Raw genomic sequence first — 112,270 nt, 5'->3', positions numbered from 1 at the left:
CTGCTTCAGCAGGATCAGGGCCTTGTCGACCGCGGTCTGCTGGTCCGAGGTGGAGGGGGCGGTGGGGGAAGGCATAGGCATGGTCGTCTCCCTGGGCGCCTCAGGCGACCATCTTGATGGACGTGCGTCCACCATAGGTGACCGTTTCGGCGCTGTAAACGGCCCGGACATGAGCTGTGCCGGGCCGTTCACAGTGCCGCGGGGCGAGGGTCAGATCTCGAACTCCTCGTCCCTTGTCTCCGGCAGCGCCAGCACGCACAGCAGGCTGACCAGACACAGCGCGCCCGCGTACACCCCGAGCACCAGCGGCGACTTCCACTGGCTGTTCAGCCAGGTGGCGACCAGCGGGGCGAAGCCGCCGCCGAGGGTGTTGGCGAGGATGAAGGTCGCCGAGGCACCGGTGTAGCGCAGCCGGGCCGGGAACAGCTCGGGCAGGAAGGCCGCGATCGGCGAGAACATCATGATGAAGAAGAGCAGGCCGACGGTGAACGCCCCTGCGATGACCAGGCCGTTGCCCGTGCTCAGCGAGCCGAACATGGGCAGCGCCCACACCGCGCACCCGACCGCGCCCGTGAGGATCACCGGCTTGCGGCCCCACCGGTCGGCCAGCCGCGCGAACGGGACCGTCGCGACGGCGGCGGCCACCGCGGCGACGCTCACCGCAGCCAGCATCGTGTTCTGCGGGATGCCGAGTGCCTTGGGGCCGTACGAGATGCTGTAGACGATCGTCAGGTAGTAGACGGCCGACCCGCCGATCGCGGCGCCGATGCCGAGCAGCAGCCGGCCGGGGTACTCCTTGATCAGCGTGCCGAGCGGGAAGCGCGAGGCCGGGCGGGTCTCGGGGCCCCGCCCGCTGAACACCGGGGACTCCGTCACCGTCGTCCGCACCCACAGGCCGATGACGATCAGCACCGCGCTGAGCAGGAACGGGATCCGCCAGGCGCCGTCCGCGAAGCCGTCCCGGCCGGCGATGGAGAGCGTCGGCAGGATCACGGCACTGGACAGCAGGAAGCCCGCGACCGGGCCGACCTGGGGGATCGAGGCGTACAGCGCCCTGCGCCCCGGTGGCGCGTGCTCGGCGGCCAGCAGCACCGCGCCGCCCCACTCGCCGCCGATGCTCACGCCCTGCACCAGACGGAGCGTCACCAGCAGGACGGGGGCGAGCAGTCCGGCGGTCTCGTACGTCGGGAGGAGCCCGACACCCACGGTCGCCAGGCCCATCATCAGCAGCGAGAGGACCAGCGCCCGCTTGCGGCCGAGCCGGTCGCCGATGGTGCCGAAGAGGACGACACCGATGGGGCGGGCCAGGAACGCGGCGGCGAAGGTCAGGAACGCCGCCAGGGTGGAGACGGTGGAGTCGCCCGCCGGGAAGAAGGCGGGGCCGAGGACGAGGGCGGCGGCCGTGCCGTACACGGCGAAGTCGTAGTACTCGATCGTGGTGCCGATGAGGCTGGCGAGGGCGACGCGGGAGACCTGGGTGCGGTCGGGTCCCGGTGTCGAGGCCGTTGCCTTGGTGGTGGGGACGGTGGTGTCTGACATGGAGCGGCTTACCTCCGACGTCCGGCCCACCCCGCGAAGCGGAGGCTTCGGGGTGATCCAGGACACAGTGGGACTTGGGTGCGGAGGACAGTAGGGGTGCGCCGCCGGGGCGGAATGTGACTGTTCCGTCCTGCGGCACGCGAGGTGGGCGCGGGACCCGGCGACCCCGTCTCCTGTCCCCATGCGGCAAGACCAGGAGCACCAGAACGTCGGACGGTACGTCGCCCTCGAGCGCGGGCTGATCGACCGCGCCATCTTCAGCGACCCCGCCCTCTACCGGCAGGAGCTGCGCCGGGTCTTCGCGCCCAGCTGGCTGTTCCTCGCGCACGAGAGCCAGTTCAAGAAGCCCGGCGACTTCTTCACCACGTACATGGGAGAGGACCCGGTCATCGTCGCCCTGGGCCGCGACCGCAAGCTGCGGGCGTTCCTCAACGCCTGCCGGCACCGCGGGATGCGGGTCTGCCGGGCGGACGCGGGCGCGGCGAAGGCGTTCACGTGCAGCTACCACGGCTGGTCGTACGACATGGCCGGCAAGCTGATCAACGTCCCCAACGGCGAGGACTACCCCGCCCACTTCGAGCAGGACCAGTGGGGACTGACCGAGGTCGCGCAGCTCGACACGTACAAGGGGCTCGTCTTCGCGACCTGGAACCCCGAGGCGCCGCCGCTCGACGCGGCGCTCGGCGGGATGACCTGGTACCTGGACGCGATGCTCGACCGCGACCCGGAGGGCACCGAGGTCGTCGGCGGGGTCCACAAGTGGGTGCTGGAGGGCAACTGGAAGCTCGCCGCCGAGCAGTTCGCCTCCGACTGGTACCACGTCAACATCTCGCACGCGTCCGCGCTGATGGTCATGTCGCCGAGCGGAAAAGGCCCGAAGACGGAGATCGTGCAGACGCCGGGCCGGCAGTACACCGATCCGCTCGGCCACGGCGCCGGCTTCCCGACCCACCCGCGGAGCCGCTTCGACGACCGGGTCGTACACGACCACTACGACTACGAGGCGCTGCGCGAACGGCTCGGCGACGCCCGCGTCGAGGGCCCGATGACCACCGGCCATGCCACGGTCTTCCCCAACTTCTCCTACCTCCCGGTCAACGGCTCCATCCGGGTCTGGCACCCCAAGGGCCCGGACCGGATGGAGGTCTGGGCCTGGACGGTCGTCGACCGGTCGATGCCGGACGAGGTCAAGGACGCCCAACGCCTGTACAACCTGCGGACGTTCGGGCCGACCGGCATCTTCGAGCAGGACGACGGCGAGAACTGGAGCGAGGTCCAGGCCACCGCGCACGGCTTCATGGCCGGCTCGATGACCCTCAACTACCAGATGGGCCTGGGCATGGAGACCGACGACGGCGTCCACCCCGGCACCACCGGCCGCCTCTACAGCGACGGCGCCGCCCGCGGCTTCTACGCCCGCTGGCGTGACCTGATGAACACGCCCGCCTGGCACGAGAAGGCCACTGAGCAAGTCACCGAGAAGGACACCCGATGACCACCACCGACACCGGCATCCGCGTCGCCGCCGTAGGCGACATCGAGGACGGCGAGGCGCTGAAGGTGCCCGCCGAGACCACCGGCCACGGCGACGCCATCGCCGTCTTCCACGACGGCGGCGCCTACCACGCCCTCGACGACACCTGCTCGCACGGCCGGGCCTCCCTCTCCGAGGGCTGGATCGAGGACGGCGAGGTCGAGTGCCCGCTGCACAGCGCCCGCTTCTGCCTGCGCTCGGGCGAGCCGCAGTGCATGCCGGCCACCGCCGCCGTGCGCGCGCATCGCGTGGAGGTGCGCGACGGCGGGGTCTGGCTGCACCCGGGCGAGGAGCCCGCGGATGCCTAGGCGCATCGCCGTGGTGGGTGCGGGGCTCGCCGCCGTGTCCACCTGCGACGCGCTGCGCGCGCGGGGCTACGACGGTGAGCTGGTCCTCTACTCCGCCGAGCACGGACTGCCGTACGACCGCCCGCCGCTCAGCAAGGACGTGCTGCTGGGCAAGGCACGGCGCGAGGACGTGTCGCTGCGGCCCGAGCAGTGGTACGAGGGACAGCGCATCGAGCTCCGGGACGGGACGTCGGTCCGGACGATCCGCCCCGGCGAGGGTGGTGTCGAGCTGGCCGACGGTTCGGTGGCCGGGGCCGACCGGGTCGTGCTGGCCACGGGCGGCACACCGCGTCCGCTGCCGGTGCCCGGCGGTGACGACCCCGCCGTACATCTGCTGCGGACCTGGGAGGACGCCGAGCGGCTGCGGGAGCGGCTGCTGCCGGGCGCGGCCGTGACCGTGGTCGGGGCCGGGCTGATCGGTGCGGAGACCGCCGCCGTGGCGGTGGCCCTCGGATGCCGGGTGACGTTGGTCGATCCGGTGGCGGTGCCGTTGGCCGGTGTCGTCGGGGACCACCTCGCGGGGGTGCTGCATCGGAGGCATGCCGAGGAGGGCATCGAGGTGATCACCGCCGGGGTCGAGCGGATCGAACGCCGGGCCGGGCAGCTGGTGGTGCGTCTCGCGGGGCGCGAGGAGGGCGTGGTCGCCGACACGGTCGTCGCGGGGATCGGGATCCGACCGGCTGTGGAGTTGGCGCAGGGCGCCGGGCTCCATGTCGACAACGGTGTGGTGGTGCGGGTCGGGCAGCGGACCTCCCATCCGAACGTCTTCGCCGTCGGTGACGTGGCCCGGCTCGACGGGCATCCCGTGCGGCATGAGCACTGGGAGGCTGCGCAGCGGGGTGGAGAAGCTGCGGCGTCTGGGCTTCTCGGGCTGACTGTGCCGGAGGTGGGGGCGCCGTGGTTCTGGTCCGATCGGTATGGGGTGCGGTTGGAGGCCGTTGGGTCGATGGCGGATGCGGAGCGGGTTGTTCTGCGGGGGGAACGTATGGCCTTCGGCTTGCGGGGGGATCGGGTCGTTGCGGCTGCGGGGATCGATCGGGGGCGGGACGTCAAGGTGGCTCGGCGGATCATCGACCGGGGCATTGAGGTTGATGCGGGGCGGCTTGTCGATGGTGGCGATCTTCGGTCGGTGCTTCGCTGAATCGTCTGCCGGGTGCGGTGGCGTGGTGTCTGCGGGTCCGTTGTGGCTGGTCGCGCAGTTCCCCGCGCCCCTAAAAGCAGGGCGTCGCCCATCCGCCCGCTGTGCCGTCCACCGGCACATGTGCTCCCTGAAACCATTCCCGCCGGGCTCTCATGGCAAGTGAGCTCGGCCCGCAGGAGGTCCCACCCATGAGCATCCATCCCATGGAGCCGTCGGCACCCGCCCCTTCCGTCTCCTACGAAGACGACATCCGGCTCCACTACGACGTCCAGCGCCTCTACGCCACCGAAGCCCGCCTCCTCGACCAGCACCGGTACGCCGACTGGCTGGAGTTGTTCGCCGAGGATCTGCACTACTGGGCGCCGGTGCGGACGAACCGGCTGCGGCGGCAGCAGGCGTTGGCCGATGGTTCGCCCGGTGAGGTGGCGATCTTCGACGAGACCAAGGCGAGCCTGGCCTGGCGGATCCGGCGGTTCGACTCGGGGATGGCCTGGGCCGAGGATCCGCCGTCCCGGACCCGGCATCTGATCAGCAACGTGCTGGTGTGGGCGGCCGATGAGTCCGCTGAGCCTGGCTCCTACGTCGCCGAGTCGTCGTTCCTCTGCTACCGCAACCGGCTCGAACGCGAGGTGGACCTCTATGCCGGCGGGCGCACCGACGTCCTGCGCCGTACCGACGACGGCTCCCTGCTGATCGCCCGCCGCACGATCCTGCTCGACCAGAACGTCCTGCTCGCCAAGAACATCAGCACCTTCCTGTGACCGGAGATCTCCTGTGACCTCAGCCCCGACAGAAGAGCTCAAGCTCGTCGAGCACACCGTGCAGACCACGCTCGGGCCGATCGCCGTCAGCGAGGCCGGCGAAGGGCCGGTGCTGGTCATGCTGCACGGCGGTGGCCCCGGCGCCAGTGCCGTCGCCAACTACCACCAGAACCTGGCCGCCCTCACCCCGCACTTCCGCGTGATCCTCCCCGACCAGCCCGGCTTCGGCGGCAGTTACCGGCCCACCGAGGCCGATCTGGACGCCCGCAGCATCACCGAGATCACCGTGGACGCGCTGCTCCAGACCCTCGACGCGCTCGGCGTCGAGCGGTTCCGTCTGCTGGGCAACAGCCTCGGCGGTGCCGCCGCCATCGCCACCGCCCTCGAAGTGCCGGACCGGGTGGAGAAGTTGGTGCTGATGGCGCCCGGCGGTGGCTGGCTGCCCTTCGGGCCGACCCCGACCGAGGGGCAGAAGGCCATGTTCCGGTACTACAACGGGGAGGGGCCGACGCTGAAGAAGATGCGGGACTTCATCGGGGTGATGACCGCCGAGCCGAAGCGCTGGGCGGACACCGCGCAGGCCCGCTACGAGGCCTCCCTCGACGAGTCCCACATCGCCTTCTACCACCGCTACAACGCCGCCTTCGCCAAGCGACACGGCATGGACCCGCTCTGGCAGCGCGTCCACCGGATCGCCTGCCCCACCCTTCTGCTCTGGGGCCGGGACGACCGCACCATCACCCTCGACGGCGCCCAGCTCATGCTCAAGCAGATCCGTGACGTGCAGTTGCATGTCTTCGGCGGCTGCGGGCACTGGGTGCAGCTGGAGCGGCAGGCCGAGTTCGAGCGGCTGGTCACCGACTTTCTCGGGGAGCGCTGAGCCGTGGGCTGGCTGGCGGGCGACGTCGCCCTGATCACCGGCGGCGGCTCCGGCATCGGCCGCGCGGTCGCCCTGCGCTGTCTCGCCGAGGGCGCGAGCGTGGCCGTACTGGACCGGGACGAGGAGCAGCTGGCCGATCTTCCGGACGGCATCCTCGCCCTCGCCGGAGACGTGCGCTCACCGGACGACCTGCACCGGGCCGTGTCGGCCACCGTGGAGCGGTTCGGCAGGCTGGACATCCTCGTCCCGAACGCCGGAATCTGGGACTACCACCGAAGTGTCACCCGGCTCACCGGCAAGGAAGTGTCCGAGGCCTTCGACGATGTCTTCGGTATCAACGTCAAGGGCTATGTCCTGGCCGTGGAGGCCGCCTGGCGGGAGCTGGTCGCCACCCGCGGGAGCATCGTCATGACCCTGTCCAACGCCTCCTTCCACACCGACGGCGGGGGTGCCCTGTACACCGCCAGCAAGCACGCCTGCCTGGGCCTGCTCCGCCAGTTCGCCTACGAGCTGGCCCCCAGCGTCCGTGTCAACGGCGTCGCCGTCGGCGGCATGCGCACCAACCTGCGCGGACCGGAGAGCCTCGGCCTCCAGGACCGTACGCTGGCCGCCTCCTTCGCCAGGAACGAGGCGTCCGGCATCGAGCAGCCGCCGCTCATCCCCCTGTACGACTCCAGTGTCGAGCCGGAAGACTTCACCGGCCCCTACGTCCTGCTCGCCTCCCGCGCCAACAGCGGCACCGTCACCGGAGCCGTCATCCCCGCGGACGGCGGCATCGCCGTCCGCGGCTTCCGTACTCCGGCAGGCGGCGCCGGCCTCTGACCAGCCGTCGTCCCACGACCGCCCTTGAAGTCATCCCACGACCGTCCCTGAAGGAGCCGACGCCATGGCCGCCGTCGACATCAGCCCCGCCGCCGCGCTGCACCGCAGAGCGCGGTACCCCTCGTCCACCGCCGTCGTCTACGAGGGTCGCGAGGTCACGGCGGCCGAACTCGGCCGCACCGTCGGCGAGTTCGCGGCCGGGCTGTCCGAGCGCGGGCTGCGCCGCGGGGACCGGATCGCCTACCTCGGCTTCAACAGCGTCACCTTCCTGGAGACGCTGTTCGCCGCCGCCCACCTCGGCGCGGTCTTCGTGCCGGTCAACTTCCGGCTCGCCGCCGACGAGGTGCGGCACATCCTGAACGACTGCGGCGCCCACACCCTCGTCGTCGAGGAGGGCCATCGAGAGGTGGTGGAGTCGGTCCTCGCCGACGTCCCGGCGCGGGGCCACGTCCTCGTCGACACCGACCCCGCCTGCCCCGCCGTACCCGAGGGCGTCTGGACGGCGCTGTCCGGGCTGCGCGGCCCGGACCGGCCCGTACGACAGCCCGTCGCGCTGTACGCGGACGACCTCGCCGCCCTGATGTACACCTCCGGCACCACCGGCCGCCCCAAGGGCGTCATGCTCACCCACGGCAACCTGTGGTGGAACGCGGTCAACGTGGACAGCGTCGTCGACACCCGCAGCGACGACGTGAACCTGGCCGTCGCCCCGCTCTTCCACATCGGCGGCCTCAACGCCCTCACCCTGCGGACGCTGGTGCGCGGCGGCACGGTCGTCCTGCGGCGCGGCTTCGACCCCGCCCAGTGTCTGGAGGACCTGGTACGGCACCGGGTGACCAGCCTCTTCGCGGTGCCCGCCATGTTCGCCGCCCTCGCCCGCGTGCCCGGATTCGCCGAGGCCGACCTCGGCGCCCTGCGGGCCGCGGTCGTCGCCGGAGCGCCCGTGCCGCCCCAGCTGATCCGCGACTACGCCGAGCACGGCGTGCTGCTCCAGCAGGCCTGGGGGCTGACCGAGACGGCGCCCTTCGCGACGTATCTGCCCGCCGGGATGACCCTGGAGAAGACCGGATCGGCAGGGGTGCCGATGCCGTACACCGAGATACGGCTGACGCACCCGGGCACCGGCGCCGGCATCGACGGTCCGGACGTGCGGGGCGAGATCTGTGTCCGCGGCCCCAACGTGACCGCCGGCTACTGGGACAACCCGGACGCCACCCACGCGGCCTTCGACGACATGGGCTGGTTCCACACCGGGGACGTGGCCTACCGGGACAAGGACGGCTACTACTACATCGTCGACCGGTTGAAGGACATGATCATCAGCGGCGGGGAGAACGTCTACCCGGCGGAGGTCGAGCGCGTACTCGCCGAGTTGCCGGGCGTCCTGGAGGCCGCCGTCATCGGCGTACCGGACCCCAAGTGGGGCGAGACGGTACTGGCCGTCCTGTCCTGCACGGAGGGCACGAAGCCCACGGTGGAGGAGGTCCGGGAGTTCGCGGCCGGCTACCTGGCCCGCTACAAACTCCCCACCCGGGTACTGCTCATAGACCACCTCCCCCGCAACGCCAGCGGCAAGCTGGCGAAGGCGGAGCTGAGGCAGTGGGCAGAGGCCAAGACGCCCTGAGGGACGCGCCCCTTTAGGGGCGCGGGGAACTGCGCGACCAGCCACAACGGCGCCGCACCCGAAAAGCCGACCCATCGCGGCACTCCCAGCCAACCGTTCTGCCAGGCGGCACACGAGCTGGAGCAGCCCGCCAAATCCAACGAACGTGACCACGTGCTAGCTGCAACCGCCATCTCCCAGAGCGCCACCGACCCCCTCTCGGGCCTGGTCCTGCGCGACATCCCGAAGCCCACCCCCCGCCCCGGCTGGTCCGTCATCCGTGTCGTGGCCGCCGCGCTGAACATGCACGACCTGTGGACACTGCGGGGCGTGGGCCACCCGCCCGACCGGCTCCCGATCGTCCTCGGGTGCGACGCCGCCGGATACGACGAGGACGGCAACGAGGTCATCGTCCACCCGGTGATCGGCGACCCGGACGCGGGCCGCGGCGACGAGACCCTCGACCCCGACCGGGCGCTGCTGTCCGAGCGGCACGACGGCTCGTTCGCCGAGTACTTGACCGTCCCGACCCGGAACCTCGTCCCGAAGCCCGCGTGGCTGTCGTTCGACGAGGCGGCCTCTCTGCCGGTCGCGTGGACGACGGCGTACCGCATGCTCTTCACCCAGGCCCGGATCACCGCCGGCGACCGGGTGCTGGTGCAGGGCGCGGGCGGCGGGGTCGCGTCGGCCGCGATCAAGCTGGCGGTGGCCGCGGGCGCCGTCGTCTACGCGACGAGCCGCAGCGCCGAGAAGCGCGCCGAGGCCCTGGCCTGGGGTGCCCGCGCCGCCGTGGCCACGGGTGAGCGGCTGCCCGAGCGGGTCGACGTGGTCGTCGAGACCGTCGGCGAGGCGACCTGGTCGCACTCGCTGAAGTCCCTGCGTCCCGGCGGCACCCTCGTCATCGCCGGTGCCACCACCGGCACCAACCCGCCCGCCGACCTGGGCCGGATCTTCTACCTCCAGCAGCGCATCCTCGGCTCCACCGGCTGCACCCGCACCGAACTGGTCTCGATGCTGCGCCTGATGGAGGCCACCGGGGTCCGCCCGGTGATCGACCGCAGCCTTCCGCTGACCGACATCCACAAGGGCTTCCAGCTCATGATCGACGGCGGCCTCACCGGCAAGCTCGTCGTCCACCCGACCCAGCATCCCCAGCCGTCCCAGCCGTAAGGAGCCCCACCATGACCGCAGCCGCCGTCGGGCTCTCCCACTCGCCCCTCATCGGCAGGAACGACCCCGCCCCCGACGTCCTCGCGCGCGTCGCGCAAGCCGTCGCGGGCGCACGGGACTTCGTGCGCGCCTACGACCCGGAACTGGTCGTGCTCTACGCCCCCGACCACTACAACGGCTTCTTCTACAAGGAGATGCCGCCCTTCTGCCTGGCCACCGAGGCCCACGCGGTGGGCGACTTCGGTACGGGCGCCGGCCCGCTGTCGGTCGACACCGAGGCGGCGAAGACGCTGGCCCAGGGCGTGCTCGACCGCGGCGTGGACCTGACCGTGTCGGCCCGGATGACCGTCGACCACGGCTTCGCGCAGCCCCTCGAAGTGCTCTTCGGCGGCATCGACCGGGTGCCCGTCGTCCCGGTCTTCGTCAACGGCGTGGCCACCCCGCTCGGCCCGGTCGGCCGTATCCGGGCGCTGGGCACGGCGATCGGGCGGGCCGCTGCCGAACTCGACCGCCGGGTGCTGTTCCTCGCCTCGGGCGGCCTCTCCCACGACCCGCCGGTCCCCGTGCTGGACGGGGCGCCGCCCCGGGTCGCCGACGCGCTCATCGAGGGCCGTCCGCCGACTCCCGAGCAGCGGGCCAGGGGAGAGGAGCGGGTCGTGCAGGCCGGGCGCGACTACGCCGCCGGATCGACCGCGATGATTCCGATCAACCCGGAGTGGGACAACCGGCTCCTCGACCACCTGGAGAAGGGCGAGTTGGCGGCGTTCGACACCTGGAGCGTCGAGGGCATGGCCCGGGAGGGCGGCGGCTCCGCCCACGAAGTCCGCGCCTGGATCGCGGCGTTCGCCTCGCTGGCGGCGGCCTCGGAGTCCGGGGCGTACGAGATGACGTCCCGCTTCTACGAGGCCATCCCGGCGTGGATCGCCGGGTTCGCCGTGGCCACGGCGAGGTGAGGAGGACGGCCCTCGGCCGTCGACCTTGGGCAGCGCTCAGCCCCGGACACTGCCCGCCGTCAGCCCGCCCACGATGAAGCGCTGGAACAGGGCGAACACACAGACCACCGGAAAGCTGATGAGCGTGGCCGTGGCCATCAGGGCGCCCCACGCCGTCCCGTGCTGCCCGACGAAGGAGTTCAGCAGCACGGTGACCGGCTGCACGTCCGGCCCGTCGGTCAGTGTGAGGCCGAACAGGAACTCGCCCCAGCCGATCAGGAACGACAGCCCGGCCGTGGCGACCAGGCTCGGCATCATGACGGGCAGCACGACCCGCAGCAGTACGCCGGGCAGCCCGCAGCCGTCGACCAGTGCCGCCTCCTCCAGCTCCGGCGGCACGGCCCGCAGCACCGGGCGCAGCACGATCACCGCGAAGGGCAGCGTCAGCGTGGTGTCGGCGGCGATCAGGCCGAGGTAGGTGTCGTCGAGACCGGCCCGGCGTTCCAGGATGAACAGAGGTGCCGCCAGCACGATGGCGGGCGGCAGTTGGGCCACCAGCAGGGCGAGCACCATCGCGCCCGAGCCGCGCATCCGGACCCGGGCGAGGGCATAGGCGAGCGGGACACCGAGCAGGAGCGTCAGGGCGACGACCCCGCTGGAGATCACCAAGCTGTTGAGCAGGGCCCGGGGGAGACCTTCGTAGTCCAGCGCAGCCCGGTAGTTCTCGGCGGTGAGCGGGGCGGGCACCCACTGCGGGGTCGGCACGAGGATCCGGTCCGGCTCGGTGAGGCTGGTCTTGGCCATCCAGTACACCGGCAGCAGGAAGGCCGCGGTGATGAGCGCGGCGACCGCGGTGAGCAGCCAGGGGTGGTGACGGGGGCGGCGGGGAGGTTTCACGTGGAACCTCCCGGCGCTTCCTCGCGGTGCAGTCGTCGTACGTAGAACAGGCCGGTCAGCAGTGGTACGACGAGCAGCAGCAGCCCGGCGGCGGCGCCCTCGCCGAACCGGAAGAAGCGGAAGAAGACCTCGTAGACGTAGAGGGAGAGCACGCGGGTGGCGTCCACGGGGCCACCGCCCGTCATCACGAAGACGAGGTCGAACACCTTGAAGGTGTAGATCAGGCCGAGCAGGAGAACGGTCACCGAGACCGGGCGCATCAGCGGCAGCGTGAGGTGGCGCAGGCGCTGCCAGGCGCTCGCGCCGTCGAGGGCGGCGGCCTCGTGGAGTTCGGGGTCGATGGTGTGCAGGCCGACCAGGAGCAGCAGCATGTTGAAGGGCACCCCGACCCAGATGTTGGCGAGGGTCACCCCGGTCAGGGACGTGGACGGGTCGGTGAGCCAGTCGTGGGAGAGCGTGCCCAGGCCGGCCGCCGTCAGCAGGGCGTTGTAGGCGCCGGACTCCGCGTCCAGCAGCCAGCGGAAGAGGGTGCCGCTGACCACGGGCGGCAGCAGCCAGGCCACCAGGAGCAGGGAGCGCAGGAGGCCGTTCAGCGGGAAGGGGCGGGCGAAGAGCAGGGCCAGGGCGAAACCGAGGGTGAACTGGCAGACCAGGGAGCCCAGCGTGAAGACCAGCGACAGGCGTACGGAGTGCCAGAACGCCGGGTCGTCCAGCACCGCCCGGTAGTTGTCGAGGCCGCTGAAGGGTTCGGCCCCGCCGAGCAGGCTGCTCAGGCGCACGTCATGGACGGAGGTCCAGACGTTGTAGAAGAGCGGATAGGCCAGGAAGAGCGCGAGGAAGGCCAGCCCCGGGAGGCAGAAGAGGTATCCGGCGCGGCGGCGGCGCGCGGAGGGGGAGAGGCGGTTCCGTCTGCGATGGATCTCCCAGGCGAGGCCCTGACGCCCCCTCATCACCCGCCCAGCGCCTTGTCGATCTGGCCGGCCGCCGTCCGTGCCGCGGCCGCCGGCGACGTCGAGCCGGTCAGCACGGCCTGTTCCGCCTCCGAGACGGCCTGGGCCGCGTCGGCGTAGTGCTCGCCGTACTGGCGTGGACGGGCCAGCGGGAGCTGGCTGAGGAAGAGCCGCAGGGCCGGGTCGGAGGCCCAGGTGCCCTGGTCGGCCAGGTCCTTGCGGGCGGGCAGATTGCCGAAGGAAACGAGGTACGGCACCAGCACGGACGGACGCTGGGTGTACTCCAGCACCTCCCACGCCTTGTCGAGCTTCCCGCTGCTCGCCATCAGCACCCAGTTCTCCCCGCCCAGACAGGTGGCCGCCTCCTTGTCGCGGGGCAGGGCGACGACGGACCAGTCGAAGGCGGCCTTCTTCAGGGTGGGGATCTGCCAGGGGCCGTTGATCTGCATCGCGGCGCGCTGGTCGAGGAAGCGGGTGTTGACGTCCTGCTGTGTCCAGCCCACGCAACTCTCGGACAGGGAGCCCTTGGTGATCAGTTCGTCGAGGAAGGTCAGGGCGGTGGTGCCGTAGGTGGCGAAGGTGTCCAGGTCGCCGCCCGCCTGCCACAGGAACGGCAGGAACTGGAAGACGCCCTCCTCGGTCTTGATCGCGCTCAGCGCCAGCCCGTACCGGTCCCCACTGGTCAGCCGTTCGGCAGCAGAGGCGAGCTGGTCCCAGGTGGTGGGCGGCGCGACGTCGGCCTCCCGCAGCATCCGCGTGTTGCAGTACAGGGCCAGGCAGTTGCTGTTGTTGGGGATGCCGAGGGTCTTGCCGCCGACCTGGCAGCCCTCCCAGGGGCCCTTGTAGTACTCGTCGGCCTGGCCCCACTCCTCGACCCGGCCGGTGAGGTCGGCCAGCAGGCCGCTGCCGCCGAGCGAGTTCATGGCGACGTTGTCGACGATCGCGATGTCGGGCAGGTCGCCGGAGATCGCGCCCAGCGTGATCTGCCGCTCCAGATCCGCGAACGGGAACGTCCGCCGCTCGATCCGCACGTCCGGCACGCCCGCCTCGACATCCTTGATCAGCCGGGTCATCCCGGGCTGGAAGTTGTCCAGCGTGAAGTAGTCCCACCAGGTGAGGGTGGTCGTGCTCGGCTCGTCGGAGCCGCAGGAGGCCAGCGCACCGCCGAGCCCGAGGGCAGCGGCTCCCGCGCCGGCGGTCCGCAGGAAGCCGCGGCGGTCGAGCGGGTACGGCATGCTGCCCTCCAAGGGGCTGTACGGAAAGAGGTGTCAAAGTCGGCGTATCAGAAATCCACGTCGAAATCGGGGAATTCCGGCTCGGGTTCCGAACCGGGCACCGGACGACACCGCCCCGTACTGGAGCGCAGGGTGATCAGCGGTTTCAGCAGGACGTGCCGCGGCGTCGAACCCGGTGAGCGGAGCCGCTCCACCATCAGCTCGACGGCGACCCGGCTCATCTCCTTGGCGGGGATCTCGGCGGCCGTGAGCTGCGGGGTCACCTGCTCGGCCCAGGGGCTCGCCGCCACCCCGACGACCGAGAAGTCGCGCGGCACGGCGCGGCCGTGCCGGGTCAGCCCGCGGTAGACGCCCTCCAGGGCCGCCTCGTTCATGGTGACCAGCGAGGTGGTGGCCGGTTCGTCCGCGAGGATCCGCGCCACGACCTCCTCACCCGAGGCGAGGGCCTCCCCGCACAGGTAGGCGCGCGGCTCGTGGCCCAGGTCCGTCATCGCGGTGACGTAGCCCTCGTGGCCGAGCCGGGCGAAGCCGTAGCCGCTGTTGAACAGTTCCTCCGAGCGGTTGACGAAGGCGATCCGGTGATGGCCCAGGTCGGCGAGGTGCCGCACACACCCGCTCGCCAGCCCGGCGAAGTCCAGATCGACCCAGCCCGCCTCGTCGGCGCGGTGGTTGCGGCCGATGGCGACGAACGGGAAGCCCTCCCGCACCAGTTGCTCGACCCTGGCGTCCTCGCGACGGATCTCCATCACGATCACGCCGTCCACGCGCCGCCCGTCGCCGCCGCCCCACTCCCCGTCCATGAGCCGCTGTCCGAGCATCCGCCGGAACGAGGGGTCGTCGTCCGTGTCGGCGGGGGAGAGCAGCACGTCGTAGCCGTACGGCGTCGCGGCCTCGGCGACGCCGCCGACGAAGGCGAGCTGCATGGTCGTGTAGTCCCGGGAACGGCCGGACGGGGGATAGAGCAGTCCGAGCGTGTGCGTGCGGTGGCCCTCTCCCTCGGCCGGCCCTCCCTCGGCCGGTCCTCCATCGGCCGGCGATGTGGTCGGGTCGCCGCCCGGACGCCCGGTCATGGTCAGCCGACCGGGAGGGGCTGTTCGGCCCAGATCGTCTTGCCGGTCGGGGTCTGGCGGGTGCCCCAGCCCTGGGTGAGCTGGGCGACCATGTGCAGCCCGCGGCCACCCTCGTCGTAGGTACGGGCGCGGCGCAGATGGGGGGCCGTGCTGCTGGCGTCGGACACCTCGCAGATCAGGGTGCGGTCCCGGATCAGGCGCAGCCCGATGGGTACGCCGCCATAGCGGATGGCGTTGGTGACCAGCTCGCTCACCACCAGCTCGGTGACGAACGCCGCCTCCTCCAGGCCCCACGCCGCGAGCTGCCGGGAGGCCTGCGCGCGGGCGTCCGCCACGATCGCCGGGTCGGACGGCAGCGCCCAGGCGGCGACCTGGTCGGCGTGCAGGGCGCGGGTGCGGGCGAGGAGCAGGGCCACGTCGTCGGCGGGGCTCTCGGGGAGCAGGTCCTTGAGGATGGCGTCGCAGGTGGTCTCCAGCGACGGCACCGGAGAGGAGAGGGCCTCGCAGAGCCGTTCCAGGCCGAGGCCGACGTCGCGCTCATGGGAGATCAGCCCGTCGGTGCAGAAGGCGAGCAGGCTCCCCTCGGGCAGCTCCATCTCGGTCGCCTCGAAGGGCAGCCCGCCGACGCCGAGCACGGGACCGGGGGTGAGACGGACGACGCCGACCGTGCCGTCGGGGAGCAGCAGGGCGGGCGGGACATGGCCCGCACTCGCCAGGGTGCAGATCCGGGAGACCGGGTCGTAGACGGCGTACAGGCAGGTCGCGCCGATTCCGCCGGTGTACGGCAGCTCCCGGACGATGCTGTCGTCGTCCGAGGTCAGATGGGTGACCAGGTCGTCGAGGTGGGTGAGCAGCTCGTCCGGGGGCAGATCCACGTCGGCGAGGGTGCGGACGGCGGTACGCAGCCGCCCCATCGTCGCCGAGGCGTGGATGCCGTGCCCGACGACGTCGCCGACGACCAGCGCGACCCGAGTCCCCGACAGCGGTACGACGTCGAACCAGTCGCCGCCCACGCCGGCGCCCGTACCGGCGGGCAGATAGCGGTACGCCACCTCGACGGCCGCCTGTTTCGGCAGGTCGCGGGGGAGCAGGCTGCGCTGGAGGGTGAGCGCGTTGGTGCGTTCGCGGGTGTACCGCCGGGCGTTGTCCACCCCCACGGCGGCCCGCCCCGCGAGTTCCTCGGCGAGGATCAGGTCATCCTGCTGGAAGGGCGGCGAACCCTTCCCACGGACGAAGACCGCGACGCCGAGCGTGATGCCGCGGGCCCGCAGCGGGGTGGCCATCACCGAGTGGAAGCCGTGCTCCCGGACGACGGTGGCCCTCGCCTCGTGCTCGGCGACCCACCGGACGAAGTCGGGGTCCCCCTCGCCGCTGAGCACCGGCCGGCCGCTGGTGAGGGAGCGGGCGGGCGGCGAGAACGGTGGATAGGTGTCCACGCCACCGAGGTCGACGGCGGCCTCGGGCACACCCCCGCCCTCCGTGGCCGACTGATGGGCGACCCGGCGCAGCACCACGGCGGCGTCGACCTGCCCCGGCACCGGTTCCTCCCCGCGCACCACCGAGTCGAGCAGATCCACACTGGCGAAGTCCGCGAGCCGCGGGACGGCCAGATCGGCCAGCTCCTGGGCGGTGCGGGTCACGTTGAGGGTGGTGCCGATACGGGTGCCGGCCTCGTTCAGCAGAGCCAGCCGCTGCCGGGCGGCGTACTGCTCGCTGCTGTCGAAGGCGGCGGTGCCGACCCCGGCGACCGCGCCGGAGCCGGGATCCCGGACGGGCCACAGCTCCACGATCCAGGACCGCTGCCCACCGGCACCGGCAGGTGGTGCCGGGGCGAACCCCTCGTACCGCATGGGCATGGCTTCCTCGGCGACCCGCCGCACACACCGCAGAAACCCTTCATCGGACCGGGCCTCCCCGAGCGGATCGGCCTCCGCGCCCGCGTTCAGCCGCCACGATCCCGACGCCGCGCTGTAGGTGGACAGGGCGATCGAGGACTGAGCGAAGGCCCACTCCACCATCCGCCGGTCGCGCTCCGAGTCGGGGGTTCCGGTGGTGGCGGTGACGACGAACGCCTGCGTCGCGCCGACGCCGTCCAGGGAGGGGTGGGCGTGCAGGGTCAGCTCGACACGACGGCCGTCGCGGTGACTGAGCACCGCCGCGCCGCTCCACTCCTGGGACCCGACCGGCGAGAACCCGGTCGCCTCCCGGTCCACGAGAAGATCGGCCGCGGCCCGCCCCACCACCTCGGACGCGCGGTACCCCAGCAGCCGCCTAGCACCCTCACTCCACCCCGTGACGATGCCCTCCAGGCTGATGGTCGCCGTCGCGGCATCTGCTGACCACCAGCTGTGACCGAGACTCTGATCAAAAGTGGCCATTATGGCTCAATTCGCGCTGGCGATGTTACTCACGGTTCCAGCGTGCGCGTCGCGGGAGGATCGGACAAGTCAGATTCCTGTGCATGGAAATGGCGCGGAGGCGGGCGGAGGGAATGCGTCGAGATGGGCTCACCGGCCGGCAGGCAATTTCGCGGTGATGAAGCGAGCCACCTGGACCACCTTGTCGTCCGACACCGCGGCAGGCGTTGTCGAGGCGTTGGCGCGGGTCGCGAAGCTCAGTACCCAGGTGCGGGTTCCCGTGTTCCACACGACGAACGTGATCTGCTGGCGCGTCTGTACCTGATAGGCGGTTTCCCGGAGGGCCTGCTCGCCCAGGCCGCTCACCGTGTCGACCCGCATGTCACGCATTCCGGCCGGGGCCGGGTTCTTGCTCACGTCGTGGGCGGCGGACAGTTCGGTGTCGTAGGCGCGGGTGCCCGGGGTGAGGGACAGCATCGACGTTCCGTCAGCGGCGGCGTAACCGCAGACGTCCGGGGCTTCGCCCTTGTTGGGGCTGACCTGGGCCGTGGGCCGGGCGTCGGCGATGAGCTGCTTGGCGGCGTCCGCGGTAAGGGCGGTGCACAGCTGGGACGGTGGCGCCGTCTTCACCGAACCGGCGGCGCCCTTGTCGGCGACAGGGGCGGTGGTGCCACCGGCAGCCGTGGGCGTGGGTGTGGACTGGGCCGCGGTGCTGCAGGCGGTCAGCAGACCGAATGCGATCACGGCGGTCGAACCGGCGGCGACACGAGAGAAGCGACGCACCAACATAGGGATCAAGTCCTGTTTATAGGGTGAAATCGGGAAGTGCTCGACGAGCCGAAAAGGCACCCCGCCCCGGTCGGCGGGGTGCCTCGGCGGTCCGGTCACGACCGGACGCGGTCACGGCAGCTCAGGGGGTCCAGACGTTGTACGACCCGTAGTCGCTGACCTTCATGTTGGTCGTCCAGCTGCCCCAACGCTCGTTGGGGGACCAGGTGTACTGCCAGGCCTTGCCGTTCGGCCTGGTCGGGCTCACCAGGCAGGACTTCCCGGTGGAGTGGTAGATGCCCTGGTAGACGCCCTGTGTCCAGCGACGCTCCACGACCTGGATCGGCTGGGCCTTCTGCCCCGGCTTCAGGTTGGTCGTGAAGGTGAACGAGGTGGTGGTGGAGCCGTTGCGCCCGTACGAAGGGGTGAGGCTGGCGAGCTCGCTCAAGGCCTTGTTGAGAGGGCTGGGGACCTTGATGTTGAGGCCGGCCGACCACTGCCAGCCCGTCGTCTTCGACTCCTGCCAGGCGTAGGAGCAGCTGGGAACGTTCCAGGGGCACTGGAACGTGGGGCCCCGCCAGACCCAGTCCTGCCAGGTTTTGTTCGCCTGCTGCACGCCCACCGACCGCGTCTTGTCGGGAGTCGACCAGTTGCCGGCGATGTCACTCTGGGAACCGTCCGCGTTCTGCAGGCACACCGTGCTCGCCGCCGAGGCGACACCGGGGGATCCGAACACCACCAGCGGGGCCAGCCCCAGCGTCAGCAGCCCGATCCACTTGCTGCGGCGCGCGCCGCGGTGGGTCTTCATCGTTGATCCTTCTGCGTTCGGCGCCGTTCGGCCGAATCGCGTGAGCAGCTTCATGAACGTTCTCCTGGTCGTGCGCCAGTGGCGTGCGCCCGGCGTCTGACACCAGACGTTCGCGGCCGAGGAGTTGTTCGGACATCCGCCCCCTAGGGGCAATCAATTACTTGACGCGCATCTGATGCAGCGTTCACCCGCCCGTCACATGGCCCGTCGCGTCGGCTCAGGCCATGTCGGATCCGCTCCGAGCCGCTCTCTCCTGCCCGGCCCGTGCCGCTGTGTCGTACAGCACAGGGAACAGCCGCACGTGACCGTCGACCGTCATACGAATCGGCGTACTTAAGACGTCGGTACCGTGAACGGCTAGCATCCGCCGGTAGCTGCAAGCCAGGACGAAGCGCAGGACGAAGCGAGGGCGGGGCATGACGGAACCGAGGATCGCCGTCGCCGTGGTGACGATGGGCAACCGCCCCGCCGAGATCGACGCGCTGCTCGATTCCGTGGCCAAGCAGGACCTCGCCCCCGCCCGGATCGTCATCGTCGGCAACGGCTGCCCGCTCCCCGAGTTCGCCGAACGACTGGGCCTGCCCGGCGAGATCACGCCGATCGAGCTGGACGAGAACCTCGGCTGTCCCGGCGGACGCAACGCGGCCCTCGCCCGGCTGCGGGAGTTCGGGGACATCGACGTCGTGGTCGACCTGGACGACGACGGGCTCCTCGTCGAGGCCGACGTACTGCGCCGCGTACGCGACCTGTACGCCGCCGACGGCCAACTCGGCATCGTCGGCTTCCGCATCGCCGACGAGCACGGCGAGACACAGCAGCGGCACGTGCCCAGGGTCGGCAAGTCGGATCCGCTCAAGGGCGGATACGTCACCGGCTTCCTCGGCGGCGGGCATGCGCTGAGCATGGCGATGCTGGACGAAACCGGTGACTGGCCCGCCGAGTTCTTCTTCGCCCACGAGGAGACCGACCTGGCCTGGCGGGCCGCCGACGCCGGCTGGCGCATCCTCTACGCCCCCGAACTGCTCCTCCAGCACCCGAAGACCTCGCCCGCCCGGCACGCCATCTACTACCGCGTGAACGCCCGCAACCGTGTCTGGCTGACCCGCCGCCGACTCCCGCTCGCCCTCATCCCCGTCCACCTGGGCATCTGGACCCTGCTCACCCTCGCCCGCACCCGGTCGCGGGCCGGCCTGCGCGCCTGGTTCGGCGGCTTCCTGGAAGGCGTGCGGGACCCGGCGGGCGAACGACGGCCGATGCGGTGGCGCACGGTGTGGCGGCTCTGCCGACTGGGACGGCCGCCGGTCGTCTGACCAAGGGCATCGGCTGACGGGACGCGGGCCCCGGTCGGTCACCTCAGCCGACCAGGGCCCGCCTGCGTCCCCGGATCCGGCTGCGGCGGCACTCCCCCGAGTTTGCGTGTAGTACGCGCGCCGTCGGCCGGATCCGATGGGATGATCAGATTAAGCCATGTTGACCAAACGTCAATATCAAGCCAGAGGTGTTTTGTGACACGCGGTCATCACTTTGCGTCCGCATAACACTCCACCACCGCCGTCGTGAACGGAAACCGCACCGGCGTCTCCCCGAAGGTCAGCCGCCCCGCCAGCTCCGCCGCCTCACGGATCGCCGTCACGACCGTCGCCGCCTCCTCCTCGGGACAGTGCACGATCACCTCGTCGTGCTGGAAGAAGACCAGTTCCGCCGCCATGCCCGCGCAGGCCTGCCGCAGCGCGGCGAGCAGCAGCAGGGTCCAGTCGGCGGCGCTGCCCTGGACGACGAAGTTACGGGCGAAGCGGCCCCGCGCGCGGGCGTTGGTGGAGGCGTAACCCGGCACCCACTCCTGCGGCCCGGAACCGTCGCCCGACTCGGTCTGGGCCTCCGGGGTCGGGATCCCCGCCTCCTCGGCCGCGTCCTCCGACGCCCCGGCCGCCGGCGGACAGGTCCGCCCCAGCCACGTCCGCACGAGCCGCCCCTCCTCCCCGGCCCGCGCCGCCTCGTCGACGTACGCCACCGCTCTGGGGAAACGGCGTCTGAGCGCGGCGAGGTTCTTCAGCCCGTCGCCGGAGGTCTGTCCGTAGACGGCACCCAGCACGGCGAGCTTGGCCTGGTCGCGATCCCCGGAGAAGGCGCGGTCGGACACCGACTGGTAGAGGTCGGCCTCCCGCCCGGCCACCTCCATCAGCCCGGGGTCACGGGAGATCGCCGCCAGCACCCGCGGCTCCATCTGGTCGGCGTCGGCCACGACGAGCCGCCAGCCCGGGTCGGCGACCACCGCACGCCGGATGACCTTCGGAATCTGCAGCGCGCCCCCGCCGTTGGTCACCCACCGCCCGGTCACCGTCCCGCCCGCGAGGAACTCCGGCCGGAACCGCCCGTCGCGCACCCAGTCCTGCAGCCAGGACCAGCCGTGGGCCACCCAGATGCGGTACAGCTTCTTGTACTCGACCAGCGGCTTCACGGCCGGATGGTCGAGGGACTCGATCTCCCAGCGACGGGTCGATCTGATCCTGATCCCGGCCTGTGCGAAGGCCTTGATCACGTCGGCGGGCAGATCGGGCCGCACCCGGCGCCCGAACGCGGCCGACACCTCGTCCGCCAGCTCGGCCAGCCGCCGCGGCTCCCCGCCCCCGGCATACCGCTCACCCAACAGCTCATGCAGCACCCGGCGATGCACCTCGGCGCTCCACGGCAGCCCGGACCGGTTCATCTCGGCGGCGACGAGCATGCCCGCCGACTCGGCCGCCGTCAGCAGCCGCATCCGCTGTGGGTGCGCGGTCGCTTCATGCCGGCGCTGCTGGTCGGCGTACACCTCGACGAGGTCGGCGAGCGGCACATGGACCGCCTGCGGCTCGAAGAGCGGGGACTGCGAGCCGGGTTCGGCGGACCGCTGGGGCGGATCGGGCGGTACGGGGAGGTGACGCAGCCGGGCGAGGGCGGCAGCCGCGGATCTCGGTTCCCCGGACCGCCCCTCGTGGCCGAGCAGGAGCGTCTCGGCGTCCTCGATGTCGTAGCACCGCTCGACTCGCACCCCCGTGGCGAGCAGCCGCGGATAGACCTCGGCGGTGGACCGCCACACCCACCGCGCCACCTCGGGCCGCTCGCGCACGGCCTCGGCCGCGTCGGCGACCCACCGCACCGGCCCCGAGGGCAGCCCGTCCGGACCGAGGGGGGCGATCTCCACGCCACCGTCCTCGGCCGGAGCGAGCGCCCACCGGTCGGTCATGCAGCGAGTGTGGCACCAGGGTCTGACAACGCCCTCAGTCCTGCGCCCCGCCCGGCTCGCTCTGCTTCTCCTGCTTCCCTTGCTCGCCTTCCTCGCCGGCCTTCAGGAGCTGGGAGAGCAGTTCGACGACGTACTCCTCGATCGTCTGCTTGGTGAGGCCGAGGCCGGACAGGACGCCGGTGCCGTTCTCGAACTCCAGCAGGGCCAGCAGGATGTGCTCGGTGCCGATGTAGTTGTGGCCGAGGCGCAGGGCCTCGCGGAAGGTGAGCTCCAGGACCTTCTTGGCGTCGGAGCCGTAGGGGACGAGCTCGGGGACCTCCTCGGCGGCGGGCGGCAGCGCGGCGGTGGCGGCCTGGCGCACGGAGTCCAGGAGGATGCCCTGCGCCGTGATCGCCCTCGCGGCCAGGCCGTCCGGGTCGGCCAGCAGACCGAGGACCAGGTGCTCGGGGCGGCCCTCGGCGTTGCCCGCGGCGATGGTCTCGTTGTGGGCGGCCACGACGGCGTTGCGGGCACGCGGCGTGTAGCGGCCGAAGCCCTGCTGAGGGTCGATGTCGATGGACTCCTTGGGCACGAACCGCTTCTGCGCGGCCTGCCGAGTGACGCCCATGCTCCGGCCGATGTCGGTCCAGGAGGCACCCGATCGCCGGGCCTGGTCCACGAAGTGGCCGATCAGGTGGTCGGCCACCTCCCCGAGGTGATCGCCGGCGATCACCGCGTCCTGGAGCTGGTCGAGGGGCTCGTCGTGGACCTTCTTGATGGCCGCGATGAGTTCGTCGAGACGTACGGATGACGTGATGGTCGTGTTCGTCGACATGTGTCAACCGTAGGTTGACAGGGGAAGGGTGTCAACCCGCGGTTGACATCGCTTCGGCCGTCCGGCGAGACCGGACACCGCCCGCCCCATGGCACCATCGCCAGGTGAGCAGTACGAACAGTTCGAGCGGCACCCCCGGCACCCCCGACGCCGTCGACCGAGCCTTCCGGCACGCCCTCTACGCCGACGCCGACACGGCCCTCGACACCGGCGCCTCCCTCCTCGCCGCCGACCCGGCCGCGGACGCCGAACTCGCCCGGCGCGGACGGGAGTTCGTGGCAGCGGCTTGGCGCCGCGGCTGGCAGCCCGCCGACGTCGTACGGCTCGTGCGGCGCGACCTGGACGACAGCCACGTACGACTGCTCTCGGCGCTGATCCGCGCGCAGCAGCCGTACGACGGCCCCCGCGGCCCGCGCTGGAACGCCCAGCTCGACGACCTGCCCGCCGAGGCCCCGCCCCGCACGGACCGCTTCTCGCAGGCGACCGCCGTCCTGGAGCTGTACCGCCTCCTGCTGCGCCTGCCCGCGCTGGAGCCCGTGGACCAGGCGGCGGAGCCCGCCACCCGGGACGCCGCGCCCGAGTCCCGCATGCTCACGCGCGTCCGCGCGCTGCTGGCGAAGGCGGAGGCGACCGGCTTTCCCGAGGAGGCGGAGGCGCTCACCGCCAAGGCGCAGGAGCTGATGGCCCGGCACAGCATCGACGAGGCGCTGCTCGCGGGCAGCGGGCACGCTCGGAAGGACGCGCCCGGCGCCTGCCGGATCGGTGTGGAACCGCCGTACGAGCAGGCGAAGGCCGTCCTGCTGGACGCGGTGGCGACCGCCAACCACTGCCGTGCCGTGTGGAACGAACCCTTCGGCTTCAGCACGGTCATCGGATTCGAGGCCGACCTGGAGGCGGTCGAGCTCCTCTACACCTCGCTCCTCGTGCAGGCCCAGACCGCGATGGCCAAGGCGGAGGCGGCCCAGCGCGCGGGCGGCCGCAAACGCACCAAGACCTTCCGGCAGTCGTTCCTGGCGGCCTACGCCCACCGCATCGGCACCCACCTGACCGCCGCCGCGCGGACCCAGGTGACCCAGGACCTGCTCCCGGTCCTCGCCTCCCGAGAGGTCGCGGTCAGCGACCGTATGGACCGCATGTTCCCGGAGACGACCACGACCCGTCTGCGCGGCGTCACCGACGAGGCGGGCTGGGTGGAGGGCTCGGAGGCGGCCGACCGGGCCCGGACGAAGGCCCGCCGGCCGCTGCGCTGAGCCGGGTCAGGCTCTCAGTCGCCGGACTGCTGGAACCCGGTCACCGAGGCGTCCGGGGTCTGCCCGTCACTCTTCAGCGCGACGTCGCCGTACGACCACTTGAAGCTGTGTGTCTTGGCCGACCCGGGCAGACGGAGCTTCACCGACTTCACGGCGAGGCTCTTGGTGCCGCCGCCCTCGCCCTGGACGTAGGTGAGGGTGAAGGAGGTGGTGGCCTCCTTCGCGAGGGTCGTCTTCTTCGACGTGGCGGCGTCGTCCGGCGCGATGGTGGTCGCTTTGTCGCCCGCCTCGAACTCGACGCCGGGCAGCCCGTCCAGGGTGCACTTGGCGCCGCTGCGGTTGGTGACGGTGACGGGCACGTTGCCGGTGTCCCCGGCGGCGGGGGCCGCGTTGGCGGGCCCGAACTGCACGGCCAGTTTGTCGGCGCAGCCGGAACCGGCCTTGGTGTCCTGGCCGCCGGCAGCGTCTCCGCCGTCGTCGCAGGCGGTCAGGAGGAGGGCCGCGGCGAGGGCGGCGACGGTGAGAGAGGTGGCGCGCATGGAGTCCTTCAGGGGGAGTGACGTCGGTGATCGAGCGCAGTCACCGAATCAAACCTCACGATCCCAGACCGGCCGTGGGCAGCCCCGTCGGCAGCGAGCCGCCCTCCGCCTTGGTGTAGGTCTCGGCGCCGAGGCCGCCCTCCCACGTCACCTTCAGTGAGGTCTTGCCGACGGAGTCGACCATCCCGACGGCCCGGTCCTTGCTGCCGTCGCTGCACTTGAGGCGGATCATCCGCATCCCGTCCTCCTCACCGGCGGTCCCGCTGCACACGATCCCGCCGGTCGCGAAGAGCCCGGCCTCCTTGCCGGTGACCACCAGCGCGACGGCCTTGCCGTCGGTCGTGGCGAGCCAGCTGCCCTCCAGCCCACCGGCCGCGGACCCGGACCCTCCCGTACCGCCGCCGGTGTCGGCACTGGCGGAAGCGGAGGCACTGGGACCGGAGCCGTTCGTGGAGCCGGCGTCGGGAGTGGGGCCGGAGTCTGAGCCGCCGTCGCCGCTGCACGCGGTGAGGGCGAGCGCACCCGCCAGGGACGCGGCCAGGGCGGCGACCCGCATCCACCGGCCCGACATCGTGCGCGTACGCGAGAAAGTCGCCGAGGTCACTGGGTGCTCCCAAGATGTAGCGGTCGGCATACGGCCGATTCGGCCGACCTGGCCGAAACAACCGGTCCGGCAGCAAGTTACCAGGGAGTCCTGTCCGGGCCCCAGGACCCGCCCGACCTACCAGGACGCCTTGCGCACCCCCGGCAGATACCCGGCGTGCGCCTGCCCCCGCAGGCTCACCCGGGACAGTCCGAAGGCCCGGAAGTAGCCACGCGGCCGCCCGTCCACCTGGTCGCGGTTGCGCACGCGCGTGGCGCTCGCGTCCCGCGGCTGCCTGCGCAACTCGCGCTGGGCGGCCAGCCGTTCGGCGTCGCTGGACGACGGCCGCCGGATGATCTCCTTCAGCTCGGCCCGCCGCGCGGCGTACCGGGCGACGACCTCCTGGCGCTGCTCGTTCTTCGCGATCTTGCTCTTCTTGGCCATCAGACCTTCACTCCCCGGGCGCGAATACGGGCGACGGCGGCCTCGACGCCGATGACGTCGACGGTCTTGATCCCCTTGGTGCTGAGCCGCAGCCGCACATGCCGGCCCTCACTCGGCAGCCAGTAGCGCTTGGTCTGGATGTTGGGGTCGAAGCGGCGGGAGGTCCGCCGGTGCGAGTGGGAAATGGTGTTGCCGAAGCCCGGCTGGGCGCCGGTCAGCATGCAGTGGGCGGACACGGTGACGAACCTCTCCTCAAGCTCTGCTGTTAATGGAATTCATTTTCAGTAAGATACCAGCATGGCACGCAACGAACTCCGTCCGGTCATCAAGCTCCGGTCCACCGCCGGCACCGGCTACACCTACGTGACCCGCAAGAACCGCCGCAACGACCCGGACCGCATGACCCTGCGCAAGTACGACCCGGTCGCCGGCCGCCACGTCGACTTCCGAGAGGAGCGCTGAGCACCGCCATGCGCAACGGAATCCACCCCTCCTACGGCCCCGTCGTCTTCCGCGACCGGGCCGCGAACCACGCCTTCCTCACCCGCTCGACGATGACCAGCGAGAAGACGATCGAGTGGGAGGACGGCAACACCTACCCCGTCGTCGACGTCGAGATCTCCAACGTCAGCCACCCCTTCTACACGGGCACGGCCCGCGTCCTGGACACGGCCGGCCGAGTGGAGCGCTTCGAGCGCCGCTACGGGAAGCAGGGCTGACGAAGTGTCCGAGATGCCCGGGCTCTCCGTCGTGATCGTCGGCGGACTGCACGCCGACGCCCGCAAGGCGACCGTGGAGCGGCTGCTCGCCGACGTCCCCGACAGCGTCGTACTCCACCACGACCTGGCGACGGCCGCGGCCGGCACGGTCGTCCGCACGATCCGCGACGCCGCCGGCCTGGTGAGCGCCGGCGAGGCGCCGCTCGTCAACGACTGCGCCTGCTGCGCGCTGCGCGAGGACCTGGTGCCGGAACTTCTCCGGATCCGGGACGCGGGCGGCACCCGTATGGCGATCGTCGAACTCTGGGACTCGGTGGAACCCAAGGCGATGGCCGAGGTGGTCACGGCCGGCGGGCTCCAGGTCACCGGCGTGATCACCGCCGTGGACCCCGCCCTCGTCCTGCCCTACCTGGGCAACGGCGACGACCTGGCCGAGCGCGGCCTGGCAGCCGCGGCGACGGACCAGCGCACGGTCGCCGACACCTTCGCGCGCCAGCTGGAGTACGCCCCCGTCCTGGCCGTCGCCGACTCCCCGGAGGCCGACGACGAGGACCGCGAGCTGCTGGCCCAGCTCCACCCGACGGCCCGCCAGGTCCCGATCGCCGGGGCCGCCCCCGCACCCAGTCCCTCCGCGGACGGCCTGACGGTGCCGGCCCCGCGCCGCCGCCCCCTCACCCCCCTCTCCCAGGCAGCGCTGGCCGGCTTCGACATCGAGTCGGCCGCCGCCGCCCAGCACCCGGCGTGCGCCCTGCTCCCCGCCGAGGCGGACGCGCACGGCATCTCGACCCTCGTCTGGCACCGGCGCCGCCCCTTCCATCCGGAGCGGCTGTACGAGGCGCTGGAGGACATCACCTGCGCGGCGGCCCGCAGCAGGGGCCGCTTCTGGCTCGCCGACAAACCGGACGTCCTGCTGCACTGGGACGCGGCAGGAGGCGCCCTGTGCGTGGAGAGCGCGGGCCCCTGGCTCGCCTCGCTCCCGGACGCGGCCTGGGACATGGTCCCGCCGGTGCGCCGGGCCGCCGCCGCGCTGGACTGGCACCCCGAGCACGGCGACTGCTGCCAGCACCTGGTCTTCACGTCCCCCGGCCTGGACCGCGACGGCCTCGCCGACCTCCTGGAGTCCTGCCTGCTCACCGACGCCGAGTACGCCGCCGGGCGCGACGCCTGGAAGCAGCTCCCGCCCGCCTTCGACACCCTCCTGGAGGTCTGACCCCATGCCCCGCAACCTCGACCGCAAGCCGGCCAAGCCCCGCCCCAACCCCCTGGACCAGGCCAAGATCACCTACATCGACTACAAGGACACCGATCTCCTCCGAAAGTTCATCTCCGACCGCGGCAAGATCCGCAGCCGCCGAGTCACCCGAGTGACGGTCCAGCAGCAACGCCGACTGGCCAAGGCCATCAAGAACGCCCGAGAGATGGCCCTCCTGCCGTACGCCGCCCGCTGAGGCCCGGCCGGGTTGCGGAGGGGCGTGGGAATGGTGCGCTCCACGCCCGGCCCAACTTCAGCAACCGGAACGCCACTTGGAGTTTGGAACAACAACGCCGCGGAACGCGTCTCTTCCTAGTGCACGGGGGATTCGATCCGGACGTGCTGGAACGCATCGAGGGCCGCGTACGTCACAGGAGTAACCGCAGGACCACCCCGCGTGCACGTGCATCTGCTCATGCAGGTGCACGTGAAACAGAGCTATGATCCGGGAGCAGTTGACCGCTGCAACACCAGCTGCGCGGCCCAGCTGCACCACCTCTCGCATCAATGGCCTCGAAGCCACCGCACCACCGGGGAGCGACCTGTGGACCACGACGTGTACAACGGCATGGCAGCCACGGCTCTGACCGGGGTGGCCTGGCAGAAGAGCAGGCACAGCAACTCCCAGGGCTCCTGCGTGGAGTTCGCCCGACTTCCCGGCGGCGAAGTTGCCGTACGCAACTCCCGCTTCCCGGACGGCCCCGCCCTCGTCTACACCCGCGCCGAGATAGAGGCCATGCTCCTGGGCATCAAGGACGGCGAGTTCGACCACCTGGTCGTGGGCTGACGCGTCCCACGCGAAACCGGCGTACAACTCAGGGCAATCGGCGCGTCTCGCTCAGTAACGCGCGTAGAACTGCGGCGCCATCGAGTGCCGCAGTTCATCGTTCCGCCGGACCCGCCGATCCCGCCTGCGCGGTCTGCCCCGGCTGTATCCGGAACAGCGCCCAGACCACCTTCCCGCTCAGCGTTCCCGCGAGCGGATGCCAACCCCACCCGTCACTGAAGGAGTCGACAAGGAACAGACCCCGCCCGGACTCCGCCGAGAAGTCGTCGGAGTCGCGCGCGACCGGGCTGTCGTGACTGGGATCGCGCACCGCGCACACCAGCCGCTCGGTCCACCGCATCAGATGCAGCCGCACGGGCGGCGTCTGCTCGGGTATGCGCTGGACGCCCGCCGGCAGCGCGTGCCGCAGCGCGTTGGTCACCAACTCCGAGACCACGAGACAGACATCGTCGAAGCGATATCCCAGTTCCCACTGGTCAAGGGTGCGCCGGGTGAACTTCCGCGCCTCACGCACCGCTTCGTAGCGGGCGGGCAGTGCACAGGAGGCGGCGTTGGACACGGCTGCCGGATCCAGCGGCGGAAGGCCCTGCCGTAACGGCTCGAGCATGGTCGATCCATTCGTCCCCATGCGAGGCACTCCCGGGTATTCGCGGTCGTTGCGATGCAGCGGTTGCGCGGGACCATGGTTTCGGATGCGCAGAGCAGATGCAAGGGCAGATGCACGTGCACGTGACCGAATTGGACGCTCCCGTACCGCTTGTTGGCCATTTTTTCCGCCAACTTCTGTGCCTCTTCTTGTCTTCTCCTCACTCCTTCATGAGAGGAATCCTTGTCTTCTTTCCGTCTCTGTAATCGGACGAGTACTGCTCGAAGTGATTTAGTGGCAGACTGCGGGCCCTGAAGACGGTTGGGGAGGCTGGCGAACGTGAGCGCGGGAGAGCCCGGATCGGTGGTGCGGCGCATGCTGCTCGGCTCGCAACTGAGGCGACTGCGGGAAGCACGCGGGATCACGCGCGAGGCGGCGGGTTACTCGATCCGTGCCTCCGAGTCGAAGATCAGCCGGATGGAGTTGGGCCGGGTGAGCTTCAAGACGCGGGACGTCGAGGACCTGCTGACGCTGTACGGCATCACGGACGAGGCGGAGCGCAACTCGCTCCTGTCCCTCGCGCGCGAGGCCAACGTCGCCGGCTGGTGGCACAGTTACTCGGACGTCCTGCCGAGCTGGTTCCCCACCTATGTCGGCCTGGAGGGCGCGGCCAGCCTCATCCGGGCGTACGAAGTGCAGTTCGTGCACGGCCTGCTCCAGACCGAGGACTACGCCCGCGCGGTCGTGCGGCGCGGTATGAAGGGCGCGAGCGAGGCGGACGTCGAGCGGCGTGTGGCGCTGCGCCTGGAGCGGCAGAAGTACCTCGTTGCCGAGGATGCCCCCGAGTACCACATCGTCCTGGACGAGGCCGCCCTGCGCCGCCCGTACGGCGACCGTGAGGTGATGCGCGGTCAGCTGCAGCACCTGATCGAGATCTCCGAGCATCCGAACGTGCGGCTGCAGGTCATGCCGTTCGGCTTCGGCGGCCACTCCGGCGAGTCCGGCGCCTTCACGATCCTCAGCTTCCCGGAGTCCGACCTGTCGGACGTCGTCTATCTGGAGCAGCTCACCAGCGCGCTCTACCTCGACAAGCACGAGGATGTCACCCAGTACGAGCGGGCGCTGAAGGAGCTTCAGCAGGACAGTCCGGGGCTGGACGAGAGCCGGGATCTTCTTCGGGGACTCCTTCAACTCTCTTGAAACACAAGTACGATGACGTGTGATCAGACCGTGAAGACGATCATGGTGGGCGATCGTGATGACGGTCAAGTCGATCGGATCAAGTCGAGCGGGTGTCCGCTAGGGATTGAGGGATCACATGTCGTCCTACTTCACCGACCTGGCTCAGCAGTACATCGACGGTGAGTGGCGCCCGGGCACAGGTTCCTGGGACATCATCGACTTCAACCCGTACGACGGTGAGAAGCTCGCGTCGATCACCATAGCCACGGCCGACGAGGTGGATCAGGCGTACCAGGCGGCCGCCCGCGCCCAGAAGCAGTGGGCCGCGACCAACCCGTACGCCCGTCGCGGCGTCTTCGAGAAGGCGCTGCGCCTGATCGAGGACCGCGAGCAGGAGATCACCGACGTGATCATCGCCGAGCTCGGCGGCACCCGGCTGAAGGCGGCCTTCGAACTCCACCTCGCCAAGGAGTTCCTGCGCGAGGCGGTGCACCTGGCCCTGCGCCCCGAAGGCAAGATCATCCCGTCGCCGACGGACGGCAAGGAGAACCGCGTCTACCGCGTCCCGGTCGGCGTCGTGGGCGTCATCAGCCCCTTCAACTTTCCCTTCCTCCTCTCCCTCAAGTCGGTCGCCCCGGCGCTCGCGCTCGGCAACGGCGTGGTCCTCAAGCCGCACCAGAACACGCCGATCTGCGGTGGCTCCCTGGTGGCGAAGATCTTCGAGGACGCGGGGCTGCCGGCCGGCCTGCTGAACGTCGTGATCACCGACATCGCGGAGATCGGCGACGCCTTCATCGAGCACCCGATTCCGAAGGTCATCTCCTTCACCGGCTCCGACAAGGTCGGCCGCCACGTCGCCACCGTCTGCGCCTCGCACTTCAAGCACGCGGTCCTCGAACTCGGCGGCAACAGCGCGCTGGTGGTGCTCGACGACGCCGACATCGACTACGCGGTCGACGCGGCGGTCTTCAGCCGCTACGTCCACCAGGGCCAGGTCTGCATGGCCGCGAACCGCGTCCTCGTGGACCGCTCGATCGCGGAGGAGTTCACCGGCAAGTTCGTCGCCAAGGTGAAGACCCTCAAGGCCGGCGACCCGCGCGACCCCGAGACCGTCATCGGCCCGGTCATCAACTCCTCCCAGGCGGACGCGCTCTCGGCCGCCGTCGAGCAGGCGATCGCCGAGGGCGCGACGGCCCTGGTGCACGGCACGACGACGGACAACCTCGTCGAGCCCTCCGTCCTCACCGGCCTCCCGGCCGACTCGCCCCTGCTGAAGCAGGAGGTCTTCGGCCCGGTCGCCTTCCTCATCCCCTTCGACGGCGAGGAGGAGGCCGTACGTCTGGTCAACGACACCCCGTACGGCCTGAGCGGAGCCGTCCACACCGGGAACATCGAGCGGGGCGTCTCCTTCGCCAAGCAGATCGACACCGGCATGTTCCACGTCAACGACGGCACGGTCCACGACGAGCCGATCGTCCCCTTCGGCGGCGAGAAGCACTCCGGCCTCGGCCGCCTGAACGGCGAGACGATGCTGGACGCGTTCACGACGATCAAGTGGATCTCGGTGCAGCACGGGCGCAGCGGCTTCCCGTTCTGAGCCGACCGGTTTCGACGCGGGTCTGCAGGGCGCTTCCCGGGGCTGATCTCGGCTCCGGGGCGCCCCGGCTCTAACCTGGACCGCATGTCAGCGATCCGTCTCCTCGTGCTCGGCGCCGTCCGGCAGCACGGGCGGGCCCATGGGTATCAGGTGCGCAACGACCTGGAGTACTGGGGCGCGCACGAGTGGTCCAACGCCAAGCCCGGCTCGATCTACCACGCCCTGAAGCAGATGGCGAAGCAGGGCCTGCTGCACGCCCACGAGATCGCGCCGTCCACGGCCGGCGGGCCGCCGCGCACGGAGTACGAGATCACCGAGAAGGGCGTCGAGGAGTACCTCGGGCTGGTGCGGCAGTACCTCACGTCCTACGACCAGCGGCCGGACGTGCTCACCGCCGCCCTCGGCTTCATGGTCGACCTGGACCGCGAGGAGGCCCTCGCCCTCCTTGAGGAGCGGGTGCGCAGCATCGAGGAGTGGCGCAAGGCCGTCACCGACTACTACACGCCCGAGGAGGGCCCCGGCCAGTTCGGCCACATCGGCGAGATCATGAACTTCTGGGTGCACTCCGCCGACACCGGTGCCGAGTGGACCCGCGGTCTCATCGAACGCATCAGGGGCGGCGCCTACACCTTCGCCGGAGAGGGCGACCCGTTCGTCGGCGTCCTCGCCGAGGACCAGGAGAACCCGTACGCGACCGGGGAGCGGCACCCCGGGGACGACGGCTAGATCCGCTAATCAAGTTTGACCAATCGAGATCGGGGCACTAGCTTCGAGCTGGTAGTCAAGTTTGACTAACGAGGGAGTCTCAGTGGCCGACGCGGCGATCACCGTCGAAGGGGCACGCAAGAAGTACGGCGGCAAAGCCGGCAGATACGCACTGGACGGGCTCGACCTCACGGTCGCGCGCGGCACGGTGCACGGAGTGCTCGGCCCGAACGGCGCGGGCAAGACAACCCTGGTCCGGATCCTGTCCACCCTGCTGCGGCCGGACAGCGGCCGGGTCGAGGTGGCCGGGCGCGATGTGGTGCGGCAGGCGTACGAGGTACGTCTGCGGATCGGTCTCCTCGGCCAGCACGCGGCCTTGGACGAGGAGTTGGGCGGCGACCAGAACCTGGAGATGTTCGGCCGCCTCTACCACCTGGGCGCCCGCCACGCGCGCGTGCGAGCCGGCGAGCTCCTGGAGCGCTTCGGACTCGCCGACACCGGCCGTAAGCCCGTGAAGCAGTACAGCGGAGGCATGCGGCGCCGGCTGGACCTGGCCGCCTCACTCATCACCGACCCGGAGGTGCTCTTCCTGGACGAACCCACCACCGGACTCGACCCGCGCGGTCGCGCCGAGGTCTGGTCCGCGGTCCGCTCCCTGGTCGGCGGCGGCACGACGGTCCTGCTCACCACCCAGTACCTGGAGGAGGCCGACCAACTCGCCGACCGCATCTCGGTCGTCGACGTCGGCCGTGTCATCGCGGACGGCACCGCCGACGAGCTGAAGGCCCTGACCGGCGGCGACCGCATCGACATCGTGCTGCGCGACGCCGGCCAACTGGGCGCGGCGGTGGCCCTGTTGCCCGTACCGAAGGACGCCGTCTCGGTCGACCCCGACCGCCGCCTGCTCAGCGCTCCCGTCACCGACCGGATGGCGGCGCTCTCCGGGGTCGTACGCGCCCTGGAGGAAGCCGGAATCGAGGCCGAGGACGTCGCGCTGCGCCGGCCGACACTGGACGAGGTGTTCCTGCACCTCACCGGGGACGACCGCCGAGTGAAGGAGCCCGCATGAGCACGACCACCTACGCCCTGACCGACTCCTGGACCATGACCCGCCGCGAACTCGCCCACTGGGCGCGGCAGCCCGTGCAGGTCGTGGTCAACCTGGTCTTCCCGGTGATGCTGCTGCTGATGTTCGGCTACCTCATCGGCGGCGGCCGGGGCGTCCAGGGCTCCTACATCGACTACCTCCTGCCCGGCATGCTCGCGCTCACCATGGCGTTCGGCCTCGAGGGCACGATGATCGCGGTCACCCAGGACCTCAACAAGGGCGTGATCGACCGCTTCCGGTCCATGCCGATGGCCAACGGCGCGGTTCTGGTGGGCCGTTCGGTGGCCGACATGCTCCAGTCGGCGCTCGCACTGCTCGTCCTCATGGGCGTCGGTTACGCGCTCGGCTGGCGCGCCGACGGCGGTCCGGGAGCCTTCCTGGGCGCCTTGGGCCTCCTGCTGCTCTTCCGCTTCGCCATGCTGTGGATCGGCATCCACCTGGCGCTGGTGGCCGGGAAGCCGGAGATGGTGCAGGCGGTGCAGATCCTGGTCTGGCCGATCGGCTTCCTGTCCAACGCGCTCGCCCTCTCCGAGACCATGCCCGGCTGGCTCGGCACGGTCGTCGAGTGGAACCCGATGTCCCACACGGCGACGGCCGTACGCGACCTGTTCGGCGGCACGGGCACGGAGCACGTGGTGGCGGCGATCGTATGGCCGTTGGTGCTCCTGGCGGTGTTCTTCCCGCTCGCGGTAAGGAGGTTCGCCCGCCTGAGCCGCTAGCCGCGCCCTGGGACAGGCCCTAGTGATGGAAGCCGGTGGCCGCACCCTTGTCCCGTGTCAGGGGGTGCGACTGCCGGCGCAGCTCCGGCAGTACCTGGCCCAGGTCCTCCACGAACAGCTCGGCGAGGTCCTCGGAGAAACCGTTGCGGCAGACGACCCTCAGGACGGACAGGTCCTCGCGGTTCGGCGGGAAGGTGTACGCCGGGACCAGCCAGCCCTTCTCGCGCAGCCGCCGGGAGACGTCGAAGACGTCGAACGCCTTCACCTCCGGCGCTGTCGTGAAGGCGAAGACGGGCAGCTGGTCGCCTCTCGTCAGCAGCCGGAAGTCGCCGAACTCCTCCACCGCCTCCGCGACCGTCCCGGCCACGTCCCGCGAGGCCTGCTGCACGGTCCGGTACCCCTCCCTGCCCAGCCGAAGGAACGAGTAGTACTGCGCCACCACCTGAGCGCCCGGCCGGGAGAAGTTCAGCGCGAAGGTCGGCATGTCGCCGCCCAGGTAGTTGACGCGGAACACGAGCTCCTCGGGCAGCGCCTCCCGGTCCCGCCACAGCGCCCAGCCGACCCCGGGGTAGACCAGCCCGTACTTGTGCCCCGAGGTGTTGATCGAGGCGACCCTGGGCAGCCGGAAGTCCCAGATCAGGTCCTCGTCCAGGAACGGCGCGACCATCGCGCCGGACGCGCCGTCGACATGCACCGGGACGTCGTGCCCGGTCCGCTCCTGGAGGGTGTCGAGGGCCGCGCACAGCTCCGCGATCGGCTCGTACGACCCGTCGAAGGTGGAGCCGAGGACCCCGACGACCCCGATGGTGTTCTCGTCGCACAGCTCGGCCGCCGCCTGCGGATCGAGATGGAACCGCTCGCCCTCCATGGGCACCAGCCGCGGTTCCACCTCCCAGAAGTTGCAGAACTTGTCCCAGCAGACCTGGACGTTGACGCCCATCACGAGATTGGGGCGCGCGCCGGGATACCGGTCGGCGTTGCGCCGCGCCCAGCGCCGCTTCAGCGCCATCCCGGCGAGCATGCACGCCTCGCTGGACCCGGTGGTGGAGCAGCCGACGGCCACCGCGGGATCGGGCGCGTTCCACAGGTCGGCGAGCATCGCCACACAGCGCCGCTCCAGCTCGGCGGTGCGCGGGTACTCGTCCTTGTCGATCATGTTCTTGTCCCGGCACTCACCCATCAGCACCCCGGCCTGCGGCTCCATCCAGGTGGTGACGAAGGTGGCCAGATTGAGCCGGGAGTTGCCGTCCAGCATCAGCTCGTCATGGACCAGCTGGTATGCCGTCGACGGCGGCAGGGGAGTGTCGGGCAGCCGGTGTCGGGGCGGCGCCTCGGTCATGCCGCCGGCCGGGTTCGCCTCGCCGTAGAAGGGGTTGACGGCGATCCTGCGCCCGTCGCCCTTGTGGTCAGGTGCTTCGCTGTCCCCACGATGCAGTGGCATGTATACGACGGTAGATCCGGGCCGCCGGGCTTGCACCTCACGCCGCGTGAGGACGCACCGTGGAGGGCGTACCGAGAAGGGAGCGGAAGTGAGCTACTCCGTGGGACAGGTCGCCGGCTTCGCCGGAGTGACGGTGCGCACCCTGCACCACTACGACGACATCGGCCTGCTCGTGCCCAGCGAGCGCAGCCACGCGGGCCACCGGCGCTACAGCGACGCCGACCTCGACCGGCTGCAGCAGATCCTGTTCTACCGCGAGCTCGGCTTCCCTCTGGAAGAGGTCGCCGCCCTGCTCGACGACCCGGAAGCGGACGCGCGCGCACATCTGCGCCGGCAGCACGAGCTGCTGACCGCCCGGATCGAGAAGCTGCAGAAGATGGCGGCGGCCGTGGAGCACGCCATGGAGGCACGCAAGATGGGGATCAATCTCACGCCGGAGGAGAAGTTCGAGGTGTTCGGGGACTTCGACCCGGACCAGTACGAGGAGGAGGTGCAGGAACGCTGGGGCAACACCGACGCCTATCGGCAGTCACAGCAGCGCGCCGCCTCGTACACCAAGGAGGACTGGCAGCGGATCCAGCGCGAGGCCGACGAACTCAGCCGTCGCTTCGTCGCGCTCATGGAGGCCGGTGAGCCGGCCGACTCCGAGGCGGCCATGGACGCCGCCGAGGAGCACCGCCAGGGGATCGCCCGCAACCACTACGACTGCGGGCACGAGATGCACGCCTGCCTCGGCGAGATGTACGTCTCCGACGAGCGGTTCACCCAGAACATCGACCAGGCCAAGCCGGGCCTCGCGGTCTACCTGAGGGACGCGATCGTCGCCAACGCCGCCCGGCACTCCTCCTAGGCTCCTGGCCCGGGATCCCGTACGGGTCACTCCCGGGCCAGGACCACCGCGGTCCCGTAGGCACACACCTCGGTGCCCACGTCGGCCGCCTCCGTCACGTCGAAGCGGAACGCCAGCACGCCGTTCGCGCCACGCGCGCGTGCCTGCTCGACGAGCCGCTCCATGGCCTGGTTACGGGTCTCCACGAGCGTCTTGGTGAGCCCTTTGAGCTCACCTCCGACGAGCGACTTCAGCCCGGCGCCGATCTGGCTGCCGACGTGCCGGGAGCGCACGGTCAGTCCGAAGACCTCGCCGATGACCGAGGTGACCCGGTAGCCGGGAATGTCGTTGGTGGTCACTACCAGAACGTCGGGCTGGGGTCCCTGCCCGCCGCCGTACTCTTCGATGCCCATGACTCACAGCTTTGTCCCAGCGGGGGCACAGTGCATCCTGAACGGGTCCATGGAACCTGGGCGTCCAGTGCAGCGTTGATAATTTGAGCAGTCAGCCCCGCCCCGCCCGCCCCTTCCCCGCAGGAGCCACAGTCACGTGACCACGCTTGCGCTCGGCCCCGAGTGGCTCAGCCCGGACTACCTGATCGAGACCTTCAGCCTTCCCGGCATCCTGCTGATCGTCTTCGCCGAGTCCGGCCTCTTCGCGTTCCTGCCGGGAGACTCTCTCCTGTTCACGGCGGGTCTCTTCGTGGCCGAGGGGAACTACATCACCCAGCCCCTGTGGCTGGTCTGCACGCTCATCGTGCTGGCCGCCGTCATCGGCGACCAGGTCGGCTACATGATCGGGAAGTTCTTCGGCCCGAAGCTCTTCAACCGACCCAACTCCAAGCTCTTCAAACAGGAGAACCTGGAGAAGGCGCACGAGTTCATGGAGAAGTACGGCCCGAAGGCGATCGTCCTCGCCCGCTTCGTGCCGATCGTGCGCACCTTCGCCCCCATCGTGGCGGGCGCCGGCCGTATGAAGTACGCCACGTTCCTCACGTACAACGTCATCGGCGGCATCGCCTGGGGCACCGGCGTCACCCTCGCGGGCTACTGGCTCGGCCAGATCGAGTTCATCAACAAGAACGTCGAGGCGATCCTCGTCCTGATCGTCTTCGTCTCCGTGGTGCCGATCATCATCGAGTACCTGCGCGAGCGCGCCAAGAAGAAGCGCGCGGCGGCCGAGGCCCCGGCCCCCGTCCAGCACCAGCACATGCCGATGGACGACGCGACGACCCAGCTCCGCCGCATCCCGTCCGACGACCAGCCCCAGCAGCAGCCGTACGGCGACCAGGGCGGGCAGCAGTACGGCAACCAGGGCCAGCAGCAGTACGGCGGCTACGACCAACAGCACGGCTATGACCAGCAGCACTACGGCCAGCAGCCCCAACAGCAGCAGCCGTACGCCCAGCAGTACCCGCAGGGTTACGGCCAGCAGCAGTCTTATGGCGGCCAGCAGAACCAGCAGTACCCGCCCAACCAGGGGTACTGACACGCCCTTCAGGGGCGCGGGGCTGTATCGATATGCGGCTCCGCCGCGTGGGCGCGATCAACCACAACGAACTCGCAGCCGCCGTCGGTCAGAAGCTCACGAGCCAGTAGGCACCCGGCGTTCAGAATCCCCGCGTCCTCTTGGCGGCCCGCCGCTTCTCAGGCGATCCGATCCGCAGGAACAACCGGGAGATCTCCGACCCGAGATTGACCCCAATAGCGATGGCCATGGCCAAAGAAGCCGCCGTGGCCAGCGAGACAAGCCCCGCATCCACCTTGTTCTGTGCGATCGACAACAGCCCGAAGTAGGTGGCCGATCCCGGCAGCAACGGCCCGATCGCCGCCGTCGTGTACGGCAACGCCGACGCGAACCGATACCGCGCCATCAGCTGCCCGAACAACCCCACCAACCCCGCCGCCACAGCCGTGGAGGCCACCGGCGAGAGGTCACCGGCGTAGTGCAGGGCGCCGTACACGACCCAGGCGACCCCTCCGTTGAGGGTCACGGCCAGCACGGTGTGCCGCTCCTGCTGCAACAGCACCGCGAAGGTCAACGACAACAGCATCGACGCCCCGATCTGCCACGACGGCCGATCGGAGATGTTCAGCGCCGCGTCCGGGTCGAGCTTGGCGCCGAGGTTGACCCCGAAGTACAGGATCACCAGCACCCCGACCACGATCCCGACGAAGAAGTACAGGACCTCCAGCAGCCGCGCGGACGCGGTGATGTAGAACCCCGTCAAGCCGTCCTGCACACCCGCCACCAGCGCCCGCCCGGGCAGCAGTGCGAACAGCCCACCGGTGATGACGGCCGACGCCTTCACGTCGACGTGCGCCAGCGTCAGCGCGATCCCTATCGCAGCAGGCGGCATCGCGGCCACCGTGAACTGGTAGAACTCCGGCAGCCCACGCCCCGCGCACAGCCACGCCAGCCGGTCGCCGAGCATCGCGCCCAGCATGGCCGCGACGAACACGATCACATCACCGCCGACCAGCACGGAGGCCGCCCCCGCGAGCAGCCCGCTCGCCCCGGTCAGCACCCAGGTCGGGTACGGGTGCCGGTTGCGGCGGATCTCCGCGAGCCGCCCGTAGGCCTCCTCCAGGGAGAGGTGGTGGCTCTCCGGGTCGCTGAGGTCGTCGACGAGCCGGTACACGGCGGCCAGGCGTGTGTAGTCGGTGCCGCGCCGCCGAACCGTACGCGCCGCCGACACCGGGTCGTCCACCAGAGACGGCTGGTACGAGATCGACAGCAGCGTGAAGGTGACGTTCGGCTCGCAGCGGTCCAGGCCGTAGGAACGGCAGACCGCGAACATCGCCGCCTCGACGTCCTCCGCGCCCTCACCGCCGGCCAGCAGCAGCTCGCCGATACGCAGGGTCAGGTCGAGCACGCGCGGGACGGCCGGGCCCTCTTCCTCCACCCTCGGCATCCGCTCCGGCGCGGGCCGCTCGGTCACCGGCATCCGCAGCATCGTGCGCATCCGGTCCTGCCAGGGCAGGTCCTTGGTCAGGCTGACCATCGGTATGCCGCCCGGCGGAGTGAACGCGGGCGGGGCGTCCTCGACGCTGTAGGCGCTCGGTGTGCTGAACGCCGATCCCTCGGACTCCGGGGCGGGCGGATGCAGTGCGTCCAGCCCCTTGGGGAGGGCGAACTCGGAGGTGGTCTCCGACTCGCTTTCCCCCACCTCGACGCCGGCGGGCGGCATGAAGGCCATCCTCGCCTCGTCCGACTGCGGCTTGCGATCCTCCGCGTCCGTCACCTGCGTAGCACTCCCTGTACGACACCTCCTGCCGCCCTCAGTATGCGCACAGACACACGAACGGGCTGCACGCGCACGCGTACAGCCCGTTCACATGGCTCGAAGCAGCTGGTGCCTCAGTGGCCGCCCTGGTCCTTGAAGCGCTTGTAGGACCGCTCGATCTCGGCCTCGGCCTCGGTGCGGCCCACCCAGTCGGCGCCCTCTACGGACTTGCCGGGCTCCAGGTCCTTGTAGACCTCGAAGAAGTGCTGGATCTCCAGGCGGTCGAACTCGGAGACGTGGTGGATGTCACGCAGGTGCTCCTGGCGCGGGTCCGTCGCCGGCACGCACAGCAGCTTGTCGTCGCCGCCGGCCTCGTCCGTCATACGGAACATGCCGATCGCACGGCACTTGATGAGGCAGCCCGGGAAGGTCGGCTCGTCCAGGATGACCAGCGCGTCCAGCGGGTCGCCGTCCTCGCCGAGGGTGTTCTCGACGAAGCCGTAGTCGGTCGGGTAGGCGGTCGAGGTGAAGAGGCGACGGTCCAGGCGGATCCGACCGGTCTCGTGGTCCACCTCGTACTTGTTCCGCGAACCCTTCGGAATCTCGATCGTGACGTCGAACTCCACCGGTGGCTCCTCCATGATCAGCACATAGTTCTGGTGGTTAAGTGTCCCTCACGCAGGTGTGTGATCGCGAAAGGGGCTGGTGGTCGTGCCAGAGCTGAGGCCTTGGCGAGCCGCGAGACCGCATTTGAGGCGGTTCGCGGGCGCCGTACGACCGCGTCTGGCACGGGCCGCGGAGGCCGTACGCCCCCGTCTCACGCGCGCTGCGACGGCCGCGAAACCGCGGGTCGCACAGCTCGCACGAGCCGCCTCTCCGCAGGCCGCGCGGATCACAAGGCCGAAGACCTGGCAGTACACCGCGGGCGCCGCCACCGCCGGACTGGCGCTGGCCGTCGGCGTGGTGACCGCCGTCGGCCCCTGGGACTCCACCGGTCAGCGTACGGCCGAGCGGGACCGGGCGGCCGCCCAGGAGCGCACGGGTGGCACAGATCACGGCCGTAATACCGATACGTCCGATTCGCCGACCGAGGCGCCTCTTCCCGCCCCCAGCGCGGCCTCCGTCCTCACCGGCCTCGGCGGCGGCACCAGCACCGTCAAGTCGGCCCCGAACGGCAAGGCCCTCGCCGGCGTCCTGGGCCCGCTCCTGGGCGCCCCGGAGCTCGGCAAGCGCAGCGCGGCGGTCGTGGACGTGGCCACCGGCAAGCGCCTCCACGGCGACGGAGCCTCCGTGCCCCTCACCCCGGCCTCGACGACGAAGATCGCCACTGCCGCGGCCGCCCTCGCCGCCCTCGGCCCCGACCACCGCCTCGTCACCCGCACCGCCCTGGAACCCGACACGAAGGAACTGGTCCTGGTCGGCGGCGGCGACCCCACGCTGACGGCCCGCAAGGAGGCCGACGGCTGGGCGAGTCTGCGTGAGCTGGCCGCCAAGACGGCCGAGGCGCTGGAGAAGCACGACCTGCGCGAGGTCACCCTCTCGTACGACACGACCCTCTACCCGGGCCCCGACCTGCACCCCATCGGGGTGAACGGCAACCTCGCCCGGGTCACCGCCCTGATGGCCGACGAGGCCCGCACCGACGACTCCCTCAGCGGCCCGGTGACCCGGGTCGCGGACCCGGCGAAGGACGCTGCGACCAAGTTCGCGTCCTTCCTCGCGGACCAGGGCATCAAGACCACGTCCCCCGGCCCTTCCAAGGCCACCAACCGCGCCGAGTCGCTCGCCGAGGTCTCCTCGCCCCCGCTCTCCGCCCTGGTCGAGCGCATGCTCACCAACAGCGACAACGACATCGCCGAGCACCTCGCCCGCCAGACGGCCGTGGCCAGCGGCGAACGCGCCGACTTCGACGGCGCCGACCAGGCGATCCGGGCCCAGCTGCGCAAGCTCGGACTCCCCGTGGCCGGCGCCGCCTTCAAGGACGGCAGCGGCCTCAACCGCGACGACAGACTGACCGCCGACCTCCTCACGGCCCTCCTGGCCAAGGCCGCCGACCCGGCCCACCCGGAACTGCGCGCCACCCTCACCGGCCTCCCCGTAGCAGGCTTCACCGGCACCCTGAGCAGCCGCTACACGGACGGCGCGGCAGGCATCGTACGAGCCAAGACAGGCACCCTGACCGGCGTGAACACCCTGGCCGGCACGGTGGTTGACCAGGACGGCCGCCTCCTGGCCTTCGCTTTCCTGGCCACCGGCACGACGGACGCGGGAGCGGCCCAGTCGGCCCTGGACAGGACGGCCACGGCATTGGCGTCCTGTGGCTGCGGCTGACCTCAACGACCGGCACCCCCGAGCAACCGAGCCAACCCCGCACGGCCTGCCCCAAGTGGGAACGCTCACGTACGGTTGACACATGACGAGCATCGGTGGTGCCGAGATGGTCGACTGGAATCTCGCGGTGGCGACCGCGACCCGGCTCGTACGGCCGGGCCCGGAGGTGAGCCGTGACGAGGCCAGGGCCGTCGTCGCCGAGCTGCGCCGACACGCCAAGGCCTCGGAGGAACACGTCCGGGGCTTCACTCGTATGGGCACGGACGACATCCACGACACCCCCGTCCTCGTCGTCGACCGCCCCGGCTGGGTGCGGGCGAACGTCGCCGGGTTCCGCGAAATCCTCAAGCCCCTGCTCGACAAGATGCAGGAGCGCCGCGGCGGCAGCCCCGGCGGCGCGATGCTCGGTGCCGTCGGCGGCAAGGTCACCGGTGTGGAACTGGGGATGCTGCTGTCCTTCCTGGCCTCCCGCGTCCTCGGCCAGTACGAGACCTTCGCCCCCGCCACCCGCGAACTCCCGGCGGGCGAGAACGGCGGCGGGCGCCTCCTCCTCGTCGCCCCGAACATCGTGCACGTGGAGCGCGAACTCGACGTACACCCCCATGACTTCCGCCTGTGGGTGTGCCTGCACGAGGAGACGCACCGCACGCAGTTCAGCGCGGTGCCGTGGCTGCGGGACCATCTGGAGGGCGAAATCCAGTCGTTCTTGGGGGAGACCGACGTCGACCCCATGACCGTCCTCGAACGCATCCGCGAGGCCGCGCAGTCGCTCGCGGGCGGCCGGCCCGAGGCCGAGGAGGACGACGGCGGGCGGTCCTTCGTGGAACTGGTGCAGACCCCGGCCCAGCGGGAGATCCTCGGCCGCGTCACCGCCGTGATGTCGCTCCTGGAGGGCCACGCCGACTTCGTGATGGACGGGGTCGGTCCCCAGGTCGTGCCGTCCGTCGCGGAGATCCGCGAGAAGTTCCAGCAACGGCGCGCCAAGGGTGCCTCCAGGCTCGACATGGCCCTGCGCAAACTGCTGGGCCTGGACGCCAAACTCAGGCAGTACCGTGACGGCGAACGCTTCGTACGCGCCGTCGTGGACCAGGTCGGCATGGACGGCTTCAACCGCGTGTGGACGTCCCCGAACACCCTCCCCACCAAGGCGGAGATCGCCAAACCGGCGGACTGGGTCGCGCGGGTGCATCGCAAGGCGGAGTCGTGAATCACGCGCCGAGTCGCACATCTCATACGACAGTCGTGAACCGAATCCGGCCGACGGCAGTCGAACGCCCCTCCAATCACCCGTCCGAGGGACCGTGAGCCATGGGTAGGCGTGCAATGCTCGGGGAACGGCCCGGTTCTGTCACCATCTACACACTCTGAGTGACCGACCCCGGGCTCACCCCCCGACAATTTCATGAAGGGAACCGGACATGGGTCCCCATCCTGCGGTCGCGGCGATACGTTTGGCGGTCCGCCGCGTCCTCCACGACATCCTCACCGAACACAGCCGCACATCCGACGTGCCCGCGCCCGGCGGCCCGCGCGCGACCTCCCCCGAGACGCCGCCCGCGACACCGCCGACGGCGCTTTCCGTGCTGTCCGCCGCCACCACGTTCGCCACGGTCGCGTTCGGCCCCACGAGCTCCGCCGCCGCCCACGGCACGGCGCGTGAGCCGTCGTACGAACCCCCCGGCGTATTCCCGCAGGAACCCCCGCGCGCCCTCTCGCACGAGCGATCCCCCTCTCCGCTCGTGCTCGTGGCGTGCTCCGGCGGCGCCGACTCCATGGCCCTCGCCTCCGCACTCGCCTTCGAGGCCCCCAAACTCGGCATCCGCGCCGGCGGCATCACCGTCGACCACGGTCTGCAGCCCGGCTCCGACCTGCGCGCCGAGGAGGTCGCCCTGCGGCTGCGCGAACTCGGCCTCGACCCCGTCGAGTCCATCGCCGTGACCGTCGGCCGCGCAGGCGGACCCGAGGCCGCCGCCCGCGACGCCCGCTACGCCGCCCTCGACGCCGCGGCCCTACGCCACGGCGCCTTCGCCGTCCTGCTCGGCCACACCCGCGACGACCAGGCCGAAACCGTCCTGCTCGGCCTCGCCCGCGGCTCCGGCATCCGCTCCCTGTCCGGAATGGCCGCGGTCTCGGGGGCCAACGGCCGTTACCGGCGCCCCTTCCTCCACATCGACCGGCAGACCGCCCGCAAAGCCTGCATGGTCCAGTCCCTCCCGGTCTGGGACGACCCCCACAACTCCGATCCCGCGTACACCAGGTCGCGGCTGCGCCAGGAAGGCCTGCCCGCCCTGGAGAAGGCGCTCGGCAAGGGCGTCGTCGAGGCCCTCGCCCGTACGGCCCAGCTCTCCCGCGACGACGCAGACGCCCTCGACGCCTGGGCCCGCCAGGCCGAGGCCGCCGTACGCGACTCGGCCGGCCTCCTGGAGTGCGCGAAGCTCTACGCGCTGCCGCCCGCCGTACGCCGCCGGATCCTGCGCCGCGCCGCCATCGAGGCCGGGGCGCCGGCCGGCGCGCTGTTCGCCCGCCACATCGAGGAAGTCGACCGCCTGATCACCGGCTGGCGCGGCCAAGGAGCCATCAATCTCCCCGGCAAAGTCGTGGCCCAGCGCCAGGGTGGCAGACTGGTGATTCGGCAAGGCTGAAACCGGACCCTCCCACCGGCCCCCTCCAAGGGGTCGCCACGAGCGGCCCGGACCGGCCGGTGGGACGACCGAAAGTGATGCGGGTGGACGCGAAAGACATGGGCACCGACCTCAAAGAGGTGCTCATCACCAAGGAAGAGATCGACGCCAAGCTGGCTGAGCTGGCGGCGAAGATCGACACGGAGTACGAGGGCAAGGACCTGCTCATCGTCGGCGTCCTCAAGGGCGCGGTGATGGTCATGGCCGACCTCGCCCGGGCGCTGTCCACCCCCGTCACCATGGACTGGATGGCCGTGTCGTCGTACGGCGCCGGCACCCAGTCCTCCGGTGTCGTGCGGATCCTCAAGGACCTCGACACCGACATCAAGGGCAAGCACGTCCTCATCGTCGAGGACATCATCGACTCCGGCCTGACCCTGTCGTGGCTGATCAACAACCTCGGCTCCCGCGAGCCCGAGTCGCTGAAGATCTGCACCCTGCTGCGCAAGCCGGACGCCGCCAAGGTCGCCATCGACGTGGAGTGGGTCGGCTTCGACATCCCCAACGAGTTCGTCGTCGGCTACGGCCTCGACTACGCCGAGAAGTACCGCAACCTCCCGTTCGTCGGTACGCTCGCGCCCCACGTCTACGGCGGCTGAGCCCGACGGTCCGGCGACTCGGACCCGAAGGGCCCAACCCCCGTACGAAGATCGGGAACCCCGGAGGGCCTCGCCGCGTTGGAGCATGCAGACGGGCTTGGCGGCCCGCCCGTGCGGCTACGGGCGTCAAAGCTGGGGTACCGTCAGAAGAACTGTCTTATCAAACTCACTATGGCAGGAGGGACGGGGCGACACCGCTCCGTATGGATGGACGTGAAGCGATACTTCCGTGGGCCGGTCATGTGGATCGTGCTGGCCGTCCTTGCCGTGGTCGTGTTGATGCAGGTCGTCGGCTCGTCCGGCGGCTACAAGACGGTGGACACCGGCCAGGTCATTCAGGCGATCAATGAGAACAAGGTCGAGTCGGTCAAGCTGACCACCGGCGACGAACAGATCGTCAAGGCCCAGCTCAAGGACGGCGAAAAGGTCGAGGGCGCCACCAAGATCCAGGCGTCGTACATCGGCGACCAAGGCGTGGACATCGCCAACACGCTGCAGAACAAGTACCAGCAGAAGCAGATCCCCGACGGCTACACGGTCTCGCCGTCCAAGCAGAACCCGTTCGTCGGCATCCTGCTCTCCCTGCTGCCCTTCGTCCTCATCGTCGTCGTGTTCCTGTTCCTGATGAATCAGATGCAGGGCGGCGGCTCCCGGGTCATGAACTTCGGCAAGTCCAAGGCGAAGCTCATCACCAAGGACACCCCGAAGACGACGTTCTCGGACGTCGCCGGCTCGGACGAAGCCGTCGAAGAACTCCACGAGATCAAGGAGTTCCTCCAGGAACCGGCGAAGTTCCAGGCCGTCGGCGCCAAGATCCCCAAGGGCGTCCTGCTCTACGGGCCTCCTGGTACCGGTAAGACGCTCCTCGCGCGCGCCGTCGCCGGCGAAGCGGGCGTCCCCTTCTACTCGATCTCCGGTTCCGACTTCGTCGAGATGTTCGTCGGTGTCGGTGCCTCCCGAGTCCGCGACCTCTTCGAGCAGGCCAAGGCGAACGCCCCGGCGATCGTCTTCGTCGACGAGATCGACGCGGTCGGCCGCCACCGCGGCGCCGGCCTCGGCGGCGGTCACGATGAGCGCGAGCAGACCCTGAACCAGCTGCTCGTCGAGATGGACGGCTTCGACGTCAAGGGCGGCGTGATCCTCATCGCCGCGACGAACCGGCCCGACATCCTCGACCCGGCCCTCCTGCGCCCCGGCCGCTTCGACCGCCAGATCGCGGTCGACCGCCCGGACATGCAGGGCCGTCTGGAGATCCTCAAGGTCCACCAGAAGGGCAAGCCGGTCGCCCCGGACGTCGACCTCTCGGCGGTCGCCCGCCGTACGCCCGGCTTCACGGGCGCGGACCTGAGCAACGTCCTCAACGAGGCCGCGCTGCTCACGGCCCGCTCGGACAAGAAGCTGATCGACAACCAGATGCTGGACGAGGCCATCGACCGCGTCGTGGCGGGCCCGCAGAAGCGGACCCGGATCATGTCGGACAAGGAAAAGAAGATCACCGCGTACCACGAGGGCGGACACGCCCTGGTCGCGGCGGCCTCCCCGAACTCCGACCCGGTCCACAAGATCACGATCCTGTCGAGAGGCCGAGCCCTCGGCTACACGATGGTGCTCCCGGACGAGGACAAGTACTCGACCACCCGCAACGAGATGCTGGACCAGCTGGCCTACATGCTGGGCGGCCGAGCGGCCGAGGAACTCGTCTTCCACGACCCGACCACGGGCGCGGCGAACGACATCGAGAAGGCCACGGCAACGGCCCGCGCGATGGTCACGCAGTACGGCATGACCGAGCGGCTCGGCGCCATCAAGTTCGGCGGCGACAACACCGAGCCGTTCCTCGGACGTGAGATGGCTCACCAGCGCGATTACTCGGAAGAGGTCGCCGCGCTGGTGGACGAGGAAGTCAAGAAGCTCATCGAGAACGCGCACAACGAGGCCTGGGAGATCCTGGTCGAGAACCGCGACGTGCTCGACAACCTCGTCCTGGCCCTCCTGGAGAAGGAGACGCTCGGCAAGGAGGAGATCGCCGAGGTCTTCGCCACGATCGTCAAGCGCCCGCCGCGGCCCGCCTGGACCGGGTCCTCCCGCCGTACGCCGTCCACCCGTCCGCCGGTGCTCTCCCCGAAGGAGCTCGCACTGACGAACGGCGCCAACGGCGCGACGCCGGCGATCAGCACGGCCAAGTCGACGGTGGCGGAGCCCACCCCGGCGGCCGAGCCCGCTCCCGAGGAGCGCCCGGAGAGCTGACACCCCGGCCCCCGGTGGACCCCACCGGGCCCGGAATGGATGCCGCGCCCCCCAGGTTTTAGCCTGGGGGGCGCGGCATTTTCGGATGCCCGCAGTTCAGACGCGTGACCCACACGCGCCACCCGCGAAGGAACGAGGCACCACATGACCGACCCCGTGACGCTGGACGGCGAGGGCAGCATCGGCGAATTCGACGAGAAGCGCGCCGAGAACGCCGTACGCGAACTGCTGATCGCGGTCGGAGAGGACCCGGACCGCGAGGGGCTCAAGGAGACGCCGGGGAGGGTGGCGCGGGCGTACAAGGAGATCTTCGCGGGGCTGTGGCAGAAGCCTGAAGACGTGCTGACCACGACGTTCGACATCGGGCACGACGAGATGGTGCTGGTGAAGGACATTGAGGTGTACAGCACATGTGAGCATCATCTGGTGCCGTTCCGCGGTGTCGCCCACGTCGGCTACATCCCTGCCACGTCGGGCAAGATCACCGGGCTCTCCAAGCTGGCCCGGCTGGTGGACGTCTTCGCCCGCCGGCCGCAGGTGCAGGAACGTCTCACTACGCAGATCGCGGACTCCCTGATGGAGATCCTGGAGCCGCGCGGCGTGATCGTCGTCGTGGAGTGCGAGCACATGTGCATGTCGATGCGGGGCATTCGCAAGCCCGGCGCGATGACCATAACGTCGGCGGTGCGCGGTCAGCTGCGGGACGCGGCGACGCGCAACGAGGCGATGAGCCTCATCATGGCCCGCTGATACCCGGTGTGCTGATTCCCGGATCTGCGATGCGCTGATTCCCGTATGCGCGGTGTGCTGATCCCGCGCTACACCGTCGGAGCCGCCCCCGCCCCATTGTGCTCGTCGTCCTCCGGCAGCTTGCACACGCGTTCCAGGAAGATGGCTGCCGCTATCACTCCGATGCCGGCCAGGACCGAGAAGCCGGCGTAGATGGCCTGGTCGCGGCGGGCGGGGATGTCGAGGGACTCCAGGAGGAAGACGCCGGTGCCGCCGTACATGCCGGCCACCAGGGCGGCGACCAGGGCGCTGGCGTGGCCGAAGACGACCGCGCGGGCGGCCATCAGGGGGTCGACGCCCTTGGCCTCGGGGCGGCGTTCGCGCTGGGCCTTGAGGCGGGCGCGGATCGAGATCGCCGTGGCCAGGAGGACCACGGCGATCAGGGCGAGGACGATGGGGGCGGCCAGGGGGACGCTGGGCAGGGTCCCGACGGAGTTCCACAGGCGGGCGCCCGCCCAGGACAGGACTCCGGCGACGATGAACACACCGGCCAGCATCCTGATGCGCAGCTCTCTCACGGCGTCCCTTCAACTCCCCCGAGTACCCACGGAATGTGTCGTCTTGACCTTAACGACTATTCGGGCAGCTGGAGTTCCAGGTCCGGCCGGGTTACGACACCTTCGCGAGTGATGCCGGACAGCAGGTCGGCCACCGGGCCGCGGCCCGGAAGCTGTGCCTGCGGATCGACGTCATGCCAGGGGGCGAGGACGAAGGCACGCTCATGGGCGCGCGGGTGGGGGAGGGTGAGGGTCGGGTCGTCGGAGACGACGTCGGCGTACGCGACGATGTCGACGTCGAGAGTGCGTGCGCCCCAGCGCTCGTCCCGTACGCGGTGGAAAGCCTCCTCGACCGCGTGGGCCCGCTCCAGCAGGGAGGACGGGGGGAGCGTGGTCTTGAGGACCACGACCGCGTTGAAGTAGGACGGCTGGCTTCCCGGCTCCACGCCCCACGGCTCCGTCTCGTACACGGGCGATACGGCCTTGATGCGGACGCCCGGGGTGTCCTCCAGCGCGTCGATGGCGCCCTGGAGCGTCTCCAGCCGGTTCCCCAGGTTGGAGCCGAGGGAGATCACGGCCCGTTTGGGGTTGCTGAGGGTGGTGTCGGCGGCGTCGACCTGTTCGACGACGGAGGCGGGTACCGGCTGTACGGTCGGGTCGCTGTGACCCTCGGTGAAGGACGCGGTCATACTCGGCTCCGGGTGATGGTGACGGTCACGTCGTCGAAGGGGACCGTGATCGGCGCGTCCGGCTTGTGGACGGTGACCTCGGCCTCCTGGACCCCTTCGTGCTTCAGACAGGCCTGGGCGATGCGCTCGGCGAGCGTCTCGATGAGGTTGACCGGTTCGCCCTCGACGACGGCCACGACCTCCTCCGCCACGATGCCGTAGTGCACGGTTTTCGCCAGGTCGTCGTCGGCGGCGGCGGGCCGGGTGTCCAGGCCGAGGACGAGGTCCACGACGAAGGTCTGGCCCTCCCTGCGTTCCTCGGGGAACACACCGTGGTACCCGCGGGCCTTCAGGCCGCGCAGCGCGACACGATCCACGCGAATCACTCCTGCAATCGTCGGTGACGGCCGGTCGCTGCCGCGTGCGGGCGGCACACCGGCCTCGAACGAATCTACCTGCGGGCACTGACAGGGCCGGGCCACTGGGGCGTGGGTCCGGTCCGGGGCCAGGAGGATTCATCGCTTGTTTCCCCTGGGGAATCCGGTGGCTCACGGGTTGGTAGCCGCGCCTACCCGCAGACGCGTGATTCCAACCACTTCTTGGTCCCGGCGGGGCCAGGCGGACCACCTTGCGGGTGGCTCCAGGGTGTCGCCTCCAGGGGGCGCCTACCCACTCAGGAGGCGTTGCCGTCGCCCTCTGCCTCGTCGTTTTCGGCCAGAACCGGGGAGGCGTGGTGCGACCAGAGCTTCCAGCCGTCGGGTGTGCGGCGGAACACGTTCGTGGCGACCACGAGCTGGCCCACGAGCGGGCCGAGCTCCTCGCCGCCCTCGGGGGCGGGGCCGCCGCTGAGGATGTTCTCGGTGCAGGTCACCAGGGCGGTGTCGCCGGTGACGGAGACGTGCACGTCGGTGAGGAAGAACTGGATGTAGTCGGTGTTCGCCATGATCAGGGCGTACGACCGGAGGACCTCGCCGCGTCCGGTGAGTACCGGCCAGCCGGGGTGCACGCAGGAGATCACGCCGCTGTCGGCGGGGTCGTGGTACTCCTCGTCGACGCCCAGGTCGGCCGGGGTGAGCCAGAGCGAGGAGAGCTCCTCGAAGTCGCCGCGCTCCATGGCCTCGTAGAAGGCGCTGTTGGCGGCTTCCACCTGCTCGACATCGGTGTGGGGGGCGCTCACCGGGCTCCTTCAGCGCTGTTCGCGCTGGGCGCGTTCTCCGCGGCGCGTGCCTCTTCGATGGCGCGTGAGACGCGTACGGCGTCCGCCGTGGCGCGCACCTCGTGCACGCGCACTGCCCATGCGCCGGCGTGCGCCGCGAGCGCCGATACGGCGGCCGTGGCGGCGTCGCGCTCGCGCGCGGGCGGCGGCGCGCCTTCCGGGCCGGCGAGGACGCGGCCGAGGAACCGCTTGCGGGAGGCGGCGACGAGAAGGGGGTGGCCGAGGCCGATCAGGCGGTCGAGGTGGGCGAGGAGGACGAGGTCGTGCTCGGCGTCCTTGGAGAAGCCGAGGCCGGGGTCGATGACGATGCGGTCGGGGGCGATGCCGCCGGCCAGGACGGCGTCCACGCGCGCGCGGAGTTCGTCGGCGACTTCGGCGACGACGTCGTCGTACGTCCCCTGGACGTTCCCGCCCTGGAGGAAGCCGCGCCAGTGCATGACGACGAAGGGGGCGCCGGCGTCGGCGACGACCGGGATCATCGCGGGGTCGGCGAGGCCGCCGCTGACGTCGTTGACGAGGGCGGCGCCGGCGGCGAGGGCCTGCTCGGCGACAGAGGCGCGCATGGTGTCGACGGAGACCGTGACGCCCTCGGCGGCGAGGCCGCGGACGACCGGGATGACGCGGCGCAGTTCCTCGTCCTGGTCGACCCGGGTGGCGCCGGGGCGGGTGGACTCACCGCCGACGTCGACCAGGTCGGCGCCCTCGTCGACGAGGGCGAGGCCGTGCTTGACGGCGGACGTCGTGTCGAACCAGCGGCCGCCGTCGGAGAAGGAATCGGGAGTCACGTTGACGACTCCCATGACCGCGCACCGGTCCCACTCCGGAAGTCCCGCGACGCGCCCGCGTCCGCTCTGCTTGCTCATACGTTCAGCGTAGGCCCAAGCAGGGGACGGGACGTGGGGTGGTCCGGGCGAAGCCGGGGGGCCTGCGTCGAGGCCTTGGGGGTGGGCGTGTGCTGTGGCCCGAGCGGAAGCCCAGGTGTGGGGGGGCGTGGGCTTCCGCTCGGGCCTGTTCCGGGAGGGCCGCGCTATGCCGCGCGGACCTCCCGCTCCGCCACCTGGTGGGGGCAGGGGCGCGCAGTGGTCGTCCGGCGGCGCAGGAAGCGCGGCAGGGGTACGGCCAGGTTCACGAAGCCCTCCGCCTGCATCGCGGCGAAGCCGAGGCGGGGCAGGTCGGCGGAGGCGCGGTAGACGACGAAGCGGGGCTCCCAGCGGGGCTGGAACTTGGCGTTGAACTTGTACAGGGACTCGATCTGGAACCAGCGGGAGAGGAAGACGAGAAGGCCCCGCCAGGCGCGCAGTACCGGGCCCGCGCCGATCTTCTCGCCGCGTGCCAGTGCCGAGCGGAACATGGCGAAGTTGAGCGACACGCGCGCGATGCCGAACTTCGGGGCGGCCTGGAGGGCGGCCACGATGAGCAGTTCGTTCATGCCGGGGTCCGCCGAGCGGTCGCGGCGCATCAGGTCCAGCGAGACCCCGTCCGTGCCCCACGGCACGAAGTGGAGGATCGCCTTGAGGTCGCCGTACGGGCCGGGCTGCTCGTCGGCCTTGTGGGCGGTGGCGATGAGGCAGTCGCCGTCGGACGGGTCGCCGACGCGGCCCAGCGCCATGGAGAAGCCGCGCTCGGTGTCGGTGCCGCGCCAGTCCTCGGCGGCCTCCCGGATCCGCGCCAGCTCGGTCTCGCCGAGGTCACGGACGCGCCGTACCCGGGTCTCGTAACCGGCGCGCTCGATGCGCTTGACCATCTGGCGTACGTTGCGCATCGCGCGGCCGGCGAGCGAGAAATCCGGGACGTCCACCACCGCCTCGTCGCCCAGTTCGAGGGCGTCGAGCCCGGTCTCGCGGGTCCATACCTCGGCACCGGTCTCGGAGCAGCCCATGACGGCCGGGGTCCAGGAGTGGGCCCTGGCCTCGTCCATGAAGCGCTCTATGGCGCCGGGCCAGGCCTCGACGTCGCCGATCGGGTCGCCGCTGGCGAGCATCACCCCGGAGACGACGCGATACGTCACCGCCGCCTTGCCGCTGGGGGAGAAGACGACGGCCTTGTCGCGGCGCAGCGCGAAGTGGCCGAGGGAGTCGCGGCCGCCGTGCTTCTCCAGCAGGGCGCGCAGGCGTACCTCGTCGTCCTCGGTGAGGCGTGCGGCGGGGTGCTCGGGGCGGAAGGCCAGGTAGATCGTGGTGACCGCGGTGATCCAGCCGAGCGCGCCGAGGGAGAAGGCGACCGTCCAGGAGGTGTTGCCCTGGTAGTCGACCGGGCCCTCGAAGCCGAACAGGCCGTACAGGACGTGGGTGATGCGGTCGGCCAGGCTCGGGTCGCCCATCAGGGTGTTCGGGTGGGCGCTGACGATGACCAGCCCGAGGGCGAGCGAACCGGCGCCCATCAGGACGAAGTTGGCCAGCGCGCGCCACCTGCTGCGCGGGTCGGGCAGCGCCGCGAACTGGTCGCGATGGCGCAGCAGCACGGTGAGCAGCGCGAGCGAGATGAGCACGCCGATGAGTGAGTGGCGGTACGTGAACTGCGCCACCGCTCCGGCCGGCAGCAGGACGACGGCGGCGCGCCAGGCCCGCCGCTTGTGGCGCTTGAGGCCGTGGGCGAGCAGCAGCAACAGCACGCCCGCGCTGAGCGACAGCGCGGCCGCGAACGGCCCGAATGATCCCGGCAGCACTTCGGCGATGGCATGCATACGGCTGTGCCGGAAGCGCGGGAAGACGCCCGCGGCGATGTTCAGCAGGCCCACCAGGGCGCAGGCCCTGCCGACGAGGACGGGAACGGCCTCGGGGCGCGGGCCGCGCAGCAGGTGTCGTACGCGGCTCGACAGATGTCCTGCCTGGCTCGATACCTGGCTTGATCGTTGAGGAACCTTGCCCGACATTTCCACATCTGTCCTGACAGACATCGCATCCCAGTGTTCCGCGAGAGACCTTGGATCCGGTGCCGATTCGGGCATCCGGCGACATTGCGCCCTCTAGGACGGTGTCTCAGGGGGAGAGGTTCACTCAGCTCCTCAAAACCGTTTCAAAGGCCAAGGAAAGTCCGGGGCAAGCCCTTGCGAAGGAGCGGGGGAGGCAGCGCGGGGAAACCGCGAACCGGGCGGAAAGTGCGGACAGGTAACCATCGATGGGTCTCACGAGCGACAAGGTGCTGGCGCTGGCGGTTGTGACCGCCGTCGGGCTGTTCGTCGGCACGGTGTGGCTGTGGCCACGGCTGGCGCGGCACGGCTGGCGGGCGGTGAGCGGACGCGTGGGCCTGTTGCTCTCCACGCAGTTGACGCTCTTCCTGGCGGTCGGCCTCGCCGCCAACCAGGCCTTCGGGTTCTACGCCAGCTGGGCCGATCTGTTCGGCCAGGAGAAAGACCAGGGCGTCGTCGTGGACCACACGCCGGAACGCGGGCCGCTCCGGGTCGTGGACACGCGGCGGGTTCCGGGGGCGGCGAGCTCCAGCCCGCGCATGGGCGGTCAGATCCAGCAGGTCGACATCCTGGGCCGGACGTCGCGCATCGCCACGCCCGCGTACGTCTATCTGCCGCCCGAGTATTTTCAGCCGGAGTTCCGCACGCGTACGTTCCCCGCGGCCGTCGTCCTCACCGGCTATCCGGGTACGGCGCAGGCGCTGGTGGACAAGCTCGACTATCCGCGTACGGCCGCGAGGCTGGCCGCTCAGGGCCGTATGGAACCGATGATCCTGGTGATGATGCGGCCCACCGTGGCGCCGCCGCGGGACACGGAGTGCGTGGACATTCCGGGGGGCCCGCAGACCGAGACGTTCTTCGCCTCGGATCTGCCCGAGGCTGTGACCGGCCACTACAGGGTGGGCGGCGGGCCCGGCAGTTGGGGCATCATCGGCGACTCGACCGGCGGCTACTGCGCGTTGAAGCTCGCCATGCACCATCCCCGGGCGTATGCCGCGGGGGCCGGGCTATCCGCCTACTACAACGCGCCCATCGACGCCACGACCGGCGATCTCTTCCAGGGCGACGAGGAACTGCGCAATCGCGCGAACCTGTGGTGGTACCTCAAGCACATGCCGGCCCCGGACACTTCACTGCTTGTCAGCAGCAGCAAAGTTGGAGAATCCAACTACAAGGACACACTGAAGTTCATTGAGCGCGTGAAGGCCACGAAGCTGACCCGCATCTCGTCGATCATCCTCGAAAGCGGCGGGCACAACTTCAACACCTGGCGGCGGGAGATTCCGGGGACGCTGGAGTGGATGAGCGGGCGGTTGAGTGGCGGTGGAGCGGCAGGTGAACGGGACTGGTGACATGCCCGTCGACATGGCCGTCGGCATGGCTGTCGGCGTGACCGGCGATGTGGCCGACGAGCCTTTGTGATCTTGGTTCTTGGTTAATTCGGTGTCGGATCTGATTCCCGATGCCGGATGAACGACTCGCGATGGCTGTCTTTTTACGGGGCGGGGCAACAAGATTCGCCTACGCGCGGTAAGTTTCTGGCCATGCCACGTGGACGTCACCGTCATTCCCCGCCCTTGCACAGGCTGCTGCCCCCGTCGGCGATCGCAGGCGTCTCCGTCGTCTGTGCCCTCGCGCCCTGGGTGTTCTCCGAGGCCATGGTGCTACGCGGCCTTGCGGCGGCCGCCGCGGCGACGGCGGTCGTCGGCGCGGTCGTCATGCGCCGCTGGGACACTCAGGCCGGCAAGCAGGTCGCCGACCTCACGCGCGCGCGTGCGAGCGACGAGTGGCGGTACGAGGAGCGGGTCGCCGAGCTGGAGACCGACCTCGACGAGTCGCGCGAGCTGCGCATGAAGCTGGAGCAGCGGCTGCGGGCCAAGCGGACGGAGCTCGCGGGCCTGCGCAACGAGCACGCGGCGCTGCTGCGGCGGTACGCCACGGCGGAGACCGAGCGGGCGAGCGTCCTGGAGGAGCGCCGGGTTCTGGAGATAGAGGCGACAACGCCCGCGCGCGCGTTGCCGCCGGCGCCGGTCGCCGCTTCTTCGGCGGAGGAAACAGGGGCTGTGGCTGCCCCTGCCGAGGCCGAGGCCGAGGTCGAGGGCGCGGAGACCGAGCCCGCCGAGGAGACAGCGGAGGCTCCGGCGGTCTTCTCGCCGGAGGGGTCCCGGCTGTTCCTGCGGGCCAAGGAGGCGCTGGCGCGGTTCGAGGGGGAGGAGGCCGCGGAGGACGGCGAGTCCTCGAAGGGCGGCGCGTCGGCGGAGGGCGGCGAGTCCACCAAGGACGAGTTCCCGAAGGACGAGCCTCCGAAGAACGACCCCCCGAAGGGCGACGGCCCGTCCAACGACGAGTCCGCGAAGGACGGTTCGGGCGCCACCGACGTGCAGGGCAGCGAGGCGCAGGCCGCCGAAACGCAGGCCACCGAGGCCGAGCACGTCGGCGGAGCCGAGAAGGAGCCCGCGCTGGAGGACGAAGCGCAGGGGAAGCCCGAGGCGGTCGACGGGCACGAGCGCGCGACCGCCGACACCACGGCAGGCGCCCTCACCAAGGCGGGCACCGTAGCCACGGCCACGCCGGTCGCCTCGGCCGAGCCGATGCCCGCAGCTGACGCGGTGGCCACGGCTGACGCCGTCGCCAAGGCCCGGCCCGCCCTGCCCGCGGCCGGTTCGGTCCCGTCGCAGCAGCCCGCGGGGCACTTCATCGCGCCGACCGCCGTGGCCTTCGTACCGGCGACGCCCGTACGGCGTCCGGCGATCCAGGGCGGCTTCGACTTCTTCGGCACCAAGCAGGGGGCGGCGGCGCCCTCCGCGCTGGAGTCCGTGCAGAACGAGGACCTCGCCGACGTCGTCGGCCAGGAGGCCCTCGCCCTCCACAAGGCCGAGTCCGAGGCCGAGTTCAAGCCGGCGGACGAGGAGTCCCGGGGGATCGGCCAGGTCATCGACCTGACCGCGCACGACGAGACGGAACAGATCGATGTGCAGGGACTGCGGAGCGCGGTTTCCTGACGACGGGGTGGGTGACGCCGGTCGGAGTCCTTCAGGGACGTGACCGGCCTCAGACCATCCACCGGTCCGGCCGGGCCCCCTTGCGTCCCGTGCGCGACCGCTCCGCCTGCGCCCGCAACAGCTCCGCGGCCTCCTGGGCGTCCCTCAGCCGGGCCGTCACGGTCTTGTTCGCCCCGGTGTCCACGTGGACGTCGGCGACGCCCCACAGGCGCTCCCAGGGGCCCTGAGTCAGCCGTACGCTCTGGACCTTCGCGTGCGGTACGAGCGCCAGGCTTCGGCTGAACAGGCCGCTGCCGGCGGCGAACACCGCGTCCGTGACGGCCAGGCCGTACCCCCGCCACCACAGCGGCATGCACCGGCCCGCCCGCCGAGGCGGACGCGACAGGGACGCGCGCGGGGGGACGATCACGCCGGGCAGCACGCGCGCGACGACCGATTCGGCGACCTCGCGCGGGGCGACCGGGAGCAGGACCGAGTTCGACGAGCCCGCCACGTCCAGTTCCACTCGCACCCACCCGCGCCGCCGCCACAGCAGCGGCTCGACGATCCGTACGGTCTGGACGCGGCCGGGCGGCACCGTCTCGTGCGCCCGGTCGAGCAGGCCGTGGTCGAGGCGCAGCCCGTCCGGCGACTCGCCCACCGTCCAGTCGTACTCGGAGACGAACCGCCCCACACTGCTCGCCCCCGCCGCGCCGAACAGCGGAAGGGCGGTCGCGAGGACCGTCCACGCGCTCTCGGTGAGCAGCCACAGGACGGTCGGTACGACGGCGGCGGCCGCCAGCGTTCCCCAGGTGGCGCCGGTCAGGAGGAGCGAGACGGCAAGAACGCCCGGCGGCACGCGCAGCAGCTGCTGGGACGGCGCCTCGCCCACCTCGTGCGCCGTCTCGGGCGCGAAACCGGCGGCGCGCGCGAGGAGTTCCGCGCGTAGCGCACGGGCCTCATCCGCGCCCAGGAAGGCGAGTTCGTCCTTCTTGTCCGTGCCTATGACGTCCAGTTTGAGCTTCGCCACGCCCGCCACGCGCGCGAGGAGCGGCTGGGTGACGTCGATGGCCTGGATGCGTTCCAGCCGGATGTGCGCGCTGCGCCGGAACACCAGGCCGGTCCGGATGCGCAGTTCCGTGTCGGTCACCGCGAAGTGCGTGAACCACCAGGTGAGAAAGCCGTACAGGGCGGCCGCGGGGACGAGTACGGCGAGCGCCAGCAGGAGCGTGGTGGTGGTCAGCCTCGTCAGATGGCGCTGGGCCTGGTCCGGGTCGTGCACCGCCCACCCGATCAGCACCGCGACCGGAGCCCACGCGCGCCTCAGCGGCGTCACGGGGTGCAGCCGTCGCTCGGTCAGGGGTCGCTGCGCGCGTACGGCGTCGTCGACGCCGGGCGTCGTCACAGGCCCGCCGATCGTGCCTCGCCCAGCTCGGTGAGCCGGTCCCGCAGCCGCTCGGCCTCGGCCGGGTCGAGGCCGGGGATGGTGGCGTCGGTGGCCGCCGCGGCGGTGTGCAGCTGCACGCTGGCCAGGCCGAAGTGCCGCTCGACGGGGCCCGAGGTGACCTCGACCAGCTGCATCCGGCCGTACGGCACCACCGTCTCCTCGCGCCACAGCACGCCCCGGCTGATCAGCAGGTCGTCGGCGCGCTCGGCGTAGCGCCACGAACGCCAGTTACGGCCGAGCATCACCCAGCCCCACGCCATCACCGCCGGCGGCAGCAGCGCGAAGGCCGTCCAGGCGGGCCCGGCGAGCAGGCCGAGCAGCAGGGCGAGCCCGACCGTCAGCAGCCCCAGCCACACCACCAGCAACAACCGTCGCATACGGAGCAGACCGGGTGGCAGACCGGTCCACCTCGGTTCGGCCTCCGTCGATTCGGCCCCCGCCTGCTCGGCCCCCGCTGTCCCCGTGTTCTCCGGGCTCCCCGTCTCCATGAGGCCAGCGTACGTAGGAGAGACTGTGTCCATGACTCCTACGACGGAGACCATGGTCGGTATCGGCGGCGCCGCGGAGAGCACCGACATGGTGCTCAACATCGGGCCCCAGCACCCGTCCACGCATGGCGTGCTGCGCCTCAAGCTCGTCCTGGACGGCGAGCGCATCCAGCACGCGGAGCCGGTGATCGGGTACATGCACCGCGGCGCGGAGAAGCTCTTCGAGGCCCGCGACTACCGGCAGATCATCATGCTCGCCAACCGCCACGACTGGCTGTCGGCGTTCTCCAACGAGCTGGGCGTCGTGCACGCCGTGGAGCGCATGCTCGGCATGGAGGTGCCGGAGCGGGCGGTCTGGACCCGGACGCTGCTCGCGGAGCTCAACCGGGTGCTCAACCACCTGATGTTCCTCGGGTCGTACCCGCTGGAGTTGGGCGGGATCACGCCGATCTTCTACGCCTTCTCGGAGCGCGAGGAACTCCAGCATGTGATGGAGGAGGTCTCCGGTGGGCGCATGCACTACATGTTCAACCGGGTGGGAGGCCTGAAGGAGGACCTGCCGGCCGGGTGGACCACACGCGCGCGTACCGCCGTCGCCGACGTGCGCTCGCGCATGGACCGGTTCGACGACCTGGTGCTCGGCAACGAGATCTTCCGGGGGCGCACGCGGGGCGTGGGCACCCTCGCGCCGGAGACCGTGCACGCCTACGGGGTGAGCGGGCCGATCGCGCGCGCCTCGGGCGTCGACTTCGATCTGCGCCGGGACGAGCCCTATCTCGCGTACGGCGAGCTGGCGGACGTCCTCAAGGTCGTGACGCGGGACGAGGGCGACTGCCTCGCCCGGTTCGAGTGCCTGCTGGAGCAGACCCACAACTCCCTCGACCTCGCCGACGCCTGCCTCGACCGCCTCGCCGAGCTGCCGCCCGGGCCGATCAACCAGCGGCTCCCGAAGGTGCTGAAGGCGCCCGAGGGGCACACGTACGCGTGGACCGAGAATCCGCTCGGCATCAACGGCTACTACCTCGTCAGCAAGGGGGAGAAGACCCCGTACCGGCTGAAGCTGCGCTCGGCGTCGTACAACAACATCCAGGTGCTGGTGGAGCTGCTGCCGGGGACGCTGATCGCGGACATGGTGGCGATTCTGGGGTCGATGTTCTTCGTGGTCGGGGACATCGACAAGTAGCGACTGATCGCTTCGTCAGTACGTCTCACTTCGCCAGTACGTCCGGAATTCCAACCGACTGCACCAGCCAGCCGAAGTCCCCGAGCCCGCCCGTAGCGGTGAGCTCGGCGGCCTCGCCCGCTGTCGCGAGGGCCCGTACGTACTCGGCCGGGCGCGTGGAGGCCAGCTCCAGTGGGGGGCGTTCGCCGGTGATGCCCAGGGCGCGCAACGCGTCGCGCTGTGAGAGCAGGCGTGTACCGGGCAGCGCGCACGCCGCCGCGCACGCGTCCAGCGCGACATGCGCCGTGATGTCGCACGAGCCGTCCGGCACGGGTGCCGTCTCGCGGCCCTCGCGGAAGCCGGTGAGCGTCCCGAAGGGTGGCCGCTGCCGCGCGGTGTGCGCGTAGTCCACGGCGACGGCGAGCCCTCGGTCCACCGCCGCGACCACGCTCGCCCAGGCCTCGTCCCGGGGCAGTCCGATCTCGGCCCGCAGCCCTTCGATTCCTTCCGGCCCTTCAAGGGCTTCCCCGCCCTGCGCCCCGTCCACGGCCCCCAGCGGCCACCACCGCGCCAGCCACTCCGCCTCGGCACCGGCGACCGGTTCCCCGAGGCGTTCGACCCCGTCCCGTCGTACGAGGACCAGGCGCGGTACGCCCCCGGAGTCCACCTCGGCGACCTCCACGGGGACGTTGTCCAGCCACTCGTTGGCGAAAAGCAGGCCCGTGATCCGTGGCGGCGGCTCGCGCAGCCACTCGATCCGGTGATCGAGGGTGTGCGGTCGGTCGGCGATCTCGACGGCGTACGCACGCGTGCGTGCCGCCACCTCGGCCGGGAGGGCGGCCAGTACGCCGGTGATCAGCTCACCCCGCCCCGCCGCCATGTCGACGAGGTCGAGCGAGGCGGGCCGGCCCAGGGCTTCGTCGACCCGGCACAGCAGCCGGGCCACGGCACCGGCGAAGAGAGGCGACGCGTGCACGGACGTACGGAAGTGGCCGGCCGGTCCCTCGGGCCGCCGGTAGAAGCCGCCCGGCCCGTACAGGGCGGATTCCGCCGCCGCCCGCCACCCGCGCCACTCGCCCGCCGCCTCTGCCGTCACCGGCCCAGGCTAGGGCAGGTCCTAAGCGCACAGGAGAACGCAGCCTCCACCTTGCGGAGTACGCGCGCCCGGTGCGGATCGGCCCTCCGGTTGACCCCTGCACGCATCTCGCTTCCCTACGCTGGGTTACGTGCAGCGCCTCTATGACTTTCTCCGCAGGCACCCGACATGGGTCGACAGCTTCTGGGCCGTCATCCTTTTCGGGATCTCCGCGGTCACCGTGGCCGTCCGGGACGAGGGCGGACAGAACCCTCCGGGCACGGACTCAGAGGCGGCCATCATCGTGGTGGTCCTCCTGTTGTGCCTGGTCATCGCGTTGCGCCGGCGTATGCCGGAGAAAATGCTGCTACTGGCCGCCGGTGTGGGACTGGCGCAGCTGGCGCTGAACGTGGCGACGACACCCGCCAACTTCGCCTTCCTGGTGATCACCTACACCGTCGCCGCGACCGGCGCCCGCTGGGCCTCCCGGCTCGCGCTGGGCGCCGGCCTGTGCGCGGCGCCGCTGGCACAGCTGCGCTGGCCGGAGCGGGACTCCAGCGTCCTGGGCAACATCGCCCTGATGATCTTCCTGACGGTGCCGTTCGCGCTCGCCTGGGTGCTCGGCGACTCGATCCGCACGCGCCGCGCCTACTACGAGCAGCTGGAGGAGCGCGCGACCCGGCTCGAAAAGGAGCGCGAGGCGCAGGCCAAGGTCGCGGTCGCCGCCGAGCGCGCCCGGATCGCGCGCGAGTTGCACGATGTGGTCGCGCACAACGTCTCCGTGATGGTGGTGCAGGCCGACGGCGCCGCCTACGTCCTCGACGCCGCGCCCGACCAGGCCAAGAAGGCCCTGGAGACCATCTCCTCCACCGGCCGCCAGGCCCTCGCCGAGATGCGCCGTCTGCTCGGGGTGCTGCGCACCGGCGAGCACCAGGAGGGCGGCGAGTACGTCCCGCAGCCCGACGTCGAGCAGATCGACGAGCTCATCCAGCAGTGCCGCACCTCCGGCCTCCCGGTCGACTTCAAGGTCGAGGGCACCCCGCGCCCGCTGCCCAGCGGCGTCGAGCTGACGGCGTACCGCATCGTGCAGGAGGCGCTCACCAACACGCGCAAGCACGGCGGGCCCAACACGGGCGCGAGCGTGCGCCTGGTCTACTTCGACGACGGCCTCGGCCTGCTCGTCGAGGACGACGGCAAGGGTGCCCCGCACGAGCTGTACGAGGAGGGCGGTGCCGACGGCCAGGGGCACGGTCTGATCGGCATGCGCGAGCGGGTCGGCATGGTCGGCGGCACCCTGGACGCGGGGCCGCGTCCGGGCGGAGGATTCCGGATCAGCGCGCTGCTGCCGCTCAAACCCGCACACTGACGCCTGCGCACGCCCTTTGTTGACACCTGTAACGCCCCTGTAGAACCCCCTTGTAGACGGATACGGAAGACACGGAAGAGGACCCCGATGACGATCCGCGTGATGCTCGTCGACGACCAGGTGCTGCTGCGCACCGGGTTCCGGATGGTGCTTGCCGCCCAGCCGGACATGGAGGTCGTCGCGGAGGCGGGCGACGGCGTCGAGGCCCTCCAGGTGCTGCGGGAGACCCCCGTCGACGTGGTCCTGATGGACGTACGCATGCCGAAGCTCGACGGCGTGGAGACCACCCGTCGTATCTGCCAGGAGGCCAACCCGCCGAAGGTGCTGATCCTGACCACCTTCGACCTCGACGAGTACGCCTTCTCCGGGCTGAAGGCGGGCGCCTCCGGCTTCATGCTCAAGGACGTGCCGCCCGGTGAGCTCCTCGCCGCCATCCGCTCGGTGCACAGCGGCGACGCGGTGGTGGCCCCCTCGACGACCCGGCGCCTGCTGGACCGGTTCGCGCCGATGCTGCCCTCCACCGGCAAGGAGGCGCAGCACAAGGAGCTGGAGCGGCTCACCGACCGCGAGCGCGAGGTCATGGTGCTGGTCGCGCAGGGCCTGTCCAACGGCGAGATCGCGGCCCGGCTGGTCCTGTCCGAGGCGACCGTGAAGACCCACGTGGGCCGCATCCTGACCAAGCTGGGGCTCAGGGACCGGGTGCAGGTGGTGGTCCTGGCGTACGAGACGGGTCTGGTGCGGGCCGGCGGGCACGGCTGACGCACAGCGGGCGTGACCCCGCGTTCATCGGTGCCCACTAGGGTCTGCGCATGCTCCTGTGGATCAACGGCCCTTTCGGGGGCGGCAAGACGCAGACCGCGTACGAGATCCAGCGCCGCCTGCCCGGCAGCGTGGTCTGCGATCCCGAGCACGCCGGCTTCGGGCTGCGGCGGATGCTGCCGCCCGAACTGCGGGGAGACTTCCAGGACTTGGCGTCCTGGCGGCAGGGCGTAGTCGAGGTCCTCGACCTCGCGCTGACCAAGCACGAGGGCGTGGTGATCACCCCCATGACGGTCACGAACGCCGGCTACTTCGAGGAGACCGTGGGCCGCCTGCGCGAACTCGGCCACGACGTACGGCACTTCACCCTCCTCGCGGAGCGCGAGACGGTCCTGCGGCGGCTTCGGGAGCGCGGCTTCGGGCACCTCCTTCCGTTCGCCGCACGGAAGAACTCCGGTCTGCGCCACGAGAGCTGGGCCGTGCAGCAGCTCGACCACTGCCTGGAGCGGCTGCGCGAGCCGGAGTTCGCCGAGCATCTGTGGACGGACCACTCGACCGTGCCGAAGACGGCGGACCGGATCGCCGTCCTGGCCGGGCTGCGGTTGCGGCCGAACAACGAGGGCGCGCTGCGGACACGGCTGCGGCAGGCGGGGGTCGGGGTCAGGCACATCCGGTTCGACTGAGCCGGGGTTCGGGCCGGCGTAACCGCCTCGACCGAGCCGGGATGCTCAGCGCAGGATCCCTTCCAGGAAGTCGCTGCCCAGCCGGGCCACCACCGTCACGTCCAGCTGGTGCAGGACGTACCGCCCGCGGCGGCGTGTGGTGATCAGGCCCGCCTTCTTCAGGACGCCCAGGTGCCGGGATATCTCCGGCGCCGTCATGCCGTGTGCCTGCGCCAGTTCGCCCGTGGTGTACGCGCTGCGGGCGAGGTTGCGGCAGATGCGCATCCGTACGGGGTGGGAGAGCGCGGTCATCCGCAGGGCCAGCTGCTCGACCGTGGGCGGGGTGGCGAACTCGGGGGAGCCGACCGGGTAGTGCAGCACCGGCTGCCAGGCGTAGCGGTGCAGGACCATCAGGTGGGGCCAGCCCAGGCTCGTCGGGACGAGGAGGAGGCCGCCGTCGCCCACGGCCGTGTGGCCCTCGCCCAGCTTGTCGATCGTGATCCGCGCGGACCTCTCGTCGAGGGTCACGGCCGGGGACACCGCGGCCAGCGCCTCCGCGAGGCCCTTGTGCCGTAGAAGGTCCGTCTTGTGGCGGGCGTCCGTCGCGAGCTGGTGGCGCAGCCGGGACCAGGTCTCCGCGAAGAACGCCTCGTCGCAGTCCTGGAGGAACTGCCGCAGCCAGGCCCGGATCCGCGGCGGATCGAACAGCAGCCGCTCGCTGAACCGCATCTGCTGCGGCCCGCGCGCGGCGGCGAGGTCCAGGGCGCGCCGCCGCACCTCGGCGTCGGAGAGCGCGTCGGGCCCGCGCGTGCTGTACGGCAGGGCGCAGGTGAACTCCAGGGCCGCGTCCACGAACTGCTCGTCCGTCAGCTTGTCCAGCTGGTCCAGCTCCTCCGCCAGCGTGGCGCCCGGGAGGGTGCTGCGGCCCGGGAGGCCGGCGAAGGGCAGGAAGAGATCCGAGAACGTCGACCGCCACAGGAAGTCGGCCTCGCACATCCGGTCGGCCAGGTGGGAGTCCATCCGGGCCGTCACGCTCGTCACCCAGCCCTGCAGGCCCGGGTGGTGCCCCGGCTCCGACAGCGCGTGCAGCGCCATGCCGAGCTCGGCCAGGGGCGAGGGCACGACGGCGAGCCTCTCCGGCCGCAGCCCCGCGATGTCGATGGTCACGCTCATGCCCTCATGGTGCACCCCGCCACTGACAACGCGGCCGTCGATTGACGGCGGCCGTCAATCGACGCGACGTGGCCGCCGTCCGGGGGCGAGCCTGGCATCACCGGGGCAGCCGCGGAGCCCGATCCCTCTTCACGTCATGTCTCCTACGTCCCGAGAAGGCGATACGCCATGAGCATCACGCAGCACTACCTCCTCGACACCTACCGTGCCCAGCAACACGGCGAGCCCGCCCCGCCCGCGCCCGGCGCCCATGACTGGCAGGTCGCGCGCGAGTGGCGCGACCACCGGCAGTTCCGGGCGGTCGTCGCCGGACGCCCGGCCCGAGGGCGGATACGCCAGGCCCTGGGCCGGTGGCTGCGGCAATGGGCCCGCTCTACCTGCTGACCTCCTCGGTCAGCCGGGCCACGAACTCCGCGACGGCCGCTCTCACGTCGCCCGCCGTCCACTCCAGGCCGGCGGCGCGGACGGAGACCTCGGTGCAGGCCACCCCCGGGCCCTTCTGGTCCCAGGCGCCCGCGAACAGGCCCGTCTTCGTCTCCTCCGCCTGCCGGATCGCGGCCTCGGAGAGGACGTCGACGTCGTACGGCAGCCAGAGCTGGAACTCGTGCGTGTGCGGCACCTCGGGGTGGACGCGCACCCACGGCAGGCCGGCCGCGGCGAACCCTTCGCGCAGCGCGGCGGCCACCACGCGCGCGTGGGCCACGTACTCCGGCAGCCGGGGCAGCTCCCGCTCCAGGCCGACCAGGGCCGACAGCGCCGTGGGGAACTGCTGGAACACCATGCCGCCGTAGCGGTGCCGCCAGACCTTCGCCTCCTCCACCAGTGTCCGCGGACCGGCGAGCGCGGCGCCCCCGTATCCGCGCAGGGACTTGTAGAACGACACGTAGACGCTGTCCGCCAGGCCCGCGATCTCGTCCAGCGGGCGGCCGAAGTGGACGGTGGACTCCCACAGGCGCGCGCCGTCGAAGTGCACCACCGCGTCGCGCTCCCGCGCTGCGTCCACCACCTCGACGAGCTCGTTCCAGGAAGGCAGCAGGAATCCGGCGTCGCGCAGGGGAAGTTCCAGCACCAGTGCCCCGAAGGGCTCCTCGAAGTCGCGGACCTCGGCGGCGGTCGGCTGCCTCGGCTCGCTCGTCAGCCGGGCCGGGCGCAATCCGCTGACCTGGCTGAACGCGTTCCGCTCATGCACCTCGGGGTGAGCCAGTCCATGGAGGGCGACGGTCGGGTCGCCGGTGCGGCCGGCCCAGCAGCGCAGGGCGACCTGCTGGGCCATCGTGCCCGTCGGGAAGAACGCGGCGGCCTCCTTGCCGAGCAGCGCCGCGGTCTTCTCCTCCAGGGCCTCGACGACGCCGTTGCCATAGACGTCCGGCCGTTCGTCGAGGTCGTACACGTCCGGCGCCGCCTCCAGGAGCGCGAGGCGCTCGCGGAGCGTGCCAAGGAAGTCGAGGCGCGAGAGGACGCGCTCCGCGCTGCGGAATGCGCCTATGCGCCGCTCAAAGCGTTGCTTGCGCCGTTCGTCGTCGGTGATCTGCGTGCTCTGCTGTGTGCCCTGCTCCGCCGTATCGCTCATGCCCCGGATCATCCCGCCCGGCCACCCGCGCGGGCACCCGAGTTTCGACCGCCGCCCTCACCCGACCGCGCGCGCGAGGGCGTGGGGAAACCCACAGCCTGTGGACAACCGAACGCCTCTCGAACCAATCGCGTTAACATGACGAGAAATCGTCCGGTACCCGGAGCGGACTGGAACGGGAAGGCCGCCTTCGCGTGAGTACAAGCCAACAGCCAGATCCCAAGGACCGCCCCGCGCGGCTCACCGTCGGTGTCGTCGGCGCCGGCCGTGTGGGTCCCGCGCTCGCCGCGTCCCTCCAGCTCGCCGGGCACCGCCCGGTGGCCGTCTCCGGGGTCTCCGACGCCTCCCGGCGACGGGCCGAGCGGATGCTCCCCGACGTGCCGCTGGTGCCGCCCGCCGAAGTCCTCGCGCGCGCCGAGCTGGTCCTGCTGACCGTCCCGGACGACGCACTGCCCGGACTGGTCGAGGGCCTCGCCGAGACCGGGGCCGTACGGCCGGGGCAGCTGCTGGTGCACACCTCCGGGCGGTACGGCGCCAAGGTCCTGGACCCCGCCCTGCGCGCGGGCGCGCTGCCGCTGGCCCTGCACCCCGCGATGACCTTCACCGGCAGCCCCGTGGACGTCCAGCGCCTCGCCGGCTGCTCCTTCGGCGTCACCGCGCCCGAGGAGCTGCGGCTGGCCGCCGAGGCCCTCGTCATCGAGATGGGCGGCGAACCGGAGTGGGTCGCCGAGGAGATGCGCCCGCTGTATCACGCGGCGCTCGCGCTGGGCGCGAACCACCTGGTGACGCTGGTCGCCCAGTCCATGGAGCTGCTGCGCGAGGCGGGTGTGACAGCCCCCGACCGCATGCTCGGCCCGCTGCTCGGCGCCGCGCTCGACAACGCGCTGCGCTCCGGCGACGCTGCCCTGACCGGCCCCGTCGCGCGCGGGGACGCGGGCACCGTCGCCGCGCACGTCACGGAACTGCGCCGACACGCCCCGCAGACCGTCGCCGGCTACCTCGCGATGGCGCGCGCGACCGCCGACCGGGCGCTCGCCCACGGACTGCTGAAGCCGGAGCTCGCCGAGGACCTCCTCGGGGTGCTCGCAGGCGGAACCACCGGGACCAACGGCGCCGAGGGAGAGGCCCGATGACCACCACCCTGCTGCGCACCGCCGACGAACTGCACGCACGCACGCGTGCCGGCCGCCGCGCCGTGGTGATGACCATGGGCGCCCTGCACGAGGGCCACGCCACCCTGGTCCGCACCGCGCGGGAGATCGCGGGACCGGACGGCGAGGTCGTCGTCACCGTCTTCGTGAACCCCCTGCAGTTCGGCCAGGGCGAGGACCTCGACCGCTACCCGCGCACCCTGGAGGCCGACCTCAAGGTCGCCGAACAGGCGGGCGCGGACGCGGTGTTCGCCCCTGCCGTGGACGAGGTCTACCCGGGCGGCGAACCCCAGGTACGCATCAGCGCCGGCCCCATGGGCGAGCGCCTGGAAGGCGGTTCCCGCCCCGGCCACTTCGACGGCATGCTCACCGTCGTCGCCAAGCTGCTGCACCTCACCCGCCCCGACGTCGCCCTGTTCGGCCAGAAGGACGCCCAGCAGCTCGCGCTGATCCGCCGGATGGTGCGCGACCTGAACTTCGGCATTGAGATCATCGGCGTCCCGACCGTGCGCGAGGAGGACGGCCTCGCGCTCTCCAGCCGCAACCGCTACCTCTCCCCCGAGGAACGGCGCACGGCGCTCGCGCTGTCCCAGGCGCTGTTCGCCGGGCGCGACCGGCACGCGGCGCAGGAGGCGCTGCGCGCGCGTGCCCGCGAAGTCCCCGCCACGCGGGCGCGTGCCGAGGCGCTCAGCGCCATAGGGGAGTCCCGCGCGGCGGCCGACGCACATGCCGTCGCCAAGGCCGTCCCCGGCGCGGCGGCGGCCGTCCGAGCGGCCGCCCGGCTGGTCCTCGACGAGGCGATCCGCCTCGACCCGCCGCTCGAACTCGACTACCTGGCCCTCGTCGACCCGTCGGACTTCACGGAGATCACCGATCACGAGGAAGACTTCACCGGCGAGGCCGTTCTCGCCGTCGCCGCCCGGGTCGGGACGACCCGGCTGATCGACAACATTCCCCTCACCTTCGGAGCCGCCTCGTGACCGCCACAGGCATACGACTGCACGCGCCCGCGCCCGGGTGGTCCATCGCCGCGGACGTCGTGGTCGTCGGCTCCGGCGTCGCCGGCCTCACCGCGGCCCTGCGCTGCGAGGCCGCCGGCCTCAGGACGGTCGTCGTCACCAAGGCCCGCCTCGACGACGGCTCCACCCGCTGGGCCCAGGGCGGCATCGCCGCGGCCCTCGGCGAGGGCGACACCCCCGAACAGCACCTGGACGACACCCTGGTCGCGGGCGCCGGCCTGTGCGACGAGGGGGCCGTACGCATCCTCGTGACCGAGGGCCCGGACGCCGTACGCCGACTGATCGAGACCGGCGCCCACTTCGACGAGTCCTCCGAAGGCGAACTGGAACTCACCCGCGAGGGCGGCCACCACCGCCGCCGCATCGCCCACGCCGGCGGCGACGCGACCGGCGCGGAGATCTCCCGCGCTCTGGTCGAGGCGGTACGTGCGCGTGGCCTTCGTACGATCGAGAACGCGCTCGTCCTCGACCTGTTGACGGACGCCGAAGGCCGTACGGCGGGCGTCACCCTGCACGTCATGGGCGAGGGCCAGCACGACGGCGTGGGAGCGGTCCACGCCCCCGCGGTGGTCCTGGCGACCGGCGGTATGGGCCAGGTCTTCTCGGCGACGACGAACCCGTCCGTGTCCACGGGCGACGGCGTGGCGCTGGCGCTCCGGGCGGGCGCCGAGCTCAGCGATCTCGAATTCGTGCAGTTCCACCCCACCGTTCTCTTCCTCGGCGCGGACGCGGAGGGCCAGCAGCCCCTGGTCTCCGAGGCCGTACGCGGCGAAGGCGCCCACCTGGTCGACGCCGACGGTGTGCGCTTCATGGTGGGACAGCACGAACTCGCCGAACTCGCCCCCCGGGACATCGTCGCCAAGGGCATCATGCGGCGCATGCAGGAGCAGGACGCCGAGCACATGTTCCTCGACGCGCGGCACTTCGGCGCCGACATGTGGGAGCACCGCTTCCCGACGATCCTCGCCGCCTGCCGCGCCCACGGCATCGACCCGGTGCACGACCCCATCCCGATCGCGCCGGCCGCCCACTACGCCTCCGGCGGCGTGCGCACCGACTCCCAGGGCCGTACGACCGTCCCCGGCCTGTACGCGTGCGGCGAGGTCGCCTGCACGGGCGTGCACGGCGCCAACCGCCTGGCCTCCAACTCGCTCCTCGAAGGCCTGGTCTACGCCGAGCGCATCGCGGAGGACATCGCGACGGCCCGGGCGGCGAACGGCCTCCACGCACGCGTGCCGCACCCGGTGCCCTACCCCGAGACCCCCGAGCACCCCCTGCTCGCGCCCGAGGCCCGCTTCGCGATCCAGCGGACCATGACGGACGGCGCCGGAGTCCTGCGCTCGGCCGAGTCCCTCGCCAAGGCCGCCGACCAGCTCCAGCGACTCCACTCCGAGGCCCGCGACGCCCTCGCGGAGAACGGCAAGACGGCCGAGCCCGGCGTGGACACCTGGGAGGCCACGAATCTCCTGTGCGTGGCCCGCGTCCTGGTCGCGGCAGCCCACCTTCGCGAGGAGACTCGGGGCTGCCACTGGCGCGAGGACGAGCCCGACCGCGACGACGCGGCATGGCGCCGCCACATCGTCGTACGCCTCAACCCGGACCGCACACTGGCCGTGCACACCACCGAAACCGCAGACTTTCCCCCGACCCGGCAGCCACAGCAGGAGCAGTGACAGAAGTGACCACCCCCGACCTTCCCCTCGCCTCGAACGGCGGCTGCGGCGACGACTGCGCCTGCGGTGCCGACGGGGAGACCGCAGACTACGCAGAGTGCGGCCTCGACCCCGCGCTCGCCCAACTCCTGGCCGAAGCGGGCCTCGACCCGGTCGAGGTCGAGGACATCGCCAACGTCGCCATCCAGGAGGACCTGGCGCACGGCGTGGACGTGACGACGGTCGCGACCATCCCCGAAGAGGCGGTCGCCACGGCCGACTTCGTCGCGCGCGAGGCGGGCGTGGTGGCGGGCCTCAGGGTCGCCGAGGCGGTCGTCTCGATCGTCTGCGAGGACGAGTTCGAGGTGGAGCGCCACGTGGAGGACGGCGACAAGGTGGAGGCGGGCCAGAAGCTCCTGTCGGTCACCACCCGCACCCGGGACCTCCTGACGGCCGAACGCAGCGCGCTGAACATCCTCTGCCGCCTGTCGGGCATCGCGACGGCCACGCGCGCGTGGGAGGACGTACTGGACGGCACCAAGGCGAGGGTCCGCGACACCCGCAAGACGACCCCGGGCCTGCGCGCCCTGGAGAAGTACGCGGTGCGCTGCGGAGGCGGAGTGAACCATCGCATGTCCCTCTCGGACGCGGCCTTGGTGAAGGACAACCACGTAGTGGCGGCAGGCGGTGTGTCCCAGGCGTTCAAGGCGGTCCGGGAGACCTTCCCGGAGGTCCCGATCGAGGTCGAGGTGGACACCCTCCACCAGCTCCGCGAAGTGGTGGACGCGGGCGCGGACCTGATCCTCCTGGACAACTTCACGCCCATCGAGTGCGAGGAGGCGGTGGCGATCGTGCACGGCCGGGCGGCACTCGAAGCATCCGGCCGCCTGACCCTCGACAACGCCAAGGCGTACGCCGACACGGGCGTCGACTACCTGGCGGTCGGGGCCCTCACCCACTCCTCGCCGATCCTGGACATCGGCCTGGACCTGCGAGCGGCGGAGTAGGGACCGGCATGCTCCTCACGATCGACGTAGGCAACACCCACACCGTCCTCGGCCTGTTCGACGGCGAGGACATCGTCGAGCACTGGCGCATCTCGACGGACGCCCGCCGCACGGCTGACGAACTGGCGGTCCTCCTCCAGGGCCTGATGGGCATGCATCCCCTCCTCGGCGAGGAACTGGGCGACGGCATCGACGGCATCGCCATCTGCGCGACGGTCCCCTCGGTCCTCCACGAACTCCGCGAGGTGACCCGCCGCTACTACGGCGACGTCCCCGCGGTCCTCGTCGAACCGGGGGTGAAGACGGGCGTCCCGATCCTCACGGACAACCCCAAGGAGGTCGGCGCCGACCGCATCATCAACGCGGTCGCGGCGGTCGATCTCTACGGCGGCCCGGCCATCGTCGTCGACTTCGGTACGGCGACGACGTTCGACGCGGTGAGCGCGCGCGGCGAGTACATCGGCGGGGTCATCGCCCCCGGCATCGAGATCTCCGTCGAAGCTCTCGGCGTGCGGGGCGCCCAACTCCGCAAGATCGAGGTGGCCCGCCCGCGCAGCGTCATCGGCAAGAACACGGTCGAGGCCATGCAGTCCGGCATCATCTACGGCTTCGCCGGCCAGGTGGACGGCGTGGTCACCCGCATGGCCCGCGAACTCGCCGACAACCCCGACGACGTCACGGTCATCGCGACGGGCGGTCTGGCGCCGATGGTCCTGGGCGAGTCCTCGGTCATCGACGAACACGAGCCGTGGCTGACGCTGATCGGCCTACGTCTGGTGTACGAACGCAACGTCTCCCGAATGTGACGTCGCCGCGTGGGCTACGCACCGAGGCCCGGTGCGGGGCCGGCTGGGGGCTTGCTGGGGGCCTGTGGCCCCCAGCCCCCCGCTGCGGCCCTGAAGGGGCCTCGTCCTCAAACTCCCCCAGGGGGCACCCTGGCGTCCGGGCACGCCGGTCGTGCGGGAGGCTCACACAGGCCGCCGCGGGCATCGCCCACCAGCCCCACCACCCGAGTGGCTCCCCGCGCCACACCCGCCCCCTATGCCGTGTTTGTCTGATTAGCGCGTATCGTCACCGCATGCCCACGCCATACGGATCCCGCGGCGGCATGGCGTTCGGTGCGGAGGAGCTGCGTGTGCTCCGCCGCGCTCTCGCCCTCGCCCTCCACCCCAGCCCCGCCTCGGCCGAAGACGTCCAGGACTGTCTCCGCCTCGCCGAGTCGCTCGACGAGGCGATGCGCGAGGGTTCCCGGCTGCGTGCGTTCTTGGTGGCCGACCTCGCCCGCTACCGCGCCGCCCTCCCCGGCACCGCAGCCGGGTACCTCACCCTCCTGGAAGAGGCCCTCACCGCCGGGTACCACCCGACCCCCGACGACCTCGCCGCCCTCAGGGCCCTGCGCGGCACCCCCACCGCAGCCACCCTCCTCACCCGCTGCCGGCCACTCGCCACCCCGGCCATCCCCGCGTCCCGCGCCCACCTCCAGGCCCTCCCCGGAGGCCGCTCGGACGCTCCCCCCGGCCCCTGCGTCGCCCTCCCCGCCCAGGACACCGGCCAGGATCCCGCCAAGCCACCCCGGAAGAAGCCCGCCGAAAGACCGGCCGCCCCCAGACCCGGCCCGGGCCAGGAGCCCGCCCCCGCCGCCCCGAAGCCGACGCGCCCCATCCCCACCCCCGGCGAGGTCTTCCCCCGCCGCAAACCGACCCCACCGCCCGCGAACCCGTCCCAGCACCTCGCCGCAGGCTGAGAGCGACCGTAAGGCGGACCCCGGGCGGGTGCCCCCCAAGCGCACCCGCCCACCCGACGCAACCCACCCCACGACCCCCGACCCCCGGCCAGGCCGCCCCCACCCCGGCCGCCTCCCGCCCCCTGGCTACCCTGGACGCATGGACTATGTCTCCGCACTCCTCCCCCCGGTCGTCATGGCCGTGTTCTTCATCGGTTTGATCAGGGTGATCGTGAAGACCCAGGGCGGAGCCAACAAGGCCAAGGAGGACGCGGCCGTCGACGCCGCCCTCGCGCGCGCGGAGGGCACCCGCCAGGCCTCCACGACCCCGGACGCCTGACCCGGCGGACACAGCCGGCGAGCCCACCGCCGAGCTGACCGGCGTACGACTCAAGCCTCTGGCTTTCCGAGTCGTACGCCCTTTTTGTTCCCATTTGCCAGAGAAAGTGCACGTCCGAGGCGCCAACACCCGGATCTCCCACTATTGTTCTGAACTGTGCCTCGCCCATTGGGAGAACTCGAAGACGCGGTCATGACGCGGGTGTGGAAGTGGAACCGCCCGGTGACCGTTCGAGAAGTCCTGGAAGATCTCCAGCAGGAACGGTCCATCGCGTACACCACGGTGATGACCGTTTTGGACAATCTCCATCAGAAGGGCTGGGTACGCCGCGAAGCGGAAGGCCGAGCCTATCGATATGAGGCGGTCTCCACACGAGCCGCCTACGCAGCCGCCCTGATGAACGACGCCTGGTCGCAGAGCGACAACCCCGCCGCCGCACTCGTCGCCTTCTTCGGCATGATGAGCGACGAACAGCGACATGCCCTGCGAGACGCCGTACGCATCGTCCAGGGCCCGGAAACACCCGAACCCACGGAAGCGCCCGATACACGCCGCGTTACCGGTGCCGATACCGCCGGAACGGATACCGGCCCGGATACCCGTACCGATACCGGCCATGAGAACCCCGGCTCGGCGCGGGAGCCAGGCGGGCGATAGCGTCCGCTCATGTCAGCAGAGAGCCACTCGACCGAGAGCCCCTCGGTGGAGAGCCGTGAAGTCAGCGCAAAAGCCATCACCGTCCGGCGGGCCCGCACCAGCGATGTCCCGGCGGTACGTCGTCTCCTTGACGAGTACGTCCAGCGTCGCATCCTGCTCGACAAAGCCACGGTCACGCTTTACGAGGACATCCAGGAGTTCTGGGTCGCGGAACGCGACGACAACGGCGAGGTCGTCGGCTGCGGCGCCCTGCACGTGATGTGGGAAGACCTGGCGGAAGTCCGGACTCTCGCTGTGAAGCACGGCCTGAAGGGCGCCGGCGTCGGTCATCAAGTGCTGGAGAAGTTGCTGCACACCGCGCGCTGGCTCGGCGTTCGACGGGTTTTCTGTCTGACCTTCGAAGTGGACTTCTTCGGCAAGCACGGCTTCGTCGAGATCGGCGAGACGCCGGTTGACACCGATGTCTACGCGGAGCTGCTGCGTTCCTATGACGAGGGCGTGGCGGAGTTCCTCGGTCTCGAACGAGTGAAACCGAACACCTTGGGCAACAGCCGGATGCTTCTGCATCTGTGATCGCCGCGGATCCACCACGATCCACAACCCGTATTCCGGCCGAGCGGCCATGCCCGGGTTCCCTATGTCCGAAACGCGCATGTTTCCGGACGGGGCCGGGCCTGTGGGTCTCTCCCGGGGGTTTGTGTTTTTCCCGCAAAAGCGGTTTGCTTTCCGACGTACTGCAGTACTGCATATAACAGGGGACGGCGAAACGGCGGACGCCGCAGACCCCCGGCCCTCAAGTTATCGATGAAAGGAAATCCGGTGGCACAGAAGGTTCAGGTCCTTCTTGTCGACGACCTCGACGGCGGCGAGGCGGACGAGACCGTGACGTTTGCGCTGGACGGCAAGACGTTCGAGATCGATCTCACGACTGCCAATGCGGACAAGCTCCGTGGCCTTCTCGAGCCTTACGTGAAGGGCGGTCGTCGTACCGGAGGCCGCGCTTCGGGTGGCCGCGGAAAGGCGCGCGCCGCTTCCGGTGGCAGCCAGGACACCGCGCAGATCCGCGCGTGGGCGAAGGAGAACGGCTACGAGGTCAACGACCGTGGCCGTGTTCCCGCGTCCATTCGTGAGGCATACGAGAAGGCCAACGCCTGATCCCAGGCGATAGCCCGACCTGCGAACAGGCCGATGGCCTGAGCTACGGACAGGACGACGGCTGGGCGCCCACACGTCGCAGCCACAGGCGGTGGCAGTGCGTCGCCACCGTGTCCAGCACCCGTACCAGATCGGGGGCGCCCCCACCGCCCCCCATGGCCGACATCGTCGGCAGCGAGGCTTCGACCTCGCCCCCAGGCTCGGGGGGCCGCAGCCACACGGCGGCCCCCTGTACGGCACCGGAGCGCCCCAGAGGGAGAAGCGGCCGCACCGCGCAGGCGCCCGGCAGGCCAGGACGCCGTACGGCCGCCCTCGGCCCGGGATCGCCGGGATGCCGTACGGCCGTGACGAACCCCGACTCGGGTGGCACGGGCGCCTCCATGAGGTCGCCCTCGCCGAGCGTCGTCAGGTCCAGGGGCAGCGTGCCCCACTCCAGCCAGTCCAGCGCCCCCGGCACCTCCTGTGCGCTGCCCGCGGCCGTGAGCAGCCACATCCGGTCGCCCCGTACGGCCACCGGGCTGTCCGGCGTCAGATGGCGCAGTGCCGCGCGGCCCGCCGCGGCCGGTACGTCCAGGACGTCGAAGCGCGGACCCACCCGAAGGCGCAGCGGGGATCCCGGCGCCCCGGGCACCACCGGCCAGCCCAGTTCGTTCTCGTACCACCGACGGACCTGATCGCTCGGATCGAGCGGCCGACGGGGGAGGGGAATCGTGGCGAGGTCCGTGGTGATCACGGGGCGGGTGCCGACCATGCCAAGTGCAACCGCCGAAAGAGCATGCGGGTTACGCTGGGTGTCCTAGCGGATGCGCAGAGTGTCGAAAAGGGGGCGTGCGGGGGGTGTGGGGAGGCGCAAGGTTGTTCGCCCGTAGCGGAGGGAACCGGGGGGCGCGGCATGGAGTGTCAGTCCCAGCGGGTAAGACATCCCTAGTGGGAGGGGGCGACACGCAGGACAGTGGGTCTCACGTTCGCCATCGGCGTAGTGATGGTGAGGGTAACCACCTGGCCTGCGGGAACATCGTCTCGCACCATCGGGTTGGAGCAGATGTCGGCGTTCGGGGTCAGGAGGCCATCGACGGTGTCGGCAGTTGGAATGAGCGGTCCCCGCTTGCGGGACTAAGCTGCGGAAGGACAGGGAGGGGAAGTTCCCCCCACTGCCTGACCGCTCTGAGGAGCGATTAACGATGTTCGAGAGGTTCACCGACCGCGCGCGGCGGGTTGTCGTCCTGGCTCAGGAAGAAGCCCGGATGCTCAACCACAACTACATCGGCACCGAGCACATCCTCCTGGGCCTGATCCATGAGGGTGAGGGTGTCGCCGCCAAGGCCCTTGAGAGCCTCGGGATTTCGCTCGAGGCGGTCCGCCAGCAGGTGGAGGAGATCATCGGGCAGGGGCAGCAGGCCCCGTCCGGGCACATCCCCTTCACCCCCCGTGCCAAGAAGGTCCTGGAGCTGTCGCTCCGCGAGGCCCTTCAGCTGGGCCACAACTACATCGGCACGGAGCACATCCTGCTCGGCCTGATCCGTGAGGGCGAGGGCGTCGCCGCCCAGGTCCTGGTCAAGCTGGGCGCTGATCTCAACCGGGTGCGGCAGCAGGTCATCCAGCTGCTCTCCGGATACCAGGGCAAGGAGACCGCCACCGCCGGCGGGCCTGCCGAGGGCACCCCCTCGACGTCCCTGGTCCTCGACCAGTTCGGCCGGAACCTCACCCAGGCCGCTCGTGAGTCCAAGCTCGACCCGGTCATCGGGCGCGAGAAGGAGATCGAGCGGGTCATGCAGGTGCTGTCCCGCCGTACCAAGAACAACCCGGTCCTGATCGGTGAGCCCGGCGTCGGCAAGACCGCCGTCGTCGAGGGCCTCGCCCAGGCCATCGTCAAGGGCGAGGTGCCCGAGACCCTCAAGGACAAGCACCTCTACACCCTGGACCTCGGCGCGCTGGTCGCCGGCTCCCGCTACCGCGGTGACTTCGAGGAGCGCCTGAAGAAGGTGCTCAAGGAGATCCGCACCCGCGGCGACATCATCCTGTTCATCGACGAGCTCCACACGCTGGTCGGTGCGGGTGCCGCAGAGGGCGCCATCGACGCGGCTTCCATCCTGAAGCCGATGCTGGCCCGCGGTGAGCTGCAGACCATCGGTGCGACCACGCTGGACGAGTACCGCAAGCACCTGGAGAAGGACGCGGCCCTGGAGCGCCGCTTCCAGCCCATCCAGGTCGCGGAGCCGTCCCTGCCGCACACGATCGAGATCCTCAAGGGTCTGCGTGACCGGTACGAGGCCCACCACCGGGTCTCCATCACCGACGAGGCGCTGGTCCAGGCCGCCACCCTGGCCGACCGGTACATCTCGGACCGCTTCCTGCCGGACAAGGCGATCGACCTGATCGACGAGGCCGGTTCCCGGATGCGCATCCGCCGGATGACCGCGCCGCCGGACCTGCGCGAGTTCGACGAGAAGATCGCCGGCGTCCGCCGCGACAAGGAGTCCGCGATCGACTCGCAGGACTTCGAGAAGGCCGCCTCCCTCCGCGACAAGGAGAAGCAGCTCCTGGCCGCCAAGGCCAAGCGGGAGAAGGAGTGGAAGGCCGGCGACATGGACGTCGTCGCCGAGGTCGACGGCGAGCTGATCGCCGAGGTCCTCGCGACCGCCACCGGCATCCCGGTCTTCAAGCTGACCGAGGAGGAGTCCTCGCGTCTGCTGCGCATGGAGGACGAGCTCCACAAGCGGGTCATCGGCCAGAAGGACGCCGTCAAGGCGCTCTCGAAGGCGATCCGTCGTACGCGCGCCGGTCTGAAGGACCCGAAGCGCCCCGGTGGCTCGTTCATCTTCGCCGGTCCGTCCGGTGTCGGTAAGACCGAGCTGTCCAAGGCGCTCGCCGAGTTCCTCTTCGGTGACGAGGACGCGCTGATCTCCCTCGACATGTCGGAGTTCAGCGAGAAGCACACGGTGTCGCGTCTCTTCGGTTCGCCCCCCGGCTACGTGGGCTACGAAGAGGGCGGCCAGCTGACCGAGAAGGTCCGCCGCAAGCCGTTCTCCGTCGTCCTCTTCGACGAGGTCGAGAAGGCCCACCCGGACATCTTCAACTCGCTGCTGCAGATCCTGGAGGACGGTCGTCTGACCGACTCCCAGGGCCGGGTCGTGGACTTCAAGAACACGGTCATCATCATGACGACCAACCTCGGCACCCGGGACATCTCCAAGGGCTTCAACCTCGGCTTCGCCGCCGCGGGTGACACGAAGTCCAACTACGAGCGGATGAAGAACAAGGTCTCGGACGAGCTCAAGCAGCACTTCCGGCCCGAGTTCCTCAACCGCGTCGACGACGTGGTCGTCTTCCCGCAGCTGACCCAGGACGACATCCTCGCGATCGTCGACCTGATGATCGGCAAGGTGGACGAGCGCCTCAAGGACCGGGACATGGGCATCGAGCTCTCCCAGTCCGCCAAGGAGCTGCTGTCCAAGAAGGGTTACGACCCGGTGCTGGGTGCGCGTCCGCTGCGTCGCACCATCCAGCGCGAGATCGAGGACACGCTGTCGGAGAAGATCCTCTTCGGCGAGCTGCGCCCCGGTCACATCGTGGTCGTGGACACCGAGGGCGAGGGCGAGACCAAGACCTTCACCTTCCGCGGTGAGGAGAAGTCGGCGCTGCCGGACGTCCCGCCGATCGAGCAGGCGGCCGGTGGAAGCGGGCCGAACCTGAGCAAGGACGCCTAAGCGTCAACAGCTGAAAGGGGCCGGTGCTTTCGAGCACCGGCCCCTTTGGCATGCCGTGGGCTCTACGACAACTGGCCGTTGTAGTCCGGCAGCTTGTACGTCTTCTCGGCGTGGCCGCCCGACAGGTCGGTAGCGCTGTTGCCGATGTTCGCGATGATCGTGTAGCCCTTCTTCTCGATGTCGACGCGCTGGGCCGTCTTGTAGTCCGCGACGTTCTTGAAGAGGTCGATGAAGTTCCGCACATAGAGGCCGGAGACCTGGTAGCCGACGTGCTTGAGGTTGTAGTCGGTCACCGAGGCGATGATGCCGGGGCGGGCGGTCACGAAGAACAGGGAGACGCCGTGCTCCTGGGCGTACTTGGCGACCTCCAGGACCGGCCCGTTGGCCGGCTGCGGGTAGCTGAAGCCGAAGTCCGTCTCCAGGGTCGTGTTGTCGATGTCGAAGACGATCGCTTGCTTCTCACCGGGCTTGGTGCTCGCGATCCGCTGCTTCAGTTCGGGCAGCGCCTGGTCCATCACCGCCCGGCAGTCCTTCTGCCAGGTGTCGTAGTCGACGTCCGCAGCCGCTGCGGTGGTGGCGGTGGAGGTGCTCGTCGCGGTCGTGGTCGCCGCGTCGGCGGGGACCGCGAGGGCCACGAGGGCGGCTGCGGAGGCGGTGCTGACCGCGATGCGGCGCGCCCAGGGGCGAAGCGTCATGTGGGGGTCCTCTCACGTCACGTGCGCGGGTTGTCGCGTGCATGTTCGTGTGCGGGAGTGGCTGGTGGGGAACCAGCGGGTTACCGGACGGTAGCTCATGTTGAGGCGTCGCTCACATAACTGCGCAGGATTTCGTTACGAGTTGGCGGAAGGGCCGGGTAGCGCCCGTCACATTCCGGGGTCTCTTGATTGCGCTGGGCGGTGACATGCCGCACAGGCGATTTGTCCGTTACTAGCGGGAATAGTGGAAACGGCAGCTCGGACAAAAGGGATTTATATCAAGGAAGCGACTGTGGGGTTTCCGTATCCGTGCCGGTTCGTCCGGAATGGCTGCTCTGTCAAGATGCGGTGATTTTTATGGCGGGGTACTAGCTTTCATCGTAGATAAGGGGTTTTGGGGTTCGCGGGGTCGGGGGTTACCAAGGGATGGCCATCCGGCGAGCGACTGATGCGTCGGGTGGTTCTCTCTGTCGTCGTCCCCATGAGGTTTCGCATGTCCCCGCGCTTCTCCTTCCGTTCGTCCCGTACGTCCGCGTTCCGCACCCGTGCCGCTGTGGTGGCCGCCGGCCTGGGGGCCTCGGTCGTGCTGGGCGCCGGAGGCGCGGTCGCCGCCGAGCTGACCTCCGCTACCGGTGTCTCCACCGCCGTACAGGCGCAGTCCGTCGCCGCGTCCTGGGTGAGCCCGGTGAAGAAGTACACGAAGTCCGCCAGCTACGCGCAGGCCGGCGGCATGTGGCAGTCCACCCACAGCGGGCAGGACTTCGCCGTCCCCAGCGGCACCCAGGTCGTGGCCGCGCACGGCGGCACGGTCGTCAAGGCCGGCGGCAACGGCGCCGGTGACGGACCCGCGTACGGCAACGCCGTCGTCATCAAGCACGGCAACGGGACGTTCTCCCAGTACGCCCACCTGTCGCGCGTCGACGTGAAGATCGGCCAGGTCGTCAAGACCGGTCAGCAGATAGCCAAGTCCGGCAACACCGGCAACTCCAGCGGGCCGCACCTGCACTTCGAGATCCGTAAGACCGCCAACTTCGGCTCCGCGATCGACCCCGTGGCCTTCCTGCGGGCCAAGGGGCTGACGATCTGAGTGACCGAGCCCTTCAGGCGCCCTTGTGTGCCTGGGTGATCAGGTCCGTGGCGACCTCAAGGATGGCCTTGCGCTTTTCCTCGGGGTCGCCTTCGAGATCCTTCATGACGAACATCCCGGCATGCATGGTGAACAGCGCGCTGATGCAGCGGACCTGGTCGACCATGTCGGCGTCCGGATCGATGATGATGTCGCGCATGCCGAGCATGCGGTTCTTGAACATCTCGCCGATGCTCAGCTCGCGGACCGTCGCCTGGTTCTCCTGCATGAACCGGAACAGCGGCTCCGCGTCGGTCAGGGCCTTGCTGTAGCGGCGTACGATCTCCTGCTTCGTGTCGAGTGAGTGCGGCTGCCGCCTGCCCCACTCGATCAGCTCCTCGATCGGCTTCGTCAGATCCTCGAAGAGACTGACGATGATCTCTTCCTTGGTCTTGAAGTGGTAGTACAAGGCCGCTTTCGTGACCTCCAGGCGCTCGGCGATCTCGCGCAGAGAGGTCTTCTCGTAGCCCTGCTCGGCGAAGAGTTCGAGGGCCACGTCCTGGATGCGCTGGCGGGTGTTCCCGCGGCGCCGCTGCTTGGTGCCGTCCATGGTGCCACCCATCCTCGTACTCCTCGGCTTTCCATAAAACTTACTTGACGCCCGGCTAGTTACGCCCCTACCTTCCCTGAGTGTAGACAACTAGCCGGGCGGCAAGTAAGTAGCCGGGGGAGTGGGAACCATGGCGGACACACTGGCAGTGGACACAGGGCCGGATCAGGCGGCGCAAGCGGACAAGCAGCCCAAGAGCGTACGGGTCGTGCTGCTCGCGCTGATGATCACGATGATGCTGGCGATGCTCGACAACATGATCGTGGGCACCGCGATGCCGACGATCGTGGGCGAACTCGGCGGTCTGGAGCATCTGTCCTGGGTCGTCACGGCGTACACGCTGGCCACCGCGGCCTCCACCCCCCTGTGGGGCAAGCTCGGCGACATGTACGGCCGCAAGGGCGTCTTCATGTCGTCGATCGTGCTGTTCCTGATCGGCTCCGCGCTCAGCGGCATGGCCCAGGACATGGGGCAGCTGATCGCGTTCCGGGCGGTGCAGGGGCTCGGCGCCGGCGGTCTGATGGTCGGTGTCATGGCGATCATCGGCGATCTGATTCCGCCGCGGGAGCGGGGCAAGTACCAGGGCATGATGGCCGGCGTGATGGCGCTGGCGATGATCGGCGGGCCGCTGGTCGGCGGCACCATCACCGACCACTGGGGCTGGCGCTGGGCGTTCTACATCAACCTGCCGCTCGGCGTCGTCGCGCTCGCCGCGATCAGTGCCGTACTGCATCTGCCGAAGAAGCGGGCGAAGGCGCGGATCGACTATCTCGGCGCCGCGCTGCTGACCGTCGGGATCACGGCGATCGTGCTGGTCACCACGTGGGGCGGTACGGAGTACGCCTGGACGTCGGCGCGGATCATGGAGCTCATCGGGATCGGCGTCGCCTCGCTCGTCGGGTTCGTGTTCTGGCAGACCAGGGCCGCGGAGCCGGTGGTCCCGCTGCACATCTTCCGCAGCCGGAACTTCACCCTGATGTCCCTGATCGGCTTCATCACCGGGTTCGTGATGTTCGGCGCGACGCTCTTCCTGCCGCTGTACCAGCAGTCGGTGCAGGGAGCCTCCGCCACCAACTCCGGGCTGCTCCTGCTGCCGATGCTCGGCGCGATGCTGGTCACCTCGATGGTCGCGGGGCGGGTGACCACGAACACCGGGCGCTACAAGGTGTTCCCGATCGTCGGCAGCGTGCTGATGGTCGTCGGGCTGTACCTGCTGTCGACGATGGACACCGGGACCAGCCGCTTCACCTCCGGGGTGTTCATGGCCGCGGTCGGCTTCGGCATGGGCTGCCTGATGCAGATCACCATGCTGGTCGCGCAGAACAGCGTCGAGATGAAGGACATGGGCGTCGCGTCCTCGTCCACCACGCTCTTCCGTACGCTCGGCTCCTCGTTCGGCGTCGCGATCATGGGCGCGCTGTTCAACAACCGGGTGCAGGACGTCATGTCCGAGCGGTCCGGGTCACTCGGTTCGAAGGTGACCGAGCAGTCGGCGCAGCTGGACGCGGCGAGCCTCGCGAAGCTGCCGGACGCGGTGCAGGACGCGTACCAGCACGCGGTGTCGGCCGGGACACACTCGGCGTTCCTGCTGGGGGCCGTGATCGCCGTGCTGTCCCTGGTGGCGGCCGTGTTCGTGAAGGAGGTACCGCTCAAGGGGGCGGAGCCGAAGGAGTAGGCCGCCGCGGGAAAGCGGCACGCGCAGGACCCCCGGGTGGATCGCCGCCCGGGGGTCCTGTCAGTGGGCCGTGCCACCATCGGCTGCATGGACAAGACGCGGCAGCTGCGGCTGGCCAAGGACGCCATGGACCGGGACTGGGCCGACCCAGGGCTCGATCTGGCCGCCGTCGCCGCGCATGCCGGGTACTCGCGGTATCACTTCGTACGGGCCTTCAAGGCGGCGTACGGCGAGACGCCCGGGCAGTATCTGACGCACCGGCGGATCGAGCGGGCCGAGGAGTATCTACGGGCAGCGAATCTGACCGTGACGGAGATCTGCCATCTGGTCGGCTTCAGCAGCCTCGGCACGTTCTCCGCGAAGTTCAAGGCACGGACCGGACTGGCCCCCAGCGAGTACCGGGAGAAGCACGTCGGTCGCGGAGCCGCGCTGATACCGGGGTGCTACGCGATGCTGTGGGCCGGCGGGTTCCGGCGGCGGGAGGAGCCCGGGGCGCAGGAGAGCAACTCTGGAGAAGCGCGCTGACAGACCCGCTGCCTACCGTGACGGAAAGGAACAGCGAACCTGAGCACGGGAGAGCGTCATGATCAAGGGCCTGGGCATCACCACCGTATGGACGTTCGACCAGCAGCGGACCAAGGCGTTCTTCACCGAGAAGATCGGCTTCGAGGTGCGGAACGATCTCTCCATGGGCGACATGCGATGGGTCACCGTGGGCGCCAAGGACCAGCCGGATGTCGAGCTCGCGCTGATGAGCCTTGACGGGCCGGGGCTCGACCCCGAGTCCTCCGAGGCGTTGAAGAAGCTGGTCGGGAAGGGGGTCATCGGAGCCGGGGCGTTCCGGACCGATGACTGCCGGGGGGACTACGAGACCTTCAAGGCACGAGGGGTGGAGTTCATCCAGGAGCCACAGGAGCGGCCGTACGGCATCGAGGCGATCTTCCGCGACGACAACGGCAACTGGTACTCGCTGACCGAGCGGAGCGAGGAGCTCGACTTCTCCAAGTCGTTCGGGTGAGCCCACCGCGGCAGTAAGGGGCCAAGGCGCCGCTACGGCAGCATCGGGTAGCTCCCCGTGTTCGTCGGCGCGTGCTCCGGCAGCCAGAGCACGGCCACCGCGCCCTCCGCCCGCACATGCTCCGGGGCGCCCGCCGGGCGGACGTTGCGGAAGGTCAGTCGGGCGCCCAGCACCCGGGCCTGACCTGCCGCGATGGTCAGACCGAGGCCGTGGCCGTGCCCCGAGCGGTCGCTGCTGCCCGTGCGGAAGCGGCTCGGGCCGTCGGCGAGCAGGTCCTCCGGGAACCCGGGGCCGTGGTCGCGGACCCGGATGACCCGGCCCTCGACCGTGACCTGGATCGGCGGCTTGGCGTGCCGTGCCGCGTTGGCCAGCAGGTTGAACAGCACCCGCTCCAGCCGCCGAGGGTCGGTCGTGACCGCCGACTCATGGACGACCCGCACCTCGATCGAGGGGTCCTTCGCCGCGACCCGCCGGCTGACGAACTCGCCCAGCATGATGTCCTGCAACTCGGCCCGCTCCGAGGCGCTGTCCAGCCGGGCCACCTCCAGGACGTCCTCGACGAGCGTGCGCATGGCCTTCGCCCGGTCCAGCACCAGCTCGGTGGGCCGACCCGGAGGCAGCAACTCGGCCGCCGTCAGCAGTCCGGTCACCGGCGTACGCAGCTCGTGCGCGATGTCCGCGGTGACCCGGCGCTCCGCGTCCAGCCGCTGCTGCAACGCGTCCGCCATGGCGTCCACCGCGCTCGCGAGGTCGTCGGTCTCATCCCGTACGACACCCCCGATGGCGTCGCGTACCCGGACGTCCGACTCCCCGCTCGCGACCTGGTTCGCCGCGGCGGCCGCCTTGCGCAGCCGGCGCGAGAGCTGCCCGCCGATGAGCACACCGAGTGCGCTGCCGCCGAGGACGACCGAGATGGAGCCGATGATCATGGCCTGGTCGAGGCGGTTGAGGATGTGCTCGCTGCGGTCGGTCCAGCCGGTGCGCAGCGACAGGACACTCCCGTCGTTGAGCGGTACGGCGGCCCAGATGTCGGGCGCCCCGCTCGGCGTGTCCGTCACATACGTCGCCCGCCGGCCCTCCTCGACCTTGTCCCGCAGCGCCGCCGGCAGGGCCGGGTCGTCGATCGTGGCGTTGGGGAAGTTCAGCCGCTTGGACTGCTCGTAGCTGCGCTGGGCGATCTGGATGCGCTCGTCCGCGAGGTCGCGCGCGCTGTCCAGCATCGAGACCCGGGCCTGGTTGTGCACGACCAGGCTCAGCACGACCGCCACGAGCGTGCCGACCAGCGCGATCGCCGCACTCAGCTTCCACCTCAGCCCCGTACGAATGGCCACCCGGCTGCTCGACCGCCTGCCCGCACGGCTACCCGACCGATTGCCCATACGGCTGCCCACCCGGCTGTTCGCACCGCTGTCCACGCGGCTTTCCATGTGCCCGCTCACACCCGCGCCCGCACGACCCATCACGCGCGTGTCCGCGATGTCCGCCGGGTCCGTGAGCCCTGCGCCGGACGGAGCCGGGCGTCTGAACATCCCCCGCATGCCCGCCCCGCTCAGGCCTTCAGCTTGTAGCCGAAGCCACGGACCGTCTCGATGCGGTCCTGGCCGATCTTCTGCCGCAGCCGCTGCACATGGACATCGACGACCCGGGTGTCCCCGCCCCAGCCGTAGTCCCACACGCGCTCCAGCAGCTTGTCCCGCGACAGCACCGTGCCCGGCGCCGAGGAGAACTCCAGCAGGAGTCGCATCTCGGTCGGGGTGAGCCCGACCGGCTGCCCGCCCCGGCGCACCTCCATGCCCTCGGTGTCGACCTCCAGGTCACCGAAGGACAGCATTCCGCCGTTGGAGGCCGCCACGGCCTCCTCCATCCGGTCGCCGCCGCTCGCGTGCCCGAAGCGGCGCAGCACCGCACGGATCCGCGCGACCAGGACGGCACCGTCGAACGGCTTGGTCACGTAGTCGTCCGCGCCCGCCTCCAGGCCCAGCACCACGTCGATCGAGTCCGCCCGCGCCGAGAGCATGATCACCGGCACGGTCGACTCGTCGCGGATACGGCGGCACAGGCTGACCCCGTCCAGGCCCGGGACCATGACGTCCAGCAACGCGATGTCCGGCCGGTTCGTCCGGAACGCCTCCAGGCCGGACAGCCCGTCGGGCATGGCGGTGACCGCGAAGCCGTCCCGCTCCAGGGCGAGTTGGGTGGCCTCGCGGATGACGTCGTCGTCCTCGACGAACAGGACGTGGGTCTGTTCTGCCATCCCGGTGCTCTCAGTCCTCGTATGCCGTGTGCCGTATGCCGTGTGTCGTGCGCTTCTGGCGGTGTGACGTGTGGTGTCTGTGTCTCAGGGGCGCGCGCCGCCTCAGCCGTCGGGCGCCGCCGACTCGTCGCCTCCGCCGAGGTTGCCGTATTCGGTGCGCGTGGCGTCCTCCCGGACGAAGCGGCCGGACTTCCACAGGTATGAGATCACGTTCTCGCTGGACGGGTTCGACAGCGCGTCGTCCTTCGCGTACACCTGCTCGGTCACCACCAGATAGCCGTGGTCGATCTCCGCGTAGACCGGAGGCTCCTCGGCCTGGAACACATTGCGGTACTCGCCGTCCTGCTCCTGGTAGACGTACGAGGCGACGCCGACCGAATCGCCGCAGGACAGGACGTTGACCACGATGTCCTCCGCCGGTCCGCCGGTCAGTTCGCCGTACGACACGTCGACGGGATAGTCGTCGGACACGCACGGCTGCAGTTCGCGCTTGACCTGCCCCGAGACCTTGGGGTCCGCCTTGACCAGGCGGACGGCCTGCATCGGGTCCGGGGCGGCCGAGGCGGAGGGCGTGGCCATGGGAGCGCGCGACGACGAGACGGCCGAGCCGCCCGCCAGGTCGGCGTGTGCCGGTCCCTCATCGCGGGCGCCGGTGCCGCCGGTGGCGCACGAGGAGACGAAAAGGGCGAGGGCGACGACCACGGCCACCGCCGTGAACGCCGCCTGTATGGTCCCCCGGACCGGTGTGGGTCCGGGGCGGTCGGGTCCGATCTCCGCGGAATCCCCGTCCGTGCCCCTGTCACCCCTGTCCGTGTGCCCGGTGCCGCCCGCTGTCGTGCCTAGGCCGCGCAACGCTCCCGCTCCTCACGCTCCAGCGCGCGTGCGTCCAGATCGCGGCTCTCCAGCTCCTCGCGGAGCCGGGCGAGCGCCCGGTGCAGCGTGCTCTTGACCGTTCCGGCCGACATGCCGAGGGCCGCGGCCGTCTCCTCCGTGGACATCTGCTCCCAGTGTCGCAGCACCACGACGCTGCGCTGCTTCGGAGCCAGAACCTTCATGATGTCCATCAACAGGGCGCGGTCCGCGTGCTGCTCGGTGGAGTCGTCGACCGAGGCATCCGGGAGCTGCTCGGTCGGTACTTCCTCCAGCTTGCGGGCCCGCCACCACTCGGTCCGCGTGTTGATCATCACGCGGCGCAGGTAGGCGTCCGCGAGCCGCTTGTCCGCGATGCCGTCCCAGCGGTGGTACGTCCGTACCAGCGCCGTCTGCAGCAGGTCCTGGGCGTCCACCGGGTCCGGAACCAGTCGGCGGGCACTGCGCAGCAGCGCGTCCTGCCGCGTGCGGACGTACTCCTCGAATTCGAGCACCTCGCCCTGCGCCATGTTGACCGCCTCCCGATTCCCCGTTACCGGCCGGCTCGTTCGCCGTCGGTCCCACTGCCTGTGGTTCGTAGTCGTCCCCGCTTGTCGGGTACGGAAATGAAGCTACGGAGGCGTTGTCACGGGCCTGTCCGAAGCAGCCTGCGGCTAGCGCTCGGCTGTCCGTCGGTTGTGTAACGGAAGAAGGAAAGGGGCAAAGGGGAGGTGCAGTTGCTTGGCGTATGGGGCGATTTGCCCGTATGGCGGCCATGCGGTTGCTGTGTGTCGGGTGTTGCAGAGGCCCTACGGCTGTGATGTGACTGTGCGTCAGGTGAGCGGCAGCCGGTACGTCCCGCCCGGCAGCGGCTCCACCAGACCGTCCGCGACGAGGCCGTCCAGGGCGCGGGCGCGCTGCACCGGCTCGTGCCACACGCGGTCCAGGGCCGCCTGCGGGACGGGCGTGTGGGCCTCGCGCAGCACGGCGAGCAGCTTGCCCCGCACCTGGCGGTCGGTTCCGGCGTACGTCTGTCCGCGGCGCGGCGGTCCCTCGTGCTCCGGCTTGCCCGCGAGCCGCCAGGCGCACTGGGCGGCGATCGGGCAACGCTGGCACGACTCGTTCTTCGCGGTGCACACCAGCGCGCCCAGCTCCATGGAGGCCGCGGCCCAGCGCGCGGCGGTGCGCTCGTCCTCGGGGAGCAGGGCGCGGGCGAGCTTGCGTTCGGCGGCGGTGGTGGCGTTCGGCGGGTACTGCACGCCGGTGACGGCGCGGGCGAAGACCCGGCGGACGTTGGTGTCCAGGACGGCGTGCCGCTGGCCGTAGGCGAAGGAGGCGACCGCCGCGGCCGTGTACTCGCCGATGCCGGGCAGCGCGAGGAGCTGGGCGTGGTCGGTCGGTACGTCCCCGCCGTGCCGTTCCGCTATGGCGACGGCGGCGCCGTGCAGTCGGAGTGCGCGGCGTGGGTAGCCGAGCCTGCCCCAGGCGCGCACCGCCTCGCCGGGGGCGTCCTTGGCGAGGTCGGCGGGGCGGGGCCATTGGGTGAGCCACTGTTCGTAGACGGGCAGGACGCGGTTCACCGGCGTCTGCTGGAGCATGAACTCGCTGACCATCACTCCCCAGGGGCCGGCCTCGGGGCGCCGCCAGGGGAGGTCGCGGGCGTTGTCGTCGAACCAGTCGATGACAGTGCTGTGCAGCAGCTGGGCCAGGGGGGCGTCGGAGCTGGCGTTGGCGGGGCTGTCGGCGGGGGGTTTTGTGGGCGCAGTCATGGCCTTCCGATCCTGCCACGTCGGGGGCGGTTGGGTGGGTAGGCGGCGGTGCCGGTGCGTTTGTGGCTGGCGGGGTGTGGTGGGCTGCGGTCCTGGGGGCTGCCGCCCCCAGACCCCCGCTTCGGCCCTGAAGGGCCTTGTCCTCAAACGCCGGACGGGCTGGAATGCCTGGGCCGGCACCACAGAATGACGCCTACCTGACGATCGGCAGCAGTGCTGCCCCGCCACCCGCTTGTAGCGTCAAGTGAATGGAACGTCCTCGTATATGGCGGGCCTGCCTCCTCTGGGCCCTCCTCGCGGTGCCCGCGCTCACGGCCGACCGGCTCGGGATGGACGAGCCGTGTGCCGGGTGGCAGCAGGTGGCCGGGCTGGTCGTGCTCGGTGGCGCGGTCGGCGTGGCGCGGCGGTGGCCGCTTGCGGCGTTCGGGATGGCGGCCGTACTGAGTCTCGTCGCGACCCCCGCCCTGTTCTCCGTTTCCTACGGCCCCGCGCTCGGGGTCTTCGCGCTGCTGCTCGGGCTGCGTGCGGCGCGGGTGCGGCCGGCGGGGGTCGTCTTCGGGATCGTCGGCTGTCTCGGTACGGCGAGGATCGCGCTGGTCGGCGTCGATCCGGCGCCGGAATGGGTGGTGCTGACGGGCACGTTGCTCTTCGGGTGTGTGTTCCCCTGGCTCGGCGGCCGGTACTGGCGGCAGGGGCGCCGGCTGAGCGAGGCCGGCTGGACGCGGGCCGCGCGCCTGGAGGGTGAGCAGCGCATCGCGGAGGAGCGCGCCCGGTTGCGCGAGCGGGCCCGCATCGCCCAGGACATGCATGACTCCCTGGGCCACGAGCTGAGCCTGATCGCCCTGCGTGCGGGTGCCCTCCAGGTCGCCTCCGACCTCCCGGATCACCACCGCACCGCCGCGGCAGACCTGCGCGTGGCCGCCGCCGACGCCACCGAACGCCTGCACCGCATCATCGGCGTCCTGCGGGAGGAGGACGAGCCGGTGCCCCTGACGCCGCCGGGCGAGACCGTCGAGCAACTCGTCGCACGGGCCGCCGAGTCGGGGTTGCCGGTGCGGTGGGAGCCGACGCAGGACGGTACGGCGACGCGGCGGCCGGCCGGCGAAGTCGCCGAGCGCGTCCTGTACCGGGTGGTCCGCGAGGCACTGACCAACGCGGCCCGGCACGCGCCGGGTGCCGAGGTCACCGTGACGGCGACCAGGGAGGCCGGCGGCACGACGGTCACGGTGGCCGGCGGACGGGGCGCGTCCCCGGCGCCCAGTCCCTCTGCCCCGTCCTCTGCCCCGTCCTCTTCCGGTGGCACCGGACTCCAGGCGCTGCACGCCGCCGTCACCGCGGTCGGCGGTGACTTCGAGGCCGGTCCGTACGGGGGCGGGTTCCGTGTGCGGGCGTACGTCCCGGAGCAGGCCGCCGCCACGCCTTTGCGGTCGGCCCCGTACGCCCCCTTCGCGCGAGCCCGCCGCCGGGTCGCCGTCGCCTTCGTGGCCGCCGTCGGCGCGGGCGTGGTGCTCGTCGGCGGGGCGTTCTCCTGGTACGCGTACACGGAGACCCACTCGGTGCTGTCGCCCGCCGTATACGCCGAGCTGCGCCTGGGGGCCTCGGGCGGCGACCTCGCGCCCGTCCTGCCGGACCGCACCGTGCGGGACGCCCCCGTGGAGCGCGCGCCCGTGCCGCCCCCGGCGGGCAGCGACTGCCGCTACTACCGTGCGAGCGGCGAACTCCTCGTCTCCGTCGACCACTTCAGGCTCTGCTTCGACAACGCGGGTCGGCTGGTCGCCAAGGACGTGATCCCCAGGGCGGGTCTGTCCCAACGCCCTCCCAGCGATGAGGAGTTCGTACGGTGATCCGCGTACTGCTGGCCGACGACGAGGCGATGGTGCGGGCCGGGGTGCGCGCCATCCTGGCGAGCGGCGGTGAGACGGAGGTCGTCGCGGAGGCGGGCGACGGGCGCGAGGCGGTCGAGCTGACCCGCGCGCACCGGCCGGACGTGGCCCTGCTGGACATCCGTATGCCCCGCCTGGACGGACTCGCCGCCGCGGAGGAGATCGTACGGACCGTCCCGGGCACGGCAGTGGCGATGCTCACCACCTTCTCCGAACAGGCTTACGTGGCCCGCGCGCTCGGCGGCGGCGCGACCGGCTTCCTGCTGAAGTCCGGGGACCCGTACGAACTGATCGCCGGTGTACGGGCGGTGGCGGCCGGCGCGGCCTTCCTGTCGCCGAAGGTCGCTCGGTACGTCATCGACGGGCTGGGCGGCAGCGACGGGCGACTCGGCCGCGAGGCCGCCGCACGCGCGCGCGTGGACGGGCTCAGCCCGCGTGAGCGCGAGGTGCTCGGACTCGTCGGCGCGGGCCTGTCCAACCCGGAGATCGCCGCCCGGCTGCACCTCGTCGAGGGCACGGTGAAGGCGTATGTGAGCGCGGTACTCGACCGGTTGGGGGTGCGCAACCGCGTGCAGGCGGCGATCGTGGCGTACGAGGCGGGGCTCCTGGAGCAGTCGTGAGGCAGGTGGCCGTTCAGTGGCGATGCGGCACCCCGGACCGCTCCTGCCCGGTCAGCCACCGTACGAACGCCGGCGCCCCCGCCCCGCGCATCGCCTCCGCCAGCCGGGTCGCCGGACGCGTGGTCAGCCGTACGGCCGTCAGCGCGACCAGCGCGCCGAAGGCAAGGCCCGCCGCGACGTCGTGCGGGTAGTGGACGCCGACGAAGACGCGGGAGAAGGCCATGAGGAGGGCCAGCGGAGCCGTCAGCCACAGGAGGATCCGGCGGGTCAGGGCCAGGGTGAGGGCCGCGGCGCCCGCGATGGTGGCGTGGTTGCTGGGGAAGGACCAGTCGCCGGGCGGTGGGCAGGCGCTGAGCGGAGCGGTCGCGTCCGGCACCGCCCGGCATGGACGCTCCTGCGTGACAACGGACTTGAGCACCTCACTGCACACGTACGCCACAGCCGTGGCCAGAGGTGCAAGGGCCGCGATCGCGAAGGCGCGGGCGCTGTCGCCCCTGGCTCGCCACCACATGGCGACGAACAGCGCGGCGAACAGCAGCAGTCCGGCCTCCGTTCCTATCTCGGCGGCGCGCTGTACCCACCTTGGGGTGTCGTGGGCGAAGTCGGTGATCTCGCGGTAGAGCTCGGCGTCCTTGAAGTCCATGGTCACGGACCGTAGGCGGAGGGGCGAGGTCGTCACACCCTGCGATCGGCAGGTGCCGCACCTGACGGAAGACAGGGGTGCAGCGGCGGCTGCCGGAGCGTTTCCGGAATGATGATCCGGAAAAGTTGCCGCCCAGGGCGGCGGGTGGAGCAAGCTAACGCGCCGACTTCTCGTACAGTTTGCGCCGTGGGATCTCTGCGCAATCCGGTCGGTCCGCTTCCCTCCACCATCTACTGGCGACGGAGGGCCGTAATGCTGTCCGTGGTCGCCTTGTTGGCGTTGCTGATCACCTGGGTGTTGGCATCGGGTGGCGGAGGCGACAAGAACAACGTGGGCGGGTCGGACGGCAAGAATCCCGGGCCCTCGACGATCACGCCGGGTCCGTCCGGTTCGGGGCCGGCGATCAGTCAGGCGCCGGGCGGCCGGGACGAGTCGACCGGCGGCGGCGACTCAGGCGGGTCGGGGTCCGGTGACGGCTCCGGCGGCGATGGCGGCTCCGGGGACGGTGCCGGGGGCTCCGGCGGGTCGGACGGCGGCTCGGGCAGCGGATCCGCGGGTGGCGGCTCGGGCAGCGGTGTCGGCATGGACGACACGGTCGCCGACGGCTCCACGCTGCCCGGCTGCATCGCGGGCCAGGTGAAGTTGACGGTGCGGAGCCGGGACAACGCATACAACCCCGACGAGACGCCGGCACTGCTGCTGACCGCTACGAACACCTCCACCTACGACTGCAAGGTCGATCTCGGCCCGAGGAACGCGGTGGTGACGATCACTCAGGCGGGAGCCGAGGACGACTTCTGGTCCTCCGCCGACTGCCCCGAGGTCACCCGCAGCCTGCCGTTCCGGGTGCCCGCGGGGTCGAGCATCACCTTCACGGTGAAGTGGGACCGCAGCGCGAGCGCCCCCCAGTGCGCGACGCCTGCCGCGGGGGCGGCCGAGGCGGGGACGTATCTGGTGGAGACGAAGACGCCGGGCTTCGGGACGGCACAGACGTCGTTCGTGCTGGACAACGACTAGCGGGGTACGGGGTACCGCGACCGGAGGGGCGCGGTACCGCTTCGGCTAGACGTACCGCTCCAGAATCGAGCTCTCCGCCAACCGTGAAAGCCCCTCCCGCACGCTGCGCGCCCGAGCCTCGCCGACCCCGTCCACCGTCTGCAGGTCGTCCACACTCGCGGCGAGCAGCTTCTGCAGCCCGCCGAAGTGCTCCACCAGCCGGTCGATGATCGCCCCCGGCAGCCGCGGCACCTTGGCCAGCAGCCGGAAGCCGCGCGGGGACACCGCCGAGTCGAGCGCCTCCGGGGAGCCCGTGTAGCCCAACGCCCGGGCCACCGTGGGGAGTTCCAGGAGCTCGGCGTGGGTGAGGGCGTCCAGCTCGTACAGCGCCTCGTCGACCGTGCGGGAACGCTTGGCCGTCGGCTCGGGCACGTAGTCGCGCACCACGAGCTCGCGCTCGGGCTCCACGCCCGCGATCAACTCGTCCAGCTGCAGGGCGAGAAGCCGTCCGTCCGTGCCCAGCTCCACCACGTACTCGGCGATCTCGGTCGCGATACGCCGGACCATCTCCAGGCGCTGGGCGACCGCCGAGACGTCGCGGACCGTCACCAGGTCCTCGATCTCCAGCGCTGACAACGTTCCCGCGACCTCGTCGAGGCGGAGCTTGTAGCGCTCCAGGGTCGCCAGGGCCTGGTTGGCCCGGGAGAGGATCGCCGCCGAGTCCTCCAGGACACGGCGCTGCCCGTCGACGTACAGGGCGATGAGCCGCATCGACTGGGAGACCGAGACGACCGGGAAGCCGACCTGCTTGCTGACCCGGTCCGCCGTGCGGTGCCGGGTGCCCGTCTCCTCCGTGGGGATCGTCGGGTCCGGGACCAGCTGGACGCCCGCGCGCAGGATCTTCGACAAGTCGGACGACACCACGATGCCGCCGTCGAGCTTGCACAGCTCCCGCAGTCGCGTCGCCGTGAACTCGACATCCAGGACGAATCCGCCCGTACACATCGCCTCGACGGTCTTGTCGGAACCGAGCACGATGAGTCCGCCGGTGTTGCCGCGGAGGATCCGCTCCAAGCCGTCGCGCAGGGCCGTGCCGGGTGCCACGGCGCTCAGTGAGGCGCGCATCAGGCCATCGGCACCGGAGCTCCCACCGGACTTTCCGGGAGCTGCTGCCCGGTCGTTGGCTGCCACTGCACTCCTCCGGTCGCAGGTTCTGGGGCGCTCCCGTTTCGCGCACTGGATTCGTACGGACGGGCGAGACCAGGGCAAAGTCTACCGGCGGTCCTCCTCGTCCCGTGGGGCCTCTCGACGACGCGAGCGCGGAAGGACCCTCAGAGCGTCCCCTATGTCGGCCACTTCCAGCACCTTCATGCCCGCAGGGATCTTGCCCGGATCGCCCGGCACGAGCGCGTGCGTGAAGCCCAGACGGTGCGCCTCGGCAAGTCTGCGCTGCACGCCCGTGACCCGTCTGACCTCGCCCGCGAGGCCCACCTCGCCGATCGCGACGAGGTTCTTGGGGAGAGGTGTGTCACTCGCGGCGGAGGCCAGCGCGAGGGCGACGGCGAGGTCCGCCGCGGGCTCCGAGAGCTTCACTCCGCCGACGGTCGCGGAGTAGATGTCCCGCTTGCCGAGCGCGCTGATCCGGCCGCGCTGCTCCAGGACGGCCAGCATCATCGAGACGCGCGAGGTCTCCAGGCCGGACGTGGTGCGGCGGGGTGAGGGGATCTGCGAGTCGACGGTGAGCGCCTGGACTTCGGCGACCAGGGGGCGGCGGCCCTCCAGGGTGACCGTCAGGCAGGTGCCGGGGACCGGTTCGTCACGACGGGTCAGGAAAAGTCCGCTTGGGTCGGCAAGGCCCGTGATGCCCTCGTCGTGCAGTTCGAAGCAGCCGACCTCGTCCGTCGCGCCGTAGCGGTTCTTGACACCGCGCACGAGACGCAGGCGCGCGTGCCGGTCGCCCTCGAAGCTGAGCACCACGTCCACGAGGTGCTCGAGGAGGCGAGGTCCGGCGATGGCGCCGTCCTTCGTGACGTGTCCCACAAGGAGCGTCGACATTCCGCGTTCCTTGGAGGCCCGGATCAGGGCGCCGGCCACCTCCCGGACCTGCGCCATGCCACCGGGTGCACCGTCGATCTCCGGGGAGGCCACGGTCTGCACGGAGTCCATGATGAGCAGCGACGGCTTCACCGCGTCCAAGTGGCCCAGCACGGCCGCCAGATCGGTTTCGGCCGCGAGATACAGGTGGTCGTCGATGGCGCCGATGCGGTCGGCGCGCAGCCGCACCTGGCTCGCCGACTCCTCGCCGGTGACATAGAGCGTGCGGTGCTCGGCGCTCGCCGACTTGGCGGCCACGTCCAGCAGCAGTGTGGACTTGCCGACGCCGGGCTCGCCCGCGAGGAGGACGACGGCGCCGGGCACCAGCCCGCCGCCGAGCACCCGGTCCAGCTCGGACACTCCGGTGGGCCGCGCGGTGGCCTGCCGCCCGTCGACCTGCCCGATGGGCAGCGCGGAACTCGTCACCCGACCCGGTGCCGTCGTACGGACCGCGGGCGCGCCGTACTCCTCGACCGTCCCCCACGCCTGGCACTCGGGGCAGCGGCCGAGCCACTTGGCCGTCTGCCAGCCGCACTCCGTGCAGCGGTAGGACGGGCGGTCCTTCGTGGACTTGGTACGGGCAGCCATGCGAAGAACCGTAACCGAGCCCACTGACAACGCCGTACGGCCGCGTGCCCGGCCCAGCTCCCGCGGCTGCCGCAGGGCCGTCTCGTCATGCACAAGCCATGGAATCAGGGGTTCCTGTCCCCGATTGAGGGATCGTTTCACCCGTATGGATTAAAACGACTCAAGCGGCAAGAAGGCCCCACCCCGGTCCCCCTACGGTCCACCAATGATGAGCAGCAGTCCGGAAACCCCGACCCGCACCGCCGGCGCCCACCGGGCGCGCCGGGAGGCGCGTGATCGTGCGGCGGCGCGTACGTCGGCACAGCGGCCGCCCGCGCGCTACGAGCCGTATCTGGACGGGCTGTTCACCTACTGCCTGTCCGTCCTGTGCGACCACGACACCGCGACCGCCGCCCTCGGCGACGCCCTCGCGCTCGCCGAGCGGCGCGGGCAGCGGGTGCCGGAGTCCGCCGCCGACCGGCGACCCTGGCTGTACGCGCTGGCCCGCTGGGCGTGTCTGCGCAAGCTGGCCGAGGCCAAGCAGAAACGTCAGAGCAGCCATGCGGCGGGCCGCCACGGCACCCATCGGCAGACGGGGACACGGGCCGAGGGGCCGCCCGTCGCCGAGGAGATCCAGGAGCAGCGGCGCCGTGAACTCGCCCTGCTCGCCTGGCCGGAAGCCGCCGGCACCACGCCGGAGCAGCGCGAGGCCCTCGAACTCGCGGTGCGCCACCACCTCGCCGCCCACGAGGTCGCCGCCGTCCTCGGCATGGACCTGGCAGCCGCCCGCGATCTGCTCGCCTCCGCCGCCTGCGAGGTCGAGCGCACGCGCGCGGCCCTCGCCGTCGTCGAGACCGGCGCCTGTCCGAGCGTCGCCCGCCTCACCGGCGACAACCAGCTCGTGCTCGGCACGGCCCTGCGCCGCGAGCTGGTCCGGCACGTCGACGACTGCCCCCGATGTCGCCGCACCGCCGAGCGCGCGATCCCCGGCCGGTGGCCCGGCGCGTCCGTCACGCCCGCCGAGCTGCCCGTCCTGGAGGCGCCCCGCGCGGCCGTGCACATGGCCCTGACACGCCACTCACGCGCGCGGGGTGCCGCCGTACCGCGCTTCGACCGGCGTGGCTTCCCCATGGACCCGAAGGACCGTGCCGGCCGCAGGGACCGCCTACGCGCGCGTGCCGTCACCACGACCGTCGTCGCCACGGTCGTCGCCGCCCCGGTCCTCGCCCTGTGGGCCGCCTACCGGGGCACCCCGACCGGCGAGGGCGTCGACGGGCCCTCGGCCAGCGCGAGCGAGGCGCACGACCCCGGCAGCCTGGACGGCGAATCCGCGGAGGGCGGATACGAGAACGCCGGCAACGCGAGCCCCGATCGGAGTGACCGTTTCGGCGGCCGTGACAGACCGGACGTCTCCGTGGAGGTCGTCAGCGTCGGCGGCGCGGGCGGGAAGAGCGCCGGGCACCTGAACGTCTCGGCCGGCAACAACGGCGACACCACGCTCGTCACCCTGACGGCGACGGGACACACGCCGGTGCGCTGGTCGGCGACCACCGGCGCGCACTGGCTCTATCTGAGCCGGTCGGCGGGAACGCTGGCGCCCGGCGAGTCGTTGACGATCAAGGTGTACGTCGACCATCTGCGCGAGCCGTCCGGGTACTGGAGCGCGCGCGTGGCGATCTCACCCGCCGGCGCCGTCGTCTCCATCGAGGGCTACGGCACCGCGCCCAGCCCGTCCGACCCGGGACACGGCCCGGACCCGCATCCCACCGATCCCACCCACCCCGGCAATCCCACCGACCCCGGGAGCCCCAGCGGCCCCCCGCCCTCGTCCCCCGGACCCGATCCCACGCCGACGACCCCGGCTCCGACCGACCCCATGCCCAGCGAGCCGCCGCCCTCGTCGCCCGATCCGTCCCCCACGACCGGCGACCCGTCGCCGTCGGAGCCGGGCAGCTCGCCGCCGCCCAGCGGCAGCGGCGACCCGACTCCGTCGGCGTCGTAGCGCGTCAGTCCCTGTGGGCTCGGCTCTCCTGGTCGACGGGATCCGCCGGATGCGGAGCCAGCAACGGCAGCTGCGACGCCAGCCGCTCCTCGCACAGCTCGACGAGGCGGTCGTAGCCCGCCTTGCCCATCAGCTCGGTCAGCTCCGGCCGGTAGGACACGTACACCGGGTCGCCCGCGCCGTGCGCCGAGGTCGCCGACGTGCACCACCAGTGCAGGTCATGGCCGCCCGGGCCCCAGCCGCGGCGGTCGTACTCGCCGATCGAGACCTGGAGCACGCGGGTGTCGTCGGGCCGGTCGATCCAGTCGTAGGTCCGCCGGATCGGCAGCTGCCAGCAGACGTCCGGCTTGGTCTCCAGCGGCTCGCGGCCCTCCTTCAGGGCGAGGATGTGCAGCGAGCAGCCCGCGCCGCCGGCGAAACCGGGGCGGTTCTGGAAGATGCACGAGCCGTTGTAGGGGCGGGTCTGGCGGTCGCCGTCCTCGTCCTCCGAGACCCAGCCGTGCTCGACGCCCTCGTCGTGGTGCTGCCAGATTTCCGGCGTGAGTCTCGCCACATGCTCGGCGACCCGCTTCTCGTCGTCCTCGTCGGAGAAGTGCGCGCCCAGCGTGCAGCAGCCGTCGTCCGCGCGGCCCGCCTGGATGCCCTGGCAGCCGCTGCCGAAGATGCAGTTCCAACGGGAGGTCAGCCATGTCAGATCGCACCGGAAGACCTGCTCGTCGTCCGCCGGATCAGGGAACTCCACCCATGCGCGCGCGAAGTCGAGCCCCTTCTCGTCCGGCTCCGGGGAACCCTTCCTGGGCTTCTTCGACTTCGTGGCTGCCTTTGCCTGCGAAGAACCCGTGGCAGATTTGGCCGTCTTGTCGTTCTTCGCCTTTTTCGTCTTTGGCACGGGTCCAGAGTACGGCGTCCGTACCTGCGACTTCGAGGTCAGAGGATCGCCCAGGTGGCAGTAGCGTTCCGTACATGAGACTCGGTGTCCTCGACGTGGGATCTAACACCGTGCATCTGCTGGTGGTGGATGCACACCCTGGCGCGCGCCCGTTGCCCGCGCACTCACACAAGGCGGAGCTGCGCCTTGCCCAACTCCTCGACGACAGCGGGGCCATCGGCCCCGACGGGGTCGACCGGCTGATCGGCGTCGTCCATGAGGCGCTGCAGGCCGCCGAGGACAAGGGTGTCGAGGAGGTCCTGCCGTTCGCGACGTCCGCGGTGCGGGAGGCCAGCAACGCCGATGACGTTCTCGCGCGCGTGAAGGACGAAACCGGGGTCGAGCTGCAGGTTCTCTCCGGCGCGGAGGAGGCACGGCTGACCTTCCTCGCCGCCCGGCGCTGGTTCGGCTGGTCGGCCGGGAAGCTGCTGGTGCTGGACATCGGCGGCGGCTCCCTGGAGATCGCGTACGGCATGGACGAGGAGCCGGACACGGCGGTGTCGCTGCCGCTGGGCGCGGGACGGCTGACCGCCGGCTGGCTGCCGGGCGACCCGCCCGACCCGGAGGCGATAAGGGCGCTGCGCCGGCATGTCCGCGCCCAGATCGCCCGTACGGTCGGCGAATTCAGCCGCTTCGGGGCCCCCGACCACGTGGTCGCCACCTCCAAGACTTTCAAGCAACTGGCCCGCCTCGCCGGCGCGGCCCGCTCCACGGAGGGCCTCTACGTCCAGCGCGACCTGAAGCGGGAGTCCCTGGAGGCCTGGGTGCCGCGCCTGGCCGGCATGACCACGGCCCAGCGAGCGGAGCTCCCGGGCGTCTCGGAGGGGCGCGCGGAACAGCTGCTCGCGGGGGCGCTGGTGGCCGAGGGCGCGATGGACCTGTTCGGCGTGGAGACGCTGGAGATCTGCCCCTGGGCGCTGCGCGAGGGCGTGATCCTGCGGAAGCTGGATCACATGGGGGTGGGGTGACGGCAGCCCCGGCAGGGCTGCCCCGGCAGAGCCGGCGTCGAGGCCGGGTGTCGTGAACCCCGCCACACCGGGGGCCCGCACGCCCACGCCGAGCCCCCGGCATATGCCCAGTTCGCGCCCCTGACCACCGCCACACCCCATGGCGGGCCCACGCCCATCCGTTCCCCGGCCTCCAGTACCGCCCCGTACTCTGTCCCTCGTGGCAGAACCAGTGGTGCGCATCCCGGATGCGAAGGTCGCCCTGTCGACGGCCTCTGTCTATCCGGAGTCGACGGCGACGGCCTTCGAGATCGCCGCGCGCCTCGGGTACGACGGCGTCGAGGTCATGGTGTGGACCGACCCGGTCAGCCAGGACATGGAGGCGCTGCGCAGGCTCAGCGACTACCACCGCATCCCGATCCTCGCCGTCCACGCCCCCTGTCTGCTGATCACCCAGCGCGTGTGGTCCACCGACCCCTGGACCAAGCTCCAGCGCGCCCAGGCGGCCGCCGAGAAGCTGGGGGCCTCCACGGTCGTCGTGCACCCGCCGTTCCGCTGGCAGCGCCAGTACGCCCGGGACTTCGTGGAGGGCATCTGGCGGATGGCGAACGAGACGGATGTGCGGTTCGCCGTCGAGAACATGTACCCCTGGCGCTACCGCGACCGCGAGATGCTCGCGTACGCCCCCGACTGGGACGTGACGAAGGACGACTACCGCCACTTCACGATCGATCTCAGCCATGCGGCGACCGCCCGCACCGACACCATGCAGATGATCGACCGCATGGGGGACCGGCTGGGCCATGTGCACCTCGCGGACGGCAGGGGATCGGCCAAGGACGAGCACCTCGTCCCCGGCCGCGGCACCCAGCCCTGCGCCGAGGTGCTGGAGCGGCTCGCGCTCTCCGGCTTCGACGGCCATGTCGTCATAGAGGTCAACACCCGCCGCGCCATGTCCGGCGCCGAACGCGAGGCCGACCTCGCCGAGGCCCTCGCCTTCACGCGGCTGCATCTGGCCTCGGCGTTGAAGGTGCCCCGGCCGTGACCGACGCCACCTCGGGCCAGGGCGGGGCGAGCTCCCGCCGCCGGGGCCGGCCCCCTCGTACGGAATCCGCCGACACCCGCGACCGCATCCTCGACGCGGCCCGCGAGGAGTTCTCCGAGCGCGGCTACGAGAAGACGTCCGTGCGCGGCATCGCCAAGGCGGCCGGCGTGGACTCGGCCCTGGTGCACCACTACTTCGGCACCAAGGAGCAGGTCTTCGAGGCGGCGGTGGAGGTCGCCTTCGCGCCCGCCGTGAAGGTGCGGGAGGCGGTGCTGGAAGGACCGCTCGACGACGCCGGCGAGCGCATGACCCGCACCATCTTCGGACTCTGGGAGAACCCGGTCACCCGGAAGCCGCTGCTCGCGATCGTCCGCTCGGCGGTCAACAACGACGCCGCGGCCGCCGTCTTCCGCCGCCTCGTCTCCGCGCAGCTGCTGCGGCGCATCGCCGGTGAGATCGACGCCCCGGACGCGGAACTGCGTGCCGAGCTTGCTGCCGCGCAGCTCGTGGGCGTCGCCATGATGCGGTACGTCATCAAGATCGAGCCGATCACCTCGGTCGACGTGGAGCAGATCATCGCGCGCGTGGCGCCCGTGGTGCAGGGGCATCTCACCGGGCGAGGGCCTTCGGACAGCTGATCCGCGAGACATACGTCCCGCATTCCGGACACCCCGTCCCGACCTCTGGATGACCGGCGTACGCTCGTTAGCAGTCAGAAGTCTCTGATCGCAGTCCCTGCAGTCCCCGAAGGAGCGAGCGACGATGCCCGAGCTGAGGTCCCGCACAGTCACCCACGGCCGCAACATGGCGGGCGCCCGCGCCCTTATGCGCGCCTCCGGTGTACCCGGTGCGGACATCGGCCGGAAGCCGATCATCGCGGTGGCGAACTCCTTCACGGAGTTCGTGCCCGGCCACACCCACCTGCAGCCCGTCGGCCGGATCGTCAGCGAGGCGATCCGTGAGGCCGGCGGCATCCCGCGCGAGTTCAACACGATCGCCGTCGACGACGGCATCGCGATGGGCCACGGCGGCATGCTGTACTCCCTGCCCTCCCGCGACCTCATCGCGGACTCGGTCGAGTACATGGTCGAGGCCCACTGCGCCGACGCGCTGATCTGCATCTCCAACTGCGACAAGATCACCCCGGGCATGCTGAACGCGGCTCTCCGCCTCAACATCCCCACGGTCTTCGTCTCCGGCGGCCCGATGGAGTCCGGCCGCGCCACGCTGGTCGACGGCACGGTCCGCACCCTCGACCTGGTCGACGCGATCTCCGACGCCGTGAACGACAAGATCTCGGACGAGGACATCCTCCGTATCGAGGAGAACGCCTGTCCGACCTGTGGCTCCTGTTCCGGCATGTTCACCGCCAACTCGATGAACTGCCTGACCGAGGCCATCGGCCTGTCCCTGCCGGGCAACGGCTCGGTGCTGGCCACGCACACGGCCCGTAAGGCGCTGTACGAGGACGCGGCCCGCACGGTCATGGACATCACCCGCCGCTACTACGAGCAGGACGACGAGACGGTCCTCCCGCGCAACGTCGCCACCTTCGCGGCCTTCGAGAACGCCATGGCCCTCGACATCGCCATGGGCGGCTCCACCAACACGATCCTGCACCTGCTGGCCGCCGCCCAGGAGGCGGGCGTCCCGTTCGGTCTGGAGCAGATCAACGAGGTCAGCCGCCGGGTGCCGTGCCTGGCGAAGGTCGCGCCCAACGTCGCCAAGGACCGCACGTACTACATGGAGGACGTGCACCGCGCTGGCGGTATCCCGGCCCTGCTGGGCGAGCTGCACCGCGCCGGGCTGCTCAACGAGGACGTCCACGCCGTCCACAGCCCGTCCCTGTCGGACTGGCTGAAGACCTGGGACGTGCGCGGCGGATCGCCCTCGCCGAAGGCCGTCGAGCTGTGGCACGCCGCCCCCGGCTGTGTCCGCTCCGCCGAGGCCTTCTCCCAGTCCGAGCGCTGGGAGGCACTCGACGAGGACGCCGAGGGCGGCTGCATCCGTAGCGCCGAGCACGCCTACTCCAAGGACGGCGGCCTGGCGGTCCTCAAGGGCAACCTCGCCGTCGACGGCTGCGTGGTGAAGACGGCCGGCGTCGACGAGTCCATCTGGACCTTCGAGGGCCCGGCGGTCGTCTGCGAGTCGCAGGAAGAGGCCGTCGAGAAGATCCTCAACAAGCAGGTCACCGACGGCGATGTCGTCGTCATCCGCTACGAGGGCCCCAAGGGCGGCCCCGGCATGCAGGAGATGCTCTACCCGACGTCCTTCCTCAAGGGCCGCGGCCTCGGCAAGACCTGCGCCCTGATCACCGACGGCCGCTTCTCCGGCGGCACCTCCGGCCTGTCCATCGGTCACGCCTCCCCGGAGGCCGCATCCGGCGGCACGATCGCCCTCGTCGAGGACGGCGACCGCATCCGCATCGACATCCCGAACCGCTCGATCGAGTTGCTCGTCGACGAGGCGGAACTCGCGCGCCGTGAGCAGGCGTTGGACGGGGCGTACGCCCCGAAGAACCGCGAGCGCAAGGTGTCGGCGGCGCTGCGGGCCTACGCGGCGATGGCGACCAGCGCGGACAAGGGCGCGGTGCGGGACGTGACGAAGCTCGGCTGAGGCTTCGCGTAGGGGCTGAGGCTTCGCGTAGGGCAGGGGTCGTCTCCAGGGGAGGCGGCCCCTTCGCCTGTCACCAGGCCGAGAGGTCGGAGGTACGGCCCTGTCACCAGGCCGACGGGTCACGGCCGTCGACTGCGAACACGCTCCCGTCGGGGGCACTCGCGAAGACGCGGCCGTCGGCGAGCACGGGCTCCGGCAGGTCGGACGCCAACTGGCCCGATCCCGAGCCGAGTCGGGCCGGCGTCTGGCCCAGGAGCCGTCCGTCGCGGGTGTCCACGGCGAGGAGCCGTCCGTCCGGGGCGCTGACGTACACATGCCGGCCGTCGGCGACGGGCGACGACGTACGGAGCACGGACGTCTCCAGGCTCCAGAGCTGCTTGCCCGCCGCCATGTCGACGGCGACCAGCGAACCGTCGCCGCCCACGAGGTAGACGACGTTCCCGCGCACGGTGCCGTGCGCCTGCAGCAGCGGGACGGACAGCGGCACGCGCCGCGTGGTCCGGTCGGCGGGGGAGTAGCGGACCACGGTCCTCGAATCGCTGTAGACCCCGTCGACCGAGACGAAGAAGACCGACCCGTCCGACGCGCCGGCGAGCTCCAGCGTCCCCTTCAGCCGGGCGTCCCAGCGCACCTCACCCGTGGCCGGGTCCACCGCGGTGACCCGCGTGCCCGACCCGTCGTCGGTCGGGCTCGCCGTGTACGCCAGCGGATCCCCGGCGAAGGAGACGAAGTACGGCGCCCTGTGCCCCGGCACGGCGCGGCTCCACTGCGTGGCGCCCGACGCGCCGTCCACGCCGGTGACCGTGCCGTCCGCGCCGGTGAGCAGCACCATCCCGCCGACGGCCGAGGAAGTGTCGTACGCGGGCACGTCCTGCTGCCAACGCGCCTTGCCCGTAGCGGGATCGAGCGCTTCCAGCCGGCGGCCCGGCCAGGACGACGGCTGTGCGAGACCGCCCGCCATGGTCGGCGGTGCGCTCACACGCGCGGTGTCGACGGGGTGCCGCCACAGCAGCCGGCCGTCCTGGGGATCGAGCGCGAAGACGAGCCCGGTCTGAGAGCACAGCACCTTCCCGGCGCCGTAGGAACACAGGGGTGTGTCCTTCGTGGGCGCCGGTGCCGTCGCCCACCCGCCGAACCCGGCCGACGTGGTCCGTGTGCCCTCGGGCCTCGACGCCGGATCCCCGCCGCCGAGAAGCTGCACGGAGGCCAGCACGACGACCGTGGCGAGGCCGACGGCCCCGGCCCCGAGGGCCAGCAGCCGGCGCCGACGCTTTCCGGGCGCCCGTTCGGCCGCTACGTCGACACCGGGCCCAGCCTTGGAGCCTGACCCCGAGTCCGAGCCCGAGCCTGACCCCGACTCCGGCTCGGGCTGGGCCTTCTCACCGGCCCGCTGCGCCGGAATGAACGCCTGCGTGTCGTACGACGCCGCCACCGACCGCAGTTCCCGCATCAGCTCGTCGGGCGTGGGCCGGTCCTCGGGCTCCTTGGCGAGGCACCGCAGCACGAACGGCGCCAGATTCTCCGGTACGCCGGTCAGGTCCGGCTCGTCATGCACGACCTGGTAGGCGACGACGTACGGACTGTCGGAGTCGAACGGCCCCCGCCCCGTCGACGCGTGCACCATCACGGACCCCAGCGCGAAGATGTCGGCGGCGGGCCCGACCTCCCGGGGCCGCCGGAACTGCTCCGGCGCCATGAACGGCGGCGTACCGATCAACTTCCCGGTCTCGGTGCGCAGTTCGCTGTCCTTTGGCCGAGAGATGCCGAAGTCGATGACCTTCGGCCCGTCCTCGGCGAGCAGCACATTGCTCGGCTTCAGGTCCCGGTGCACCACGCCGACCCGGTGTATGTCGCGCAGCGCCTCCGCCAGTCCGGCCATCAGCCGCCGCAACTGCGCGGGCTCCATCGGCCCGTTCCGCTTGACGTGTTCGGCGAGCGTCGGACCGGGGATGAACAGGGTGGCCATCCAGGGCCGTTCGGCCTCCGGATCGGCATCCACGACGGGCGCGGTGAAGGCCCCGCTCACCCGGCGCGCCGCCCCTATCTCCTGCCGGAACCGGCCCCTGAACTCGGGATCCCGCGCGAACTCGGCATGCACGACCTTCACCGCGAGCTGCATGCCCGAGGTGCTCCGCGCCAGATGTACGACGCCCATGCCGCCGGACCCCAGGTGCGATTCCAGGTGGTAGTGACCGGCGTACTCGGGAAGTTCCGCTTCCGCGCCCGCTCCGGCGTTCTGCTGTGGCGCCATGGGACCACCCCCGTGCTGTTCGTCCGCGCGCGCGACGCACGGAGCCTAGTCGATGACTCGTACGAGACAGAGGCGGCTTGCTAGCCTCCGTGTTCCCACCGCGCACATGTGTGCGTGGCGTGATTTAGGGGAATCAACGGGACCCCATGGGAGTCATGGGGATCAACGGGGGAGGTTTTCCATGTCTGTGGACCGCGCTGAAGGGTTCGAGAGAGCCGAGGCGGCCGGCGTCGGCGAAGACGCCGGGAGGGGCGAGGGCGAGGCCGTGACCACCATGGCGGCCACGGCGGTGCGCTACTACCCGGTCGCGCCGGGCGTCCGCCTGAACGTCCGCCGGGGCCCCGGCACCCAGTACCCCGTCGTCCGCGTCCTGCCCGAGGGCGCCATGATCCCGATCTACTGCCAGACGCCGGGCACGTGGGTGGCCGGTCCCTACGGCACGTCGAACATCTGGGACAACATCGACGACGGCGAGTTCGTCTCGGACGCCTATGTGAACACCGGCAGCGACGGCTACGTCCGCCCGCGCTGCTCCTGATCCGGGCGGAACCCGTACGGAGCCCGCGGCCACGCTGGAGCCATAATCGACTCGTGAGCGAGAAGAGCGAGAAGAACGGCACCCCGGACACCCCCGCGGGCTCCACGGGCCCCCGCCCCGAGCCCCTCCGCTTCTTCGGCACGACCTGGGTGGACCACGACAACGGCTACACCGCCCGCCGCATCGCCGTGGCCGTCGGCTCCCTCGCCACCGCGGTCGCCTCCTGCCTGGTCCTGCGCTTCGCCTACCAGGGGATCCAGATCGCCGCGGTCGGCACCTTCGTCACCGTCCTGGTCGTGGTGATGTTCGCGGTGTGCAGCGCCCTCGCCTTCCGCCACACCTGGGACGCCTTCACCAAGCGCCCCGACCCCGACCGCCACGCCAGCCTCCGCAGCCTCCTCATGATCGGCTTCGTCGGCTCCCTCCTCGCCTACTTCTTCCGCTCCCTCATCGAGGCCCCCGGCGAGAAACTCCACCGCGAGGAATACGAGACGTCCCGCAAACAGCACAACACCCGCACCACCCGCCGCACAGGCAACCCGGCGAAGAAGCGCCGCCACTCCTAGCCGAAGACACAGCTCGGACACGCCGCGCGCCACTCTGCCCCGTCGGCCGGCGCGGACTCCGGCGGGCCGAGGCCGGAAGCCCAGGTCGGCCGCCTTCCTGCAGCTGCGCGCGGAGTCGCTCGACCCGTTGGCCGAGGTCGCGGAGACCTCCGGGGCCACAGCCCCCGCGACGTCCGCCTGCCGGCCATCCGACGACCAAGCTGCACGAGGCTGAGGCGTTCGCGGGTCTCTCCTCCGAACTGTTTGACGCCGTTCGACTGACACCGTTCGACGCGCTGCGCTTCCACGCCATGACCCTGGAGCCGGCGGCCGACCGAGGCCGACGCACGGCTCGGAGCAGTCACAGTCGCCCCCTTCCCCCCGGCGGGTGCCTATGCCCCCGCCTGCCAAGTCGGCTCCACCTCTCGGCGAACTCGGTGCACGCCGCACCAACCACGGCCACCATGGCCCTATGACGGCACCCTCACACACCGCCCGCGCCCGCTCCTTCGACGCCGCCGCAGCCCAGTACGCCGCGAACCGCCCCTCCTACCCGCCCGCCCTCTTCGACGCGATCGAGGAACTCGCCGACCGCCCCCTCACCGGCGCACGCGTCGTCGACGTGGGCGCGGGCACGGGCATAGCCACCGCCCTCCTACGACAGCGCGGCGCCGACGTACTGGCCGTGGAGCCCGGCGACGGCATGGCAGCCCAGTTCCGCCGCAGCCACCCCGACATCCCGATCGTCCGCGGCAACGGCAACGCCCTCCCCCTCGCCACCGCCTCCGCCGACTTCCTCACCTACGCCCAGGCCTGGCACTGGACCGACCCCGCCCACTCGGCCCCGGAGGCCTTGCGCGTACTACGGCCGGGCGGCGCACTCGCCCTCTGGTGGAACAGCACCCCCCTCGACATCCCCTGGCACGTGGCCCAGGCACGCCGCATCGAAGGCCGCTTCGGCCTCCACCCCGTCGTCGAGCAGGGCGGCAGCGCTTCCCGAGCCGCCCTGACCGACCCCACCGGGCACCTGGCCTTCACCCGCCGCAAGGTCCGCTGGAGCCGCCAGGTCACCGTCGACACCCACCTGGCGAACCTCGGCAGCCACTCGATCTTCCTGGTCAACGGCGCAGAGGCCAGCACCACCTTCCTCACCGAGGAGAAGCAGATCCTCCTCAAGACCTTCCCGGACGGATTCATCGAAGAGACCTACGACGTCGACCTCCTCGTAGCCACCACCCCCTGACCTCCCTCCCAACCCTTCGCCGGGGAGGGCGGGCGAATTGCGCACCGGCCGCGCCCACCTCACCCCCTGTCCCACCTCGACGCTTGACGAGGTAGTTCTCGGCGGAGGATTATTCATCACATGATGAATTACTCCGCGGTCCGATCCGATCCCCCCGACACCCCCGACAACAACCCCGCCATCCGAGCCGACGCCCTGAGCGTCGTACGCGGCACCCGCCCAGTACTCCGCGACCTCGACTTCACCGTCCCGCGCGGCCAGATCACCGGCCTGCTCGGCCCCTCCGGCTGTGGCAAGACGACCCTCATGCGAGCGATCGTCGGCACCCAGGCCAAGGTCACCGGCACCCTCGACGTCCTCGGCCGCCCCGCCGGCCACCCCACCCTGCGTACCCGCATCGGCTACGTCACCCAAGCCCCCTCCGTCTACGACGACCTGACGATCCGCCAGAACCTCGCCTACTTCGCCGCGATCCTCGACCCCGGCCACGCGGCCGCCGACCGGCGCCACGAGAACGTCACCCGCGCCATCGCCGACGTCGACCTCACCAGCCACGCCGACGCCCTGGCCGGCAACCTCTCCGGTGGCCAGCGCAGCCGCGTCTCCCTGGCGGTCGCCCTCCTCGGCACCCCCGAACTCCTCGTCCTGGACGAACCGACGGTCGGTCTGGACCCGGTGCTGCGCCGCGACCTCTGGAACCTCTTCCACTCCATCGCCGCCTCACGCGGTGCCACCCTCCTCATCTCCTCCCACGTCATGGACGAGGCCGAGCGCTGCCATCGCCTCCTCCTCATGCGCGAGGGCCGGATCCTCGCCGACGACACCCCGGACGTCCTCCGCACCCGTACGAACTCAGAGACGGTCGAGGCGGCCTTCCTGCACCTGGTCGACGAGGCGGTCGCAGCCGCCGGCGCGAAGGAGACCATGCGATGACCACACAGACGAGCACGACCCCGGTACTGCGGCCCGCCCCCACCGGCCCCCTGAACCTCGCCCGCACGACCGCCACCGCCGCCCGGGTCCTGCGCCAGCTGTTCCACGACCCCCGCACCATCGCGCTGATGCTCCTCGTCCCTTGCGTGATGCTGTTCCTGCTGCGCTACGTCTTCGACGGCAGCCCGCGCACCTTCGACAACATCGGCGCCTCCCTCCTCGGGATCTTCCCGCTGATCACGATGTTCCTGGTCACCTCCATCGCCACCCTGCGCGAACGCACCTCGGGCACCCTCGAACGCCTTCTCGCCATGCCCCTCGGCAAGGGCGACCTGATCGCCGGCTACGCCCTCGCCTTCGGCACCCTCGCGATCATCCAGTCAGCCCTGGCGACGGGACTCGCCCTCTGGTTCCTCGGCCTGGACGTCACCGGCAGCCCCTGGCTGCTCCTGCTCGTGGCCTTGCTCGACGCGCTGCTCGGCACCGCGCTCGGCCTCTTCGTCTCGGCCTTCGCGGCCTCCGAATTCCAGGCCGTCCAGTTCATGCCGGCCGTGATCTTCCCCCAGCTCCTCCTCTGTGGCCTCTTCACTCCCCGCGACAACATGCACCCGGCCCTGGAGGCCATCTCCGACGTCCTCCCCATGTCCTACGCGGTCGACGGTATGAACGAGGTCCTCAAGCACACCGACATGACCGCCAACTTCGTCCGCGACGCCCTGATCGTGGCGGGCTGTGCCCTGCTGGTCCTGGGCCTGGGCGCGGCGACCCTGCGGCGCAGGACGGCATGACCGCCGCGGGGCCGGGCGAGCCGTCCGGACCCGCCGCCCAACCCGTCCGCCCACCGGACACGCCACCTCGAAGGGAGCCGCGGGTGCGAGGATGAACCCGGACGACGCAACCCCCGGAGGGCACCCCAGCCATGACCCAGAAAGTCGCAGTCCTCGGCACCGGCAAGATCGGCGAAGCCCTGCTCAGCGGAATGATCCGCGGCGGCTGGGCCCCGGCCGACCTCCTGGTGACGGCCCGCCGCGCGGAACGAGCCGAAGAACTCCGCACCCGCTACGGAGTCACCCCGGTCACCAACGCGGAAGCCGCCAAGACCGCCGACACCCTGATCCTCACGGTCAAGCCGCAGGACATGGGCACCCTCCTCGACGAACTCGCCCCGCACGTCCCCGCCGACCGCCTGGTCATCAGCGGCGCCGCGGGCATCCCCACCTCCTTCTTCGAGGCCCGCCTGGCCGCAGGCACTCCGGTCGTCCGCGTCATGACGAACACCCCGGCCCTGGTCGACGAGGCCATGTCCGTCATCTCCGCCGGCAGCCACGCCAGCGAAGCCGACCTCGCCCACACCGAGGAGATCTTCGGCTCCGTAGGCAAGACGCTCCGCGTCCCCGAATCCCAGCAGGACGCCTGCACGGCCCTCTCCGGCTCCGGCCCGGCGTACTTCTTCTACCTGGTCGAAGCCATGACCGACGCCGGCATCCTCCTCGGCCTGCCCCGCGACAAGGCCCACGACCTGATCGTCCAGTCCGCGATCGGCGCCGCGACGATGCTCCGCGACAGCGGCGAACACCCCGTCAAGCTTCGCGAGAACGTGACGTCCCCCGCCGGCACCACCATCAATGCCATCCGCGAACTCGAGAACCACGGCGTACGAGCCGCCCTCATCGCTGCCCTCGAAGCCGCCCGCGACCGCAGCCGCGAACTGGCCTCCGGTACCAAGTGAGGCCTGGCCGTCCCCTATCCCAGGGGACGGCCCAGCCCACCCCCTACGCGGTCACCCCGATATCCGCGGTCACCCCGATATCCGCGGTCGCAGTCGCTGCCGCCGGCAGCAATCCGATCGCCCGATACGCGGCATCCACGATCGGCCGCGCCATCGCCCGAGCCCGCTCAGCACCATCCCGCAGCACCCCCTCCACATAACCAGGATCCGCGCACAGCTCCCTGTGCCTCTCCTGCACGGGCCTGAGAACCTCGACCACGGCCTCCGCAGTGGCTGACTTCAAAGAGCCGTACGACTCATATACACCGCTCAGCTCCGATGGGTTCCCACCCGTACAAGCCGCCAGGATCTCCAGCAGATTCGCCACGCCGGGCTGCGCGTCCCGGTCGTACACGACCTCCCGCCCACTGTCGGTCACGGCCCGCATGACCTTCCTCCGCACCACATCCGACTCGTCGAGCAGATAGACGATCCCCGGCCCGGAGTCGTCGCTCTTGCCCATCTTCGACATCGGATCCTGCAGATTCATCACCCGAGCCGCGACCTGCGGAGGCGTGGCCCGAGGCACCACGAACGCATGCCCGTACCGCTGGTTGAACCGCACGGCGAGGTCCCGCGCGAGCTCCACATGCTGCGTCTGGTCGTCCCCGACCGGCACCTCGTCGGTCCCGTACGCCAGGATGTCCGCCGCCATCAGCACGGGATACGTCAGCAGCGACAGCCGCACACTCCCACCGCGCTCCCGCTCCCGCGCGGCCTTCTCCTTGTACTGGATCATCCGCCGCATCTCGCCGTCCGTGGCCACGCACTCCAGCACATACGACAGCCGAGCGTGCTCATCCACATGACTCTGTACGAAGACGGTGCACAGCTCCGGATCCAACCCCGACGCCAACAACAACGTCGCGGCCTGCCGACTCAGCCTGCGCACCCGCGCCGGATCGTGGTCCACGGTCAGCGCATGCAGATCGACGATGCAGAACAGCGCATCAGCCTGGTGCTGGTCGACGGCGGCCCACCGCCGCATGGCCCCCAGGTAGTTCCCCAGCGTCAGATGCCCGGTCGGCTTGACCCCGCTGAAGACCCGCGTCATCTCTTCTCCACCTCCTGGTCGAGACCGCCGTCCCCGGTCGGCCGACCCTCAGGAGCTCTGGAGGGAGATACGAGAACGGCCGCCGAAGCGGCGGCCGTTGAGTGCATACGTGAACTCGGCCGCCGTCAGGCGGCCCACCACAGCTGGGTGCACGTACGCGTCGTCATGTGACCCAGACTACGCCCCTAGGGTGCCGCACAGAGTGAAGTTGACACGCCCCACCCCGATCCGTAGTGTTCTCCGAGTTGTCCGACGTGAGCGCCGACCTCGGTCGGTCCCCGGACAGCCACTCCGCAAGGACCAACCACTATTCGACGACAGTCGATCTGTCTGCCGTCGTCTCATTGGCATGTGTAATTACGGAATGAGGAATCCGCGTTCGACAGAGCGCAGCGCCCGATTAGCTCGGGAGCGAGGAATCCGCTAAAGTCTCACTCGTCGGAACGGCCCAACAGCCACGAAGACAGGCCCCGCTGACTGGGGGTCAGGCCCGAAAGGATCTGATAAAGTCGGAACCGCCGGAAAGGGAAACGCGAGAGCGGGAACCTGGAAAGCACCGAGGAAATCGGATCGGAAAAGGATCTGATAGAGTCGGAAACGCAAGAACGAAGGGAAGCGCCCGGAGGAAAGCCCGAGAGGGTGAGTACAAAGGAAGCGTCCGTTCCTTGAGAACTCAACAGCGTGCCAAAAATCAACGCCAGATTAGTTGATACCCCGTCTCCGGCCGGATCACCGGTTGGGACGAGGTTCCTTTGAAGAAAACACAGCGAGGACGCTGTGAACGGCCGGGCTTATTCCGCCTGGCTGTTCCGC

Annotated in this window: 109 protein-coding genes and 2 pseudogenes (1 of these 111 cut by a window edge); 66 read left to right on the top strand and 45 right to left on the bottom strand. The window is 70.7% G+C overall.

Translation table 11 applies throughout. The features are described from left to right. Positions 1–81, bottom strand: partial view of an IclR family transcriptional regulator gene (locus BLU79_RS27445; RefSeq protein WP_093908599.1) — the 5' portion only. Its footprint begins 720 nt before the window's first position; 81 of the gene's 801 nt are visible here — the first part of the coding sequence; the start codon lies at positions 79–81; its stop codon lies off the left edge, out of view. A 129-nt stretch (positions 82–210) separates the two neighbouring features. Next, positions 211–1,539: an MFS transporter gene (locus BLU79_RS27440; RefSeq protein WP_093908598.1), complete on the bottom strand. Its 1,329-nt coding sequence runs from the start codon at positions 1,537–1,539 to the stop codon at positions 211–213. Between the two features lie 181 nt (positions 1,540–1,720). Here BLU79_RS27440 and BLU79_RS27435 point away from each other — a divergent pair, with 181 nt between their 5' ends. The 9 genes from BLU79_RS27435 to BLU79_RS27395 all read left to right on the top strand — a co-directional run bounded on the left by BLU79_RS27435 (position 1,721) and on the right by BLU79_RS27395 (position 10,750). Next, positions 1,721–3,034 (top strand): aromatic ring-hydroxylating dioxygenase subunit alpha, encoded by a 1,314-nt coding sequence (locus BLU79_RS27435; RefSeq protein ID WP_093908597.1) that lies wholly within the window; start codon positions 1,721–1,723, stop codon positions 3,032–3,034. Then, the gene (locus tag BLU79_RS27430) at positions 3,031–3,381 is read left to right on the top strand and encodes a bifunctional 3-phenylpropionate/cinnamic acid dioxygenase ferredoxin subunit (RefSeq protein WP_093908596.1); all 351 of its coding nucleotides are present in this window, start codon (positions 3,031–3,033) and stop codon (positions 3,379–3,381) included. The genes BLU79_RS27435 and BLU79_RS27430 overlap by 4 nt, the downstream gene beginning before the upstream one ends. Then, a complete protein-coding gene (locus BLU79_RS27425; protein ID WP_093908595.1) occupies positions 3,374–4,561 on the top strand; it encodes an NAD(P)/FAD-dependent oxidoreductase in 1,188 nt (395 codons plus the stop codon). Before BLU79_RS27430 ends, BLU79_RS27425 begins: the two co-directional genes overlap by 8 nt. Before the next feature lie 188 nt (positions 4,562–4,749). After that, positions 4,750–5,322, top strand: coding sequence for a 3-phenylpropionate/cinnamic acid dioxygenase subunit beta (locus tag BLU79_RS27420; protein WP_093908594.1), 573 nt, complete (start codon positions 4,750–4,752; stop codon positions 5,320–5,322). Between the two features lie 13 nt (positions 5,323–5,335). Beyond that, on the top strand, positions 5,336–6,202 hold the full coding sequence (locus BLU79_RS27415) for an alpha/beta fold hydrolase (protein WP_093908593.1): 867 nt from the start codon (positions 5,336–5,338) through the stop codon (positions 6,200–6,202). Between the two features lie 3 nt (positions 6,203–6,205). Continuing rightward, on the top strand, positions 6,206–7,024 hold the full coding sequence (locus BLU79_RS27410) for an SDR family NAD(P)-dependent oxidoreductase (protein WP_093908592.1): 819 nt from the start codon (positions 6,206–6,208) through the stop codon (positions 7,022–7,024). Between the two features lie 64 nt (positions 7,025–7,088). Next, positions 7,089–8,648 carry an acyl-CoA synthetase gene (locus BLU79_RS27405; RefSeq protein WP_093908591.1) on the top strand — a complete coding sequence of 520 codons (1,560 nt, stop codon included), beginning with the start codon at positions 7,089–7,091 and terminating at the stop codon, positions 8,646–8,648. Between the two features lie 153 nt (positions 8,649–8,801). Beyond that, complete coding sequence (locus BLU79_RS27400) at positions 8,802–9,797, top strand: zinc-binding dehydrogenase (RefSeq protein ID WP_093908590.1); 996 nt, start codon at positions 8,802–8,804, stop codon at positions 9,795–9,797. Positions 9,798–9,808: 11 nt separating this feature from the next. Continuing rightward, positions 9,809–10,750 (top strand): 3-carboxyethylcatechol 2,3-dioxygenase, encoded by a 942-nt coding sequence (locus tag BLU79_RS27395; RefSeq protein ID WP_093908589.1) that lies wholly within the window; start codon positions 9,809–9,811, stop codon positions 10,748–10,750. A gap of 36 nt (positions 10,751–10,786) precedes the next feature. Here the strand turns inward: BLU79_RS27395 and BLU79_RS27390 are convergent, their stop codons facing one another. From BLU79_RS27390 to BLU79_RS27360, 7 genes are all read right to left on the bottom strand, one after another. After that, positions 10,787–11,626, bottom strand: coding sequence for a carbohydrate ABC transporter permease (locus BLU79_RS27390; protein WP_093908588.1), 840 nt, complete (start codon positions 11,624–11,626; stop codon positions 10,787–10,789). Then, entirely contained in the window at positions 11,623–12,576 is a 954-nt protein-coding gene (locus BLU79_RS27385; RefSeq protein ID WP_093908787.1) for a carbohydrate ABC transporter permease, read from the bottom strand. Before BLU79_RS27385 ends, BLU79_RS27390 begins: the two co-directional genes overlap by 4 nt. After that, a complete protein-coding gene (locus tag BLU79_RS27380; RefSeq protein ID WP_093908587.1) occupies positions 12,576–13,811 on the bottom strand; it encodes an ABC transporter substrate-binding protein in 1,236 nt (411 codons plus the stop codon). Before BLU79_RS27380 ends, BLU79_RS27385 begins: the two co-directional genes overlap by 1 nt. A 47-nt stretch (positions 13,812–13,858) precedes the next feature. Beyond that, positions 13,859–14,881 carry a LacI family DNA-binding transcriptional regulator gene (locus BLU79_RS27375; protein WP_093908586.1) on the bottom strand — a complete coding sequence of 341 codons (1,023 nt, stop codon included), beginning with the start codon at positions 14,879–14,881 and terminating at the stop codon, positions 13,859–13,861. A gap of 2 nt (positions 14,882–14,883) precedes the next feature. Then, positions 14,884–17,259 carry an ATP-binding SpoIIE family protein phosphatase gene (locus BLU79_RS27370; RefSeq protein WP_093908585.1) on the bottom strand — a complete coding sequence of 792 codons (2,376 nt, stop codon included), beginning with the start codon at positions 17,257–17,259 and terminating at the stop codon, positions 14,884–14,886. 129 nt (positions 17,260–17,388) lie between these two features. Further along, entirely contained in the window at positions 17,389–17,982 is a 594-nt protein-coding gene (locus tag BLU79_RS27365) for a hypothetical protein (RefSeq protein WP_256333489.1), read from the bottom strand. A 166-nt stretch (positions 17,983–18,148) separates the two neighbouring features. Further along, the gene (locus BLU79_RS27360; protein ID WP_256333488.1) at positions 18,149–18,814 is read right to left on the bottom strand and encodes a hypothetical protein; all 666 of its coding nucleotides are present in this window, start codon (positions 18,812–18,814) and stop codon (positions 18,149–18,151) included. A gap of 416 nt (positions 18,815–19,230) precedes the next feature. Here BLU79_RS27360 and BLU79_RS27355 point away from each other — a divergent pair, with 416 nt between their 5' ends. Continuing rightward, positions 19,231–20,124 carry a glycosyltransferase family 2 protein gene (locus tag BLU79_RS27355; RefSeq protein WP_093908583.1) on the top strand — a complete coding sequence of 298 codons (894 nt, stop codon included), beginning with the start codon at positions 19,231–19,233 and terminating at the stop codon, positions 20,122–20,124. Between the two features lie 209 nt (positions 20,125–20,333). On the opposite strand, the gene BLU79_RS27350 is transcribed toward BLU79_RS27355, so the two are convergent. Beyond that, positions 20,334–22,037 carry a bifunctional 3'-5' exonuclease/DNA polymerase gene (locus tag BLU79_RS27350; RefSeq protein ID WP_093908582.1) on the bottom strand — a complete coding sequence of 568 codons (1,704 nt, stop codon included), beginning with the start codon at positions 22,035–22,037 and terminating at the stop codon, positions 20,334–20,336. A 34-nt stretch (positions 22,038–22,071) separates the two neighbouring features. Then, positions 22,072–22,851, bottom strand: coding sequence for a Clp protease N-terminal domain-containing protein (locus tag BLU79_RS27345; RefSeq protein WP_093908581.1), 780 nt, complete (start codon positions 22,849–22,851; stop codon positions 22,072–22,074). Between the two features lie 104 nt (positions 22,852–22,955). Between BLU79_RS27345 and BLU79_RS27340 the strand changes: the two genes are divergently transcribed. Continuing rightward, positions 22,956–24,101, top strand: coding sequence for a DUF2786 domain-containing protein (locus tag BLU79_RS27340; protein WP_093908580.1), 1,146 nt, complete (start codon positions 22,956–22,958; stop codon positions 24,099–24,101). A 14-nt stretch (positions 24,102–24,115) separates the two neighbouring features. Here the strand turns inward: BLU79_RS27340 and BLU79_RS27335 are convergent, their stop codons facing one another. From BLU79_RS27335 to rpmB, 4 genes are all read right to left on the bottom strand, one after another. Next, positions 24,116–24,640, bottom strand: coding sequence for a DUF4232 domain-containing protein (locus BLU79_RS27335; protein WP_093908579.1), 525 nt, complete (start codon positions 24,638–24,640; stop codon positions 24,116–24,118). Between the two features lie 55 nt (positions 24,641–24,695). After that, positions 24,696–25,196 (bottom strand): hypothetical protein, encoded by a 501-nt coding sequence (locus BLU79_RS27330; protein WP_093908786.1) that lies wholly within the window; start codon positions 25,194–25,196, stop codon positions 24,696–24,698. Positions 25,197–25,361: 165 nt separating this feature from the next. Continuing rightward, positions 25,362–25,667, bottom strand: a complete 306-nt coding sequence (gene rpsN, locus BLU79_RS27325) for a 30S ribosomal protein S14 (protein ID WP_093908578.1) — start codon at positions 25,665–25,667, stop codon at positions 25,362–25,364. Then, entirely contained in the window at positions 25,667–25,903 is a 237-nt protein-coding gene (gene rpmB, locus BLU79_RS27320) for a 50S ribosomal protein L28 (RefSeq protein ID WP_093908577.1), read from the bottom strand. Before rpmB ends, rpsN begins: the two co-directional genes overlap by 1 nt. 61 nt (positions 25,904–25,964) lie before the next feature. Here rpmB and rpmG point away from each other — a divergent pair, with 61 nt between their 5' ends. From rpmG to BLU79_RS27295, 5 genes are all read left to right on the top strand, one after another. After that, the gene (gene rpmG / locus BLU79_RS27315) at positions 25,965–26,129 is read left to right on the top strand and encodes a 50S ribosomal protein L33 (protein ID WP_030573688.1); all 165 of its coding nucleotides are present in this window, start codon (positions 25,965–25,967) and stop codon (positions 26,127–26,129) included. A gap of 8 nt (positions 26,130–26,137) precedes the next feature. Beyond that, on the top strand, positions 26,138–26,386 hold the full coding sequence (locus BLU79_RS27310; RefSeq protein WP_093908576.1) for a type B 50S ribosomal protein L31: 249 nt from the start codon (positions 26,138–26,140) through the stop codon (positions 26,384–26,386). Positions 26,387–26,399: 13 nt separating this feature from the next. Continuing rightward, positions 26,400–27,596, top strand: coding sequence for a CobW family GTP-binding protein (locus BLU79_RS27305; protein ID WP_093908785.1), 1,197 nt, complete (start codon positions 26,400–26,402; stop codon positions 27,594–27,596). Positions 27,597–27,600: 4 nt separating this feature from the next. Continuing rightward, on the top strand, positions 27,601–27,834 hold the full coding sequence (rpsR, locus tag BLU79_RS27300) for a 30S ribosomal protein S18 (protein WP_093908575.1): 234 nt from the start codon (positions 27,601–27,603) through the stop codon (positions 27,832–27,834). 372 nt (positions 27,835–28,206) lie between these two features. After that, entirely contained in the window at positions 28,207–28,425 is a 219-nt protein-coding gene (locus BLU79_RS27295) for a DUF397 domain-containing protein (RefSeq protein WP_093908784.1), read from the top strand. Between the two features lie 94 nt (positions 28,426–28,519). Here the strand turns inward: BLU79_RS27295 and BLU79_RS27290 are convergent, their stop codons facing one another. Next, positions 28,520–29,053, bottom strand: coding sequence for an ATP-binding protein (locus tag BLU79_RS27290; RefSeq protein ID WP_177001193.1), 534 nt, complete (start codon positions 29,051–29,053; stop codon positions 28,520–28,522). 333 nt (positions 29,054–29,386) lie between these two features. Between BLU79_RS27290 and BLU79_RS27285 the strand changes: the two genes are divergently transcribed. The 5 genes from BLU79_RS27285 (at position 29,387) to BLU79_RS27265 (ending at position 34,322) form a co-directional block, all read left to right on the top strand. After that, the gene (locus BLU79_RS27285) at positions 29,387–30,211 is read left to right on the top strand and encodes a helix-turn-helix domain-containing protein (protein WP_093908783.1); all 825 of its coding nucleotides are present in this window, start codon (positions 29,387–29,389) and stop codon (positions 30,209–30,211) included. Positions 30,212–30,329: 118 nt separating this feature from the next. Next, positions 30,330–31,790 carry an aldehyde dehydrogenase family protein gene (locus tag BLU79_RS27280; protein WP_093908573.1) on the top strand — a complete coding sequence of 487 codons (1,461 nt, stop codon included), beginning with the start codon at positions 30,330–30,332 and terminating at the stop codon, positions 31,788–31,790. 84 nt (positions 31,791–31,874) lie between these two features. Next, the gene (locus tag BLU79_RS27275; protein WP_093908572.1) at positions 31,875–32,516 is read left to right on the top strand and encodes a PadR family transcriptional regulator; all 642 of its coding nucleotides are present in this window, start codon (positions 31,875–31,877) and stop codon (positions 32,514–32,516) included. Between the two features lie 82 nt (positions 32,517–32,598). Beyond that, on the top strand, positions 32,599–33,564 hold the full coding sequence (locus BLU79_RS27270; protein ID WP_177001192.1) for an ATP-binding cassette domain-containing protein: 966 nt from the start codon (positions 32,599–32,601) through the stop codon (positions 33,562–33,564). Further along, on the top strand, positions 33,561–34,322 hold the full coding sequence (locus tag BLU79_RS27265) for an ABC transporter permease (RefSeq protein WP_093908570.1): 762 nt from the start codon (positions 33,561–33,563) through the stop codon (positions 34,320–34,322). The genes BLU79_RS27270 and BLU79_RS27265 overlap by 4 nt, the downstream gene beginning before the upstream one ends. Positions 34,323–34,341: 19 nt before the next feature. Here the strand turns inward: BLU79_RS27265 and BLU79_RS27260 are convergent, their stop codons facing one another. Next, on the bottom strand, positions 34,342–35,763 hold the full coding sequence (locus BLU79_RS27260) for a glutamate decarboxylase (protein ID WP_093908569.1): 1,422 nt from the start codon (positions 35,761–35,763) through the stop codon (positions 34,342–34,344). An 88-nt stretch (positions 35,764–35,851) separates the two neighbouring features. Here BLU79_RS27260 and BLU79_RS27255 point away from each other — a divergent pair, with 88 nt between their 5' ends. Then, complete coding sequence (locus BLU79_RS27255) at positions 35,852–36,613, top strand: MerR family transcriptional regulator (RefSeq protein WP_093908568.1); 762 nt, start codon at positions 35,852–35,854, stop codon at positions 36,611–36,613. 26 nt (positions 36,614–36,639) lie between these two features. Here BLU79_RS27255 and BLU79_RS27250 read toward each other — a convergent pair whose 3' ends face one another. Continuing rightward, positions 36,640–37,005: a YbjQ family protein gene (locus tag BLU79_RS27250; protein WP_093908567.1), complete on the bottom strand. Its 366-nt coding sequence runs from the start codon at positions 37,003–37,005 to the stop codon at positions 36,640–36,642. A gap of 136 nt (positions 37,006–37,141) precedes the next feature. Here BLU79_RS27250 and BLU79_RS27245 point away from each other — a divergent pair, with 136 nt between their 5' ends. Further along, the gene (locus BLU79_RS27245; RefSeq protein ID WP_093908566.1) at positions 37,142–38,080 is read left to right on the top strand and encodes a DedA family protein; all 939 of its coding nucleotides are present in this window, start codon (positions 37,142–37,144) and stop codon (positions 38,078–38,080) included. 121 nt (positions 38,081–38,201) lie between these two features. Here the strand turns inward: BLU79_RS27245 and BLU79_RS27240 are convergent, their stop codons facing one another. After that, entirely contained in the window at positions 38,202–39,836 is a 1,635-nt protein-coding gene (locus tag BLU79_RS27240; RefSeq protein WP_093908565.1) for a threonine/serine exporter family protein, read from the bottom strand. A gap of 116 nt (positions 39,837–39,952) precedes the next feature. Beyond that, positions 39,953–40,444 (bottom strand): inorganic diphosphatase, encoded by a 492-nt coding sequence (locus BLU79_RS27235; protein ID WP_015658794.1) that lies wholly within the window; start codon positions 40,442–40,444, stop codon positions 39,953–39,955. 79 nt (positions 40,445–40,523) lie between these two features. Here BLU79_RS27235 and dacB point away from each other — a divergent pair, with 79 nt between their 5' ends. The 7 genes and pseudogenes from dacB (at position 40,524) to folE (ending at position 48,426) form a co-directional block, all read left to right on the top strand. Further along, entirely contained in the window at positions 40,524–42,149 is a 1,626-nt protein-coding gene (dacB, locus tag BLU79_RS27230) for a D-alanyl-D-alanine carboxypeptidase/D-alanyl-D-alanine endopeptidase (RefSeq protein ID WP_177001191.1), read from the top strand. A gap of 82 nt (positions 42,150–42,231) precedes the next feature. Beyond that, positions 42,232–43,356 (top strand): zinc-dependent metalloprotease, encoded by a 1,125-nt coding sequence (locus BLU79_RS27225; protein ID WP_093908563.1) that lies wholly within the window; start codon positions 42,232–42,234, stop codon positions 43,354–43,356. Positions 43,357–43,567: 211 nt separating this feature from the next. Next, a pseudogene (locus BLU79_RS50080) lies at positions 43,568–43,714 on the top strand (tRNA lysidine(34) synthetase TilS); the annotation flags it as partial. Positions 43,715–43,876: 162 nt separating this feature from the next. Continuing rightward, a pseudogene (gene tilS / locus BLU79_RS27220) lies at positions 43,877–44,791 on the top strand (tRNA lysidine(34) synthetase TilS); the annotation flags it as partial. 77 nt (positions 44,792–44,868) lie between these two features. Further along, positions 44,869–45,429 (top strand): hypoxanthine phosphoribosyltransferase, encoded by a 561-nt coding sequence (hpt, locus tag BLU79_RS27215; RefSeq protein WP_093908561.1) that lies wholly within the window; start codon positions 44,869–44,871, stop codon positions 45,427–45,429. A 207-nt stretch (positions 45,430–45,636) separates the two neighbouring features. After that, complete coding sequence (gene ftsH / locus BLU79_RS27210) at positions 45,637–47,676, top strand: ATP-dependent zinc metalloprotease FtsH (RefSeq protein ID WP_093908560.1); 2,040 nt, start codon at positions 45,637–45,639, stop codon at positions 47,674–47,676. 144 nt (positions 47,677–47,820) lie between these two features. Next, complete coding sequence (gene folE, locus BLU79_RS27205; RefSeq protein WP_093908559.1) at positions 47,821–48,426, top strand: GTP cyclohydrolase I FolE; 606 nt, start codon at positions 47,821–47,823, stop codon at positions 48,424–48,426. Positions 48,427–48,494: 68 nt separating this feature from the next. On the opposite strand, the gene BLU79_RS27200 is transcribed toward folE, so the two are convergent. From BLU79_RS27200 to BLU79_RS27175, 6 genes are all read right to left on the bottom strand, one after another. Further along, positions 48,495–48,983, bottom strand: coding sequence for a DUF3180 domain-containing protein (locus BLU79_RS27200; RefSeq protein WP_093908558.1), 489 nt, complete (start codon positions 48,981–48,983; stop codon positions 48,495–48,497). Between the two features lie 56 nt (positions 48,984–49,039). Continuing rightward, a complete protein-coding gene (gene folK, locus BLU79_RS27195) occupies positions 49,040–49,651 on the bottom strand; it encodes a 2-amino-4-hydroxy-6-hydroxymethyldihydropteridine diphosphokinase (protein ID WP_093908557.1) in 612 nt (203 codons plus the stop codon). Beyond that, positions 49,648–50,007, bottom strand: a complete 360-nt coding sequence (folB, locus tag BLU79_RS27190) for a dihydroneopterin aldolase (protein ID WP_093908556.1) — start codon at positions 50,005–50,007, stop codon at positions 49,648–49,650. The genes folK and folB overlap by 4 nt, the downstream gene beginning before the upstream one ends. A gap of 296 nt (positions 50,008–50,303) precedes the next feature. Further along, positions 50,304–50,807 carry a nuclear transport factor 2 family protein gene (locus tag BLU79_RS27185; RefSeq protein WP_093908555.1) on the bottom strand — a complete coding sequence of 168 codons (504 nt, stop codon included), beginning with the start codon at positions 50,805–50,807 and terminating at the stop codon, positions 50,304–50,306. Next, complete coding sequence (gene folP, locus BLU79_RS27180; RefSeq protein WP_093908554.1) at positions 50,804–51,709, bottom strand: dihydropteroate synthase; 906 nt, start codon at positions 51,707–51,709, stop codon at positions 50,804–50,806. Before folP ends, BLU79_RS27185 begins: the two co-directional genes overlap by 4 nt. A gap of 164 nt (positions 51,710–51,873) precedes the next feature. Next, entirely contained in the window at positions 51,874–53,718 is a 1,845-nt protein-coding gene (locus BLU79_RS27175) for a phosphatidylglycerol lysyltransferase domain-containing protein (RefSeq protein ID WP_093908553.1), read from the bottom strand. 245 nt (positions 53,719–53,963) lie between these two features. Here BLU79_RS27175 and BLU79_RS27170 point away from each other — a divergent pair, with 245 nt between their 5' ends. Both BLU79_RS27170 and BLU79_RS27165 read left to right on the top strand, forming a co-directional pair. Next, positions 53,964–55,106 carry an alpha/beta hydrolase gene (locus BLU79_RS27170; protein WP_093908552.1) on the top strand — a complete coding sequence of 381 codons (1,143 nt, stop codon included), beginning with the start codon at positions 53,964–53,966 and terminating at the stop codon, positions 55,104–55,106. 192 nt (positions 55,107–55,298) lie between these two features. Further along, a complete protein-coding gene (locus BLU79_RS27165) occupies positions 55,299–56,756 on the top strand; it encodes a coiled-coil domain-containing protein (RefSeq protein ID WP_093908551.1) in 1,458 nt (485 codons plus the stop codon). Between the two features lie 49 nt (positions 56,757–56,805). Here BLU79_RS27165 and BLU79_RS27160 read toward each other — a convergent pair whose 3' ends face one another. After that, a complete protein-coding gene (locus BLU79_RS27160; protein WP_093908550.1) occupies positions 56,806–58,140 on the bottom strand; it encodes a PH domain-containing protein in 1,335 nt (444 codons plus the stop codon). Further along, positions 58,137–58,670: a PH domain-containing protein gene (locus BLU79_RS27155; RefSeq protein WP_093908549.1), complete on the bottom strand. Its 534-nt coding sequence runs from the start codon at positions 58,668–58,670 to the stop codon at positions 58,137–58,139. Before BLU79_RS27155 ends, BLU79_RS27160 begins: the two co-directional genes overlap by 4 nt. Before the next feature lie 31 nt (positions 58,671–58,701). Between BLU79_RS27155 and BLU79_RS27150 the strand changes: the two genes are divergently transcribed. Beyond that, positions 58,702–59,853 (top strand): NADH-quinone oxidoreductase subunit D, encoded by a 1,152-nt coding sequence (locus tag BLU79_RS27150; protein WP_093908548.1) that lies wholly within the window; start codon positions 58,702–58,704, stop codon positions 59,851–59,853. 25 nt (positions 59,854–59,878) lie between these two features. On the opposite strand, the gene BLU79_RS27145 is transcribed toward BLU79_RS27150, so the two are convergent. Then, the gene (locus tag BLU79_RS27145) at positions 59,879–60,928 is read right to left on the bottom strand and encodes an SAM-dependent methyltransferase (RefSeq protein WP_093908547.1); all 1,050 of its coding nucleotides are present in this window, start codon (positions 60,926–60,928) and stop codon (positions 59,879–59,881) included. Positions 60,929–61,058: 130 nt separating this feature from the next. On the opposite strand from BLU79_RS27145, the gene BLU79_RS27140 reads away from it, so the two are divergent. From BLU79_RS27140 to BLU79_RS27130, 3 genes are all read left to right on the top strand, one after another. Next, positions 61,059–62,273 (top strand): sensor histidine kinase, encoded by a 1,215-nt coding sequence (locus tag BLU79_RS27140; RefSeq protein WP_093908546.1) that lies wholly within the window; start codon positions 61,059–61,061, stop codon positions 62,271–62,273. A gap of 87 nt (positions 62,274–62,360) precedes the next feature. Then, entirely contained in the window at positions 62,361–63,032 is a 672-nt protein-coding gene (locus tag BLU79_RS27135; protein WP_093908545.1) for a response regulator transcription factor, read from the top strand. Between the two features lie 50 nt (positions 63,033–63,082). Further along, positions 63,083–63,715, top strand: a complete 633-nt coding sequence (locus tag BLU79_RS27130) for an AAA family ATPase (protein WP_093908544.1) — start codon at positions 63,083–63,085, stop codon at positions 63,713–63,715. 45 nt (positions 63,716–63,760) lie between these two features. On the opposite strand, the gene BLU79_RS27125 is transcribed toward BLU79_RS27130, so the two are convergent. Next, complete coding sequence (locus tag BLU79_RS27125; RefSeq protein ID WP_093908543.1) at positions 63,761–64,867, bottom strand: DUF5937 family protein; 1,107 nt, start codon at positions 64,865–64,867, stop codon at positions 63,761–63,763. 168 nt (positions 64,868–65,035) lie between these two features. Between BLU79_RS27125 and BLU79_RS27120 the strand changes: the two genes are divergently transcribed. After that, positions 65,036–65,251, top strand: a complete 216-nt coding sequence (locus tag BLU79_RS27120) for a hypothetical protein (RefSeq protein WP_093908542.1) — start codon at positions 65,036–65,038, stop codon at positions 65,249–65,251. On the opposite strand, the gene BLU79_RS27115 is transcribed toward BLU79_RS27120, so the two are convergent. Continuing rightward, entirely contained in the window at positions 65,241–66,437 is a 1,197-nt protein-coding gene (locus BLU79_RS27115) for a threonine aldolase family protein (protein ID WP_093908541.1), read from the bottom strand. The genes BLU79_RS27120 and BLU79_RS27115 overlap by 11 nt on opposite strands. A 194-nt stretch (positions 66,438–66,631) precedes the next feature. On the opposite strand from BLU79_RS27115, the gene BLU79_RS27110 reads away from it, so the two are divergent. The 10 genes from BLU79_RS27110 to BLU79_RS27065 all read left to right on the top strand — a co-directional run bounded on the left by BLU79_RS27110 (position 66,632) and on the right by BLU79_RS27065 (position 75,141). Beyond that, a complete protein-coding gene (locus BLU79_RS27110) occupies positions 66,632–67,570 on the top strand; it encodes a Rossmann-like and DUF2520 domain-containing protein (RefSeq protein ID WP_093908540.1) in 939 nt (312 codons plus the stop codon). Further along, on the top strand, positions 67,567–68,568 hold the full coding sequence (gene panC / locus BLU79_RS27105) for a pantoate--beta-alanine ligase (RefSeq protein WP_093908539.1): 1,002 nt from the start codon (positions 67,567–67,569) through the stop codon (positions 68,566–68,568). The genes BLU79_RS27110 and panC overlap by 4 nt, the downstream gene beginning before the upstream one ends. Continuing rightward, positions 68,565–70,280 carry an L-aspartate oxidase gene (locus BLU79_RS27100; RefSeq protein ID WP_093908538.1) on the top strand — a complete coding sequence of 572 codons (1,716 nt, stop codon included), beginning with the start codon at positions 68,565–68,567 and terminating at the stop codon, positions 70,278–70,280. Before panC ends, BLU79_RS27100 begins: the two co-directional genes overlap by 4 nt. Before the next feature lie 5 nt (positions 70,281–70,285). Continuing rightward, positions 70,286–71,266, top strand: coding sequence for a carboxylating nicotinate-nucleotide diphosphorylase (gene nadC / locus BLU79_RS27095; RefSeq protein ID WP_093908537.1), 981 nt, complete (start codon positions 70,286–70,288; stop codon positions 71,264–71,266). An 8-nt stretch (positions 71,267–71,274) separates the two neighbouring features. Next, on the top strand, positions 71,275–72,072 hold the full coding sequence (locus BLU79_RS27090) for a type III pantothenate kinase (protein ID WP_093908536.1): 798 nt from the start codon (positions 71,275–71,277) through the stop codon (positions 72,070–72,072). A gap of 302 nt (positions 72,073–72,374) precedes the next feature. Continuing rightward, positions 72,375–73,010: a hypothetical protein gene (locus BLU79_RS27085; RefSeq protein ID WP_093908535.1), complete on the top strand. Its 636-nt coding sequence runs from the start codon at positions 72,375–72,377 to the stop codon at positions 73,008–73,010. Between the two features lie 139 nt (positions 73,011–73,149). Beyond that, the gene (locus BLU79_RS27080) at positions 73,150–73,329 is read left to right on the top strand and encodes a hypothetical protein (RefSeq protein WP_093908534.1); all 180 of its coding nucleotides are present in this window, start codon (positions 73,150–73,152) and stop codon (positions 73,327–73,329) included. A gap of 192 nt (positions 73,330–73,521) precedes the next feature. Then, on the top strand, positions 73,522–73,986 hold the full coding sequence (locus tag BLU79_RS27075; RefSeq protein ID WP_371131953.1) for a BlaI/MecI/CopY family transcriptional regulator: 465 nt from the start codon (positions 73,522–73,524) through the stop codon (positions 73,984–73,986). A gap of 9 nt (positions 73,987–73,995) precedes the next feature. Then, a complete protein-coding gene (locus BLU79_RS27070) occupies positions 73,996–74,559 on the top strand; it encodes an amino-acid N-acetyltransferase (protein WP_093908532.1) in 564 nt (187 codons plus the stop codon). A 246-nt stretch (positions 74,560–74,805) separates the two neighbouring features. Continuing rightward, positions 74,806–75,141: a histone-like nucleoid-structuring protein Lsr2 gene (locus BLU79_RS27065; protein WP_093908531.1), complete on the top strand. Its 336-nt coding sequence runs from the start codon at positions 74,806–74,808 to the stop codon at positions 75,139–75,141. 43 nt (positions 75,142–75,184) lie between these two features. Here BLU79_RS27065 and BLU79_RS27060 read toward each other — a convergent pair whose 3' ends face one another. Beyond that, positions 75,185–75,892, bottom strand: coding sequence for an SCO3374 family protein (locus BLU79_RS27060; RefSeq protein ID WP_093908530.1), 708 nt, complete (start codon positions 75,890–75,892; stop codon positions 75,185–75,187). 430 nt (positions 75,893–76,322) lie between these two features. On the opposite strand from BLU79_RS27060, the gene BLU79_RS27050 reads away from it, so the two are divergent. Beyond that, the gene (locus BLU79_RS27050) at positions 76,323–78,848 is read left to right on the top strand and encodes an ATP-dependent Clp protease ATP-binding subunit (RefSeq protein ID WP_093908529.1); all 2,526 of its coding nucleotides are present in this window, start codon (positions 76,323–76,325) and stop codon (positions 78,846–78,848) included. A gap of 62 nt (positions 78,849–78,910) precedes the next feature. Here BLU79_RS27050 and BLU79_RS27045 read toward each other — a convergent pair whose 3' ends face one another. After that, complete coding sequence (locus BLU79_RS27045; protein ID WP_093908528.1) at positions 78,911–79,543, bottom strand: HAD family acid phosphatase; 633 nt, start codon at positions 79,541–79,543, stop codon at positions 78,911–78,913. A 493-nt stretch (positions 79,544–80,036) separates the two neighbouring features. On the opposite strand from BLU79_RS27045, the gene BLU79_RS27040 reads away from it, so the two are divergent. After that, the gene (locus tag BLU79_RS27040) at positions 80,037–80,630 is read left to right on the top strand and encodes a M23 family metallopeptidase (protein ID WP_093908527.1); all 594 of its coding nucleotides are present in this window, start codon (positions 80,037–80,039) and stop codon (positions 80,628–80,630) included. A gap of 13 nt (positions 80,631–80,643) precedes the next feature. Here the strand turns inward: BLU79_RS27040 and BLU79_RS27035 are convergent, their stop codons facing one another. Further along, a complete protein-coding gene (locus BLU79_RS27035; protein ID WP_093908526.1) occupies positions 80,644–81,231 on the bottom strand; it encodes a TetR/AcrR family transcriptional regulator in 588 nt (195 codons plus the stop codon). 118 nt (positions 81,232–81,349) lie between these two features. On the opposite strand from BLU79_RS27035, the gene BLU79_RS27030 reads away from it, so the two are divergent. From BLU79_RS27030 to BLU79_RS27020, 3 genes are all read left to right on the top strand, one after another. Next, positions 81,350–82,894: an MDR family MFS transporter gene (locus BLU79_RS27030; RefSeq protein ID WP_093908525.1), complete on the top strand. Its 1,545-nt coding sequence runs from the start codon at positions 81,350–81,352 to the stop codon at positions 82,892–82,894. Positions 82,895–82,981: 87 nt separating this feature from the next. Further along, on the top strand, positions 82,982–83,419 hold the full coding sequence (locus BLU79_RS27025; protein WP_093908782.1) for a helix-turn-helix transcriptional regulator: 438 nt from the start codon (positions 82,982–82,984) through the stop codon (positions 83,417–83,419). A 58-nt stretch (positions 83,420–83,477) separates the two neighbouring features. Continuing rightward, on the top strand, positions 83,478–83,912 hold the full coding sequence (locus tag BLU79_RS27020; RefSeq protein WP_093908524.1) for a VOC family protein: 435 nt from the start codon (positions 83,478–83,480) through the stop codon (positions 83,910–83,912). A 32-nt stretch (positions 83,913–83,944) separates the two neighbouring features. On the opposite strand, the gene cseC is transcribed toward BLU79_RS27020, so the two are convergent. The 5 genes from cseC to BLU79_RS26995 all read right to left on the bottom strand — a co-directional run bounded on the left by cseC (position 83,945) and on the right by BLU79_RS26995 (position 88,784). After that, positions 83,945–85,291, bottom strand: coding sequence for a two-component system sensor histidine kinase CseC (cseC, locus tag BLU79_RS27015; RefSeq protein WP_093908781.1), 1,347 nt, complete (start codon positions 85,289–85,291; stop codon positions 83,945–83,947). 170 nt (positions 85,292–85,461) lie between these two features. Next, positions 85,462–86,166, bottom strand: coding sequence for a two-component system response regulator CseB (gene cseB / locus BLU79_RS27010; protein WP_093908523.1), 705 nt, complete (start codon positions 86,164–86,166; stop codon positions 85,462–85,464). A 102-nt stretch (positions 86,167–86,268) separates the two neighbouring features. Continuing rightward, the gene (locus tag BLU79_RS27005; protein ID WP_093908780.1) at positions 86,269–86,937 is read right to left on the bottom strand and encodes a hypothetical protein; all 669 of its coding nucleotides are present in this window, start codon (positions 86,935–86,937) and stop codon (positions 86,269–86,271) included. A 68-nt stretch (positions 86,938–87,005) separates the two neighbouring features. Further along, positions 87,006–87,545, bottom strand: coding sequence for a SigE family RNA polymerase sigma factor (locus BLU79_RS27000; protein WP_003999062.1), 540 nt, complete (start codon positions 87,543–87,545; stop codon positions 87,006–87,008). A gap of 303 nt (positions 87,546–87,848) precedes the next feature. Next, entirely contained in the window at positions 87,849–88,784 is a 936-nt protein-coding gene (locus BLU79_RS26995; protein WP_093908522.1) for an HhH-GPD family protein, read from the bottom strand. Positions 88,785–89,032: 248 nt separating this feature from the next. Between BLU79_RS26995 and BLU79_RS26990 the strand changes: the two genes are divergently transcribed. Next, complete coding sequence (locus BLU79_RS26990; protein ID WP_093908521.1) at positions 89,033–90,628, top strand: sensor histidine kinase; 1,596 nt, start codon at positions 89,033–89,035, stop codon at positions 90,626–90,628. Beyond that, positions 90,625–91,287 carry a response regulator transcription factor gene (locus tag BLU79_RS26985; protein ID WP_093908520.1) on the top strand — a complete coding sequence of 221 codons (663 nt, stop codon included), beginning with the start codon at positions 90,625–90,627 and terminating at the stop codon, positions 91,285–91,287. Before BLU79_RS26990 ends, BLU79_RS26985 begins: the two co-directional genes overlap by 4 nt. 13 nt (positions 91,288–91,300) lie before the next feature. Here BLU79_RS26985 and BLU79_RS26980 read toward each other — a convergent pair whose 3' ends face one another. After that, entirely contained in the window at positions 91,301–91,930 is a 630-nt protein-coding gene (locus BLU79_RS26980) for a phosphatase PAP2 family protein (RefSeq protein ID WP_093908519.1), read from the bottom strand. 186 nt (positions 91,931–92,116) lie between these two features. Between BLU79_RS26980 and BLU79_RS26975 the strand changes: the two genes are divergently transcribed. After that, positions 92,117–92,947 carry a hypothetical protein gene (locus BLU79_RS26975; RefSeq protein WP_093908518.1) on the top strand — a complete coding sequence of 277 codons (831 nt, stop codon included), beginning with the start codon at positions 92,117–92,119 and terminating at the stop codon, positions 92,945–92,947. Positions 92,948–92,992: 45 nt separating this feature from the next. Here BLU79_RS26975 and disA read toward each other — a convergent pair whose 3' ends face one another. Both disA and radA read right to left on the bottom strand, forming a co-directional pair. Further along, entirely contained in the window at positions 92,993–94,117 is a 1,125-nt protein-coding gene (disA, locus tag BLU79_RS26970) for a DNA integrity scanning diadenylate cyclase DisA (protein ID WP_093908517.1), read from the bottom strand. Between the two features lie 81 nt (positions 94,118–94,198). Continuing rightward, positions 94,199–95,608 carry a DNA repair protein RadA gene (radA, locus tag BLU79_RS26965; protein WP_093908516.1) on the bottom strand — a complete coding sequence of 470 codons (1,410 nt, stop codon included), beginning with the start codon at positions 95,606–95,608 and terminating at the stop codon, positions 94,199–94,201. 205 nt (positions 95,609–95,813) lie between these two features. Here radA and BLU79_RS26960 point away from each other — a divergent pair, with 205 nt between their 5' ends. Further along, on the top strand, positions 95,814–97,589 hold the full coding sequence (locus tag BLU79_RS26960; protein ID WP_093908515.1) for a BACON domain-containing protein: 1,776 nt from the start codon (positions 95,814–95,816) through the stop codon (positions 97,587–97,589). Positions 97,590–97,593: 4 nt separating this feature from the next. On the opposite strand, the gene BLU79_RS26955 is transcribed toward BLU79_RS26960, so the two are convergent. Next, on the bottom strand, positions 97,594–98,478 hold the full coding sequence (locus BLU79_RS26955) for a DUF3109 family protein (protein WP_093908514.1): 885 nt from the start codon (positions 98,476–98,478) through the stop codon (positions 97,594–97,596). A gap of 74 nt (positions 98,479–98,552) precedes the next feature. Here BLU79_RS26955 and BLU79_RS26950 point away from each other — a divergent pair, with 74 nt between their 5' ends. The 4 genes from BLU79_RS26950 to ilvD all read left to right on the top strand — a co-directional run bounded on the left by BLU79_RS26950 (position 98,553) and on the right by ilvD (position 103,125). Continuing rightward, positions 98,553–99,485, top strand: a complete 933-nt coding sequence (locus BLU79_RS26950; RefSeq protein WP_093908513.1) for a Ppx/GppA family phosphatase — start codon at positions 98,553–98,555, stop codon at positions 99,483–99,485. A gap of 199 nt (positions 99,486–99,684) precedes the next feature. Then, positions 99,685–100,509 (top strand): sugar phosphate isomerase/epimerase family protein, encoded by an 825-nt coding sequence (locus BLU79_RS26945; RefSeq protein WP_093908512.1) that lies wholly within the window; start codon positions 99,685–99,687, stop codon positions 100,507–100,509. Next, positions 100,506–101,147 carry a TetR/AcrR family transcriptional regulator gene (locus tag BLU79_RS26940; protein WP_093908511.1) on the top strand — a complete coding sequence of 214 codons (642 nt, stop codon included), beginning with the start codon at positions 100,506–100,508 and terminating at the stop codon, positions 101,145–101,147. Before BLU79_RS26945 ends, BLU79_RS26940 begins: the two co-directional genes overlap by 4 nt. A 124-nt stretch (positions 101,148–101,271) precedes the next feature. Next, positions 101,272–103,125 carry a dihydroxy-acid dehydratase gene (ilvD, locus tag BLU79_RS26935; RefSeq protein WP_093908510.1) on the top strand — a complete coding sequence of 618 codons (1,854 nt, stop codon included), beginning with the start codon at positions 101,272–101,274 and terminating at the stop codon, positions 103,123–103,125. 103 nt (positions 103,126–103,228) lie between these two features. On the opposite strand, the gene BLU79_RS26930 is transcribed toward ilvD, so the two are convergent. Next, positions 103,229–105,376 carry a serine/threonine-protein kinase gene (locus BLU79_RS26930; RefSeq protein WP_093908509.1) on the bottom strand — a complete coding sequence of 716 codons (2,148 nt, stop codon included), beginning with the start codon at positions 105,374–105,376 and terminating at the stop codon, positions 103,229–103,231. A 181-nt stretch (positions 105,377–105,557) separates the two neighbouring features. Here BLU79_RS26930 and BLU79_RS26925 point away from each other — a divergent pair, with 181 nt between their 5' ends. The 6 genes from BLU79_RS26925 to proC all read left to right on the top strand — a co-directional run bounded on the left by BLU79_RS26925 (position 105,558) and on the right by proC (position 110,364). Continuing rightward, entirely contained in the window at positions 105,558–105,914 is a 357-nt protein-coding gene (locus BLU79_RS26925; protein ID WP_093908508.1) for an SH3 domain-containing protein, read from the top strand. Between the two features lie 53 nt (positions 105,915–105,967). Then, positions 105,968–106,480 (top strand): hypothetical protein, encoded by a 513-nt coding sequence (locus BLU79_RS26920; protein WP_093908507.1) that lies wholly within the window; start codon positions 105,968–105,970, stop codon positions 106,478–106,480. A 451-nt stretch (positions 106,481–106,931) separates the two neighbouring features. Continuing rightward, positions 106,932–107,702 carry a class I SAM-dependent methyltransferase gene (locus tag BLU79_RS26915; protein ID WP_093908506.1) on the top strand — a complete coding sequence of 257 codons (771 nt, stop codon included), beginning with the start codon at positions 106,932–106,934 and terminating at the stop codon, positions 107,700–107,702. A 120-nt stretch (positions 107,703–107,822) separates the two neighbouring features. Then, the gene (locus BLU79_RS26910; protein ID WP_093908505.1) at positions 107,823–108,635 is read left to right on the top strand and encodes an ABC transporter ATP-binding protein; all 813 of its coding nucleotides are present in this window, start codon (positions 107,823–107,825) and stop codon (positions 108,633–108,635) included. After that, positions 108,632–109,423: an ABC transporter permease gene (locus BLU79_RS26905; protein WP_093908504.1), complete on the top strand. Its 792-nt coding sequence runs from the start codon at positions 108,632–108,634 to the stop codon at positions 109,421–109,423. Before BLU79_RS26910 ends, BLU79_RS26905 begins: the two co-directional genes overlap by 4 nt. Positions 109,424–109,554: 131 nt before the next feature. Further along, on the top strand, positions 109,555–110,364 hold the full coding sequence (proC, locus tag BLU79_RS26900; RefSeq protein ID WP_093908503.1) for a pyrroline-5-carboxylate reductase: 810 nt from the start codon (positions 109,555–109,557) through the stop codon (positions 110,362–110,364). Positions 110,365–110,407: 43 nt separating this feature from the next. On the opposite strand, the gene trpS is transcribed toward proC, so the two are convergent. Then, a complete protein-coding gene (gene trpS / locus BLU79_RS26895) occupies positions 110,408–111,457 on the bottom strand; it encodes a tryptophan--tRNA ligase (RefSeq protein WP_093908502.1) in 1,050 nt (349 codons plus the stop codon). Between the last annotated feature and the right edge of the window lie 813 nt (positions 111,458–112,270).

The sequence above is a fragment of the Streptomyces sp. cf386 genome, from assembly GCF_900103585.1.
In the GTDB taxonomy this organism is placed as follows: domain Bacteria; phylum Actinomycetota; class Actinomycetes; order Streptomycetales; family Streptomycetaceae; genus Streptomyces.
The sequence above is the reverse complement of the archived record's forward strand: the minus strand, read 5'-3'. Positions and strand labels throughout refer to the sequence as shown.

What these genes read in the sequence shown, in the direction of transcription:
- BLU79_RS27440 (WP_093908598.1), bottom strand. Translation starts at nt 1,539, where the DNA reads ATGTCAGACACCACCGTCCCCACCACCAAGGCAACGGCCTCGACACCG.
- BLU79_RS27435 (WP_093908597.1), top strand. Translation starts at nt 1,721, where the DNA reads ATGCGGCAAGACCAGGAGCACCAGAACGTCGGACGGTACGTCGCCCTC.
- BLU79_RS27430 (WP_093908596.1), top strand. Translation starts at nt 3,031, where the DNA reads ATGACCACCACCGACACCGGCATCCGCGTCGCCGCCGTAGGCGACATC.
- BLU79_RS27425 (WP_093908595.1), top strand. Translation starts at nt 3,374, where the DNA reads ATGCCTAGGCGCATCGCCGTGGTGGGTGCGGGGCTCGCCGCCGTGTCC.
- BLU79_RS27420 (WP_093908594.1), top strand. Translation starts at nt 4,750, where the DNA reads ATGAGCATCCATCCCATGGAGCCGTCGGCACCCGCCCCTTCCGTCTCC.
- BLU79_RS27405 (WP_093908591.1), top strand. Translation starts at nt 7,089, where the DNA reads ATGGCCGCCGTCGACATCAGCCCCGCCGCCGCGCTGCACCGCAGAGCG.
- BLU79_RS27395 (WP_093908589.1), top strand. Translation starts at nt 9,809, where the DNA reads ATGACCGCAGCCGCCGTCGGGCTCTCCCACTCGCCCCTCATCGGCAGG.
- BLU79_RS27385 (WP_093908787.1), bottom strand. Translation starts at nt 12,576, where the DNA reads ATGAGGGGGCGTCAGGGCCTCGCCTGGGAGATCCATCGCAGACGGAAC.
- BLU79_RS27380 (WP_093908587.1), bottom strand. Translation starts at nt 13,811, where the DNA reads ATGCCGTACCCGCTCGACCGCCGCGGCTTCCTGCGGACCGCCGGCGCG.
- BLU79_RS27375 (WP_093908586.1), bottom strand. Translation starts at nt 14,881, where the DNA reads ATGACCGGGCGTCCGGGCGGCGACCCGACCACATCGCCGGCCGATGGA.
- BLU79_RS27370 (WP_093908585.1), bottom strand. Translation starts at nt 17,259, where the DNA reads ATGGCCACTTTTGATCAGAGTCTCGGTCACAGCTGGTGGTCAGCAGAT.
- BLU79_RS27360 (WP_256333488.1), bottom strand. Translation starts at nt 18,814, where the DNA reads ATGAAGACCCACCGCGGCGCGCGCCGCAGCAAGTGGATCGGGCTGCTG.
- BLU79_RS27355 (WP_093908583.1), top strand. Translation starts at nt 19,231, where the DNA reads ATGACGGAACCGAGGATCGCCGTCGCCGTGGTGACGATGGGCAACCGC.
- BLU79_RS27350 (WP_093908582.1), bottom strand. Translation starts at nt 22,037, where the DNA reads ATGACCGACCGGTGGGCGCTCGCTCCGGCCGAGGACGGTGGCGTGGAG.
- BLU79_RS27345 (WP_093908581.1), bottom strand. Translation starts at nt 22,851, where the DNA reads ATGTCGACGAACACGACCATCACGTCATCCGTACGTCTCGACGAACTC.
- BLU79_RS27335 (WP_093908579.1), bottom strand. Translation starts at nt 24,640, where the DNA reads ATGCGCGCCACCTCTCTCACCGTCGCCGCCCTCGCCGCGGCCCTCCTC.
- BLU79_RS27330 (WP_093908786.1), bottom strand. Translation starts at nt 25,196, where the DNA reads ATGCGGGTCGCCGCCCTGGCCGCGTCCCTGGCGGGTGCGCTCGCCCTC.
- rpsN (WP_093908578.1), bottom strand. Translation starts at nt 25,667, where the DNA reads ATGGCCAAGAAGAGCAAGATCGCGAAGAACGAGCAGCGCCAGGAGGTC.
- rpmG (WP_030573688.1), top strand. Translation starts at nt 25,965, where the DNA reads ATGGCACGCAACGAACTCCGTCCGGTCATCAAGCTCCGGTCCACCGCC.
- BLU79_RS27310 (WP_093908576.1), top strand. Translation starts at nt 26,138, where the DNA reads ATGCGCAACGGAATCCACCCCTCCTACGGCCCCGTCGTCTTCCGCGAC.
- BLU79_RS27305 (WP_093908785.1), top strand. Translation starts at nt 26,400, where the DNA reads ATGCCCGGGCTCTCCGTCGTGATCGTCGGCGGACTGCACGCCGACGCC.
- rpsR (WP_093908575.1), top strand. Translation starts at nt 27,601, where the DNA reads ATGCCCCGCAACCTCGACCGCAAGCCGGCCAAGCCCCGCCCCAACCCC.
- BLU79_RS27295 (WP_093908784.1), top strand. Translation starts at nt 28,207, where the DNA reads ATGGCAGCCACGGCTCTGACCGGGGTGGCCTGGCAGAAGAGCAGGCAC.
- BLU79_RS27290 (WP_177001193.1), bottom strand. Translation starts at nt 29,053, where the DNA reads ATGGGGACGAATGGATCGACCATGCTCGAGCCGTTACGGCAGGGCCTT.
- BLU79_RS27285 (WP_093908783.1), top strand. Translation starts at nt 29,387, where the DNA reads ATGCTGCTCGGCTCGCAACTGAGGCGACTGCGGGAAGCACGCGGGATC.
- BLU79_RS27280 (WP_093908573.1), top strand. Translation starts at nt 30,330, where the DNA reads ATGTCGTCCTACTTCACCGACCTGGCTCAGCAGTACATCGACGGTGAG.
- BLU79_RS27275 (WP_093908572.1), top strand. Translation starts at nt 31,875, where the DNA reads ATGTCAGCGATCCGTCTCCTCGTGCTCGGCGCCGTCCGGCAGCACGGG.
- BLU79_RS27265 (WP_093908570.1), top strand. Translation starts at nt 33,561, where the DNA reads ATGAGCACGACCACCTACGCCCTGACCGACTCCTGGACCATGACCCGC.
- BLU79_RS27260 (WP_093908569.1), bottom strand. Translation starts at nt 35,763, where the DNA reads ATGCCACTGCATCGTGGGGACAGCGAAGCACCTGACCACAAGGGCGAC.
- BLU79_RS27250 (WP_093908567.1), bottom strand. Translation starts at nt 37,005, where the DNA reads ATGGGCATCGAAGAGTACGGCGGCGGGCAGGGACCCCAGCCCGACGTT.
- BLU79_RS27225 (WP_093908563.1), top strand. Translation starts at nt 42,232, where the DNA reads ATGACGAGCATCGGTGGTGCCGAGATGGTCGACTGGAATCTCGCGGTG.
- hpt (WP_093908561.1), top strand. Translation starts at nt 44,869, where the DNA reads ATGCGGGTGGACGCGAAAGACATGGGCACCGACCTCAAAGAGGTGCTC.
- ftsH (WP_093908560.1), top strand. Translation starts at nt 45,637, where the DNA reads ATGGACGTGAAGCGATACTTCCGTGGGCCGGTCATGTGGATCGTGCTG.
- folE (WP_093908559.1), top strand. Translation starts at nt 47,821, where the DNA reads ATGACCGACCCCGTGACGCTGGACGGCGAGGGCAGCATCGGCGAATTC.
- folK (WP_093908557.1), bottom strand. Translation starts at nt 49,651, where the DNA reads ATGACCGCGTCCTTCACCGAGGGTCACAGCGACCCGACCGTACAGCCG.
- folP (WP_093908554.1), bottom strand. Translation starts at nt 51,709, where the DNA reads ATGAGCAAGCAGAGCGGACGCGGGCGCGTCGCGGGACTTCCGGAGTGG.
- BLU79_RS27175 (WP_093908553.1), bottom strand. Translation starts at nt 53,718, where the DNA reads ATGTCGGGCAAGGTTCCTCAACGATCAAGCCAGGTATCGAGCCAGGCA.
- BLU79_RS27170 (WP_093908552.1), top strand. Translation starts at nt 53,964, where the DNA reads ATGGGTCTCACGAGCGACAAGGTGCTGGCGCTGGCGGTTGTGACCGCC.
- BLU79_RS27165 (WP_093908551.1), top strand. Translation starts at nt 55,299, where the DNA reads ATGCCACGTGGACGTCACCGTCATTCCCCGCCCTTGCACAGGCTGCTG.
- BLU79_RS27155 (WP_093908549.1), bottom strand. Translation starts at nt 58,670, where the DNA reads ATGGAGACGGGGAGCCCGGAGAACACGGGGACAGCGGGGGCCGAGCAG.
- BLU79_RS27150 (WP_093908548.1), top strand. Translation starts at nt 58,702, where the DNA reads ATGACTCCTACGACGGAGACCATGGTCGGTATCGGCGGCGCCGCGGAG.
- BLU79_RS27135 (WP_093908545.1), top strand. Translation starts at nt 62,361, where the DNA reads ATGACGATCCGCGTGATGCTCGTCGACGACCAGGTGCTGCTGCGCACC.
- BLU79_RS27130 (WP_093908544.1), top strand. Translation starts at nt 63,083, where the DNA reads ATGCTCCTGTGGATCAACGGCCCTTTCGGGGGCGGCAAGACGCAGACC.
- BLU79_RS27125 (WP_093908543.1), bottom strand. Translation starts at nt 64,867, where the DNA reads ATGAGCGTGACCATCGACATCGCGGGGCTGCGGCCGGAGAGGCTCGCC.
- BLU79_RS27120 (WP_093908542.1), top strand. Translation starts at nt 65,036, where the DNA reads ATGAGCATCACGCAGCACTACCTCCTCGACACCTACCGTGCCCAGCAA.
- BLU79_RS27115 (WP_093908541.1), bottom strand. Translation starts at nt 66,437, where the DNA reads ATGAGCGATACGGCGGAGCAGGGCACACAGCAGAGCACGCAGATCACC.
- panC (WP_093908539.1), top strand. Translation starts at nt 67,567, where the DNA reads ATGACCACCACCCTGCTGCGCACCGCCGACGAACTGCACGCACGCACG.
- BLU79_RS27090 (WP_093908536.1), top strand. Translation starts at nt 71,275, where the DNA reads ATGCTCCTCACGATCGACGTAGGCAACACCCACACCGTCCTCGGCCTG.
- BLU79_RS27085 (WP_093908535.1), top strand. Translation starts at nt 72,375, where the DNA reads ATGGCGTTCGGTGCGGAGGAGCTGCGTGTGCTCCGCCGCGCTCTCGCC.
- BLU79_RS27080 (WP_093908534.1), top strand. Translation starts at nt 73,150, where the DNA reads ATGGACTATGTCTCCGCACTCCTCCCCCCGGTCGTCATGGCCGTGTTC.
- BLU79_RS27075 (WP_371131953.1), top strand. Translation starts at nt 73,522, where the DNA reads ATGACGCGGGTGTGGAAGTGGAACCGCCCGGTGACCGTTCGAGAAGTC.
- BLU79_RS27070 (WP_093908532.1), top strand. Translation starts at nt 73,996, where the DNA reads ATGTCAGCAGAGAGCCACTCGACCGAGAGCCCCTCGGTGGAGAGCCGT.
- BLU79_RS27060 (WP_093908530.1), bottom strand. Translation starts at nt 75,892, where the DNA reads ATGGTCGGCACCCGCCCCGTGATCACCACGGACCTCGCCACGATTCCC.
- BLU79_RS27050 (WP_093908529.1), top strand. Translation starts at nt 76,323, where the DNA reads ATGTTCGAGAGGTTCACCGACCGCGCGCGGCGGGTTGTCGTCCTGGCT.
- BLU79_RS27045 (WP_093908528.1), bottom strand. Translation starts at nt 79,543, where the DNA reads ATGACGCTTCGCCCCTGGGCGCGCCGCATCGCGGTCAGCACCGCCTCC.
- BLU79_RS27040 (WP_093908527.1), top strand. Translation starts at nt 80,037, where the DNA reads ATGTCCCCGCGCTTCTCCTTCCGTTCGTCCCGTACGTCCGCGTTCCGC.
- BLU79_RS27035 (WP_093908526.1), bottom strand. Translation starts at nt 81,231, where the DNA reads ATGGGTGGCACCATGGACGGCACCAAGCAGCGGCGCCGCGGGAACACC.
- BLU79_RS27030 (WP_093908525.1), top strand. Translation starts at nt 81,350, where the DNA reads ATGGCGGACACACTGGCAGTGGACACAGGGCCGGATCAGGCGGCGCAA.
- BLU79_RS27025 (WP_093908782.1), top strand. Translation starts at nt 82,982, where the DNA reads ATGGACAAGACGCGGCAGCTGCGGCTGGCCAAGGACGCCATGGACCGG.
- BLU79_RS27020 (WP_093908524.1), top strand. Translation starts at nt 83,478, where the DNA reads ATGATCAAGGGCCTGGGCATCACCACCGTATGGACGTTCGACCAGCAG.
- cseC (WP_093908781.1), bottom strand. Translation starts at nt 85,291, where the DNA reads ATGGGCAATCGGTCGGGTAGCCGTGCGGGCAGGCGGTCGAGCAGCCGG.
- cseB (WP_093908523.1), bottom strand. Translation starts at nt 86,166, where the DNA reads ATGGCAGAACAGACCCACGTCCTGTTCGTCGAGGACGACGACGTCATC.
- BLU79_RS27000 (WP_003999062.1), bottom strand. Translation starts at nt 87,545, where the DNA reads ATGGCGCAGGGCGAGGTGCTCGAATTCGAGGAGTACGTCCGCACGCGG.
- BLU79_RS26995 (WP_093908522.1), bottom strand. Translation starts at nt 88,784, where the DNA reads ATGACTGCGCCCACAAAACCCCCCGCCGACAGCCCCGCCAACGCCAGC.
- BLU79_RS26990 (WP_093908521.1), top strand. Translation starts at nt 89,033, where the DNA reads ATGGAACGTCCTCGTATATGGCGGGCCTGCCTCCTCTGGGCCCTCCTC.
- BLU79_RS26980 (WP_093908519.1), bottom strand. Translation starts at nt 91,930, where the DNA reads ATGGACTTCAAGGACGCCGAGCTCTACCGCGAGATCACCGACTTCGCC.
- radA (WP_093908516.1), bottom strand. Translation starts at nt 95,608, where the DNA reads ATGGCTGCCCGTACCAAGTCCACGAAGGACCGCCCGTCCTACCGCTGC.
- BLU79_RS26960 (WP_093908515.1), top strand. Translation starts at nt 95,814, where the DNA reads ATGATGAGCAGCAGTCCGGAAACCCCGACCCGCACCGCCGGCGCCCAC.
- BLU79_RS26950 (WP_093908513.1), top strand. Translation starts at nt 98,553, where the DNA reads ATGAGACTCGGTGTCCTCGACGTGGGATCTAACACCGTGCATCTGCTG.
- ilvD (WP_093908510.1), top strand. Translation starts at nt 101,272, where the DNA reads ATGCCCGAGCTGAGGTCCCGCACAGTCACCCACGGCCGCAACATGGCG.
- BLU79_RS26930 (WP_093908509.1), bottom strand. Translation starts at nt 105,376, where the DNA reads ATGGCGCCACAGCAGAACGCCGGAGCGGGCGCGGAAGCGGAACTTCCC.
- BLU79_RS26925 (WP_093908508.1), top strand. Translation starts at nt 105,558, where the DNA reads ATGTCTGTGGACCGCGCTGAAGGGTTCGAGAGAGCCGAGGCGGCCGGC.
- BLU79_RS26915 (WP_093908506.1), top strand. Translation starts at nt 106,932, where the DNA reads ATGACGGCACCCTCACACACCGCCCGCGCCCGCTCCTTCGACGCCGCC.
- BLU79_RS26910 (WP_093908505.1), top strand. Translation starts at nt 107,823, where the DNA reads ATGATGAATTACTCCGCGGTCCGATCCGATCCCCCCGACACCCCCGAC.
- BLU79_RS26905 (WP_093908504.1), top strand. Translation starts at nt 108,632, where the DNA reads ATGACCACACAGACGAGCACGACCCCGGTACTGCGGCCCGCCCCCACC.
- proC (WP_093908503.1), top strand. Translation starts at nt 109,555, where the DNA reads ATGACCCAGAAAGTCGCAGTCCTCGGCACCGGCAAGATCGGCGAAGCC.
- trpS (WP_093908502.1), bottom strand. Translation starts at nt 111,457, where the DNA reads ATGACGCGGGTCTTCAGCGGGGTCAAGCCGACCGGGCATCTGACGCTG.